General features: G+C 71.2%; 120 protein-coding genes, 2 pseudogenes and 2 riboswitches (1 of these 124 only partly in view). Of the genes and pseudogenes, 59 read left to right on the plus strand and 63 right to left on the minus strand.

The features are described from left to right. Positions 1-385 precede the first annotated feature (385 nt). Both IEZ13_RS29375 and IEZ13_RS29380 read left to right on the plus strand, forming a co-directional pair. Complete coding sequence (locus tag IEZ13_RS29375; protein WP_183224551.1) at positions 386-697, plus strand: transposase; 312 nt, start codon at positions 386-388, stop codon at positions 695-697. Between the two features lie 41 nt (positions 698-738). After that, positions 739-1,614: an IS3 family transposase gene (locus tag IEZ13_RS29380; RefSeq protein WP_229795226.1), complete on the plus strand. Its 876-nt coding sequence runs from the start codon at positions 739-741 to the stop codon at positions 1,612-1,614. A gap of 1,103 nt (positions 1,615-2,717) precedes the next feature. Here IEZ13_RS29380 and IEZ13_RS29385 read toward each other — a convergent pair. Further along, positions 2,718-3,113, minus strand: a complete 396-nt coding sequence (locus tag IEZ13_RS29385) for a hypothetical protein (protein WP_183224555.1) — start codon at positions 3,111-3,113, stop codon at positions 2,718-2,720. Positions 3,114-3,242: 129 nt separating this feature from the next. Between IEZ13_RS29385 and IEZ13_RS29390 the strand changes: the two genes are divergently transcribed. From IEZ13_RS29390 to IEZ13_RS29405, 4 genes are all read left to right on the plus strand, one after another. Beyond that, a complete protein-coding gene (locus IEZ13_RS29390; protein WP_183224557.1) occupies positions 3,243-4,109 on the plus strand; it encodes a hypothetical protein in 867 nt (288 codons plus the stop codon). Positions 4,110-4,132: 23 nt separating this feature from the next. Then, positions 4,133-4,525, plus strand: coding sequence for a DUF1707 SHOCT-like domain-containing protein (locus tag IEZ13_RS29395; RefSeq protein WP_183224559.1), 393 nt, complete (start codon positions 4,133-4,135; stop codon positions 4,523-4,525). Between the two features lie 43 nt (positions 4,526-4,568). Beyond that, positions 4,569-5,261, plus strand: a complete 693-nt coding sequence (locus tag IEZ13_RS29400) for an SGNH/GDSL hydrolase family protein (RefSeq protein WP_183224561.1) — start codon at positions 4,569-4,571, stop codon at positions 5,259-5,261. 104 nt (positions 5,262-5,365) lie between these two features. Beyond that, positions 5,366-6,139 carry a hypothetical protein gene (locus IEZ13_RS29405; protein ID WP_183224563.1) on the plus strand — a complete coding sequence of 258 codons (774 nt, stop codon included), beginning with the start codon at positions 5,366-5,368 and terminating at the stop codon, positions 6,137-6,139. 228 nt (positions 6,140-6,367) lie between these two features. Here the strand turns inward: IEZ13_RS29405 and IEZ13_RS29410 are convergent, their stop codons facing one another. The 5 genes from IEZ13_RS29410 to IEZ13_RS29430 form a co-directional block, all read right to left on the minus strand. Then, positions 6,368-6,730 carry a GntR family transcriptional regulator gene (locus tag IEZ13_RS29410; RefSeq protein WP_183224565.1) on the minus strand — a complete coding sequence of 121 codons (363 nt, stop codon included), beginning with the start codon at positions 6,728-6,730 and terminating at the stop codon, positions 6,368-6,370. Further along, entirely contained in the window at positions 6,730-8,121 is a 1,392-nt protein-coding gene (locus IEZ13_RS29415; protein ID WP_183224566.1) for an MFS transporter, read from the minus strand. Before IEZ13_RS29415 ends, IEZ13_RS29410 begins: the two co-directional genes overlap by 1 nt. A 71-nt stretch (positions 8,122-8,192) precedes the next feature. Further along, a complete protein-coding gene (locus IEZ13_RS29420) occupies positions 8,193-8,645 on the minus strand; it encodes a hypothetical protein (RefSeq protein ID WP_183224567.1) in 453 nt (150 codons plus the stop codon). Further along, entirely contained in the window at positions 8,642-10,426 is a 1,785-nt protein-coding gene (locus IEZ13_RS29425; protein WP_183224568.1) for a dynamin family protein, read from the minus strand. Before IEZ13_RS29425 ends, IEZ13_RS29420 begins: the two co-directional genes overlap by 4 nt. After that, the gene (locus tag IEZ13_RS29430) at positions 10,414-11,892 is read right to left on the minus strand and encodes a dynamin family protein (protein ID WP_183224569.1); all 1,479 of its coding nucleotides are present in this window, start codon (positions 11,890-11,892) and stop codon (positions 10,414-10,416) included. The genes IEZ13_RS29425 and IEZ13_RS29430 overlap by 13 nt, the downstream gene beginning before the upstream one ends. A 170-nt stretch (positions 11,893-12,062) precedes the next feature. Between IEZ13_RS29430 and IEZ13_RS47610 the strand changes: the two genes are divergently transcribed. Further along, a complete protein-coding gene (locus IEZ13_RS47610) occupies positions 12,063-14,561 on the plus strand; it encodes a LuxR C-terminal-related transcriptional regulator (RefSeq protein WP_183224570.1) in 2,499 nt (832 codons plus the stop codon). Further along, positions 14,558-15,091 (plus strand): LuxR family transcriptional regulator, encoded by a 534-nt coding sequence (locus IEZ13_RS29440; RefSeq protein ID WP_183224571.1) that lies wholly within the window; start codon positions 14,558-14,560, stop codon positions 15,089-15,091. Before IEZ13_RS47610 ends, IEZ13_RS29440 begins: the two co-directional genes overlap by 4 nt. A gap of 757 nt (positions 15,092-15,848) precedes the next feature. On the opposite strand, the gene IEZ13_RS29445 is transcribed toward IEZ13_RS29440, so the two are convergent. Continuing rightward, positions 15,849-16,358 (minus strand): SMI1/KNR4 family protein, encoded by a 510-nt coding sequence (locus IEZ13_RS29445; RefSeq protein WP_183224572.1) that lies wholly within the window; start codon positions 16,356-16,358, stop codon positions 15,849-15,851. Positions 16,359-16,403: 45 nt separating this feature from the next. Between IEZ13_RS29445 and IEZ13_RS29450 the strand changes: the two genes are divergently transcribed. Together IEZ13_RS29450 and IEZ13_RS29455 are read left to right on the plus strand one after the other, a co-directional pair. Beyond that, positions 16,404-16,748 carry a hypothetical protein gene (locus tag IEZ13_RS29450; RefSeq protein ID WP_183224573.1) on the plus strand — a complete coding sequence of 115 codons (345 nt, stop codon included), beginning with the start codon at positions 16,404-16,406 and terminating at the stop codon, positions 16,746-16,748. Continuing rightward, positions 16,745-17,086 carry a hypothetical protein gene (locus IEZ13_RS29455; protein WP_183224574.1) on the plus strand — a complete coding sequence of 114 codons (342 nt, stop codon included), beginning with the start codon at positions 16,745-16,747 and terminating at the stop codon, positions 17,084-17,086. The genes IEZ13_RS29450 and IEZ13_RS29455 overlap by 4 nt, the downstream gene beginning before the upstream one ends. 10 nt (positions 17,087-17,096) lie before the next feature. On the opposite strand, the gene IEZ13_RS29460 is transcribed toward IEZ13_RS29455, so the two are convergent. After that, positions 17,097-17,588 (minus strand): SgcJ/EcaC family oxidoreductase, encoded by a 492-nt coding sequence (locus tag IEZ13_RS29460; RefSeq protein WP_183224575.1) that lies wholly within the window; start codon positions 17,586-17,588, stop codon positions 17,097-17,099. Positions 17,589-17,710: 122 nt separating this feature from the next. On the opposite strand from IEZ13_RS29460, the gene IEZ13_RS29465 reads away from it, so the two are divergent. Continuing rightward, complete coding sequence (locus tag IEZ13_RS29465) at positions 17,711-18,661, plus strand: GNAT family N-acetyltransferase (protein ID WP_183224576.1); 951 nt, start codon at positions 17,711-17,713, stop codon at positions 18,659-18,661. Here the strand turns inward: IEZ13_RS29465 and IEZ13_RS29470 are convergent. Then, positions 18,552-19,325: a lysophospholipid acyltransferase family protein gene (locus tag IEZ13_RS29470; protein WP_183224577.1), complete on the minus strand. Its 774-nt coding sequence runs from the start codon at positions 19,323-19,325 to the stop codon at positions 18,552-18,554. The genes IEZ13_RS29465 and IEZ13_RS29470 overlap by 110 nt on opposite strands. A 199-nt stretch (positions 19,326-19,524) precedes the next feature. Between IEZ13_RS29470 and IEZ13_RS29475 the strand changes: the two genes are divergently transcribed. The 3 genes from IEZ13_RS29475 to IEZ13_RS29485 all read left to right on the plus strand — a co-directional run bounded on the left by IEZ13_RS29475 (position 19,525) and on the right by IEZ13_RS29485 (position 20,711). Then, a complete protein-coding gene (locus IEZ13_RS29475; protein ID WP_203833954.1) occupies positions 19,525-19,809 on the plus strand; it encodes a DUF4158 domain-containing protein in 285 nt (94 codons plus the stop codon). Beyond that, complete coding sequence (locus tag IEZ13_RS29480; RefSeq protein ID WP_183224767.1) at positions 19,776-19,943, plus strand: hypothetical protein; 168 nt, start codon at positions 19,776-19,778, stop codon at positions 19,941-19,943. The genes IEZ13_RS29475 and IEZ13_RS29480 overlap by 34 nt, the downstream gene beginning before the upstream one ends. Before the next feature lie 69 nt (positions 19,944-20,012). After that, on the plus strand, positions 20,013-20,711 hold the full coding sequence (locus IEZ13_RS29485; RefSeq protein ID WP_183224578.1) for a Tn3 family transposase: 699 nt from the start codon (positions 20,013-20,015) through the stop codon (positions 20,709-20,711). 45 nt (positions 20,712-20,756) lie between these two features. Here IEZ13_RS29485 and IEZ13_RS29490 read toward each other — a convergent pair whose 3' ends face one another. The 4 genes from IEZ13_RS29490 to IEZ13_RS29505 form a co-directional block, all read right to left on the minus strand. Next, positions 20,757-21,740 (minus strand): nitroreductase family protein, encoded by a 984-nt coding sequence (locus tag IEZ13_RS29490; protein WP_183224579.1) that lies wholly within the window; start codon positions 21,738-21,740, stop codon positions 20,757-20,759. Further along, complete coding sequence (locus IEZ13_RS29495; RefSeq protein ID WP_183224580.1) at positions 21,737-22,285, minus strand: DUF5994 family protein; 549 nt, start codon at positions 22,283-22,285, stop codon at positions 21,737-21,739. Before IEZ13_RS29495 ends, IEZ13_RS29490 begins: the two co-directional genes overlap by 4 nt. Before the next feature lie 88 nt (positions 22,286-22,373). Beyond that, the gene (locus IEZ13_RS29500) at positions 22,374-22,565 is read right to left on the minus strand and encodes a lipopolysaccharide assembly protein LapA domain-containing protein (RefSeq protein ID WP_183224581.1); all 192 of its coding nucleotides are present in this window, start codon (positions 22,563-22,565) and stop codon (positions 22,374-22,376) included. 338 nt (positions 22,566-22,903) lie between these two features. Next, positions 22,904-23,761, minus strand: coding sequence for an MMPL family transporter (locus IEZ13_RS29505; protein WP_203833943.1), 858 nt, complete (start codon positions 23,759-23,761; stop codon positions 22,904-22,906). A gap of 33 nt (positions 23,762-23,794) precedes the next feature. Here IEZ13_RS29505 and IEZ13_RS47985 point away from each other — a divergent pair, with 33 nt between their 5' ends. The 3 genes from IEZ13_RS47985 (at position 23,795) to IEZ13_RS29515 (ending at position 25,254) form a co-directional block, all read left to right on the plus strand. Next, the gene (locus tag IEZ13_RS47985; RefSeq protein ID WP_203833944.1) at positions 23,795-24,028 is read left to right on the plus strand and encodes a hypothetical protein; all 234 of its coding nucleotides are present in this window, start codon (positions 23,795-23,797) and stop codon (positions 24,026-24,028) included. Between the two features lie 215 nt (positions 24,029-24,243). Beyond that, complete coding sequence (locus IEZ13_RS29510; protein WP_183224582.1) at positions 24,244-24,795, plus strand: hypothetical protein; 552 nt, start codon at positions 24,244-24,246, stop codon at positions 24,793-24,795. A 60-nt stretch (positions 24,796-24,855) separates the two neighbouring features. Continuing rightward, positions 24,856-24,925: riboswitch (guanidine-III (ykkC-III) riboswitch) on the plus strand. 14 nt (positions 24,926-24,939) lie between these two features. Then, positions 24,940-25,254, plus strand: a complete 315-nt coding sequence (locus IEZ13_RS29515) for a DMT family transporter (RefSeq protein ID WP_183224583.1) — start codon at positions 24,940-24,942, stop codon at positions 25,252-25,254. Positions 25,255-25,313: 59 nt separating this feature from the next. Here the strand turns inward: IEZ13_RS29515 and IEZ13_RS29520 are convergent, their stop codons facing one another. The 5 genes from IEZ13_RS29520 to IEZ13_RS29540 form a co-directional block, all read right to left on the minus strand. Continuing rightward, positions 25,314-26,024 carry a hypothetical protein gene (locus tag IEZ13_RS29520; protein WP_221245928.1) on the minus strand — a complete coding sequence of 237 codons (711 nt, stop codon included), beginning with the start codon at positions 26,022-26,024 and terminating at the stop codon, positions 25,314-25,316. Positions 26,025-26,110: 86 nt separating this feature from the next. Beyond that, complete coding sequence (locus IEZ13_RS29525) at positions 26,111-26,800, minus strand: VOC family protein (RefSeq protein ID WP_221245929.1); 690 nt, start codon at positions 26,798-26,800, stop codon at positions 26,111-26,113. Positions 26,801-26,814: 14 nt separating this feature from the next. Then, the gene (locus tag IEZ13_RS29530; RefSeq protein WP_183224584.1) at positions 26,815-27,555 is read right to left on the minus strand and encodes a metallophosphoesterase family protein; all 741 of its coding nucleotides are present in this window, start codon (positions 27,553-27,555) and stop codon (positions 26,815-26,817) included. A 25-nt stretch (positions 27,556-27,580) separates the two neighbouring features. Beyond that, complete coding sequence (locus tag IEZ13_RS29535; RefSeq protein ID WP_183224585.1) at positions 27,581-28,159, minus strand: HD domain-containing protein; 579 nt, start codon at positions 28,157-28,159, stop codon at positions 27,581-27,583. Further along, positions 28,156-28,743: a hypothetical protein gene (locus tag IEZ13_RS29540; protein ID WP_183224586.1), complete on the minus strand. Its 588-nt coding sequence runs from the start codon at positions 28,741-28,743 to the stop codon at positions 28,156-28,158. The genes IEZ13_RS29535 and IEZ13_RS29540 overlap by 4 nt, the downstream gene beginning before the upstream one ends. Before the next feature lie 49 nt (positions 28,744-28,792). Here IEZ13_RS29540 and IEZ13_RS46950 point away from each other — a divergent pair, with 49 nt between their 5' ends. After that, positions 28,793-29,203, plus strand: coding sequence for a hypothetical protein (locus IEZ13_RS46950; protein WP_203833945.1), 411 nt, complete (start codon positions 28,793-28,795; stop codon positions 29,201-29,203). Here IEZ13_RS46950 and IEZ13_RS29550 read toward each other — a convergent pair. From IEZ13_RS29550 to IEZ13_RS29575, 6 genes and pseudogenes are all read right to left on the minus strand, one after another. Beyond that, a pseudogene (locus IEZ13_RS29550) lies at positions 29,200-29,340 on the minus strand (pyridoxamine 5'-phosphate oxidase family protein); the annotation flags it as partial. The gene IEZ13_RS46950 and the pseudogene IEZ13_RS29550 overlap by 4 nt on opposite strands. A gap of 19 nt (positions 29,341-29,359) precedes the next feature. Continuing rightward, the gene (locus IEZ13_RS29555; protein WP_183224587.1) at positions 29,360-29,698 is read right to left on the minus strand and encodes a hypothetical protein; all 339 of its coding nucleotides are present in this window, start codon (positions 29,696-29,698) and stop codon (positions 29,360-29,362) included. After that, positions 29,695-30,099 carry a metallophosphoesterase gene (locus IEZ13_RS29560; protein ID WP_183224588.1) on the minus strand — a complete coding sequence of 135 codons (405 nt, stop codon included), beginning with the start codon at positions 30,097-30,099 and terminating at the stop codon, positions 29,695-29,697. The genes IEZ13_RS29555 and IEZ13_RS29560 overlap by 4 nt, the downstream gene beginning before the upstream one ends. Beyond that, entirely contained in the window at positions 30,096-30,602 is a 507-nt protein-coding gene (locus IEZ13_RS29565; protein WP_183224589.1) for a DUF6086 family protein, read from the minus strand. Before IEZ13_RS29565 ends, IEZ13_RS29560 begins: the two co-directional genes overlap by 4 nt. 71 nt (positions 30,603-30,673) lie before the next feature. After that, a complete protein-coding gene (locus tag IEZ13_RS29570) occupies positions 30,674-31,252 on the minus strand; it encodes a hypothetical protein (protein WP_183224590.1) in 579 nt (192 codons plus the stop codon). 422 nt (positions 31,253-31,674) lie between these two features. Beyond that, positions 31,675-33,249, minus strand: a complete 1,575-nt coding sequence (locus IEZ13_RS29575) for a methyl-accepting chemotaxis protein (protein ID WP_183224591.1) — start codon at positions 33,247-33,249, stop codon at positions 31,675-31,677. A 148-nt stretch (positions 33,250-33,397) separates the two neighbouring features. On the opposite strand from IEZ13_RS29575, the gene IEZ13_RS29580 reads away from it, so the two are divergent. The 3 genes from IEZ13_RS29580 to IEZ13_RS29590 all read left to right on the plus strand — a co-directional run bounded on the left by IEZ13_RS29580 (position 33,398) and on the right by IEZ13_RS29590 (position 35,490). Continuing rightward, positions 33,398-34,237, plus strand: a complete 840-nt coding sequence (locus IEZ13_RS29580; protein WP_183224592.1) for an ABC transporter substrate-binding protein — start codon at positions 33,398-33,400, stop codon at positions 34,235-34,237. A 155-nt stretch (positions 34,238-34,392) separates the two neighbouring features. Continuing rightward, a complete protein-coding gene (locus IEZ13_RS29585; RefSeq protein WP_229795188.1) occupies positions 34,393-35,325 on the plus strand; it encodes a tyrosine-type recombinase/integrase in 933 nt (310 codons plus the stop codon). Positions 35,326-35,337: 12 nt separating this feature from the next. Beyond that, complete coding sequence (locus IEZ13_RS29590) at positions 35,338-35,490, plus strand: hypothetical protein (protein ID WP_183224594.1); 153 nt, start codon at positions 35,338-35,340, stop codon at positions 35,488-35,490. A 318-nt stretch (positions 35,491-35,808) separates the two neighbouring features. On the opposite strand, the gene IEZ13_RS29595 is transcribed toward IEZ13_RS29590, so the two are convergent. The 5 genes from IEZ13_RS29595 to IEZ13_RS29615 form a co-directional block, all read right to left on the minus strand. Beyond that, positions 35,809-36,294 carry a GNAT family N-acetyltransferase gene (locus IEZ13_RS29595; RefSeq protein ID WP_183224595.1) on the minus strand — a complete coding sequence of 162 codons (486 nt, stop codon included), beginning with the start codon at positions 36,292-36,294 and terminating at the stop codon, positions 35,809-35,811. Between the two features lie 82 nt (positions 36,295-36,376). Continuing rightward, positions 36,377-37,534 (minus strand): RNA polymerase sigma factor, encoded by a 1,158-nt coding sequence (locus IEZ13_RS29600; protein ID WP_183224596.1) that lies wholly within the window; start codon positions 37,532-37,534, stop codon positions 36,377-36,379. A gap of 18 nt (positions 37,535-37,552) precedes the next feature. Beyond that, positions 37,553-37,900 (minus strand): YciI family protein, encoded by a 348-nt coding sequence (locus IEZ13_RS29605; protein WP_183224597.1) that lies wholly within the window; start codon positions 37,898-37,900, stop codon positions 37,553-37,555. Between the two features lie 137 nt (positions 37,901-38,037). Then, positions 38,038-38,457: an organic hydroperoxide resistance protein gene (locus tag IEZ13_RS29610; protein ID WP_183224598.1), complete on the minus strand. Its 420-nt coding sequence runs from the start codon at positions 38,455-38,457 to the stop codon at positions 38,038-38,040. A 12-nt stretch (positions 38,458-38,469) separates the two neighbouring features. Next, complete coding sequence (locus tag IEZ13_RS29615) at positions 38,470-38,898, minus strand: MarR family winged helix-turn-helix transcriptional regulator (protein ID WP_183224599.1); 429 nt, start codon at positions 38,896-38,898, stop codon at positions 38,470-38,472. Between the two features lie 79 nt (positions 38,899-38,977). Here IEZ13_RS29615 and IEZ13_RS29620 point away from each other — a divergent pair, with 79 nt between their 5' ends. Next, positions 38,978-39,481: a GNAT family N-acetyltransferase gene (locus tag IEZ13_RS29620; protein ID WP_183224600.1), complete on the plus strand. Its 504-nt coding sequence runs from the start codon at positions 38,978-38,980 to the stop codon at positions 39,479-39,481. Positions 39,482-39,540: 59 nt separating this feature from the next. On the opposite strand, the gene IEZ13_RS29625 is transcribed toward IEZ13_RS29620, so the two are convergent. The 7 genes from IEZ13_RS29625 to IEZ13_RS29655 all read right to left on the minus strand — a co-directional run bounded on the left by IEZ13_RS29625 (position 39,541) and on the right by IEZ13_RS29655 (position 44,367). Further along, positions 39,541-40,395 carry a sigma-70 family RNA polymerase sigma factor gene (locus IEZ13_RS29625; protein ID WP_183224601.1) on the minus strand — a complete coding sequence of 285 codons (855 nt, stop codon included), beginning with the start codon at positions 40,393-40,395 and terminating at the stop codon, positions 39,541-39,543. A 133-nt stretch (positions 40,396-40,528) separates the two neighbouring features. Next, positions 40,529-41,224 carry a Clp protease N-terminal domain-containing protein gene (locus IEZ13_RS29630; RefSeq protein WP_183224602.1) on the minus strand — a complete coding sequence of 232 codons (696 nt, stop codon included), beginning with the start codon at positions 41,222-41,224 and terminating at the stop codon, positions 40,529-40,531. Between the two features lie 38 nt (positions 41,225-41,262). Then, on the minus strand, positions 41,263-41,616 hold the full coding sequence (locus tag IEZ13_RS29635; RefSeq protein ID WP_183224603.1) for a DUF6204 family protein: 354 nt from the start codon (positions 41,614-41,616) through the stop codon (positions 41,263-41,265). Positions 41,617-41,632: 16 nt separating this feature from the next. Beyond that, on the minus strand, positions 41,633-42,445 hold the full coding sequence (locus IEZ13_RS29640; protein WP_183224604.1) for a sugar nucleotide-binding protein: 813 nt from the start codon (positions 42,443-42,445) through the stop codon (positions 41,633-41,635). Then, positions 42,442-43,134: a hypothetical protein gene (locus tag IEZ13_RS29645; protein ID WP_183224605.1), complete on the minus strand. Its 693-nt coding sequence runs from the start codon at positions 43,132-43,134 to the stop codon at positions 42,442-42,444. Before IEZ13_RS29645 ends, IEZ13_RS29640 begins: the two co-directional genes overlap by 4 nt. Position 43,135: 1 nt before the next feature. Further along, complete coding sequence (locus tag IEZ13_RS29650; protein WP_183224606.1) at positions 43,136-43,999, minus strand: ATP-binding cassette domain-containing protein; 864 nt, start codon at positions 43,997-43,999, stop codon at positions 43,136-43,138. After that, entirely contained in the window at positions 43,996-44,367 is a 372-nt protein-coding gene (locus IEZ13_RS29655) for a GntR family transcriptional regulator (RefSeq protein WP_183224607.1), read from the minus strand. The genes IEZ13_RS29650 and IEZ13_RS29655 overlap by 4 nt, the downstream gene beginning before the upstream one ends. Positions 44,368-44,446: 79 nt before the next feature. On the opposite strand from IEZ13_RS29655, the gene IEZ13_RS29660 reads away from it, so the two are divergent. Together IEZ13_RS29660 and IEZ13_RS29665 are read left to right on the plus strand one after the other, a co-directional pair. Beyond that, the gene (locus IEZ13_RS29660; RefSeq protein WP_183224608.1) at positions 44,447-46,039 is read left to right on the plus strand and encodes a methyl-accepting chemotaxis protein; all 1,593 of its coding nucleotides are present in this window, start codon (positions 44,447-44,449) and stop codon (positions 46,037-46,039) included. Positions 46,040-46,257: 218 nt separating this feature from the next. Continuing rightward, entirely contained in the window at positions 46,258-48,141 is a 1,884-nt protein-coding gene (locus IEZ13_RS29665; protein WP_183224609.1) for an ATP-binding protein, read from the plus strand. Here the strand turns inward: IEZ13_RS29665 and IEZ13_RS29670 are convergent. Beyond that, positions 48,122-49,525, minus strand: coding sequence for a hypothetical protein (locus tag IEZ13_RS29670; protein WP_183224610.1), 1,404 nt, complete (start codon positions 49,523-49,525; stop codon positions 48,122-48,124). The two genes, IEZ13_RS29665 and IEZ13_RS29670, sit on opposite strands and share 20 nt — an antisense overlap. A gap of 134 nt (positions 49,526-49,659) precedes the next feature. Here IEZ13_RS29670 and IEZ13_RS29675 point away from each other — a divergent pair, with 134 nt between their 5' ends. Beyond that, positions 49,660-49,995, plus strand: coding sequence for a hypothetical protein (locus tag IEZ13_RS29675; RefSeq protein ID WP_183224611.1), 336 nt, complete (start codon positions 49,660-49,662; stop codon positions 49,993-49,995). Between the two features lie 221 nt (positions 49,996-50,216). On the opposite strand, the gene IEZ13_RS29680 is transcribed toward IEZ13_RS29675, so the two are convergent. Then, on the minus strand, positions 50,217-51,098 hold the full coding sequence (locus tag IEZ13_RS29680; RefSeq protein ID WP_183224612.1) for an LLM class flavin-dependent oxidoreductase: 882 nt from the start codon (positions 51,096-51,098) through the stop codon (positions 50,217-50,219). A 61-nt stretch (positions 51,099-51,159) separates the two neighbouring features. Here IEZ13_RS29680 and IEZ13_RS29685 point away from each other — a divergent pair, with 61 nt between their 5' ends. The 5 genes from IEZ13_RS29685 to IEZ13_RS29705 are packed head-to-tail and all read left to right on the plus strand — an operon-like array spanning position 51,160 to position 56,195. Next, positions 51,160-52,011, plus strand: coding sequence for a hypothetical protein (locus tag IEZ13_RS29685; protein ID WP_183224613.1), 852 nt, complete (start codon positions 51,160-51,162; stop codon positions 52,009-52,011). Beyond that, positions 52,008-52,604, plus strand: a complete 597-nt coding sequence (locus IEZ13_RS29690; RefSeq protein WP_183224614.1) for a DUF4129 domain-containing protein — start codon at positions 52,008-52,010, stop codon at positions 52,602-52,604. The genes IEZ13_RS29685 and IEZ13_RS29690 overlap by 4 nt, the downstream gene beginning before the upstream one ends. Then, entirely contained in the window at positions 52,601-53,920 is a 1,320-nt protein-coding gene (locus IEZ13_RS29695) for a DUF4350 domain-containing protein (protein WP_183224615.1), read from the plus strand. The genes IEZ13_RS29690 and IEZ13_RS29695 overlap by 4 nt, the downstream gene beginning before the upstream one ends. Next, complete coding sequence (locus tag IEZ13_RS29700) at positions 53,917-54,879, plus strand: AAA family ATPase (protein WP_183224616.1); 963 nt, start codon at positions 53,917-53,919, stop codon at positions 54,877-54,879. The genes IEZ13_RS29695 and IEZ13_RS29700 overlap by 4 nt, the downstream gene beginning before the upstream one ends. Further along, positions 54,879-56,195: a DUF58 domain-containing protein gene (locus IEZ13_RS29705; RefSeq protein WP_183224617.1), complete on the plus strand. Its 1,317-nt coding sequence runs from the start codon at positions 54,879-54,881 to the stop codon at positions 56,193-56,195. Before IEZ13_RS29700 ends, IEZ13_RS29705 begins: the two co-directional genes overlap by 1 nt. Here IEZ13_RS29705 and IEZ13_RS29710 read toward each other — a convergent pair. Then, positions 56,162-57,136 (minus strand): stage II sporulation protein M, encoded by a 975-nt coding sequence (locus IEZ13_RS29710; RefSeq protein WP_183224618.1) that lies wholly within the window; start codon positions 57,134-57,136, stop codon positions 56,162-56,164. The genes IEZ13_RS29705 and IEZ13_RS29710 overlap by 34 nt on opposite strands. Positions 57,137-57,158: 22 nt before the next feature. On the opposite strand from IEZ13_RS29710, the gene IEZ13_RS29715 reads away from it, so the two are divergent. Further along, positions 57,159-57,998: an RDD family protein gene (locus tag IEZ13_RS29715; RefSeq protein WP_229795190.1), complete on the plus strand. Its 840-nt coding sequence runs from the start codon at positions 57,159-57,161 to the stop codon at positions 57,996-57,998. Positions 57,999-58,140: 142 nt separating this feature from the next. On the opposite strand, the gene IEZ13_RS29720 is transcribed toward IEZ13_RS29715, so the two are convergent. Further along, the gene (locus IEZ13_RS29720; protein ID WP_183224619.1) at positions 58,141-59,286 is read right to left on the minus strand and encodes a hypothetical protein; all 1,146 of its coding nucleotides are present in this window, start codon (positions 59,284-59,286) and stop codon (positions 58,141-58,143) included. A gap of 57 nt (positions 59,287-59,343) precedes the next feature. Here IEZ13_RS29720 and IEZ13_RS29725 point away from each other — a divergent pair, with 57 nt between their 5' ends. The 4 genes from IEZ13_RS29725 (at position 59,344) to IEZ13_RS29740 (ending at position 61,244) form a co-directional block, all read left to right on the plus strand. Continuing rightward, entirely contained in the window at positions 59,344-59,814 is a 471-nt protein-coding gene (locus IEZ13_RS29725) for a zinc ribbon domain-containing protein (protein WP_229795192.1), read from the plus strand. A gap of 126 nt (positions 59,815-59,940) precedes the next feature. Further along, positions 59,941-60,612 (plus strand): dienelactone hydrolase family protein, encoded by a 672-nt coding sequence (locus IEZ13_RS29730; RefSeq protein ID WP_183224621.1) that lies wholly within the window; start codon positions 59,941-59,943, stop codon positions 60,610-60,612. A 45-nt stretch (positions 60,613-60,657) separates the two neighbouring features. After that, entirely contained in the window at positions 60,658-60,831 is a 174-nt protein-coding gene (locus tag IEZ13_RS29735) for a hypothetical protein (RefSeq protein ID WP_183224622.1), read from the plus strand. Then, entirely contained in the window at positions 60,828-61,244 is a 417-nt protein-coding gene (locus IEZ13_RS29740) for a hypothetical protein (protein ID WP_183224623.1), read from the plus strand. The genes IEZ13_RS29735 and IEZ13_RS29740 overlap by 4 nt, the downstream gene beginning before the upstream one ends. Positions 61,245-61,306: 62 nt before the next feature. On the opposite strand, the gene IEZ13_RS29745 is transcribed toward IEZ13_RS29740, so the two are convergent. Continuing rightward, positions 61,307-62,422, minus strand: a complete 1,116-nt coding sequence (locus tag IEZ13_RS29745) for a DUF808 domain-containing protein (protein ID WP_183224624.1) — start codon at positions 62,420-62,422, stop codon at positions 61,307-61,309. 103 nt (positions 62,423-62,525) lie between these two features. Between IEZ13_RS29745 and IEZ13_RS47760 the strand changes: the two are divergent. Both IEZ13_RS47760 and IEZ13_RS47765 read left to right on the plus strand, forming a co-directional pair. Next, positions 62,526-63,020, plus strand: a pseudogene (locus IEZ13_RS47760) (HAD domain-containing protein); the annotation flags it as partial. 30 nt (positions 63,021-63,050) lie between these two features. Next, positions 63,051-63,629 carry a GrpB family protein gene (locus IEZ13_RS47765; protein WP_183224752.1) on the plus strand — a complete coding sequence of 193 codons (579 nt, stop codon included), beginning with the start codon at positions 63,051-63,053 and terminating at the stop codon, positions 63,627-63,629. Between the two features lie 373 nt (positions 63,630-64,002). Here IEZ13_RS47765 and IEZ13_RS46960 read toward each other — a convergent pair whose 3' ends face one another. Then, positions 64,003-64,263: an endonuclease domain-containing protein gene (locus IEZ13_RS46960; RefSeq protein WP_203833947.1), complete on the minus strand. Its 261-nt coding sequence runs from the start codon at positions 64,261-64,263 to the stop codon at positions 64,003-64,005. A gap of 958 nt (positions 64,264-65,221) precedes the next feature. On the opposite strand from IEZ13_RS46960, the gene IEZ13_RS29765 reads away from it, so the two are divergent. The 4 genes from IEZ13_RS29765 (at position 65,222) to IEZ13_RS29780 (ending at position 68,676) form a co-directional block, all read left to right on the plus strand. Next, the gene (locus IEZ13_RS29765; RefSeq protein ID WP_183224625.1) at positions 65,222-65,953 is read left to right on the plus strand and encodes a hypothetical protein; all 732 of its coding nucleotides are present in this window, start codon (positions 65,222-65,224) and stop codon (positions 65,951-65,953) included. Between the two features lie 145 nt (positions 65,954-66,098). Next, positions 66,099-66,719, plus strand: coding sequence for a TetR/AcrR family transcriptional regulator (locus tag IEZ13_RS29770; RefSeq protein WP_183224626.1), 621 nt, complete (start codon positions 66,099-66,101; stop codon positions 66,717-66,719). 76 nt (positions 66,720-66,795) lie between these two features. Beyond that, entirely contained in the window at positions 66,796-68,295 is a 1,500-nt protein-coding gene (locus tag IEZ13_RS29775; protein ID WP_183224627.1) for an FAD-dependent monooxygenase, read from the plus strand. Between the two features lie 51 nt (positions 68,296-68,346). Continuing rightward, a complete protein-coding gene (locus IEZ13_RS29780; protein ID WP_183224628.1) occupies positions 68,347-68,676 on the plus strand; it encodes a nucleoside triphosphate pyrophosphohydrolase family protein in 330 nt (109 codons plus the stop codon). A gap of 53 nt (positions 68,677-68,729) precedes the next feature. Here IEZ13_RS29780 and IEZ13_RS29785 read toward each other — a convergent pair whose 3' ends face one another. After that, positions 68,730-69,257 (minus strand): hypothetical protein, encoded by a 528-nt coding sequence (locus IEZ13_RS29785; RefSeq protein WP_183224629.1) that lies wholly within the window; start codon positions 69,255-69,257, stop codon positions 68,730-68,732. 140 nt (positions 69,258-69,397) lie between these two features. On the opposite strand from IEZ13_RS29785, the gene IEZ13_RS29790 reads away from it, so the two are divergent. Beyond that, positions 69,398-69,877 (plus strand): hypothetical protein, encoded by a 480-nt coding sequence (locus IEZ13_RS29790; RefSeq protein WP_183224630.1) that lies wholly within the window; start codon positions 69,398-69,400, stop codon positions 69,875-69,877. After that, the gene (locus IEZ13_RS29795) at positions 69,829-70,134 is read left to right on the plus strand and encodes a hypothetical protein (RefSeq protein ID WP_183224631.1); all 306 of its coding nucleotides are present in this window, start codon (positions 69,829-69,831) and stop codon (positions 70,132-70,134) included. The genes IEZ13_RS29790 and IEZ13_RS29795 overlap by 49 nt, the downstream gene beginning before the upstream one ends. A gap of 128 nt (positions 70,135-70,262) precedes the next feature. On the opposite strand, the gene IEZ13_RS29800 is transcribed toward IEZ13_RS29795, so the two are convergent. Beyond that, positions 70,263-71,219: a helix-turn-helix transcriptional regulator gene (locus IEZ13_RS29800; RefSeq protein WP_183224632.1), complete on the minus strand. Its 957-nt coding sequence runs from the start codon at positions 71,217-71,219 to the stop codon at positions 70,263-70,265. A gap of 36 nt (positions 71,220-71,255) precedes the next feature. Here IEZ13_RS29800 and IEZ13_RS29805 point away from each other — a divergent pair, with 36 nt between their 5' ends. After that, positions 71,256-71,711, plus strand: a complete 456-nt coding sequence (locus IEZ13_RS29805) for a RidA family protein (protein WP_229795195.1) — start codon at positions 71,256-71,258, stop codon at positions 71,709-71,711. Between the two features lie 126 nt (positions 71,712-71,837). On the opposite strand, the gene IEZ13_RS29810 is transcribed toward IEZ13_RS29805, so the two are convergent. The 5 genes from IEZ13_RS29810 to IEZ13_RS29830 all read right to left on the minus strand — a co-directional run bounded on the left by IEZ13_RS29810 (position 71,838) and on the right by IEZ13_RS29830 (position 80,702). Next, complete coding sequence (locus IEZ13_RS29810; protein ID WP_229795198.1) at positions 71,838-75,164, minus strand: galactose-binding domain-containing protein; 3,327 nt, start codon at positions 75,162-75,164, stop codon at positions 71,838-71,840. Positions 75,165-75,175: 11 nt separating this feature from the next. Further along, complete coding sequence (locus IEZ13_RS29815) at positions 75,176-76,606, minus strand: glycoside hydrolase family 43 protein (RefSeq protein WP_183224633.1); 1,431 nt, start codon at positions 76,604-76,606, stop codon at positions 75,176-75,178. 123 nt (positions 76,607-76,729) lie between these two features. After that, positions 76,730-79,150: a beta-L-arabinofuranosidase domain-containing protein gene (locus IEZ13_RS29820; RefSeq protein ID WP_183224634.1), complete on the minus strand. Its 2,421-nt coding sequence runs from the start codon at positions 79,148-79,150 to the stop codon at positions 76,730-76,732. 320 nt (positions 79,151-79,470) lie between these two features. Continuing rightward, positions 79,471-80,097 (minus strand): maleylpyruvate isomerase family mycothiol-dependent enzyme, encoded by a 627-nt coding sequence (locus tag IEZ13_RS29825; protein WP_183224635.1) that lies wholly within the window; start codon positions 80,095-80,097, stop codon positions 79,471-79,473. Further along, positions 80,094-80,702 carry a TetR/AcrR family transcriptional regulator gene (locus IEZ13_RS29830; protein WP_229795200.1) on the minus strand — a complete coding sequence of 203 codons (609 nt, stop codon included), beginning with the start codon at positions 80,700-80,702 and terminating at the stop codon, positions 80,094-80,096. Before IEZ13_RS29830 ends, IEZ13_RS29825 begins: the two co-directional genes overlap by 4 nt. A 39-nt stretch (positions 80,703-80,741) precedes the next feature. Between IEZ13_RS29830 and IEZ13_RS29835 the strand changes: the two genes are divergently transcribed. Then, a complete protein-coding gene (locus IEZ13_RS29835; protein WP_183224636.1) occupies positions 80,742-81,596 on the plus strand; it encodes a Vgb family protein in 855 nt (284 codons plus the stop codon). A 171-nt stretch (positions 81,597-81,767) separates the two neighbouring features. Here IEZ13_RS29835 and IEZ13_RS29840 read toward each other — a convergent pair whose 3' ends face one another. After that, complete coding sequence (locus IEZ13_RS29840) at positions 81,768-83,570, minus strand: MDR family MFS transporter (protein WP_306421547.1); 1,803 nt, start codon at positions 83,568-83,570, stop codon at positions 81,768-81,770. Here IEZ13_RS29840 and IEZ13_RS29845 point away from each other — a divergent pair. Beyond that, a complete protein-coding gene (locus tag IEZ13_RS29845) occupies positions 83,522-84,073 on the plus strand; it encodes a TetR/AcrR family transcriptional regulator (protein WP_183224638.1) in 552 nt (183 codons plus the stop codon). The genes IEZ13_RS29840 and IEZ13_RS29845 overlap by 49 nt on opposite strands. Positions 84,074-84,123: 50 nt before the next feature. Next, on the plus strand, positions 84,124-85,272 hold the full coding sequence (locus IEZ13_RS29850) for an epoxide hydrolase family protein (RefSeq protein WP_183224639.1): 1,149 nt from the start codon (positions 84,124-84,126) through the stop codon (positions 85,270-85,272). A gap of 21 nt (positions 85,273-85,293) precedes the next feature. Here IEZ13_RS29850 and IEZ13_RS29855 read toward each other — a convergent pair whose 3' ends face one another. The 3 genes from IEZ13_RS29855 to IEZ13_RS29865 form a co-directional block, all read right to left on the minus strand. Next, positions 85,294-86,103, minus strand: coding sequence for a hypothetical protein (locus IEZ13_RS29855; protein WP_183224640.1), 810 nt, complete (start codon positions 86,101-86,103; stop codon positions 85,294-85,296). A gap of 64 nt (positions 86,104-86,167) precedes the next feature. Further along, on the minus strand, positions 86,168-86,650 hold the full coding sequence (locus tag IEZ13_RS29860) for an HAD domain-containing protein (protein WP_183224641.1): 483 nt from the start codon (positions 86,648-86,650) through the stop codon (positions 86,168-86,170). A 22-nt stretch (positions 86,651-86,672) separates the two neighbouring features. Continuing rightward, entirely contained in the window at positions 86,673-87,251 is a 579-nt protein-coding gene (locus IEZ13_RS29865) for a class I SAM-dependent methyltransferase (protein ID WP_183224642.1), read from the minus strand. Between the two features lie 87 nt (positions 87,252-87,338). Between IEZ13_RS29865 and IEZ13_RS29870 the strand changes: the two genes are divergently transcribed. Next, positions 87,339-88,196 (plus strand): helix-turn-helix transcriptional regulator, encoded by an 858-nt coding sequence (locus IEZ13_RS29870; RefSeq protein WP_183224643.1) that lies wholly within the window; start codon positions 87,339-87,341, stop codon positions 88,194-88,196. On the opposite strand, the gene IEZ13_RS29875 is transcribed toward IEZ13_RS29870, so the two are convergent. The 3 genes from IEZ13_RS29875 to IEZ13_RS29885 form a co-directional block, all read right to left on the minus strand. Next, positions 88,193-88,762 (minus strand): TIGR03086 family metal-binding protein, encoded by a 570-nt coding sequence (locus IEZ13_RS29875; protein WP_183224644.1) that lies wholly within the window; start codon positions 88,760-88,762, stop codon positions 88,193-88,195. The genes IEZ13_RS29870 and IEZ13_RS29875 overlap by 4 nt on opposite strands. Positions 88,763-88,828: 66 nt before the next feature. After that, positions 88,829-89,317 (minus strand): suppressor of fused domain protein, encoded by a 489-nt coding sequence (locus tag IEZ13_RS29880; protein ID WP_183224645.1) that lies wholly within the window; start codon positions 89,315-89,317, stop codon positions 88,829-88,831. Then, positions 89,314-90,474 carry a S8 family serine peptidase gene (locus IEZ13_RS29885; protein ID WP_229795201.1) on the minus strand — a complete coding sequence of 387 codons (1,161 nt, stop codon included), beginning with the start codon at positions 90,472-90,474 and terminating at the stop codon, positions 89,314-89,316. Before IEZ13_RS29885 ends, IEZ13_RS29880 begins: the two co-directional genes overlap by 4 nt. A gap of 79 nt (positions 90,475-90,553) precedes the next feature. After that, positions 90,554-90,704, plus strand: a riboswitch (adenosylcobalamin (AdoCbl) riboswitch). 8 nt (positions 90,705-90,712) lie between these two features. On the opposite strand from IEZ13_RS29885, the gene IEZ13_RS29890 reads away from it, so the two are divergent. The 4 genes from IEZ13_RS29890 to IEZ13_RS29905 are packed head-to-tail and all read left to right on the plus strand — an operon-like array spanning position 90,713 to position 92,620. Beyond that, positions 90,713-90,907, plus strand: coding sequence for a CbtB domain-containing protein (locus tag IEZ13_RS29890; protein ID WP_183224646.1), 195 nt, complete (start codon positions 90,713-90,715; stop codon positions 90,905-90,907). Next, entirely contained in the window at positions 90,898-91,623 is a 726-nt protein-coding gene (locus IEZ13_RS29895) for a CbtA family protein (RefSeq protein WP_183224647.1), read from the plus strand. The genes IEZ13_RS29890 and IEZ13_RS29895 overlap by 10 nt, the downstream gene beginning before the upstream one ends. Continuing rightward, positions 91,620-92,162 (plus strand): histidine phosphatase family protein, encoded by a 543-nt coding sequence (locus IEZ13_RS29900; RefSeq protein WP_183224648.1) that lies wholly within the window; start codon positions 91,620-91,622, stop codon positions 92,160-92,162. Before IEZ13_RS29895 ends, IEZ13_RS29900 begins: the two co-directional genes overlap by 4 nt. Continuing rightward, on the plus strand, positions 92,159-92,620 hold the full coding sequence (locus IEZ13_RS29905; RefSeq protein ID WP_229795203.1) for a GNAT family N-acetyltransferase: 462 nt from the start codon (positions 92,159-92,161) through the stop codon (positions 92,618-92,620). The genes IEZ13_RS29900 and IEZ13_RS29905 overlap by 4 nt, the downstream gene beginning before the upstream one ends. A gap of 1,003 nt (positions 92,621-93,623) precedes the next feature. On the opposite strand, the gene IEZ13_RS29910 is transcribed toward IEZ13_RS29905, so the two are convergent. Continuing rightward, positions 93,624-94,238: a TetR/AcrR family transcriptional regulator C-terminal domain-containing protein gene (locus IEZ13_RS29910; protein WP_229795204.1), complete on the minus strand. Its 615-nt coding sequence runs from the start codon at positions 94,236-94,238 to the stop codon at positions 93,624-93,626. A gap of 467 nt (positions 94,239-94,705) precedes the next feature. On the opposite strand from IEZ13_RS29910, the gene IEZ13_RS29915 reads away from it, so the two are divergent. From IEZ13_RS29915 to IEZ13_RS29925, 3 genes are all read left to right on the plus strand, one after another. After that, the gene (locus IEZ13_RS29915) at positions 94,706-95,410 is read left to right on the plus strand and encodes a hypothetical protein (protein WP_183224651.1); all 705 of its coding nucleotides are present in this window, start codon (positions 94,706-94,708) and stop codon (positions 95,408-95,410) included. Positions 95,411-95,559: 149 nt separating this feature from the next. Then, positions 95,560-96,303: a HEAT repeat domain-containing protein gene (locus IEZ13_RS29920; RefSeq protein WP_183224652.1), complete on the plus strand. Its 744-nt coding sequence runs from the start codon at positions 95,560-95,562 to the stop codon at positions 96,301-96,303. A 190-nt stretch (positions 96,304-96,493) separates the two neighbouring features. Next, complete coding sequence (locus tag IEZ13_RS29925; RefSeq protein ID WP_183224653.1) at positions 96,494-96,982, plus strand: hypothetical protein; 489 nt, start codon at positions 96,494-96,496, stop codon at positions 96,980-96,982. A gap of 40 nt (positions 96,983-97,022) precedes the next feature. On the opposite strand, the gene IEZ13_RS29930 is transcribed toward IEZ13_RS29925, so the two are convergent. Continuing rightward, a complete protein-coding gene (locus IEZ13_RS29930; protein WP_183224654.1) occupies positions 97,023-97,853 on the minus strand; it encodes a nitroreductase/quinone reductase family protein in 831 nt (276 codons plus the stop codon). Positions 97,854-98,490: 637 nt separating this feature from the next. Between IEZ13_RS29930 and IEZ13_RS29940 the strand changes: the two genes are divergently transcribed. The 3 genes from IEZ13_RS29940 to IEZ13_RS29950 all read left to right on the plus strand — a co-directional run bounded on the left by IEZ13_RS29940 (position 98,491) and on the right by IEZ13_RS29950 (position 100,829). Then, positions 98,491-99,411, plus strand: a complete 921-nt coding sequence (locus IEZ13_RS29940; protein ID WP_183224655.1) for an acyltransferase family protein — start codon at positions 98,491-98,493, stop codon at positions 99,409-99,411. A 179-nt stretch (positions 99,412-99,590) separates the two neighbouring features. Then, positions 99,591-99,737: a hypothetical protein gene (locus tag IEZ13_RS29945; RefSeq protein WP_183224656.1), complete on the plus strand. Its 147-nt coding sequence runs from the start codon at positions 99,591-99,593 to the stop codon at positions 99,735-99,737. Positions 99,738-99,896: 159 nt separating this feature from the next. After that, positions 99,897-100,829, plus strand: coding sequence for a hypothetical protein (locus IEZ13_RS29950; RefSeq protein WP_183224657.1), 933 nt, complete (start codon positions 99,897-99,899; stop codon positions 100,827-100,829). Between the two features lie 4 nt (positions 100,830-100,833). Here IEZ13_RS29950 and IEZ13_RS29955 read toward each other — a convergent pair whose 3' ends face one another. Next, the gene (locus tag IEZ13_RS29955) at positions 100,834-101,802 is read right to left on the minus strand and encodes a phosphotransferase family protein (protein WP_372441891.1); all 969 of its coding nucleotides are present in this window, start codon (positions 101,800-101,802) and stop codon (positions 100,834-100,836) included. Then, entirely contained in the window at positions 101,684-102,643 is a 960-nt protein-coding gene (locus tag IEZ13_RS29960) for an EamA family transporter (RefSeq protein ID WP_229795208.1), read from the minus strand. The genes IEZ13_RS29955 and IEZ13_RS29960 overlap by 119 nt, the downstream gene beginning before the upstream one ends. A gap of 70 nt (positions 102,644-102,713) precedes the next feature. On the opposite strand from IEZ13_RS29960, the gene IEZ13_RS29965 reads away from it, so the two are divergent. Beyond that, positions 102,714-103,577 carry a LysR family transcriptional regulator gene (locus IEZ13_RS29965; protein WP_183224659.1) on the plus strand — a complete coding sequence of 288 codons (864 nt, stop codon included), beginning with the start codon at positions 102,714-102,716 and terminating at the stop codon, positions 103,575-103,577. Positions 103,578-103,607: 30 nt separating this feature from the next. Here the strand turns inward: IEZ13_RS29965 and IEZ13_RS29970 are convergent, their stop codons facing one another. The 3 genes in view from IEZ13_RS29970 to IEZ13_RS29980 are tightly spaced (each overlapping or abutting the next) and all read right to left on the minus strand, a layout consistent with a single transcriptional unit that may run on beyond the window. After that, positions 103,608-103,889 carry a hypothetical protein gene (locus IEZ13_RS29970; protein WP_183224660.1) on the minus strand — a complete coding sequence of 94 codons (282 nt, stop codon included), beginning with the start codon at positions 103,887-103,889 and terminating at the stop codon, positions 103,608-103,610. Further along, on the minus strand, positions 103,889-104,524 hold the full coding sequence (locus tag IEZ13_RS29975; RefSeq protein WP_183224661.1) for a leucine-rich repeat domain-containing protein: 636 nt from the start codon (positions 104,522-104,524) through the stop codon (positions 103,889-103,891). The genes IEZ13_RS29970 and IEZ13_RS29975 overlap by 1 nt, the downstream gene beginning before the upstream one ends. Next, positions 104,521-108,900 carry the 3' portion of a phage tail protein gene (locus IEZ13_RS29980; protein WP_183224662.1) on the minus strand. 600 nt of this gene lie beyond the right edge of the window, so only the last 4,380 of its 4,980 coding nucleotides appear in the window; its start codon lies off the right edge, out of view; it ends in the stop codon at positions 104,521-104,523. Before IEZ13_RS29980 ends, IEZ13_RS29975 begins: the two co-directional genes overlap by 4 nt.

The following is a 108,900-nucleotide window of genomic DNA, read 5'->3' on the forward strand; positions in this document are numbered from 1 at the left end:
GATTGCGGTCGTGGGTTGCCAGGCACCCGGGGCGGTGCTCCCGGCCGTCACGCCCGTCGCGCCTGGCGGGTGGTTGCGGTTGATGCCGGTGCGCCATGGGAACCCGGCGGGAGTCACTCACCGTGACCGTGGTGGTGGGTGCGTGAGAGTGCGTGGTAGATCCCGGCTGCTTTGGAGCCATCTTTCGGTTGTGGGTGGCCGTGATGTCAGGCGCGCATTCGGGCGGCTGTGGCGTCACCCCGACTCGTCATCGATCTTGGGCGATGGTGGCTTTCGGGCCAATCTTGGTTCCTGGTTGTCATCCGGCGGTGAATCATCACTGAGGGACCCCCGTTTTCATGGAGCTTCATGATCATGGTCTGATGGCCATGGGGAGGAAGCATCCGTGGCACCACCGAAGAAGTACCCCGATGAGCTGCGGCAACGTGCCGTACGACTGTATCGGGAATCGGATCCGAAGCCGGTGATCAAGCGGCTGGCGGAGCAGTTGAACGTGCATCCGGAAGCGTTGCGGAACTGGATCCGGCAGGCCGAGGCGGATGCCGGGGAACGCGCCGATCGGCCGACGACGGACATGCTGGAGGAGAACCGGCGGCTGTTGAAGGAGAACGCGGAGCTGCGGCGGGCGAACGAGATCCTGAAAGCCGCGTCGGCGTATTTCGCGGCGGAGCTCGACCCGACCCGGCGACGGTCCTGACGTTCATCGAGGAACAGTCGGGCCGCTTCGCGGTCGCGCTCCTGTTACGGGTCCTGGAGATCGGCGAGTCGACCTACTACGCGTGGAAGAAGCAGGTCGAGCAGCCCTGCGACCGCGACATCGTCGACCTGGGTCTGCTGTCGAATATCTATGAGGTGTGGGAGGCGTCCGGGTTCACGTACGGCTCCGACCGGGTGCATCAGCAGCTGCGCCGCGAGGGGATCCGGGTCGGCCGTAAGCGCGTCGAGCGGCTGATGCGCTCCCAGGGCTGGCAGGGGGCGCACTTGCGGCGGGGCTGGCGTGGCGGGTCGACGAAGCAGGACCCCACCCGGGAGCCGGCGCCGGATCTGGTCAACCGGCAGTTCCGGGCGAACGCGCCGGACCGGTTGTGGGTCGCCGACGCGACCCGGATCCCGTGCGGCGAGGGGGTGTTCTGGCTGGCCGCGGTCCGCGACGTGTTCTCCCGGCGGATCGTCGGGTGGAAGACGTCGAACAGTTGCGACACCGATCTGATCCTGGCCGCCCTGGAGTACGGGATCTACTCGCGTCAGGTGCGCGACGGCGAGTTGATTCATCACAGCGACAGGGGCTCGAACTACACGTCGTTCCGGTTCGCGGATCGCTTGTACGACAACGGGATCCTGCCGTCGATGGGCTCGGTCGGCGACAGCTACGACAACGCGTTGATGGAGAACTTCTGGTCCACGTTGAAGATCGAGTTGGTCTATCGGCAGGCGTGGCGCACCCGCGACGAGGCCGAGAACGCGCTGTTCGCGTACATCGATGGCTGGTACAACACCCGCCGGATCCAGAAGGAACTCGGCTACCTCAGCCCCGACGAGTACGAGACCGCCTGGTATCAACACCAGGAACAACCGGCCGAGCCAGCCTTGGCCGCCCCGGCCACCAGCCGGTAGCAGGGAAAACCGCTCCATCAAAGCGGGGGAAACTCATCACTCATGATCCATTTTCCCCGGCAGACCTTGGGTAATCGGATGCATCCGGGAGTCTTCTGCTTGGTTGGCCGCGGTCTGACGTCAAGCACCGCATCGGGTGAACCGCCGTCGAGGTGATGCGGGGCCCATATTGCGTCGAAAGCACCTTTTGCTCGCGCGGTGAGCACCTCATTGGGTCCGCTTTGCGCGCTTTGCCCGACAGTTGTTCGCGATCTTGGTGAGTTCACCACCCCTGGAGGTGGTCAACTCACCAAGATCGGCCCCGCCGCCCTTCCTTCGGTCGAGGGATTGCGGAAATGGGAGCGGACAGCCAAGAAAGAGGCTCCCGGACGGCCACGATCACCCAAGATCTACATCGATGCTTGAGGATGGCTCGAACGGTCGGTGGTGACCGGCCGGATCTCGCGGCGAAGGCACGGAAGCACGCGAACAAGCGACTCGACATCAACGCCAGCCACAACCGAGAAGGAGACTCTCCGGCTACCTCGATCATCCACGCAAGCCGGTGAACGGGGTCCCTCGCTCACGCGCAGTTCCGGTCGGTGGACTTTCGGAGGTGAACACACACAACAGCCGCCACGTGGGCGGCCATCCCGGCGATAGGCCACGTAGGCGACCACGACACTGCCGCCGTATGCACCCACCCTTGTGTAAAGGCCACCACCCGCCCAGGCGGCCGGCGTTACGGCTGCGAGCAGGCAACCTCCGTGCTTGGCGAGCGAACCGTGACCACCCGCCCCGGGCGGCCGGCGTTACGGGGGAGGGCACCCGGGGGCCTGGCCGGCAAAACCGTGACCACCCGAGAGTGGACAGCCCCGGAGCCTGACCGGCAGGAGCGCGACCACCCGCCCAGCGTGACCGAAAGCGAGGCGGCGGCATCTGAGTGAGTGGCAGCCGCCCGGCCTGCCCGGGCACCGATCTACGCCCGGCGGGGGCGGCACAGGCCGGAGTAGGCAGCAAGATCGCGCGGACCGGACGGGACGGCCCTGAAATGGCGGGACGAGGACTCGCGTACCGCAAAAGGAGCGACACGCGGACCTCGACCACAAAAGAGCTTTAGCTGGTCATTGCCTTTCGCCGCGGTAGGGGAGCCACACGAATCCCCGCGCGAACGGCACGAACCCCGGCCCGTCGCCCGGCTCCGGCAGCACCAGACCGGGAACCTGCCGGCGGGCGCGCAGTGGGCTGAGCGGATCCCAGCCGGCCAGCGCCGCCCGGTAGCCGGTCAGATCGGACAGCAGCCGGTACAGGCCGTTGCCCAGGTCGGTGAACCAGTGGGCCGTCCGGGGCCCGTCGACCACCGGCACCACCGACAGCAGCAGGGTCGTGTCACCGTCGCGGTCCAGGCGCGGCCAGTGCAGGTCGATCGGCGCGTTTCCGGCGGCCACCACCCGGTCCGCCGCGGCCACCGCCGCCTGCGCTGACCGGAACTCGACCACCAGCTCGAAACGGGCCACCATCGCCGCTCCCCGGGTAGGAGGAGCCCTCATTGTCGGGCGGCGCCGTCCACATCGTCGAGACCGGCGGCGGATGTCCGCTGGCTGGATCGGTGCGGCGCGGGATCGGCCGGCCGGTGCGAGGATGAGCGGATGGGGTTCGATCTCGAGGCGGCGGTGACGTTCGCGGCCGCCAACGCCCGCAACCTGGACCGGCGGCGGCTGCACCACCTGCTCGGTGAGCTGCCCGGGCAGGCCGTGACGGCGGCGCTGGACGGTTACCGCAACCCCGACGGTGGGTACGGGTGGGCGCTGGAGCCGGACCTGCGGTCGACGACCAGCCAGCCGGTCGCCGCCATGCACGCCCTGGAGGTGATGGCCGAGGTCCGCGACACCGGGCCACGGCCGATCGCGCTGCTGGACTGGCTCGAGCGGCACAGCCTCGACGACGGTGGGGTGCCGTTCGCGCTGCCGTTCGGCGACACCACCGGCAGCGCCCCGCACTGGATGGGCGCCGACCCGGGTGTGTCGTCGTTGCAGATGACCGCCCAGTTGGCGGGGCACGCGCACCGGCTGGCCCGGCACCGGCCGGATGTGGGCGGGCATCCGTGGCTGGCCGCCGCCACCGGCTACTGTCTCGGCGCGATCGAGCGGATCGAGACGGCGCCGCACGCGTACGAGCTGATGTTCGCGTTGCGGTTGCTCGACGTGGTCGACGCGCCGGTGCTGCTGGAGCGGCTGGCCCAGTTCGTGCGGATGGACGGGCCGACCGCGGTCGAGGGTGGTGTCGACGGTGAGGTGCTGTATCCGCTGGATTTCACCCCGCACCCGGGTACGGCGTCGCGGAAGCTGTTCGATGCGGGTGCGGTGGCCGCCGACCGGGGGCGGCTCGCGGCCGGCCAGCAGGCGGACGGCGGCTGGGCGGTCACGTTCGCGGCGTACAGTCCGGCGGCCGCCGTCGAATGGCGCGGCTACGCCACCGTCGCCGCCGTGGCCGTGCTGCGGGACACGCCCGGGTGACAGTGGCCGATACCCTGGGCGGCGTGACCGTCGTGAAAGGGCCCGACCTGCGTATCGGCTCGCCCGAACGGGAGCTGGCGCGGGAGGCGCTGCAGGAGCATCTGGACGCTGAGCGCATCGACGCCGCCGAGTTCGAGCAGCGGCTGCTGGACTGTCAGGCCGCGCGTACCCGGACCGCGCTGGAGCAGGTCTTCGCCGATCTGCCGGACCCGCATCCGCGGTTGACGAAGCCGGCCGACGACGAGGACGACGAGGCCGCCGGTGTGGTGTCCGGGATGGTGGCGCTGATGCTGGGCGTCCCCGTGTCGATCGTCATGGGTTTCGTCTACGGCGCCTGGTGGTCGCTGGCCGTCACGGTCGGGATCACCGTGCTCCTGGTCTTCGTCGGGCAGACGTGGGGCGGCCGGCAGCGGTAAACCCGGTGACGGGCGGCCCGCCGATCCGTCATGATCGGCGACCATGACCGGCCTGTACGTCGCGCTCGGCGACTCGATGTCCATCGACGACTACGCGGGCGGCCCCGGCCGGGGCGCGGCGAGCCTGCTGCACCGCAACCACGACCGTGACTTCGCCGACTGGGCCGGCCGGGACCTGCCCGGCTGGACGCTGCGGCTGCTGGCCCGCGACGGCGCCGTCGTCGCCGACGTCCTGGACCGGCAGTTGCCGCAGCTCACCGAGGTCCCGGACCTGGTGACCGTGACGATGGGCGGCAACGACCTGATGGGCGCCTACGGCGACGACACCGCGGCCGCCGCCGTCGTGGGCCGGGTCGCCGCGCAGGGCGAGGGCGTGCTGTCGCGGCTGCGGGCGGTGACCGGCCCGTCGTGTCCGATCGTGGTCACCACCGTCTACGACCCGAGCGACGGCACCGGCGAGGTTCCCGGATCCGGGCTGCCGCCGTGGCCGGGCGGCCCCCGGTGGGTGGCCGCGCTGAACGGTGAGCTGGCCGCGCTGGCGGCCCGGCACGGCGCGCTGCTCGCCGACGTGCACGCCCGCTTCCGCGGCCACGGGGTGACGGCCGGTGACCCGGCCCGCGCGGAGCCGCGTCCGGACGGGCGTGACCTGTGGTTCTGCGGGGTGATCGAACCGAACGCGTGGGGCGCCCACCAGATCCGTGCCGCCTGGTGGGAGGCGCTCGACCGGCGCGGCTGAGCCGCGGCCGCGCTGTCGGATGTCCGTTACACCCGATCGATGCCCTGACGGGGTATCCGTCGAGCCCTATGGTCGGGCACAGATCCACGTCGCAGGGAGGATCCGTGCCTCGACCACGACCGTTTCTGGCCATCTGGACCGTGCTGGCTCTGATGCCCGTCACTGTCTGCCGACCCCAGCCGCCCGCCGCCGAACCCGAACCCGTGCCGGTCCCCGTCCTGGTCGCGGCGAGGACCCGGCACACGACACCCCCGCCCGTCGACTGCCCTCGCCCGCGCGGCTCCCGGGTGACCGCGACCGGAACCGCGCTGCGGACCGCCACCCGCGAATATCCGGCCGCCGATCATCCGCACGACGTCGCGTTCTCCGCCGAGACCCTGCGGTCGCTGCCCGATGTGGCCGGCATCGGTGACCCGATCGACGTGCCCTGGGTGCTGAGCCGGGGCGCGTTCGCGGCCGCCGGCGCCGTCGCCCAGGTCACCTTCGAGAACGCCACCAGCCACCTGATCAGCGTCACCGACATCCGCCCGGTCAACATCGTCACCGAATGCGTCCCGCACGCCGCCCTGATCCCGCTGCACGGCACCGGCGCCGAACCCGCGCCGATGATGTTCGACCTGGCCGACGTCGACCCGCTGATGTGGTCCACCGACGAGGGCGGCCGCGCCACCCGCCCGTACTTCGAGGAGTACCCGGGCATGCTCATCGAGGACGGTGAGAAACAGGATCTGCTGTTCAGTTTCCGGGCCGACACCGGCGCCTACACCTTCGACCTGCTCGTCACGTACGAGACCGGGGGCCGGCGGGAACGGACCCTGCTGCGTAACGGCCGTGTCGGCTTCCGGGTCACCACCGCCCCGGATCCACCGCAGGCGTGACCCGTCCGGCTTCTGCGGGTGGGCGCACACGAACGGCGTTGCGTGCTCGGTGGCCGCGGCCATGCGCCGGGTGGGCACTCACGGCACGGCGACCGTGTGCGCCTGCCCGGCTTCGGGTGACCACCGATCTACGCCCGGCGGGCGCGGCACAGGCCGGAGCGGGCAGCAAGGTCGCGTGGCAGGGCGGAACAGTCCTGAAAGGTACGGGGCGAGGTCACCCGTACAAAATCAGGTTTGATCTTCCAAGGCGGCCTTGACCAGCGACAGAGCCGTTTCGGCCGGTACGCCGAGGGCGCGGATCCGCGTCGCGTAGGCCGCGGCCGCCTGCTGGGCCTCGACCGGTGTCGCGCCGGCCTGCGCGGTGATCACCGTGCCGTGCCGGCCCCGCGTCTCGACGAGGCCGGCCTGCTCGAGCTCGCGGTAGGCGCGGGCCACCGTGTTCACCGCCAGCCCCAGGTCCTCGGCGAGCCGGCGGACCGGGGGCAGGCGGGTGCCGGCGGGCAGCACACCGTCGGCGGCGAGCGCGGCGATGTGCAGCCGCACCTGCTCGTACGGCGGTGTGGCCGACGCCGGGTCGATCGTGATGTCCATCAGATCAGCTTGGGCGGGGTGTTGCCGACCGCGAGGATGGCGCGCCGCAGCGGCACGAACGCCAGCAGCACGCCGCCGACCACGAAGAACAGCACCAGGGAGACGATGCCGGCCCGGTAGCTGTTGGTGATCTGGAAGATCAGGCCGAAGAACAGCGGGCCGAGCCAGCTGGTGCCCTTGTCGCTGATCTCGTAGAAGCCGAAGTACTCGCCCTCTTTACCGGCCGGGATGAGCTGGGAGAACAGGCTTCTCGACAGGGCCTGGCTGCCGCCCATCACCAGGCCGATGCCGGCGCCGAGCAGCATGAACGGCACAGGTTCGCCCTCCGGCAGCCAGTAGGCGGCGACCACGACGAGCAGCCACAGGGCCAGGGCGATCAGGATGGTTTTGCGGGCGCCGATCCGCGTGGCCAGCGCGCCGAGCAGCAGGGCGCCGCCGAACGCCAGGAACTGCACGATCAGGATGGTCAGGATCATCGTGGACTGTTCGAGTCTCAGCTCTTCGCTGCCGAACTGGCTGGCCAGCGAGATGACCGTCTGGATGCCGTCGTTGTAGATCAGGTAGGCGCCCAGGAAGAACAGGGTCAGCGGGTAGGCGCGCATGCCCTTGAGGGTGTGGCCGAGCTGCTTGAACCCGTCGGTGAGCACGTTGCCGCGGTCGGTGCCGGTGGTGACCGCGGAGGCGCTGGGGTGCTCGCGCAGCCACAGCAGCGGCACGATGGTGAACAGCGCCCACCAGACGCCGGCCGACACGATCGACCAGCGGGCCAGGTCGAGGGTGCGCTGCGGGTTGCCGTCCTGCGACAGCGACATCACGGCGACCAGGTTGAGCAGCAGCAGGACTCCGCCGCCCAGGTAGCCGATGGCCCAGCCGCGGCTGGAGATGCGGTCGCGGTCGTCGGGGCCGGACAGCAGCGGCAGGAACGAGTGGTAGACGACGATCGCCGCGCCGAAGGCGATGTTGGCGATGATGAACAGGATCCCGCCGAGCAGATAGCGGTCCCCGGTCACGAACGCCATCGCCACGGTGGCGGCGGCGCCGGTGAAGGCGGCCCCGGCCAGCAGCGGCTTCTTGCGCGGGGCGCGGTCGGCGACGGCCCCCATGATCGGCAGGATGAACACGGTCAGCAGCACCGACAGCGACACCAGGTAGGGGAAGTAGGAGCCGGTGGCGACCGGGATGCCCAGCGGGTACACCTTCGCGGTGCACTCGTCGGCGTCGATGGCGCAGCCGGCGGCCTGTTCGGTGACGCTGGTCAGGAACGGTCCGAGGAACACCGTGATGACGGTGGTGGAGAACGCCGAGTTCGCCCAGTCGTACATGTACCAGCCGGTGCGTTCCCGCTTGGGTGCGAGAGTGGTGGTGGGGGTGTTGTCGCCGTCGACGGCCATCTACGTCCGCTCCTGAAATGGTCGGTGCGCGGACATGATGCCACCCCGGCGCGATCAGCGGGAGATGTGGATCACTGTTCACCCTGTGTCCACCACTGGGCCAGCGCCGCGGTGGCCGGGTCCTCGGAGGACGCCAGGAACGTCCACGGGTCGGCGCCGAGCGGGATCTCCACCCCGGCGTAGGCGGCGAGCTCGCCGGCGGTGACCGGCTCGACCGGCGGGGTGAAGCCGGACGGGTCCGCCGCGCCGAGGGTGGTGGTGTCCACCCAGGGGAACCCGTCGACCGGTTCGGGCAGCTCACCGATGTCCAGGGTGGGCGGGAAGGCGGCGTCGTCCACCGCGTCCACCGCGTCCGGCAGGTCCGGCAGGTCCGGGATGTCGACGTCGGGCAGCTCCGGAAGATCCGGGAGATCGTCCGGCAGCTCCCACTCCACCTGATCGGCATGGGCCAGGGGATCGGGCTCCGGCACGTCATCCGGCGTCAGATCGTCGAAATCGTCGTCGAAATCCCAGTGGTCGGTCATCGCGAGCCTTCCTCGTCGAGGGGGGTGGGGGTCAGGGAACGGGCCCGCAGCAGCGCCTCGTCGGCCTGCCGCAGCCGGGACGCGGCGGCGTCCCGGTCGGCGACGGCGGCGGCCCGCCGTTTGGCGCGGCCCGCGGCGTCCTCGGCGGCCGCCGCGTCGATCTCGGCGATCAGGGTGTCCAGTTCGCGCAGCCGCCGTTCGATCGCCTCGTCCAGGGCTACCGACAGCGCGTACTGCAGGTCGGTGAACCGGCCGCTGATCTCGTCGGTGAGCGCGGCCCGGGCCTCGGCCAGCACGTCACGCAGCCAGGTGTGGGCGTGCCGCCGGTCGGTGTGTACCCGGCGCCGGTAGATGACGTAGCCGCCGGCGGCCAGGCCCAGCCCGATCCCGGCGACCGGCAGCAGCAGCCCGCCGGACACGCCGAGCGCGGCCGCCCCCAGCGCCGCGCCGCGGCCGGCGATCAGCGCCACCCCGCCCGCGGACAGGGCGATCAGCAGGTTCTCCCCGGACCCGTCGCGCGGCGGCCCGGCGATCAGGTGGTGGCGCAGGGTGGCGCTGACCCGGGCCGGGTCGAACGCGTCGGCCAGCACCTTCTCGGCCACCTCGCGGTAGGTGTCCTCCAGCCGGGCCGACAGTTGCGCCGCCACCGCCTGCAACTGGGTGTCCAGGTCGTCGGGCAGCGCGGCCAGCGCCTCCCCGCGGGCGCTGTCGATGCGGCGGGCGTAGTCGTGCTGCACCTCGGTGAGCCGGGTCCGCAGCTGCCCGACGACGGCGACCCGGGCGTGCTGGATCTCGGCGTTGAGTTTCAGCGTCCACTGCCGGGACTCGGTGCGTTTGCGGGCGGCCAGCGCGGCCCGCTCGGCGCGGGTGGCGGCCTGGGCGGCCGCGTCCGCCGACGCCGCCGTCACCCGTTCCTCGGCCGCGTCGCGCAGCCGGGTCAGGTCGCGGTGGGCGGCGCGCAGCACGTTGGCCAGCCGCAGCTGGTGGCCGCGCCCGGCCAGTTCGACCAGCGCGTGCTGCAGTGCCGGCACCCGGGACTCGACCGCCAGCGCGTCACGGGTGGCGGCGTCGCCGGCGGTCAGGGCCAGTTCGGCCATCCGCGCCGACACCGGGAACCACGGTGCGGCCGCGAACCGGGGCGCGTGCGCCTGCAGCAGCGACCGGTTGTCCTCGGCGATGGTCCGCCACTGACCGAACGCGTCGATCTTGGTGAGGGCGAAGACGACCGCGTCGACGCGTTCGGTGGCGGCGGCCAGGAAGTCGAGTTCCGGCTGCGACAGCGGGGCGGACGCGTCGGCGACGAACAGCAGGGCGGTGGCCCGGCGGACCGCGTCCAGGGCGATGGTGGCGTGCACCGGGTCGAGGCCGCCCGCGCCCGGGGTGTCCAGCAGGGTCAGGTACTGCAGCATCGGCGCCGGGTGGGTGACCTCGATGCGGCGGGCCCGCTGTTTGCCGCGCGCCCACTCGTCGAGGGAGTCGATCTCGATCTCCTCGCCGCCGGGCAGCCACGCCCGCGCCGCGAACTCGGTCCCGGGCACGAAACTCAGGTAGGCGGCGGTGGTGACCGCGGCGTCGACCGGCGACAGGCCGGGCACCCCGAGCAGCGCGTTCACCAGCGAGCTCTTGCCGCGTTTGGTCTCGCCGACGATCACCACCCCGGGGCGGGTGAGGTGGGCGCGGCGCAGGTCGGCCAGGTCGGCGGCCGCGTCCGGGTCGGCGGTCCGCAGGTAGGACAGGGTGTCGCGGACCGCGGTGTCCAGCAGGGTGGTCAGGTCGCGCACCGGCGCACCTCCTGGGCGAGCAGCTGGAAGCCGCGGTGGGCGACCTGGGCGATCCGGGCCTGCGCGGGGCCGGCGCCGTCGACCGCGTACGCCCGCCATCGTCCCGCCGCCGCCACCGCGGCCGTGGCCAGTTCGCCGTCGCCGGCCGCCGGCAGCCGCAGGATCCAGCGTGGGTCGTCGGAGGTGGCCAGCCGGATCAGCTCCTGCTCCCAGTCGCCGGGCAGCGCCACGGCGCCGGTGGCGGCCCGCTGGGCGGCGTCGAGCAGCCGCAGCCGGTGGTAGGCCGGGTCGCGCAGTGCGGCTTCCAGGGCGTCGCGGACGGTCTCCTGGTCGTGGCGCTGCAGGCCGTGCCGGGACAGCCGTTCCAGGCGGGTCAGCGCCCACCCGGCCTTGATCGCGTCCGAGCGCCAGCGGAACGCCTGGTCGACCGTCGCCGACAGCCGGGCCAGTCCGGACGCGGCGGCCAGCCGGCGCACCAGCTCACCGGTGGACAGCCGCGGGTCGGCGGCCAGTTGGGCGCAGGAGAAGCCGACGCCGTACAGGTCGAGCCGGGTCAGCAGCCGTTCCCGCTGGTCGCGGCCGACGGGTGCGGGCCGGGACCGGAACAGGTCGGCCGAGGTCAGCAGCAGGTTCAGCTCGGTGGCCGGCAGGACGGCCAGTTTCGCCAGGGCGTCGCGGTCGCCGCCGGTCAGCCGGCCGGACTCGGCGGTCTCGGCGAGCAGCCCGGCGACCGGGACGACGTCGCCGACGGTCCGGGCGAGCAGCCCGGCCTGCTGGGTGGCCAGCGGGCCGGCCACCGGCCACGGGTCGTGCGGGCCGCCGACCAGGGTGTCGACCTTCGCCAGCACCCCGATCGCGTTGATCGGGCTGGTCGCCAGCCGGGCGGACGCGGTGTGGAAGGCGTCCAGGGCGCGGACGTCGTCGGCGCGGACCGCCTGGGTGAACACGTAGACGACGGCCTCGGCGGCGGCGACCTCCCCGGCCGAGTCGTCGTCGATGCCGACCGCGGCCTCCGCCCGGGCGCTGCCGGCGGTGTCGGTCGACGACAGGCCGGGGGTGTCCACGACGGTCAGGTCCCGCAGCCGGTCGGTGGTGAGAGCCACGTCCACGTGCGCGATCCGGGCCGCCGGCACGCCGAGCCGGGCGGGCACCATGCCGTCCTCGTCCAGCGGCAGGCTGTGCCGGGCGCCGTCACGGGTGACCACATCGATGCGGTCGGCCGGGCCGTACCGGAACCGGGTGACCACGCGGGTGCACTCACCGGCCGCGGTGGGGGCGACGCGACGGCCGATGAGCGCGTTGACTAGTGTCGACTTTCCGGCTTTCAAGCGACCGGCGACCGCCACCCGTAACGGATCGTGAAGACGGTTACTGATCTGCCGTACGTGTTGACCAGCATCGGAGGAGACCCTCGTGACGATCTCGTTACAGAGCGTCGCGATGCCGGTGGTGAGTGGCCCGGTCACTTCGACTCGTCAGCGCAGCACACCGTCGGCGACAATGTGCGTATCGCGGATGTCGTCGGCACGAAGGGACCCTTCGATAGCGGGAACAGGAGTGGTCTACACCGTGCAGCCTACGGACGACGGCGCCGCGGCCGGGATCCCGTGTTCGTGCCAGTGAAGGGGGAGCGCAGGTGACGGACGACCCAGAGGAGGCCGCCCGTACCGCGCTGTGCCAAGGGCCCGCACTCGTCGTGATCGCCGGACCACCCGGCTGCGGCCGCACCACCCTGCTGCGCCGCATCGCCACCGCCGTGCCCGGCCCCGCCCACCTCGGCGGCGGCCTCGCCATGCTCGCCGCGGTCCCCGCCCTCGCCCTGTCCCGGGCCGTGCGCGCCCGGCTGCCCGGCGACGACATCCCGCTGCTCGCCGAAGCCGTCCGCTCCCGCGTCCGCGGCGGCCTGCTCGTGCTCGACGACCTCCAGCACATCGACCCGGCCACCCTCGCCGCCCTGCCGCACCTCGCCCGCAGCTGCCGGGTGCTGGTCGCCCTGCGTACCCCGCACCGGCTGCCCGACGCCGCGCACGCCGCGCTGCGGCAGGCCGCCACCGCCTGGATCGCCGTGCCACCGCTGACCGCCGACGCCGCACACGCCCTGGCCCGGCAGACCGCCGGCGGCTTGAGCGACCAGGCCGCGGCCGCCGTCGTGGCCCGGGCCGGCGGCAACCCCCTGGCGATCATCGCGCTGGCCCGGCAGGCCGCCACCGGCCGAGCGCCGATCGGCGAGGACATCGACCAGGTGGCGTACGCGATCGCCACCGCCCTGGCCGACCTGCCCCGCCCGGCCCGCACCGCCCTGGCCGCGCTCGGGCTGCTCGGCCGGCCCGCCCCGCCCGCTCTGCTCGGCACCGGCGCCGCCGACCTGCTCGCCGCCGGGCTGGTCACCGCCGAACCGGGCGGATCCCTGCTGCCCGTGTCGGCCTACGTGGCCGAGACCGCCGCCGGGCTGCTCGACGCGCCGGCCCGCGCCGAGATGCACGCCCGGCTCGCCGACCTGACCCCACCGGCGGAAGCGGCCCGGCATCTGGCCGCCGCCGGGGACCCCGCCGGGGCGTACCGGAAAGCTCTGCATGCCGCCGACCGCCTGGCCGGCGCCGAACGCGCGGCGTTGCTGTTGTTCGCCTGCGGCCTGCCGGCCACCGTCGACCCACGGGTGCGGCTCGCCGCCGCCGACGCCGCCCTGGCCACCGGCCGTGCCGCCGACGCCGCCGAAGTGCTGCGCCCGATCGTGCCCGCCGTGTTCCTGTCCGCCGACCCCGACGCCGGCCCACGCCCGTCCGGCGCCGCCGACCCGCTCGCCCTGGAAGCCGCCGTCCTGCGCGGCGAAGCGCTTCTCCAGGCCGGCGACCCGGTCACCGCCCGCGACACCGTCCGAGGAGTCCCGGACACCGCCGCCGCCCGCGTCGTCGCCGCCCGCGATCGCGTCATGCTGCTGTCCGTGCTGGCCACCGAGCCGATGACCGCCCTGGAACTCGCCGACAAGATCGCCGTCCGGCATCCGCAACCGCCACCCGGTATCCAGGCCGCCCTGGCCGCCGTCCGCGCCACCCACCGGCAACCCGGCTGGGACGACACCCTCGCCGCCGTCGCCGACACCGGCGGCGACCCGCTGATCACCCGCTGGTCGGCGTGGCTGCTCGTCGAACACCTCGCCGCCGAAGGACGGCTCGTCGACGCCGCCTCCGCCGCCCTGCGCGCCGCCGCCACCGCCGGCGACGACCTCGCCTACGGCTGGCAGACCCGGTTCCTGGCCGCCGCCGACTGGGCACTGGCCCTGCACGGCCCCGACTTCCCGGCCACCCTGTCCTGGGACGGCACCGAAGGCGTCCTGCGCCGGGCCGCGAACCTCACCGACCGGGCCCTGCCCGAACAGGCCCGGGCGTACGCGAACGCCGCCACCGCCCTCATCGAAGCCGACACCGGGTTGCTCGCCGCCGCCCGCGCCCGCCTCGACACCGCCGGCGTCCACCCGGCCGTCGCCTGGGTGGCCCGCGAGGCGGCGTGGCTCGACGGGCAACCCGACCGGGCCGCCCGCACCCCCACCGAAACCGGCACCGGCCTGCTCGCCGGACTCCACGCGATCACCGCCCGGTGGGCCGCCTACGACCTGGGCGCCCCACCGGCCGCCGCCATCCCCGTCGACCTGCCCGCACCCGCCCGCCGCACCCTCACCGCCTGGGCCGTCGGCTCCGGCCTCGACGACGCCGCCGACAGCTGGCAGCCGGTCGCCCTGCGCGAACAGGTCCGCTGCCTCATCGCCGCCGGCCTGACCAGCCCCGACCGCGACCGGGCCGTGACCGCCCTGCTGCGCGCCGAACACCTCGCCGACAGCGCCGGGCTCACCGTCCTGGCCGGCCGGGCCCGCCGCGGACTGCGCCGCCACCAGATCCACCGCGACACCCGCAGCCCTCGCTCCGAGGGCCGGCTCACCCAGCGCGAACTCGACGTGCTGCGGCTGGTCGCCGCCGGAGAACCGACCCGCCGCATCGCCGGGCAACTCGGCATCTCCGCCGAGACCGTGGACACCCACATCCGGGCCAGCATGCGCAAACTCGGTGCGCGGACCCGTACCGAGGCCGCCGCCCTGGCCTTCGCCACCAATCCCTTCGAAACCAGCGAGGATGGCCGGTGATAAGACAGCCCGACGACGCCCCCCGCCACGTGGTATCCACCTCCGCCGAAGCCGACACCGTACTGCGGCGCCTCAGCCGCGACGGCTGGACCGCCCGCGCCGGCTTCGCCCTGCCCGACCCGTCCTGGGACGTCGCCGCCGCCCACCTGGTCCTGCACGGCCGGATCGCCGACGACGACCTGGAAACCGCCAAACTCGCCGTCCTGGCCGCCGCCCGCGGCGCGGCCGTCGTCGCCGTCTGCGACACCGAATCCCCGGCCGGCCGCGCCCTGGTCGACGACCTGTCGCGCCTCGGCCCGGTCCACCGCGGCATCGACGGCTCCGACGTCATCGCCAACCTCATCCCCGAACAGCGCGCCCTGCTCGACCGCCTCGCCGCCGGCGACACCATCGCCGCCGCCGCGGCCGCCGAATTCCTCTCCCTGCGCACCGCCAACCGCCGCATCGCCGAAGCCCGCGCCCTGTTCGGCGTCCGCACGACCCGCGAGGCCGTCCTGGCCTATCTGCGTCAGCGTCAGCGCACCGAATAACAACGATCCGGGGTACGGGCAACGCGAACCCGCCGTGGCATCCCCGCGGCCACCCTGCCGGCGCACGGCCGCAGCGCGCCCGCCGGTCCACCCGCACGCAGATCTCCACCCACGGCCCAGCCCGCACCCTCCGCCCCGCCGAACGTCCCCAGCCTGCACCCGCGCACGTTGTTCGTGTCGTGTGCTGCTGGGTGGGTGATGACGGCGGCCGGCGTCCACGTTGCTTGTTTCGTGTGCACCCGCTCGTCCACCGTGTCAGGTGCCGGTGACCACGGTCGACTTTGGTTTCACCTTCCGGGTCAGCCCACATGCGGGTCAGTCACCGGGCGGACACTTGACGCCCTCGGCCCGTCGATCACACGGCGCCACGGCACTCGTGCGATCGACGGGACACACTCCCATTACGCTGCGGGGCGTGACCGAATCCGTGCCGCCGCGGGCGGGGATGACGATCAGCGTCCGCAGCCGCCGGGACGTGGTCGTGGTCGATCCGGACCGGTTCCTGTCCGCGGCCCGCCAGGCGCTACGCGACAGCGACCCCGAACTGAGCGAGGCGCAGGCCCAAGCCGCGACCACCGACGTGTACGACGCCGTCCACGCCCTACTCGACCGCGACGGCCAACTGGCGGCCGCCGAAGCCGACGACCGGGTGGGTGTCCGCGGCCGCCCACCCGGTGTCCGACCGCCCGGACGACCTGTCGCCCGCCGGCCATCTATCGACGGCAGGATTACGGCTGCTTCCTGCCCTCGGACCTGTTCAATCGTCCGGGAAACGGGCCGACGGCGTGAGGCTCTCGACGAACGTCCGGAAGCCGGGCGCCACCCGCAACTCCTGGCCCAGGTCGGCGTCGAGATAGACCACCGGCGGGTCGCCGTCCGGGCCGCAGTCGCGGTAGTCCAGCGCCACCCAGGTGTGCCCGTCCCCGCTGAGCAGCACCACCGGCGACGGCAGCCCCCACTCCCGCACGAGATACCCGGTGTCCTGCAACGCCATCGACAGCTCGCGGCCGGGCGGGGCGATGCCGTGCAGATGATCGAACGGCACGTGATCGGCCGCCCACGAGTTCGGCGCGGCCGGGCACGCGTCCCAGGCATCCGCGACGATGCCACCATTACGTTGCCGCAGCAGCCGGATCAGCGCGGCCGGCAGCCGCACCCCGAGATCGGCTTCGGCGGCGGTGACCATCTCGCCGGTCAGCGGCGGCTGGGTCAAGTCGGTCTCGCCGAGATCCCAGAAGGTCGTCGCCACATCCTCGAACGAAGTCACGGCCGTCATGCTGCCAGAGCCCGGCCCTGTGGGAGGATCCCGGCCATGGACACGCGCCCCCTGACCGAGCGGGAACGCGCCGTCCTCGACACCCTGCTGGCCACGAATTTCGACGGCGCCGCAGAGTTGCGCCGGCAGGCCGCCGACGTCCAGGTGACCGGTGGCTGCGGGTGTGGCTGCCCGTCGATCGACTTCCGGGCGGGCCGCGGCATGATCGTGCGTGTGGACGCCGTGGTCCACGGTGGCCACGACAGCCTGTTCCTCTACACGTTCGCTGACCCGGAGCACGGTGAGCTGCTCGGCGGCATCGAATACGCCGCGGTCGGCGACGAGCGCCGCACCGAGCTGCCGCCACCCGACCGGCTGACCATCACCCCCGCCCGCCGATGATGATCGAGCTGCCGGACGGCTCCTGGTGGGACTGGGAGCTGTGGCGTTTCGACGGCTCCCGGCTGCGGCTGACCGCCGGTTACGACCTGACCTACCACCACGGCCTCGAGCTGGTCTTCACCGACGTCTGCTATCTGTCGTGCCCGGCCCGCTTCCAGGACCCGCGGTTCCGGGAACCGACCGACGCCGAACTCGCGCGGGTACGCCGTTACACCGGTGACGACGCAAGGGTGGTCGTTGCCTTCGACATCGAGGCGCAGACCGGCCCCGGCCTGGTCGCCTGCCTGATCGCCGCCGACAGCGTCGAGGTCGCCCACGGCCTGGTCCGCCGCACGTGACCGCTACCGGTCATGGCTCGATGGGGCGGATCCGGGTGTTCTGGAACGACGTGTAGAGCCATGCGCCGTGCCGTTTGACGGCGACGTTGGTGTTGATGGACAGTGCCTCCGCCGTGCAGGCGGACTGGCCCGGCCACAGCACGCACCCGGTCCGGATGACGACGGCCGTGTCCGGCTCGACGAACCGGATCCGCTCGTCCTGCTGGGAAAGCCGGGTGCCCCGCAGGTAGGTGGCGAAGTAGTGGCCCATGCCCCGGGCGATCTCGGCCCGCCCGGCCAGGTGGTCGCCGCTGAACGTGACCACGTCGGCGTCCGGCGTGTAGACCGCCGCATACGCCGGACCGGAGCCAGCGGCCCACGCGGCGTCCTGACGGTCCCGCAACTGGCGCAGAGCGGCCAGATCATCGTGGCGGGTGGACGAGGCGGACGCCGGCCCGGCCGCCGGGATCAGCGCGGCGGCCAGCACGACGGCCGCGGCGAGCAGGTTCCTGTATCGGCTCATGCCGGTAACCGTAGGAACCCGGACCGCTACCGCAGAACGCCCTCAGGAGGGATCCCGCCCTACCCCCACAGGGGGACACCATTCTGTCCGACCGGTCCGGATCAGCGATCTAGCATCTCCTGATGGAGGGCGAGCAGATCGAGCGGGTCCGCGACTTCAACCGCTACTACAACCAGCGCTTCAGCGCGCTCGCCGACCGGTTCCTGGGCCGCGAATGGCCCCTCGGTCAGGCCCGGCTGCTGTACGAGGTCGGCATCCGCAGCGACCTGCACGACCTGTGCGCCCGCCTCGGCCAGGACCGCGACCACGTGCGGCAGCAACTGGGCGCGCTGGCCGTACAGGGTCTGGTGGTGCTGAGTGACCGGACCGCCGCGCTGACCGACGCGGGTCTGGAGAAACGCGCGGAGCTGGACCGGAGCGCCGACGCCGGGATCACCGCGCTGCTCGGCGAACTGACCGGTGGGCAGCGGCACCGGCTGCTGGCCGCGCAGGACGAGATCCGGCGGGTGCTGCGGGCGGCCGCCGTCGTGGTCGAGGCGGTGCCGCCCGATCTGCCGGCGGCCCGCGACTGCCTGTCCCGGTACGCCGCCGAACTCGACGTCACCTTCCCGGAGGGCTTCGACGCGGGTGTGCTGACCCGTCCCGAGGAGGTGACCGGCACCCAGCTGCTGGCCGTGGAGCTGGGCCGCCCGGTCGGCTGCGGCCTGTGGTTGCGCCTCGGCCCGGGGGTCGCCGAGATCCGCCACCTGTGGGTGGCCCCGGAGGCGCGCGGCCTCGGCCTCGGCCGGAAACTGCTGAGCCGCCTGGAAGTGGACGCGGCGAACAACGCCGTCAACACGGTACGGCTGGGCACCCATCCGCTGCTGACCGAGGCGGTGGCGCTGTACCGGTCGGCCGGCTACGACGACATCGGCGGCTACAGCGACAACGCCTACAACCAGTTGGCGTTCGAGAAGGTGCTGGTCAGGACGGACGTGGCCGGATCCGGGCCGGGTCGTGCGGACGGGACGTGTCGACCATCTTCGGTGTTCGCATCTCGTCGCGGCGCAGCGGTGTCAGCGTCTCGTCGATAGCGTCCATGATCAGCCGGGTGGCGTGCATGGCCCGCACCCCCGGCGTTCCGGTCTCGGCCGCCGACAGGTCGACCGGCCGGTCACCGAAACGCACCTGCACGACCGGGCGCCGCAACAGCGCCTTGACCAGCGCCCGACCGAGCCGTTTCGGCGCCTCGTAGGGGATCGCCGCGTGCGTGCCCCACTGGGCCACCGGCAGCACCGGCGCCCCGGACATGGCCGCCATCCGCGCGGCGCCGGTCTTGCCGCGTTCCGGCCACATCCACGGATCCAGCCCGATGCGCCCTTCCGGATAGACCAGCACCGCCGAGTTCTCGCCCAGCGCCTTCGCCGCGGCGGGCAGCGCGTCGGCGACGTGGGCGGTGTTGCGGTCGACCCGGATGTGCCCGCAATGCCGCATGACCGTGCCGACCAGCGGCGCCCGGAACACGCCACCGGTGGCCATGAACCGCGGCGCGATCCCCACCTTGTGGCACGCCGCCATGATCACCACCGGGTCGAACGGGCTGACGTGATTGGCCGCCAGAATGACCGGGCCGCCCCGCAACGGCGCCGGCAGGCCGCCCGAGACCCGCAGCCGCACCAGCGGGAACGCCACGATCCGCGACAGCGCGAGCAGCAGCCGCCACAGCCGCGGCACACGCCAGACAGGTGAGGTCTCCATGAGGCGAGAATGATTGCACGATCCCGAGATCGTCCTCTATCCGGCTCGGCGCGCCACCCGGTCCGGCGGCTACTTCGCGCCGCATGATCCTTTTCCGGTACGCGGCCCTTGGGGACTAACGTTCGGGAAAGTCACGCTAACCGAGATCAAGCGATAGGCGCGCCGATAGTGGTGGTTTTGATGTGGCGCGAGAAGTTTTCTGACTCCCGCCGAAGGGGCGGTCTACGGCCGGTTCACCGGGCCATGTGAGCAGGCGGTCCTTGATAGGTTCTTCTTCCTGGACGATGCGGACCGGAACCCGATCGCGTCCCAGCGCGGTGATCACAACCGGTTGGGGGTTCAGCCTTCAATTGGTGACGGTTCGTCATCTGGGCCGGTTCTTGGAGGATCCGCTCGACGCCACCCCGGACGGGGAGTGGCGGGCGCAGGTGGTGGAGCGGTTTCAACACGGTGCGCGGGTTCGTGCGGCTGCTGTGCCAGGTGATCAGCTTCGGGGCGACGGCCGAGGCGGTGCGGGATCTGCCGACGTTGATCGACGCCAAGGAGTCCGTCCGGGTGACGCCGACGGGCGGCTGCACCTCGGCAAGGACGACGCCCTCGAAGACCCGCCGAGCCTGACCGACCTGCGCAAACGCCTCGACGGCATGATCTCCCCGGGTCAATCTGTCCGAGCAGATCCTGGAGGTGATGAGCCGGCACCCGGACGTCCCGTCGGTGTTCACCTCGGTGACGGCGGCCGGGCGAGGCTGGGCGGACCTGCACGTCTCGGTGGCGGCGCTGCTGACGGCGGCACACTCGCTCAACGTCAGCTTGTCCCCGGTGCTCGACGACGAGCTCTCGGCGCTGGCCCACGTCGACCAGCATTACCTGCGGCCCGACACCTATGCCGCGGCCGACGCGGTCCTCATCGACGCCCGGGCCGACATCGCTCTGGCGCAGGCGTGGGATGGCGGGCTGGTCGCCGCCGTCGACGGGGTCCGGTTCGTGGTGCCGGTCCGCAGCATCGACGCCCGGCCGAACCCGAAGTACTTCGCCCGTAAGAAGGGCGTGACCTGGCTCAACATGATCTCCGATCAGCGGATCGGGCTGGCCGGGCGGGTCATCTCCGGCACACCGAAGGACACGCTGCACTTCATGGACCTGGTCGCCGGTTCCGGCTGCCCGACCTCGGCGGCACCTGGCGGCCATTGCGGGACTTCGACCAGAGCGGCCCAACGAGCAGGACTGATCGGCCCGGCCGCGGCAGTTGCCCGCTCACCGCGGCCGGGCCGGGGGATCACCGGCCGGACATCCCTGGCCGTGTTGAGTTCGCGGCCTCTACGAAGGGTCAGGCATCCGTCAGAGACAGTAAGGCGGAGGCGCGTGGGGTGGAGATTGCTGAGCTGAGGAGCCCGGTAAGAGGTGCACAGCGGCTACCGGGCCCGGCGGAGTTTATGGCGTCTCCACCAGGAGGGTGCCGCACTCATCGGGGGTGTGGTGCCTGATGATCTCGGCGGCATCCAGCCGCGCGGTGTGTGCCGCGCTGGCTTCAGACGTGTGCCTGCCCAGACGCATCATCAGGTACGGATGGTTGAGGTCGGGCACGGCACGGCGCAGGGCTTCGTGGGCCTGGGTGTTCTCGATCGGTGCGCTGAACGGCAGTACCGACACGCCGAGCTGGGTGGCGAACAGCCAGCCGGCGGAGAGCGCTTCGCCGGCGTGCAGCCACTCGATGTCTTGATCACCTTCGCCGTGCAGCACGGCGAAGGTCGCCGCCCGGTCGTGGTCTCCGGGCCGGGTGGGTAGCCGTAGGCGGTCGACGGTGCCCAGGATGCGGCCGGCGCCGGTCCATAGCGCCAGTTGTTCGTGCCATTGCGCCTCGGCTGCCTCGATGTGCTGCGCGTGGGCGGCCGCCAGCGTGAGCGTGAGGACTTCATCGGGGCGCAGGATGTGCACGCTGATGTCGTGTGAGGTGAATGCCTGGCTGAGGGTCCGCAGATCGAGCGGCCCGAGCGGGCTGCCGGTGACGGGGCGTAGATCGGTGTGTCGCTGCCGGATGGCCCGCGCCAGTCTGGCGGTCCCGGCGCTCGCTGAGGCGGGTCCGTCGATGTGCAGGCGCGCCACATGGTGGGCACTGCTCGGGTGGGGACGGCGGTTGACGGTCACCCGCCATCCCAGGGCGGCCAGGGTGAGACGGGCGTGGTGCAGGGCTGCACCGCAACTGATCATGTCGAGGAGCCTGACGGGACCGCGGCCGCCGTTCATGCGATCGGGATCCAGATACAGATCCATGGCATTACCGGTGAGACGCCATCGCCAGGGCTGTGTGTTGTGGGCCGACGGCGCGCGCCCTGCTGCGACGGCGGCGCGGTACAGGGCCTGTGTCAGGATTCTCGGGCGCACCGGACGTGTCGTGTGCCGCGTGGCTGCGGTCATCGGATCGCCTGTCGGCGGGACGGCGCGCGCCTGCTGCCGGCCATGTGGCCGCCTTCGTCTTCCCACGCGTCCTCGGCTACGGCGACGGGCGGTGCGCTGATCGTCAGGGGTATGTGTTGGGCATGAATGACGTTGGTGGCGGTGGCAGCGAGGATCATCGCGGCGTCCGCCGAGGCGTCCGTGATGTGCGGGGGGACGACCAACAAGTCAACGCGCGAACGGTTGGCGCAGATCGCGGTGAGCAGGCTGAGAGGCTGGCTGGTGAAGTAGCCCAGGCGCAGGATGCGTCCGGCCACGCCCAGACGTCGAGGGTGGGTGTCCCAGCCGTCGGCGCTGAGGATCAGCCGGGTGACGGGTCCACGGAGGGTGCCGATGGCTAGAACGAGGCCGGGCAGTTCGGTGACGGGGTCGGTCGAACGCGGCCACCAGCCGCCGTCCAGCAGGGTACGACTCGAGCCGGTGGGTTCCATCCGCAGTCGTGGGGGCAGTGGCGGCGATAGTGAGGCGCTGGTCATGCGGTCGCGGGGTGCCGTGGTCGTTGTCATGGCAGGTCCTTTCTGCCCGTCGCCGGTGTCACGAGTCGGATCCGGCGGCGGGCCAGGGTTGAGCGTGCGCTTGGTTCGATGGAACCGGTCAGTTGCCGTGGCCGCGGCGATACAGGCGGCGCAGCTGGGTGATGCGGGCGGTGCCGACCACGACGGCCAGGATCGTCGCGCCGACGGCCGCGATCAGCAGTGCCAGGGCAAGTGGCAGGCTGGTGTGCGTCCACAGGAAAGTGACCTCGACCCTGCGGGTGTTCTGCACCATGAAGACGATGAGCACCACGCACAGCGACGCGGCAGAGCAGACGGCGAACCAGGCGGTGCCAGTGCGAGTACGAGGTACCCGGCTATCGGTGGCGGACGCTAGCGACGTGGGCGGCGAGCCGGTGACCTCGTCCGCTGCTGGAGCGAATCGCGGGCGATGGAGATCACTGGACACGACATCCCCCTCGGGGGAGAGCCGGTGTGGCGGGCACCTCGAAGTTGGGATGTCGTCGGTTCCGGGATAACTCCACCGTACGCCTGTCAGTTCGGTAAAGACGATTCTCGGGGTGCCGACTTCCGCTGACCGATACGAACGATGCGTGGGCCCGCTGGGCGACAGGGGCCCCCACGATCCCGTTACTGTCTCCACCAGACACGATCCGAGTGGCCGAGAATGCTCCCATGAGGGCGACCTATCTCACCGGAAACGGGCCGTGCTCGGTCTGCGCGGGCGAGTTGGCGGGCTGACGGCACGAGCAGCACGCAGCTGTCACCGACGATCGCGGGACCGGCCGCGCGCAGGTCCCGGACCAGATCCTTGGTCTTCGCGTCCGTCGGGCCGGTGGCCGGGACCACCTCCAGGATCGCCGTCTTTCTTGGCGTCGTCGAACACCGCCGGGGAGACCGACACCACCCGGCAGTGTCCGCCATCCGCGTCCTCATCACCTCGACGGCCTTCTCCGGGGCGGGCGCACCGCTGGTGTCGACCACCAGCATGAGCGGGCCGTTGAAGCCCGGGCCGAACGCCTCGGCCAGCGCGTCGTCGGCGCGGCGCTGCGTGGTCGAGTGGACGTGGACTCGTCGCCGGGCATGCCCAGTTGCAGGTTCGCGCCGAGCAGCGCGACCCCAAGCCAGCACCAGCACCGGACGGCGCAGCACGAAGCGGGCCCACCGGGTGCCGCCGCGGCCCTGCTCCGTACCGATGGCGGTGACGCTCCGGCCGTTGGCGGCCTCGCGCCGCGCCGACGGGGCGAGCACCCGGTCGGGCATGAAGCCCAGCACCGCCGGCACCAGGGTCAGCGCCACCGCGACGGCCACCACTACGGCGGCGACCGCGGCCAGGCCCATCTTGGTCAGCATCGACATGCCGGCCAGCGCGATGACCACGGTCAGGCCGGCGAACGCCACGGCGAACCCGGCCGTGCCCACGGTCCGGGCCACCGCGTCGATCGCGCAGAGCCCGTGCGCGCGTTCCTCGCGGTACCGGGAGACCACGAACAACGCGTAGTCGATTCGAATCGCACACCTGTGTACGCGGCCGTCGCGTCCCGGCTGACCGAGCCGGCCTCGAACGGGCTGTCGACGTGCGCCACCTGGGCGCCACCGGCGAGCCGCTCGACGGCCGCGTCCACCGCCGCCCGGAAGGGCCTGTCGGTGATCTTCGCGCCCGGCGGGGCCACGAAGACGACGGTGGCCTCGCCGGCGTCCACCGTCATGCCGGGGAAGCGCTGCCGCATCAGGTCGGCCCAGCCGGGCCAGTAGGGTTGCCAACTGATCTCTCCAAGAACGATGTCGGGCGGTGAGATCAGCCTCGCCGGAACCGGCACCCCGCGTCGTCGTGCCGTCAATGGCAACGGCCTACGGAATCCGCACCGCACACCTGGCCCACCGGCTACCGCATCTGCAGTAGCCGCCCTGCGGGTGGAGCAGCCCGGAAACGGGGGACAGGACGCGGGCCGGTGCCCGACCCTCGACCCATGACGATCTCGCGGCTTCTCCGTGCCGGCATGGCTGCCACCGTGACCCTCACCTGCATGCTCACCTGCCCGGCCCCGGTCGCCGCTCTCCCGGACGACGGCACCGCCCCCGAGCTGACCGCGGCGCAGCGCAGGGTCCTGCTCGAGGCGACGGCCCGGTTCCGGGACCCGCGCCGGGCGAAGGCCGCCGGCTACCTGCCGACCGACCACTGCGTGCCCGGCATGGGCCACCACTGGATGCACCCGGGTCACGCGGCCGACCAGGCGGTCGACCCGGTGCTGCCGGAGATCCTGCTCTACGTGCCCGGCCGGGACGGCACACCGGTCCTGGCCGGGATCGAGTACTTCAAGGCCGACGCCGACGGCAGCCTGACAACCAGCGGCGACCGGCCCACCCTGTTCGGCCGGCGGTTCGACGGCCCGATGGCCGGTCACGAGCTGCCGCCCGGAAACCCGCCCATGCCGGTGCACTACGACCTGCACGTGTGGCTCTACCAGCACAACCCGGTCGGTGAACTGGCCACCGAGAACCCGCGGATCACCTGCCGGTGAGTTCGGCCACCAACCGGCCCACGGCAACCGTGCCGCACCGGTGAGTGGCTAGGCTCGAAGGCGGCGCCGCAGGCCGCGGCCGCTCCGGACGAGTGCGTGTCGTACCCGGCTCTGACAAGACGACCGCCGTGAGGTGAGTTCGTCATGGCCTGGCTCGTTCTGATCGTCTCCGGTCTGCTCGAAACCGTCTGGGCGATCGCCCTGGACCGCAGCGCCGGTTTCACCCGCCCGCTGCCCACCGCCGTCTTCGGCGTCGCGGTCACCCTCAGCATGCTCGGCCTCGGCTACGCGCTGCGGACCATCCCGGTCGGCACGGGCTACGCCGTGTGGGTCGGCATCGGCGCGGTCGGCACCGTCCTGGTCGGCATGATCGCCCTCAACGAGCCGGCCAGCCTGCCCCGCATCGTCTGCCTGCTGCTGGTGATCTGCGGCGTCGCCGGTCTCAAGTACTTCCACTGACACCGGAGTCTCACCGACACCGGGCGGCCGCGGCCTGGCACCAGGCCGCGGCCCACCGGTCAGCCGGCCTCGCCCAGCTCCGCCAGCCGGGCCTCGACCTCGGCCAGCTCGGCCCGCAACCGCTCGGCCTGCTGCTGCGCCTCGGCCCGCTCGGCGGACAGGATCTGCTCGACCGCCTCCTGCACCCCGGGCACGTCGATCAGCGACACCATCTTCAGCGCCTCGGCCGGCTTGATCACATAGGGGCGGGCCAGCGCCTTGGCGCCCTGGTTGGCGGCGACCGTCCACTCGCCCTCACCGTAGGCCAGCGTCACCGTCAAACCGGGCGACGGCTTGACCTTCGCCGGGCGGGCCACCTTACGTGGCGCCGCCGGCTCGTTGCTCTCCTTCACCTCAACAGCTTCCTCACTCTTACGCTGGACCGGCGGTTTCGGCGGCAGCGGCTTGTCGATCAGGAACTCGGGCCCGGACAGCACCGGCTCGGCCGGTGGCTCCGGCGCCGGGGCCACCTTCTTCGCCGGCACCCCCTTCGGCGCCACCCGCAGATCGGTGGGGGAGAAGGGCAACTCGTCACGCCCGAACCTGACCACCACCCACTCGTCGGAGACCGCCGGATCCTCCAGCGCCACGACCTGCCCGATCTGACCGGAGATCTGCCCCGCCGCCTCGGTGAACTGCACCCGCGGCTTACGCCCGGCCGCCAGCGCCTCCCGGAACTGCTCCAGCTGTTCCGCGCTCAGCCCACCGGCCTCCACACTTGCCGCCGTCATCACCCAACCACCTTCGTACGCCTGTATGAGAGCGGCTTCTTTCTACCAGCACCCACCGACAACAACAGCGCACCACACCGAAGTGATCAAGTGCGGAACGGGGGGCGACCGGTCACGCAGTACTCCCGCCCGGCCGGATCCACCAGCGTCGTCCAGTCACCCGGCACCCGCCGCACCACCCGCGCACCCAGCCCGGCATGCCGCGCCACCTCGGCATCCACGTCGTCACAGGCCAGATCCAGATGCATGCCGGCCGCCTCGCCGCCGGTGCGCTGCATCAGCAACCGCAACGGCATCCCGGCCGGCGGAACCAGGAAGGAGAACTCCGGCAGATCCGAGAACCCGCGCTCCCACCCGGTCAGCGCAGCCCAGAATTCCACCTCCCGGTCATGCACCGCCTCCGGCAGATCCAGGCACACCTGATCCACCAGACCGTGCCGCCCACCCGGCCGCACGCTCTCCCCGGCCCACTCCACGAGGCAGAACAGCAGCCCGGCGGGGGACCGCAGCACCGTCAGCCCCTCCGCGATCTCGACCAGCTTCGCCCCGAGAGCGGTCGCCCCGTACGACGCGGCCGGCAGATCGTCGACGTGCAGATCCAGATGCACCCGCGCCGGACCGTCCCCGACCACCTGCACCCGCAGAAACGCGTCCCCCGCCGCGGGCAGCAGCGTCGCGAACGTGCCGTCCTCCCGCCAGTCCGACAGACCGTAACCGGTCACCGCCTGCCAGAACGGCACCGCCACCCGGTCCGGGGCGTCCAGGAACCCGGTCATCCACCGCACCGCGATCACGCCACCCGCCCCGTCCGCATCGCCGCCGCCACATCCGGGCGCCCGAAACCCTCCGCCGCCACCGCGGCCCGCTCCCACGGATACTCCACCGCCGCGAACGACACCTCCCACCGCCCCGACACGTCGTCGACCACCGCATAGCGGGCGTGCGGCGACCCCGCCTCCATCCGGTGCGGATACGGCTCGTCATCGGCATAGGCCGGCCAGCCCACACTGCCCGGATTCACCAGCAGCGCCCCACCCGGCAACCGCATCGAACCGGCCAGATGCGTGTGCCCGCACAGCAGCAGCGAATACCCGGACACGTCCCCGAGCCGCGCCACCACCTCACCGGCCGTCGCCTCGCGCGCCCCCGACGCCTCGACCGTGTGCATCAGATACCGCAGGTCGTCGTCCGGCGTACCGTGAAATGCCAGCACGCCGGGTATCGGGGACCGCACCGCGGGCAGCGACCGCAACCACGCCCAATGCCGCTCGGAGAGCACCTGTCTGGTGACCCGGTCGGCCATCCCGATCCGCTCCGGCCCGAAGGTCAGCAACTGCCGCTCGTGATTGCCGGCCACGGTCGGCAGACCCAGGCCGATCAGCCGGTCCGCCGTGCCCACCGGATCCACATAGCCGGACAGCAGGTCACCCAGATTGACCGTCAGATCGACGCCGTCGTCCTCGATCGCCGCCAGCACCGCCTCCAGCGCCGGCAGGTTCCCATGCACATCGGAGATCACCGCTATTCGCATCCGGCCATCCTCCAAGATCCACCGCTCAGACCGGAAACCCATTCTGAAACGCGAGCCGATCGTCCGCCCCGACCGCCAGCCCCTGCAGCCGATCGTCGAGCGACATGAACGCCTCCCACACCGCGATTCCCGACACGTCCGCGATCCGCCGCACCAGCAACTGTTCCAGGTCCTCGACCCGGTGACCCTTCCAGACCTTGTCGGCCACACTGACCAAATGGTCGTCCACACCGGCCCGCGGGTCATGCCACGATCCGTGTGTCCCGGCGAATCTCGCCAACCCCGCCGGCACACCACGCTCCAGCAGCAGCCGCTCACCGGCCGGCTCATGCCGCGACCCCGGCACCGACAACTCCTCCGGATGCAGCACCTTGCCGATGTCATGGGTCGCCGCCCCGAACAGCACCGCCTCCCGGTCGAACACCACCGCCGGATGCGCCGCCTCCAGCCAGCCCGTCAGGTCGCGCGCCACCGCGAACACCGCCCGAAGATGCGCACCCAGCCGGGCCGGAGCACCCACCGCGACCAGCAACCCCACCGCCTCCGGCGGCAATTCCGGCCACGGTACGGCACCGCCGCGCACCGCACGCTCCAGCGTCGTCACAGCGCGCCGACCATCCGGGCGAAATGCTCCCGCACCTCGGGCGACCGCGCGGCGACCACACTCCACACCGCGACACCGCCGGACACCGCCACCGCGACCCGCGCATCACCCTCGAACCGGTACGTGGCGTCACACCCCTGGTTCAGCGCCCACCCGTACGTCGTCGGCAGCGGCCGCAACCACCCACCCAGCCCGGCGATCGCACCCTCCGGCAACCTGTGGTCGAATTCCGTCACCGTGTCGCGCTCCCGCCACAGCAACGTCTCCCACAGCCGCGCGTACACGTACTCCGAAAAATGATCCGCATAGCGCGACCCGCCGAACGACACCGGCGGATCGTCCTCGCCCGCGCCCGGATCGACCGTCCAGTCGCCGCAGCCCTGGCCATCAGACTCCAGTACCAGCGGTTTCCCGCCAACCCGCAGATCACCCGCCCGGGCGATCAGATTGTCCCGGCAGACGGCCGCCATCCGCTCGTCCCCGCCGTAGCGGAACCACTCCCGCACGGCCGCCGGAAGCGACCCCACCGCAATCTCGTCACCGGGACCACCGACCAGATCGAAAGCCGCCGCGTTCCACAACATCCGGCGATTGTGGCAGGATCGGTGCTCATGCTCGACAACCGAAAGGGCCATGCCGCGTAGGCGCCCGCACGACCTGCGCCGCCCGGACCCCGCGCCCGGCACCCCGCACACCGACATCACCGGCCTGTCCCACCGGGCCAACGCCGCCATCCGGCACGTCGAAGACACCCGCCTCCGGCCCGGCGCCACCGCGAAAGCACTCGCCATGTGGCGCGAACTGCTCGACCGGCCCGGCCGCTGGCTCGACGGCGACGCCGTCATCAGCCCCGGCCTCGAACCCGAATCCGCCCGCGACACCCTCCTCGACGTGACCCGGCGGCTGCCACCCGGACCGCGCCGCGAACTCGAACGCCTCCTGAAACCCCTCGACGACGACTTCTACCGCCGCACCACACCCCAGGTCCTGAACGGCGGCGAAGACCTCACCCGCTGGTGGTGGCACCGCGACCGCGAACTCTAGGACGACGGCGGCAGGGGGAGCGGCAACCCCGGCAGCCCGTCCACACACGTGTCCCGGATCAGCTCCGCCCGCACCACGATGATCGTCCGCAACCCGTGCCGCGAATGGTCGACAGTGGGGAAGTGGGCGAGCAGATCCGGACCCATCCGAGCATCCTCACACGAGCAGATCCGCATCCTCGATCACCAGTGGCGACCATCGCGCCGCCCCCGTCCGACCATGCTTCGGATCGACCGCAATGAACCGGCCACCAGCCGCACGCGTCTGCGTACGCCGGGCCTCCCAGTCCACCGTCGACCGCTGCCGGATCCGCTCCTCACACATCCAGCTCTCATGCTGATAGCTGACGATCGCCGAATGCCCGTGGATCTGCGAGAACGGCATCCACTCGGCCAGCCAGCCGCCGTACAACTCCGGCGGCTCCACCCACAACGGCCCGCCATAACCCCACAACAACGGCTCCGGCCGGGTGTTCAGCAACTCCGCCGCCGTCACCGGCCCACCCAGATCCCGCCACACCGCCGGCGACAACCGGCATGCGTGATCAGAAAATCCTCACCCCCACCGGTACGGACAGCAGCCGCCACCCGCAACCGCTCCGTCAACCACCACCGCTCCAACAGCCGCGCATCCGGCTCCGACAACGGCTCCGGCCAGAACGGCTCACCACCGACATACGGCGCCTCATGATTACCCAGCAACTGCACCCACCGCGGCGAACCCTCCGCCATCCGCTCCGCCACGATCCGCAGCGCCCCCGGCGTGTCCGGCCCACGATCCACCAGATCACCCACCTGGACCACCACCGTGTCCGGCGCCCCGATCAGCGGCTCCAGCACCCGCGCCAGCTCCGCCGAACAGCCACCCACATCCCCGATCACCACCACCGTCGTCACACCGGCATCGCCCCGGCCAACTCCCGCGCCAGCGCCATCAGCCGCTCACCATCACCAGCTGGCGCGATCCCGCCGACACCCACCGAAACATCCCGCCGACTCGTGCCGACCTGCCCCGACAACGACGGCAACTCACCGCCCGCCCGCTGCACCAGCACCATCGCCGCCGGCAGAAACCCCTCCAACAACGACCGCAGCACCGCATGACTCGACGCCCGGTACTCCCGCACCAGCGCATCCACGAACGGCACGAACACGTCCAGGTCGACCTCGTACTCATCCCGGCAGTTGTCCACCACACCCGGCGGCAAACCCACCACCGGAGCCACCGCCGCACACGACCGGTAGAACAACTGCGCCACCCGATCGGACGGATTCCACAACGTCAGATCATCAACCTTGAAGTACCGACTCACCCACTCATGATCACAAATCCCCGCCGCCCACCGCCAAGCCTGCCCCGGCACACATCCGAGATCAGGGCACGGATCCTCGCGCGGCACGTCGCCACCGGATCGAACCCGGACGGATCAGCGAAGCGATGGCGGTCCAAACCCTGCCGCGCCGACAGTCGCTATCCATTCGGCACATCCAGGAAGCGCCGCCTCTCCGCCCAGTTGAGGCGGGCCTCCGCGAGGATCGCCGCCAGCGTCCCGTGCTGGTAGACGGGCTGGCGGCTGCTGTCGGCGGACTCGCCGAACCAACGCCATTCGGGATTCAGCAGCGGCTCCTGCTCCGCTTTCGGCTCCTGCCAGTTGAGGTGCAGGAACAGGCCGTGCCGGTAGCCGAGCTTGGTCAGGAGATCCTGAACGCTCTCCTCACTGCCACCGCCCCGCCCGGAGGTGATCTTCAGCTCCAGGATGAGGAGGTTGTGCCGAGAACCCTCACCGGTCCGGCGGTGGACGATCACATCAGGGCGTCGCCCGGCGCCTGCGGAATCCCTCTTGATCTCGTCGAGTCCGGCCCGGTTGTACTCGCAGTCGACGTCCCATGACCGGGAGAACTGCGGAACGAGCAGGCGAGCGAGATGGGCGGACGCCGTCAACTCGGACACCGGCCGTTTGCCGTGGTGAGGCACGAACAGCGAGTATTCGTCCACGATCAGATTACGCAGGGCGATTCGTACACGGCTCTCTACGCCGTCTCTCTTCATGGCTTCCGATCATGCACCGCTGGGGCGTGGAAGGCTGCCCTCAGCAACGCAGTACACCAGGCAGGGGAGTGGAACACTTGTACGACGAGTGGCAAATTCCATCCGCCGCGCCTGGCTACCGGCCAGCGAACGGCGGCGACGACGCTGCGGGGAGCGAACGCCCGCATGGCAGGAGTCACGTCTCTGAGTCATGAGCGATTTGAATGCGACGCATGCCCGAGCAGCCGCCTGGTGACTCTCGCGCCGGAAAGGCCGGCGGGCGCTCACGGCTTGGACAGGCCCTCTCCCGGGCCCATATTTGCCAGGTCGATAATCGATATTATGTCAACCAAGCGAAAAGCGGGGCACACCCAACCCCTCCCCACGAGGACGCCGCCGACCCCCGGGCGACAACCCGAAGACCAGCGGCGCCCCACCGCCACCTACCGCTTGAACTCCGTGGTCAGCGAGTACAACCGCTCAGCAAGCCGAGACAACTCGTTGGCAGCCAAAGCCGTGTTCGACGCACCCTCATGCGTCGTATCGGTCGCCGCCGTCACATCCGACATCGAACGAGAAATGTCACCGGACGACTGAGCCGCCACCGCCACACTGCTGCTGATCGCCTCCGAAGCCGTCGTCTGCGCATCCACCGCCCGATTGATCGACACCTGAATCTCATCGATCCGGGCGATCACCGACGTGATCCGCGAGATCGCCTCGATCGCGCTCGCCGTGTCAGCCTGCATCGCCATCATCTTCGCGTCGATGTCCTCCGTGGCATCCGACGTCTCCCGCGACAGCTCCTTGACCTCACCGGCCACCACAGCGAAGCCCTTACCCTGCTCACCGGCCCGCGCCGCCTCGATCGTCGCGTTCAAAGCCAGCAGATTCGTCTGCCCGGCAATCGAATTGATCACGTTGAGAACCGCCGCCACCTCAGCGCTCGACTCCTGCAGCCGCGTCATCGTCTGACTCGTCTCCGCAGCCAGCGTCACCGCCTCCCGGGCCACCGTGGTCGCCTCGGTCACCGCGTTCGAGATGTCACCGATGACCGACTGAAGCCCCTCGGTCGCCAACGTCGCCGAATTGACGCTGCCACTGACCTCCGCCACGTTGCCCGAAGCGCGCTGCGCCTGCTCCGAAGCCACCTGCGCACCCTCGGAAAGCTGCTCACTGGTCGCGGTCAACTCGGTCGACGCGGCCGACAACGCGCTCGCGTTGTCGGTGATCTCACTCACCGCACCACGCATCGTCTCCACCACAGCGTCCAGACTGCGCGACAGATCGGCCAGCTCGTCGCTGCCGTCGACCACCACCCGCGCGGTCAGATCCTTGGCCGCCAGCGCCTGAGCCGCCCGTACCGTCGCGTCGATCCGCCGCGACATCCGACGGACCAGCAGCACCGCCGTACCGCCGAGGGCCAGCGCGGCCACCACCGCGGTACCCAGAGTGAACGCCTTGGCCCGGCCCGCCGTCGCGTTGGCCGACTCGGTCGCGTCGTCGGCGTACTGCGCGATCGTCGCCTCCAGCTCCGGCAGCGACCGATCGAACTGCTGGTAGGTCTCCTCGAACGCCGGCCGCGCCGCCGCCGCCGCGGTCCGCTTCGGGTCGGAATAGGTACGGCTGGCCAGCGTCACGAGCCGCTGGCCCTGCGCCACGAACGCATCGACGGTCTCGTCCATCGCATCGATCTGGCCGGCCACCTCCGGCAGGTTCTGACGAGTCGCGTCCAGCCCGTCGCGCAGACTGCCCACATGGATGGCCAGCCGGTCCAGCACCTCCTGCCGTTCGGTGCTGCTGTTGGTGATCAGGGCGGCCATCACGTCGGCCCGGAACGCCGTACGCGCGGCGTCGGCTCGCTGGGCGGACCGCTGCGCCGCCGCGGCGTCGCGCACGACCGCGTTGCTGTCGGTGAGTTGTGACATGCCCAGGTACCCGATGCCGCCGGCGGCGAGTACCAGTACGAATCCGGCCACGGCCAATGCCAAGACCTGGTGGCGGAGCTTCATGCGCATGTGGGGAACCCTTCGAGATGAACCGACGCTCCGGACATCGGCTGTCGGGGCGGCGTTCTGAGGGCTCAGGTTGCGGCGTCGACCGGCGATAGATAGGTCCGTCGGCCGGAGGTTTTTCGGCGTTCCCCGTCTAGCGGAGAGTAGTTTGATGCGGAAGTTTGCCAGTCTGACCGGCCTTGCCGTGGTCCTCGCGTTGGCCGGATGCGGCGCGCCGGACGAGCGCCGGGCCGAGGATCCTCTTGCCGCCGCCCGGGCTCTGGTGCCGGAGGACATCCGGGCCGCGGGCAAGCTCACCGTCGCCTCCGACCTGATGTTCGAGCCGATGGAGTTTGTCGAGGGCGGTGAGCAGAAGGGGTTCGAGGTGGATCTGGCCACGGCGGTGGCCGACCGGCTCGGACTGTCGCTGGAATTCGTGCAGACGGCCTGGGAGGACCTGCGCCCGCACGTCATCAGTGGCAAGGCCGACGTGGTGATGTCGTCGATGACGGACACCGCCAAGCGGCAGGAGGAGGTCGACTTCGTCGATTACCTCAATGTCGGGTCGTCGATCGTGGTCCGGGCTGACGTTTCCGGCGTGGAGACGCTGGATGACCTGTGCGGGCACCGGGTGGCGGTGCAGGCGGAGTCGATTTATCAGGACCTGGCCGAGAGTCAGGCCAAGCGGTGCCCGGCCGGGCGGCCGTTGCGGATCGTGGTGGCGCCGGACGGCAAGATCGCGGTGCTCGACGGTAAGGCGGAAGCGTATCTGCACGACTATCCGATCGCGGTGGTGGCGGCCGAGAAGGATGCGACGTTGAAGGTCGTCGGCGAGCAGATCGAGGCCGCGCCGTACGGGATCGCCGTCGCCAAGGAGCGTGCCGGGTTGCGGACCGCGATTCAGACGGTGCTGTTTCAGCTGTTCCGTGACGGCACCTATGACGAGTTGCTGAAGAGGTGGAACATCACCGAGGGCAGTCTCAAGACCGGCGCGATCAACGGTGGCGCCTGACGTCGTGTTCTTCGGAGTCCCGTCACCGTTGATCGCGCCGGTGACGGGACGTCCGTGTTGATCGACAGGGTGTCCCCTGATCGCCTGGTGATGGTCTGCTGCCCCTGGTGAATCTGGGTAAATGCTGCATAATATGCCTTATGCAGCATTTGTCCATGTTGGAGTTGATCGACGATTTCCTGGCCGCCCGTGCCGCGCGGAAACCCTCGGTGCACACGCTCTCGGCGTACCGTCGGGATCTTCATCTGGTGTTGCGGCTGGCCGAGCCCGCCCCGCTCACCGTGGGTGACCTCTCCCCCCGCGTGTTGCGGGCCGCGTTCGCGCGGTTCGCGGCCTCCCGCTCCCCCGCTTCGGTGTCGCGGGCCTGGTCGTCGTGGAATGCGTTCTTCACCTTCCTGGTCACCGAGCAGGTGGTGGCGGGAAACCCGATGTCCGCGGTGGACAAGCCACGGCAGTCGGTGCTGGTGCCGAAGCCGTTGCGGGGCGAGGATACGCCGGAGCTGTTGTTACGCGCGGTGAGCAAGGTGGACGAGTCGCAGCGGGATCCGTGGCCGGAGCGGGATGTGGTGGTGCTGGCCCTGGCGTTGTGTGCCGGTCTGCGGCTGTCGGAGATGCTGGCTTTGCGGGTCGGCTCGGTGACGGGGCGTGACGGTGAGCGGCGGGTGGAGGTGGCCGGCAAGGGTGGACGGCCGCGGACGGTGCCGATCGAGGATGGCCTGAGTTCGGCGGTGGGGCGTTATCTGGACAGCCGGCGGGTGCGGTTCGGGCGGATGGGTGCCACCGCTCCCCTGCTGGTGGACCGGCGTGGTGAGCCGTTGCGGCGTGGTGGGCTGCAGTATCTGGTGCGGTCGTGTTATCGGCGGGCCGGTGTGAGTGACCGGGTGCCGCGGGGTGCGCAGTTGCACGCGTTGCGGCACACGTTCGCGACGCGGTTGGCGGAGGACGGGGCGAACGCGTCGGAGATCATGCGGTTGCTGGGGCATGCGTCGTTGGCGACGTCGCAGTCGTACATCGAGGTGACGGCGGAGCAGCAGCGTGCGGCGGTGGCAGCGAACCGGACGAATCGGGTGTTGGGCGAGTTGGTGTGACAGAATCCGGGCATGGACGAGGTGAGCTTCAGTCGGCGGTCTCTGTTCGGGCGGGTGCTGTTGGTGGCCGGTGGCGCGGCGGCGTTGCTGACGTTGACGGGTTGCCCGGGCGGCGACCAGGACGACGATGACGATGACGACGGCGGCGACGAAGAGGACGACTGACCGGGGTACGGCGTGGGCCGTACCCCGTTCTGGTCTTGGTGGTCAGCCGATGTCCACGCAGGGTAGGCCGACGGAGTGCCAGCGTCCTCCGCTGTAGGACCAGCCTTCGGCGCAGACCTGGCCGTCGCCGCGCCCGGGGTAGGCGCGTGAGTCCTGGCGTTTCCTCCTGACTTCGTTGTGGCGCGCTGGCGGTGCCGCTGGTCGAGGTTGTGGAATGCGACGGCTCGGCCTTCGCCGGATCCTGGGTTGTGGTGTCGCCCGAACCGGACGGAGCGTTCGTCTGTCGACTACCCGTGGGTGTTCGGGGTTAACGACCGACTATTCGGGTGCCGGAGCCAGGGTGATCCAGTAGTGGCGGAGGTGGCCGTCGTCGGTGGTGAGGGTGCCGCCGTTGCGTTCGATGGTGCGGGCCGAGGCGCTGTTTTCGGTGAGGCAGAGCAGCAGGACGCGGTCGAGGCCGAGGGCTTGGGCGAGGGTGAGGGTTTCGGCGAGGGCCCAGGTGGCGAGTCCGCGGCCGCGGGCGGTGGGGCGTACGCCGTACCCGATGTGCCCGGTTCTGGGGTTGTGGTGGTGTTGCAGGGTGATGGCGCCGAGGATTTGGCCGTCTTCGGTGATCCACCGTGGGGTGGCCGGGTGGTCGTGGCCGGTGATGCGGTGGATCCAGGTGGTGAAGCCGTCGGGGGTGTCGACGTCGTCGGTGGCGGTGATGCCGAAGCCGTCTTCGTGCAGGCCGGGTCCCCAGTCGTGGCGGCAGTCGAGGAAGGCTGTGTGCATGCGGGTGGTGGGCGGGATGAGCGAGGGCATGGAGGCTAGTCAATCGTGGCGGTGAGGTCTTCGGCGCGCCGGCCCTCTTCGATGATGTGGCCGGCGCCGGGATGGTGTGGCGTCAATCGGGTTGGAGGTCGGTGGCCTGCTTGGTGAGGTGGCGGCGTTGTGCGGGGTCGGTGGTGAGTTCGGCGGCGCGTCGGTAGGCGGTGGCGGCCTCGGTGTGGTGGCCGAGTTGGCGCAGCAGGTGGGCGCGGGTGGCGTGGAAGACGTGGTAGCGGTCGAGTTCGGGGAGGGCGTCGAGGCCGGCTTGTGGTCCGTGGACTTCGGCGACGGCGATGGCGCGGTGGATGGCGACCACCGGTGTGGGGGTGAGGGTGTGGAGGTGGTCGTAGAGGGTGAGGATCTGGTGCCAGTCGGTGGGGGTGCCGCTGGTGTGGACGGCGTTGATGGCGGCTTGGAGTTGGTAGGGGCCGGGCTGGTCGCGGCGTAGGCAGGTGCGCACGAGCCGGTGTCCTTCGTCGATCATGGCGGGATTCCAGCGGGTGCGGTCCTGGTCGGCCAGCAGGATGAGGTCGCCGTCGGTGGTGGTGCGGGCGGGGCGGCGGGCTTCGGTGAGCAGCATGAGGGCGAGCAGGCCGGGGACCTCGGGTTCGTCGGGCATGAGGTCGGCGAGGATGCGGGTCAGGCGGATCGCTTCGGTCGCGGTGCGTTCCTCGTTGAAGATCAAATACAGGGCGAGGAGTACGGCGGGGAGGCGCGCGGGCAGGTCGGCGTCTTCGGGGACGCGGTAGGGGATGCCGGCGTCGCGGATCTTGGCTTTGGCGCGGGTGAGGCGCTGGGCCATGGTGGTTTCCGGGACGAGGAAGGCGTGGGCGATCTCGGGTGTGGTGAGGCCGCCGAGCAGTCTGAGGGTGAGGGCGGTGCGGGCGGCCGGGGCGAGGGCCGGGTGGCAGCAGGTGAAGATGAGCCGGAGCCGGTCGTCGGGTACCGCTCCCCCGTCGTCGGGTTCGGTGGGCCAGAGTTCGTGGGCCTGGGTGTGTTTGTGGTGGCGGGTGGTGTCGCGGCGTAGCCGGTCGATGGCGTGGTGGCGGGCGGTGGTGATGATCCAGCCGGCGGGGCTGGGTGGGATGCCGTCGCGGGGCCAGGTGTGCAGGGCGGTGGTGAAGGCGTCCTGGACGGCGTCTTCGGCGAGGTCGATGTCGCCGAAGGTGCGGATGAGGACGGACACGGCCCGGCCGTACTCGGCTGTGAAGATTGTCGCGAGGGTGTCGGTCATGGCCGTGTCCGCCGGGTTTCAGCCGGTGAAGGCGATGGGGCGGACCTCGATGGGCAGGCCGGTGATGCGGGCCATGCGGGCGGCCCAGGTGAGGGCGGCGTCGAGGTCGGGGGCGTTGATGGCGGTGAAGCCGCCGAGGTGTTCCCGGCCTTCGGCGTAGGGGCCGTCGGTGAGCAGGGGTTCGCCGTTGTTGTCGCGGACGACGGTGGCGGTGGCGGTGGGGTGCAGGGCGGTGGTGTAGAGCCAGGCGCCGGTGGCTTTCATCTCGTCGCTGAGGTCGGCGAGTTCTTTCATGATCGGCTCGAGGGCTTCGGGTGGGGGCGGGTCGCCGACGGGCTGGTACATGGCGAGCAGGTATTGGCGCATGGTGTGGCTCCTCGTCGTGTGGGGCTCTTTCGTGGTCTACACGAACGGGCCGGGCCGGATACGACATCGGGGCCGGGATTCTTCGAAAGAAAGATGCCGGGTCGCGCAGGTGCGCGGCCCGGCATTGTCGGCGGCGGTCAGGCCAGGGTGATCTGGACGTCGATGTTGCCGCGGGTGGCGTTGGAGTAGGGGCAGAGCTGGTGGGCGGCGTCGAGGACGGCCTTGGCGGTGGGCTCGTCGAGGCCGGGGAGTTCGGCTTCGATGGCGACGGTGAGGCCGAAGCCGCCGGTGGGCAGGGGGCCGATGCCGGCGTCGACGGTGATGGCGGTGTCGGTGAGGGTGATCTTCTGGGTGGCGGCGACGCGCTTGAGGGCGCTGTGGAAGCAGGCGGCGTAGCCGGCGGCGAAGAGCTGCTCGGGGTTGGTGAGCTGGCCGCCGGGGCCGCCGAGTTCCTTCGGGATGGCGAGGTCGAGGTCGAGGACGCCGTCGCTGGAGCGGACGTGGCCGCTGCGGCCGTCGCCGGTCGCGGTGGCGGAGGCGGTGTAGAGGGCGGTCATTGTTCGCCTTTCTCAAGGGGTGGCCCGGCCGCGGGCGCGGCTGAGCAGGTGGTGCAGTTGGGTGAGCTCGTCGAGGGTGAGCCCGGTGGCGCAGACGAGTTGCTGGGTGAGGTCGCCGACGGCTTCCTGGAGGGCGAGGCCGGTGTCGGTGGGGTGGATGACGACGGTGCGTTCGTCGTGGGTGCCGCGTTCGCGGCGGATGTGGCCCTGGGTTTCGAGGCGTTTGAGCAGTGGTGAGAGGGTGCCGCTGTCCAGGCGCAGGGTGCGGCCGAGGTCACGCACGGTGGTGGGGCCGTCGTGCCAGAGCACGCGCAGGACGAGGTATTGGGGGTAGGTGAGGCCGTGGGGGTCGAGGTGGGGGCGGTAGAGGGAGGTCATGGCGCGGCTGGCCGCGTAGAGCTGGAAGCAGATCATCTGGTCCAGGGCGGTGCTCTCACGCATGCCAGGAACAGTAGTGCCCAACTTAGTTGTGCACAACTGAATGGTGCCGCTGATCACCACCGTGTGTGATCATGCGGCCATGTCGTCCATCCGCTTCCTCAAGCTCTCCCCCACCGTGCTGACCGCACTGGTGGCCGGAGACCTCGACGCCGCCAGCACGGCGGCCGGTCACCCGCTGAGCCACTACCTCGTCGAGGAGAGCTGGCTCTGGGAGATACGTCTCGACGACATCGGCCGTGATCCGGAGGCCGCCGACTGGATCGCCCGCGCCGCCGTCGCCGAACCCGAGGGGATCGTCGTCGGGCACGGCGGGTTCCACGGGCCACCCGACGGCGAGGGCGTGGTCGAGGTCGCGTACTCGGTCGATCCGGCCCACCGCCGGCGCGGGCACGCCAAGGCCATGCTCGCCGCGCTGCTGGCCCGCGCCGACGAGGACCCGCGGGTCACCGCGGTCCGGGCCAGCATCCGGCCGGACAACGTCGGCTCCCGGGCGGTGATCGCCGGATTCGGCTTCCGCAAGGTCGGTGAGCAGTGGGACCCGGAGGACGGTCTCGAAGACGTCTGGCTGCGCCCGGCGGCCTGAAGCGCCGCCGGGGCCGCCCGCACCTGATCAGTGCGGCGGCCCCGGCGGGTGGATCCTGCTCACGCGGCAGCGGCCAGGCGCTGCCCGTGCACGTCGGTGGCCGACAGCCGGCTGCTCAACGTGCTGCGTGCGGCGATCTGCGCGACGTAGCCGGCCCGGCGCCGCGCCGCGCAGCCGTCCTTGCCGGCCGGGGCGTCCTTCTGCTCCATGTGCCGGGTCAGGCCGTCGCGCAGCAGCGCCAGCGCCTCGGTGCGCAGCTGCGACACCCGCGACTCGGTCACCCCCAGGTCGGCGGCGACCTCCGACAGCGGCCGCTCCTGCAGGAACGTCGCCTCCACCACGCGCCGCAGACGCTCCGGCAGGACCGCGACCGCGTCGTGCAGGTAGCCCAGCCGCTCCCGGTGCAGCAGCAGCTCCTCCGGGTTCATCGCGGTCTCGGTGACCATGTCGTCCGCGCCCGCGGTGAAGCCCTGCAACGACAGCACGGCGGCCCGCTGCACGTCGTCGTCGACGCTGGACAGCTCGCCGACCGCGACACCGAGCAGCTCGGCCAGCTCCTCCGGCGTCGGGGTGCGGCCCAGCTGCCGGGTCAGCTCCTCGCGGGCCACGTCGGCGCGACGGGCCCGGGCCCGTACCGACCGGCTGGCCCAGTCCATGCTGCGCAGCTCGTCGAGCAGGGCGCCACGGACGCGGACCGCGGCGAACCGGCCGAACGGGATGCCGCGCTCGGCGTCGTACGCCTGGGCGGCGGTGACCAGCGCGGCGTAACCGGCTGAGGCGAGATCGTCGCGGTGCACGTGCGGCGGCACCTTGAACAGCATCTCGCGGACCATGTGACCGACCAGCGCCATGTTGTCGCGGATGAGCTGTTCCTGGTCGCGGGTGACGGACTTCGGCTGGGCGGTGCTGGTCATTGCTGTTCCCCCTGTGTCGGCTGACCGGCTGACAGGGAGAACTTTTCGTTGCTACGGGTGCAGCTTGCGGGCACTCTCGGTTGCCGCTCGGGTGCACCCGTTTTTTCTTCTCAAGTCGGGGATCACGCCGCTGTCAGCGGTCGGCGGTTCCTCCCGACGGCTCCTCGGGGCCGGCGATCACGACCTCCTCGACGGCGGCCTTGAACAGGTCGAGGGGGCCGCCCTCGGGTTCCTGCTCCTCGAGCAGGGCGAGCAGCATGTGGCCGGTGCCGACGCGGTCGTGGCCCAGCCGCAGGGCCTCGCGGAAGGTCAGCTCGAGTGCCTTGCGGGCGCGGGTGTCGAACGGGATCAGCGGCCGCGGCTCGGCGTCGCCGGGTGGCGGGGTGACCGCGGCGCGGACCTCGTCGAGGCTGCGGCCCTGGGCGGTGACGGCCTCCACGGCCAGCGAGTACGGCTGGTCGAGCAGGCCGAGGACCAGGTGCCCGGGGGTGATCTCGGGGTGGCGCAGCCGGGCGGCGTGGGCCATCGAGGCGACCACCGCGGCGCGGGCGGGGTCGGTGTAGCGGTGGAAGCCGGCGGACGGGTCGGGGCCGTCCTTGGGCGGCACGAACCGTTTCTGGGCGGCCTGCTTGCTGACGCCGAGGCTGCGGCCGATGTCGGTCCAGGAGGCGCCGGAGCGGCGGGCCTGGTCGACGAAGTGGCCGATCAGGTGGTCGGCCAGCTCACCGAGGTGGTCGCCGAGCACGACGGCGCCGGCGAGGCGGTCGAGCGGGTCGGGATGGTTGGTGTTGATCGCGGTGATCAGGTCGTCGAGGCGTACGGTCGTCATGCCGTCAACCTTAGGTTGACGACATGACGACCGTCAACTCAAAGTTGACGCTGGCGGCCGCGTTTGCCGAGCGGGATCTCCGACATGTCGACGGTCTGCGAGGTGATCCGCTTGAAGCCGTACCCACGCTCGGTCATCCACGCCGCGGCCTTGGCCTCGGCCCGCTGCGTCACCTTCGGGATCTCCCGCTCGTCGTCGACCTGCTCGGCGAACCGGAAGCAGAAGAACGGCCGCGCGGCCAGGTCGTAGGTGAGATGGCCGTCCTCGGTGTACTCCACGGCGAGGATGTCGGCGTGCCGGTCACCGGCGGCGATCAGCTCGCCCTTCTGGGCGTCGGACAGGTTGTCGAAGGATCCGCGAACGGTGACGCGGATCGTGCGGCTGGTGCTCATCGCGCCAGTATCGGCCTCACCGGGGCGCCGCTCGAACGAATTCCCGGGCCCCGCGCAGCCGCACGCTCAGCAGTTTCGCCGCCCGGTCGGTGACCAGCCGCAGGTCGGCCGGCCGTTGCAGGCCCACATCGGCGATCCGGGCCGCCGGGATCGCGGCCGGATCCAGGCCGTCGCGCCGCGCCACCAGCACCCCCAGGTCGTAGCGGCTGATCGCGTCGGCGCCGGCCACGTTGAGCACCCCGGCGTAGTCGCCGGCGGCCAACTCCAGCAGCGCGTCGGCCAGATCGTCGACGTGCACCGGCTTACGGATCTCGTCGGTGAACAGGGCGCCCGCCACCCGGCCCGCGATCAGGTCGTGGGTCAGGATCTCGTGGGCGCCGCGCCCGTCACCCATGATGATCGAGGTACGGACGATCGCCGCTGTCGGGTCGACGGCACGCACCGCGGTCTCGGCCGCCGCCTTGGCCGCCCCGTACGCGTACACCGGGTCGGGCAGCGCGTCCTCGTCGTACTCCCCCTGGCGGCCGGAGAAGATCGCGTCACTGGACACGTGCACCAGCCGGATCCCGGCGGCGGCCAGCGCCACGTGGGCGGCGCCGTCGGCGGTGGCCGGCCAGTCGTCGCGGTCCCGGCCGGCCGCGGTGTGCACGATCGCGTCGGGGCGCACCTCGGCCACCACCCGCCGTACGTCGGCGAGATCCCGGATGTCCAGGCGCACCGATGCCGTCGGCGAGGCGCCGACCGCGTCGAAGCCGGCGGCCGCCGCGCGGGCCATGACCCGCCGGCCCAGCGAACCGGTGGCGCCGGTGACCAGCAGCCGCCGGGTCACGACGCCACCCGGGTCCGCAGCGGCACGTCGCGCAGCGCCGCCCACAGCAGCGCCCAGCCGGCGGCCACCGCCACGACCGTGACCACGGCGACCTCGGGCGCGCTGGTCAGCCCCCAGCGGGTGAACGGCAGGCTGAGGAAACCGTTGGCTCCCCCGCTGACGCTCAGCAGCACCGCGGCCGGCAGCAGCGCCAGCAGGCCGCCGCCCTCGTCCCGGTAGAAGGCGCCGCCGAGCAGCGCGCCGGTCATCATCCAGACCGCCAGCATGCTCACATACGCCAGCAGGATCAGCGGGTAATCGCCGGCCTCGAACACCCGCTGATCCTGGAAGGTGCGGGTCCAGCCGGCCGCGCGGTAGACCACCGCCTCCACCGCGTACGCGCCGGTGGCCACGACCGCGAGCAGGCCCGCCGTCACGAGCAGGAAGACCGGGTGCTGCGCCAGGAACTCCCGGCGGGTCCGGCCGTGGGTCAGCACCGTGGACAGCAGGGCGGCGGCACTGTAGCCGTAGCCGGCGGCCAGCCACGGCAGCACCTGGCCGGCGATGTCCACCCCGGACACGGTGACCTCGGTGAACATCGCGGCCACCGCCACGATCACGGCGACCAGCAGGTAGACGCCGAGCAGGAAGCCCACCAGCACGACGGTGTGACTGGACAGCAGATAACGCAGGATCGGCCAGCGGTTCACGCTAGACACCTCCGGTCAGGTGGATGAACAGGTCCTGGACGGCCACCGGGCCCAGTTGCAGACCGTGCAGGCGGGCCGCCTGGCGGTCCTGTTCGGCCAGCGCGCCGTAGACGGTGACCTCCTTGGTCGGGCCCAGGCTGCGCTCGCCGAGCACGGTCAGGCCGGTGACGAAGTCGTCGACCAGCGTCGCCGGGCCGGTCACCGCCACCCCGCGGGTGCGCAGGTCGTCGACGTCCTCACGCAGCAGCAGCCGGCCCCGGTGCAGGATCAGCACCTGCTCGAACAGCGGGCTCTGCTCCTCGATCAGATGGGTGGACAGCACGAACGTGCGGGGATGGGCCACGTAGTCGGCCAGCAGCTCGTCGGCGAAGATCCGCCGGCCGGGCGCGTCCATGCCCAGATGGGCCTCGTCGAACATGGTCAGCGGAGCACGCGAGGCCAGGCCGACGACGATGCCGAAGGCCGACCGCTGCCCGCGTGACAGGCTGCCGAGCGTCTGGCGGCGGGACAGGCCGAAGCGGTCGAGCAGCGCGGCCGCGTACCCCTGATCATGGGTTTTGCGCAGTGCCCGGGCCATGTCGAGGATGTCGCCGAGCCGGTCGATGCCGTCGCCGAGGCCGCCCTCCTCGCGGATCAGGCAGATCCGGGAGGTGGCGCGCGGGTTCTCGAAGACCGGCTCGCCGTCCAGCAGCACCCGGCCGGAACCGGGTTTGCGGAACCCGGCGAGGGTGGACAGCAGGGTGGTCTTGCCGGCGCCGTTGCGGCCCAGCAGGCCGTAGATGCGCCCGGCGGGCAGGTCCAGGTCGAGGGCGTCCAGGGCGGTGGTCTCGCCGTAGCGGACGCACAGGTCGGTGGTGGTGATCATCGGCCGTCTCCCGGGGAGGTGAGCTGGTGGATGCGGGCCACGATGTCGGCGACCGGGATGCCCAGCGTGCCCGCCTCGGCGATCATCGGCTCGAGCACCTCGCCGAAGAAGCGCTCACGCCGCCGGTCACGCAGCCGCCGCTGGGCGCCGGCGCTGACGAACATGCCGACGCCGCGCCGCTTGTAGATGACGCCCTCGTCGACGAGCTGCTGGAACGCCTTCGCGGCGGTGGCCGGGTTGATGCGGTAGTAGGCCGCGTACTGGGTGGTGGACATCACCTGCTGGTCGTCGGCGAGCACCCCGCGCAGCACATCGTCCTTGATCTGGTCGGCGATCTGCCGATAGATGGGGCTGCGATCGTCGAACATCTCAGCCCCTTCGGTTGATTACTTCACTAATGAACCCTAGAACTTAAAGTCCGACCGGTCCATGCCGATGGAAAGGTTCATGAAGAACTTGACCATCGGAAGGCGACTCGGAGTCGGATTCTCCGTCGTCGTTTTCGCCATGGTCGCGCTGGTGGTGACCGGCGTCGTGCAGGTCAACAAGATCAACGACAAGCTCACCGTCATCAACGACCAGAACGCCGTCAAACAGCGATACGCCATCAACTTCCGGGGAAGCGTGCACGACCGTGCGATCGCGCTGCGCGACCTCGTCCACGCCACCGGTTCCGGCGATGTGGCCAGCGAAAAGGCCGAGATCGAGGAACTGGCCGCCACATACGCCGAGTCCGAGACGAAGATGAACGGCATCTTCGCCGACGAGTCGATGGTCAGCCCCGCCGAGAAGGAAGCCCTCGACGGGATCAACGAGGTCCAGGCGCAGACCCTCCCCCTCATCGACGAGGTCACCGAGCTGCGCGAGGCCGGCCGCACCACCGCGGCCGTCGCCCTGCTCAACGCCGAGGCCAAGCCCGCCTTCACCGAATGGCTCCGCGTGATCAACGTGTTCATCGACCTGGAGGAGTCGATGAACCAGCAGGAGACCGCCACCGCCCGCGACATCGGCGACGAGTTCCGGACGCTGATGATCCTGCTGCTGGCCGCCGCCATCGGCGTCGCCACCGCGATCGCCTGGTGGGTCACCCGCAGCATCACCCGCCCGCTCGGCCAGGCCGTCGACGTGCTCGCCGCGGTCGCCGACGGCGACCTCACCCAGCGCCTCGACAACCCGTCCGCCGACGAGGTCGGCCAGATGAGCCGGTCGATGAACACCGCCCTGGAGTCCATCAGCGCGGCCATGCGCGGCCTCTCCCACGGCACCGACACCCTGACCAGCACCAACGAGCGCATGGGCCGGCTGTCCGAACAGCTCGCCGACGGCGCCCGGGAATCGTCGACGCAGGCCGACATCGTCGCCGCCTCCGCCGACGAGGTGTCACGCAACGTGCACACCGTGGCCGCCGGCTCCGAGGAGATGGGCGCCTCCATCCGGGAGATCTCCACCAGCGCCAACGAGGCCGCCATCGTCGCCTCCCGTGCCGTCACCGCGGTGCAGACCACCACCGCCTCGGTGTCGCGGCTGGGCGCCTCCAGCCGGGAGATCGGCGACGTCGTCAAGACGATCACCAGCATCGCCGAGCAGACCAACCTGCTGGCCCTCAACGCCACCATCGAGGCGGCCCGGGCCGGCGAGTCCGGCAAGGGCTTCGCGGTCGTCGCCGGCGAGGTCAAGGACCTCGCCCAGGAGACCGCCCGGGCCACCGAGGACATCGCCCGCCGGGTCCAGGCCATCCAGGCCGACACCGCCGGCGCGGTCACCGCGATCAGCGAGGTCGCCGAAGTGATCGAGCAGATCAACGAGTACCAGACCACGATCGCGTCCGCGGTGGAGGAGCAGACCGCCACCACCAACGAGATCAACCGCAGCGTCTCCGAGGCGGCCGGCGGTTCCAGCCAGATCGCCGCCAACATCGGCAACGTGGCGTCGGTCGCCCACAACACCACCAACCTGGTCAACCAGTCCGACCAGGCGGTACAGGAACTCGGGCAGGTCACCGGGGAACTGCGCACGCTGGTGGCGAAGTTCCGGTTCTGACACCGCCTGGTGACGCGGGGGCTTTCCTTTCGGAAAGCCCCCGCTTGCGCTTACGGCGCCGCGGCCGGTACCGGACGGCCCGAGGTACTCAAGGGGGCGACCGGCGGCACCGGCCGCGGCGAGCTGACGCAATATTGCTTGATCATGATGACTGTCGCATCCGGCCAATCGCCTAGGGGGTGCCACCGCGTCTACGTAGTAGCCGGTATGGTGCGCCGATGATCGGGGACCACAGCGGCGAACTGCCGCTCGATCTGAGCCCGTTCGTCGGCCGCGACGACCTGCTCGCCGCCGTGACCGAGCGACTGCGCCGAACCCGGCTGCTCACCCTGACCGGTCCCGCCGGCGTCGGCAAGAGCCGCCTGGCCCTGCGCGCCGCCGTCCGCCTCGGCCGCGTCCGCTACGCCGACCTGGCCACCGGCACACCACTGTGGGCACACCTCGCGGCCGCCCTCGGCATCCCCGACCACGACACCGCCCACCCCGACGAGATCTTCGCCCACCTCGCCGGGCTGCCCACCGTCCTCATCCTGGACTCCAGCGACCGGATCCCCGGCGCCGCCGACGCCACCACCGCCCTGCTGCGCGCCGCACCCGGACTGCGGATCCTGGCCACCGGACGCCGGCGGCTCGGCATCGACGGCGAGTACGCGCTGCCCGTACCCCCGCTGGGTCCGCCGGACGCGGTCCGGTTGTTCCTCGAACTCGCCGAAGCCGGGGGCGTCGCCGCGACCGCGCTGACCGACCGGGCCGCCGTCGAACGACTCTGCACCGAACTCGACGGACTACCACTGGCGATCAAACTCGCCGCCGCCCGCGCCCGCACCATGTCACTGACCGAACTCACCGAACGCGCCGCCGACCGGTTCACGCTCCTGCCCGGCCTGCGCACCGCCGTCGACCTCAGCTACCGCCAGTGCACACCGCAGGAACGGCAACTGTGGACCACCTGCGCGGTGTTCGCCGCCCCGTTCACCGCGGCCGCCGCACCCGGCGACCTCGACGGGCTGGTCGACAAATCGGTGCTGACCGCGGCCACCGACACCCACCCGGCCCGGTTCACCATGCTGCGCACCCTGCGCGCCTACGGCCTCGAACAACTCGGCGACGCCGCCGGCGCCGCCCGCGACCGGCACCGCGACCACTACCGCGCATTCCTGGCCGATGCCGCCGACGGCTGGTTCGGGCCGCAGGAACTGGACGTGCTGACGACCGTCCGCGACGAACTGCCCGACATCCTCGCCGCCGCCGAGCACGACGGCACCCCCACCCTGACCCGGGACCTCATCCGCACCCGCGCCCCGTTCGTGTTCGGGTTCCCCGGCGTCGTCCCGCCCGCCGACGCCTGGGACATCCTCAGCGCCGACCGGCACACCGGCCCACTGATCGCCGCGATCGGCGCCGCCTTCACCGGCGACCCGAACGCGCCTGCCCTCGCCGCCGACTGCCTGCACCGAGCCGAGACGGCCGGCTCCCCGATAGCCCTCACCTGGGCGCTGTGGGCCACCGCCCTGACCCGCCACCGCGCCGGCGACCACGACACCGCCGACGGGCTGCTCACGACGTGCCTCGACCGGCAACGGTCCTTCGACGACCGGTGGGGCCAGGCGTGGAGCATCGAACTCGCCGCCTGGATCATCGCGGCCCGCTGCGACGACACCGACGAGGCCGGACGAGCCGCCTGGCTGCTCGGCGCCGCCACCGCCCGGCACCGCGACCTCGGCGTCGACCTGACCGGCATCCGGCACCTCGACGACGCCCGCACCCAGGCCCGTGACCGCATCCAGACACTGCTCGGCGCCGACGCCACCGCCGCCGAGACGGCCGCCGGCGTCCAGGGCCACGACCACGCCATCCGCATCGCGCTCGGCGAACCCGTCTCCCGCCGCGCGTCCGCCCCACCCGGCGGCGGCCTCACCACCCGCGAACAGGAGATCGCCGGCCTGGTCGCCGAAGGCCTCACCAGCGCCCGGATCGGGGCACGGCTACGGATCAGCGCCCGTACCGTCGACACCCACATCCGCAACATCGGCGCGAAACTCGGCCTGGCCAACCGGGCCGCCATCGCCGCCTGGGCGTCCTCTACTGCCCCCCGCGGTTGATCGCCCGGCCCGCACCGGCCACCACCGTCGTCGCCAGGATCCAGCCGGCCGCCATCACCGCCAGCGTCACCGCCTTGTCCGCGCCGACCGGATCCCACGCCTTGTCATGACCCAGATCCACCAGCGGCACCAGCACATCCACGCTGTACAGGAACGGATCCCAGGTCGGCGACTCGTCCGGCTTCACCGCCCGCAACGGACCCGACCAGGCGAACCAGCCGGTACTCGCCGCCACCACCGCCAGCAGCCACAACAGCGCGCGGCCCGGCCGGTAACCGAACCCGATCGTCACGTTCTGCACCGCACCCCACAGGGCGCCCAGCCGGCCCTTCGCCCGGTGCCGCAGCCGCTCGCGCACCACCAGCACCTGCCGGGCCTCCTGCTCCCGGCCGTCGCGCCGCAACGCCGCCGCCAACTGGTCGTACGGCCCCAGCGCCGCCCCCGTCGTGAACCGCGCCATCCAGTCCAGACGCTGGCCGGCCGTCCACCCGTCCACATCCTCCGAACGGCGGGTCAGCCGCTCGTAGGTGAGCCCGTCCAGCTCGACCCGGCAGCCCGCGGGCCAGTTCACCGGGTCGTCGACCAGCCGCCCCACCCGGGCGTCACGCAGACTGATCGTCCCGGCCGACTCCGGCGCCGGCCGCAACGTAAGCATCCGCGCCTGCGTCTCGATCAGCAGCAGGGCATGCCGGCCCTCGCGGCCGCGCAGCACCGCCCGCTGCAACGTGATGCTGCCGGCCACCCGCGTGCCGATCAGGTTGACCTCCCCGTCGGCGACCAGATCGTGGCTGAAGAACCCACCCCCGACCACCATCCCGCCAGCGTTGACGGCCGCCCCGGTGTCCGCCGCCGCACCGCACTTCGACCTGGTCAGATCCACGTTCCCGCCGACCCGGGAACCGGCCAGCCGCAGACCCTTGCCCACCGTCGCGTCCCGGATGATCACGCCGCCGCCGACCTCGGCCCGCTGGAGGTATATCGAACCCTGCACGACACTGCGGTCCAGCTCCACGGTCCCGTCGATACGGGCCGGCAGCATCCAGATGTCGCCACCGACGGTCATGTCCCGGCCCGCGAAGTCACCCGCCACCCGCAGCCCGTCGGCCTCGATCCCGGGCAGCGCACACTCGTCCAGGTTCACCGACAGCAGCTCGGCGTGATCCAGGCGCAGCTCCCGCTCGAACACGCACCGCCGCAAATGGACCGGCGCCTCGATCCGCGCGCCGGTCAGGTCCAGGGCCCCGGTGATCCGCGCACCGGCCAGATCCAGGCGGCCGGGCTCCCGCAGCAGCCCGGCCAGGAACGCCGCATCCACGGTCCGGCCGGCCAGATCCAGGCGCGTACCGGCCCGATAGGCGCGGCGCACCCGGCGTTTGATCGTCACCCGCCGATCTAAACAGACCCTTTCCGGTACGGGCTACGCGCTCTGCCCGGACCAGACCCGCGAGCATCTGCCACCCGGGGCCGCAGCGCGCCCGTCGGCGCGAATCGGTGGTCCGGGCCTGCCAACATGATCGAATGCTCCCGACCGCAGCCGACCTCGCCCACCTGATCCGCCACACCGGCCGCGTCCGGATCCTGACCGATCCCTCCACCCCGCTGGCCGACCTGACCCGCTACGAGGCCGTGACCCCGCTGGTCGAGGCCCTGCGCGTCGACCCGCGCGCGGACGTGATGGCCTGGATGCAGTGGCCCGACCTGTGGCTCGAACTCCACGACGTCGACGGCCGCCCCCTGGTCACCCTGGGCCTGCTGTCCCCGGACTGGATCCGCTGGAACCCGCACGGCGACTTCCACCTGTCCGACCCACCCGCCCTGACGACGTGGCTCTCCACCTGGACCGGCCGACGCTGATCAGCGCCGGGACCTGGGCCGGGCGCTGGCCGGCCTGATCGAACCCGGCCGGCTGATCGACGGGATCGCGGGGGTGGAGTTTCGCGGCGGCTGGCGCCGGGCCGAACCGGGGTGAGTCACGGAGGCCGTTGCGTGTGCGGCCACCACTGCCATAAGCCACGTAGGCCACCACGACACCGCCACCGTGCGCACCCACCCGCCCAGGGCGACCGAGAACAACCTCAGGAACGCACGACGGCCTGGATGGTGTCGAGGGCCTTGAGCCGCTCGGCGCCCGTGCCGAGCAGGCCGTCCGGGATGATCAGCTCGTCGAGGCCGATCGCGCGGTAGGCCTCGACGGTGCGGGCGATCTCGGAGGCGGAGCCGCCGTAGACCGGGACCGGCAGGTTCTGCGGCAGCGGGCCGTCGACGACGACCAGCGCCTGCGCGGTCCGGCCGATCGCGCGAGGGTCGCGGCCGACGGTGGCGCAGTGCTCGTCGAGGACCCGCGACTTGTGGGCGATCGTGTCCGGCAGGCCCCACGTGTTCCACAGGTCGGCGTATTCGGCGACGACCTTGAGCATGCGTTTCTCGCCCTTGGCGCCGATCAGGATGGGCAACGGGTCCTGGACCGGCTTGGGTTCGCAGACCGCGCCGGTGAGCTGGTAGTACTCGCCGGTGAAGTCGGTGGTCGGGGTACGCAGCAGGCCGTGCCACACCTGCAGCGCCTCGACGAAACGGTCCAGCAGCTGCTTCACCGGGGGCAGCTCGATGCCGTACTGGTGGTGTTCGTTGACCTGCCAGCCGGCGCCGACACCGAAGACGAACCGGCCGCCGGTGATGTGGTCGACGGTGGCGGCCATGTTCGCCAGGACCGCCGGATGCCGGTAGGTGTTGCCGTAGACGAGCGTGCCGATGCGCACCCGCGGGATCGCCGCGCCCAGGGCGGCGGCCAGCGAACCGGCCTCCAGCATCGGCTTGTCGGGGCGCTGTTCGATCGGCAGGTTCGGCATGAAGTGGTCGGCGATGTAGACGCCGTCCCAGCCGGTGTCGGCCGCGTGCCGGGCCACTTCCAGGATGCCGGTGTACGGCTGGGACGCGCTGGGCCAGATCGAGAGTCGCATGATCGAAACCTTGCCAGACCACCCGAACGGGTGGCGGCGCGGTTCACCTAGGATGCCCGCCATGCGGGCGAACGGGGAGACGGCGATCGTTCCCATGCGGGCGATGACCGGGGGCGAGACCCTGGACGCTGCGGTGGCGCTGCTTCGGCAGCGGGCACTGCCGCTGCTCGCTGTGGCCGCACCCCTGGCGATCATCGAGCAGGCGGTGCTGTTCGTCTGGCGGGCGATGCTGGATCTGGACCCGCCGATCTACTGGCCGGACGACCCGTCCCTGCCCTGGTGGATGATGATTTCCGCCGGGTTCGCGGCGGAGGCGTTCGTGATCGCGCTGCTCGGCGCGTACGCGGGCGCCGCCGCCGGCCCGGCGCTGCTCGGCCGGTCGGTGTCGCATCGGGAGGTCTGGCGCCGCTACCGGCCGCTGGCGGCGATCCCGCTCGCGCTCGTGCTGGGCGGCGTGGCGTACGCGGCCGCGTTCGGCGGCTTCCTCGGGCTGATCCTGATCTGGGTGCTGTTCGGGCTGGCCCCGGCCGTGCTCACGTTCGAGCGGGCCCGCAACCCGATGATCGCCGTCGGCCGGTCGGCGGCACTGTCGACCCGGGCCGGCATGCGCGCCGGCGGACTGCGGCTGCTCGGCTACGGCGTGTGGCTGGCGATCCGGTTCGCGCTGGGCACCGGCTGGACGGCGGCCGCCGAGATGCTGGGCACGATCCCGGGTTCGCAGACGTGGATGGTGTGGGCGGTCCCGGCCGCGTGGGCGTTCGCCAACACTCTCGCCTACGCGGCGCTGGCCTGCCTGGACGCGGTGCTGGTGGCGGAGACGAGGATTCGTACCGAAGGGCTGGACATCGCGGTGGGCCGGGCCCGCAGCCGCGGCGAGGACGGGACGGCGGCGCTGGTGGTGGCCAAGCGATGAGAGGGTACGACGAGTTCCTGGGCCGGGTGTTCGAGGTGATCTCGCCCGGTCTGATGCTGTTGATCCTGCTCGCGGTGACCGGGTTGATCGCGGCGCTCTGGTATTGGTATCCGGCGTGGACGTCGTGGCGATTCCCCCGATTCACCTGGAAGAAGCCGAGCTGGAAGCGTTGGAGCCGCAAGAAGAAGGCGAAACACGGGAAGAAGAAGGAACCCGCTCCTCGCCGCCTGAAAGCGGAAAAAAAGCATAAAGATCCAAAAACCCCGGCTTTGGTACGGCAGTCCGTGGCTGACCAACTGGCCGCCGAGGGCCGCTACGCCGAAGCCATCCGCGAACGCCTGCGCGACACCGTCGCCGACCTCACCCGCGCCGGCGTGATCGACCCCGAACCCGGCACCACCGCCGCCGAACTGACCACCGCCGCGAGCACCGGCCGCCCGCGGCTGAGCCCCCCGCTGACCGGCGCCACCGGCCTGTTCTCCGAGATCTGGTACGGCCGCCGCCCGGCCGGCCGCGGCGAGGACGAGAAGATGCGGGAGATGACCGCCGAGGTGCGCGCCGCCCTGCAACCCGGACCGGGAGCCGACCGATGAAACGCTGGATGCGGGTCGCCATCCCGTTCGGGCTGCTGACCGCCGCGGTCACCGGCACCCTGATCGTGCACGCCGTCGAACAGCCCGACCCCGACGACCCCGAGTACCTGACGCCGGTGCACGTCCAGGAGATCAGCGGCGGCACCCTGGCCGAACGCCTGGTCGCCGAGGGCGTCACCGTCGAGCGCGCCACCACCACCGAGGACGCGGTCACCGCCGTCACCAGGGCCGGCCGGGCCACCCTGTTCCTCTCCACCCCCGACCTGGCCGACCTGCCCGAGCTGCGGAAACTGCCGCGCGGCACGAACATCGTCGCGGTCGCCCCGTCCGAGCTGACGCTGCGCCGCATCGACTGGCCGGTCACGGTCGAGGGCAGCCACTGGACCAGCACGGTCACCGATCCCGGCTGCGCCGACCAGGTCGCCACCGCCGCCGGCCCGGCCGCCGTGCTGCGCACCGAGTACCAGGCCGACGTCGGCACCACCTGCTACGCGGGCGGGCTGGTGTCGTTCAGCCACAACGGCCTGTTCGTGACGGTGACCGGCTCCCCGGACCCGTTCCGCGACGACCGGATCGCCGAGCACGGCAACGCCCAGCTCGCCGTCGGGCTGCTGTCGCGCGACACCCGGGTGGTGTGGCTGGACGTGCACGAGCCGGACATCACCCCGACGACACCGCCGCCGACCCGGCCGACCTTCGAGTACACGCCGGACCCGAACTCCACCGACGAGTACTACGACGAGGACTACTACGGCGACGGTGACGGCGGCTACGGCGAGCCGGGCCAGGGCGACGGCCAGGGCCAGGCCGAAGAAGGCGAAACCGACGGGGAAGGCGAGGGCGAGAGCAACGCCGGGGGCGGCAGCCCGCTGCGCGACGACCCGTTCCTCAACTCGCTGCCCGCCACGTTCTGGGCCACCCTGCTGCTGCTCGTGCTGATCCTGATCGCGCTGGCCGTCGCGGCCGCCCGCCGCCTCGGCGCCCCGGTCACCGAACCGCTGCCGTCGCAGGTCCCGGCGAACGAGACGATGCTCGGCCACGCCCGCCTCTACGCGGTCGCCCGCGCCCGCGACGAGTCGATGCTGGTGCTGCGCGACGCCGCCCGGCGCCGGCTCACCACCCACCTCAACCTGCCTCCGGACGCCGACACCGAACAGATCGCCCACGCCGCCGGCCTGCCGGTCCGGTACGTCCGCGACATCCTCGACCGCGATCCGCCGGAGTCCAACAGCGACCTGGTCGAGGCCGCCACCCTGCTGCAAGGCCTGGTCCGCGACGTGACCGGAACCCACACCGAAGAAGGAGACCCCTCGTGACAACCGATTCCCCGCACGCGCGCGAGGCGCTGAGCCGGCTGCGCGCCGAGGTCGGCAAAGCCGTCGTCGGCCAGGACGCGGTGGTCAACGGGGTCCTGGTGGCGCTGCTGTGCGGCGGCCACGTGCTGCTCGAAGGCGTACCCGGTGTCGCGAAGACGCTGCTGATCCGGGCCCTGTCGACCGCGCTGGACCTGGACACCAAGCGGGTCCAGTTCACCCCCGACCTGATGCCCGGCGACGTCACCGGCTCACTGATCTACGACGCGCACAGTGCCGCGTTCAACTTCCGGGCCGGGCCGGTCTTCACCAACCTGCTGCTCGCCGACGAGATCAACCGGACGCCGCCGAAAACCCAGGCCGCGCTGCTGGAGGCGATGGAGGAGCGGCAGGTCACCATCGACGGCAGCCCGCGGCCACTGCCGCAGCCGTTCCTGGTCGCCGCCACCCAGAACCCGATCGAGTACGAGGGCACCTACCCGCTGCCCGAGGCCCAGCTCGACCGGTTCCTGCTGAAACTGTCGGTGCCGCTGCCGCAGCGCGACGAGGAGCTCAACATCCTGCGCGCCCACCACCACGGCTTCGACCCGCGGGACCTGAAATCGGTCGGACTGCAGCCGGTGGCCGGGCCCGCCGACCTGATCTCCGGCCGGTACGCCGTCCAGCGCGTCGCCGTCGCCGACCCGGTGATCGCCTACATCGTCGACCTGTGCCGGGCCACCCGTACCGCCCCGGCCCTGGAACTCGGCGCCTCCCCGCGTGGCGCGACCGCCCTGCTCGCGGTGTCGAAGGCGAACGCCTGGCTCAACGGCCGCGACTACGTCGTCCCCGACGACGTGAAGGCGTTCGCCGTACCCACCCTGCGGCACCGGGTCCGGCTGCGCGCCGACGCCGAACTCGACGGCGCCACCGTCGAAGGTGTGCTCGCCACCGTCCTGGCCGCGGTCCCGGCGCCCCGCTGATGGTCACCAGGCGCTTCGCGCTGCTGCTCGCCCTCGGCCTGCCCGCGCCGATCCTGCTGCCCCAGCCGTGGCTCGCCCTCGGCGCGGTCTTCGGGTTCGCGCTGCTGCTGGCCCTGCTCGACGCGGCCGCGGCCGGGCCGCTGACCGGGATCCGCCTGGACCGCGCCGGCGAGCGGACGGTGTGGCTGGGCGGATCCGCCACGGTCACGCTGGCCGTCGCCAACGCGGGTGGCCGTACGGTCCGGCTGCGGCTGCGCGACAGCTGGGTGCCGTCGGCCGGGGCCGGTCCGCTGTACCACCGGCTCACCCTCACCCCGGGCGCGGCGAAGACGGTGGCCACCGTCCTGACCCCGACCCGGCACGGCGACCGGCCCGCGGTCCGGGTCACGCTGCGCTCGTCGGGGCCCCTCGGGCTCGCCTACCGGCAGCGCCGCCAGGCCTTCAACGACAAGTCGACGCCGCCGTGGACGCTGCGGGTGCTGCCGCGTTTCCCGTCCCGGCGGATCCTGCCGGAGAAACTGGCCCGGCTGCGTGTGGTCGACGGGTCGGCGGTCACCCGCGGCCGCGGCCACGGCACCGAGTTCGACAACCTGCGCGAGTACGTGATCGGCGACGATGTCCGGTCCATCGACTGGCGGGCCAGCGCCCGCGCCCACGACGTGGTGGTGCGCACCTGGCGGCCGGAACGCGACCGGCGGGTGTTCTGCGTGCTGGACACCGGGCGTACCAGCGCCGTCCGTATCGGCGACGCGCCCCGCCTGGACGCCTGCATCGACGCCGCCCTGCTGCTCAGCGTGCTGGCCACCCGCGCCGACGACCGGGTCGACCTGCTCGCACTGGACTCGGCCGTCCGTGCCCGCGTCGAGGGCGGCGGCCACCGCTCCAAACTCGGCCGGCTCATCAACGGCATGGCGTCGCTGCACCCGGAACTCGCCGAGACCGACTTCACCCTGCTCGGCCAGGAGATGCTGCGCCGCGACCGCAAACGCGCGCTGCTGGTGATCTTCACGGCGCTGGACACCGCGCCGATGATCGCCGGGCTGCTGCCGATCCTGCCCAAGCTCGCCACCCGCCACAAGGTGATCGTGGCGGGCGTCCGCGACCCGATCGTCACCCGGCTCGCCGAACTGCCCGCCGACGCCGGCGCCACCGACGTGCACCAGGCCGCGGCCGCGCACCGGGTGCTCGCCGAACGCGACCGGGTCCGCGACGTGCTCGCCCACTCCGGGGCGACCGTCGTCGACGCCGACGCGGGCGACTTCGCCGCCCGCGTCGCCGACGTCTACCTGCTGCTCAAGGCGTCCGGGCGGCTCTGACCCTCCAGGTGGGCCGCCCGGCCCCGGACCAGCGCGTACACCAGGAACAGCACCCACAGCCCGGCGCCGATGCCGACCCGCACCATGGGCGGCAGCGGCGACGGGGTCACGTACGCCTCCAGGATCCCGGCGACCAGCAGCACCCCGACCAGCCCCACCGCGACGATCATGCCCTCCTTCGCCCAGCGCACCAGCGACTGGCGGCGGCTCAGCAGCGGCCCCGGCGCGATCCACGACCAGCCGATCCGCAAGCCCACCGCCGCGCCGATGAACACGCTGGTCAACTCCAGGAACCCGTGCGGTGCGATGTAGACCAGGTAGATGTCGCCGGCGCCGGCCTCCACCATCGCGGCGCCCATCATGCCGATCGCGATCAGGTTGCTGGCCAGCAGGTAGAACACCGGCAGGATCAGCACCCCCGACGCCAGGCACTGGGCGGTCAGCATGGCGTTGTTGACCCACACCGCGGAGAAGAACGTCTCCGCCCGGTACTCGCTGTAGTAGGTGACGAAGTTGTCGACGAGCGCCGCCTCGTCCGGCCGCTGCCCGAAGTAGGTGGCGATCAGGTCCGGCCGCTGCGACACGTAGCTGATCAGCGCCCACCCGGACGTCATCATGATCATTGTCACGGTGATCCACCACCACCGGGTGCGGTACAGCGCCGCCGGGAACCGCGTCGTCAGGAAGCCGGCGACCGGCCGCCACGAGAGCCGCTGCCGCCGGCTGATCGCGGCCCGGCCGGCGAGCACCAGACGCGACAGGTCGGCCAGCACCACGGCGTCCGGCGTACGGCTGCGCACGATCGACAAATGGGTGGCCGCCCGCTGATACAGAAGCACCAGTTCGTCGGCTTCGGCCGGGTTCAGCCTCCGCTGGGTGACCAGCACCTCGAGCCGGCGCCACTCACCGCCGTGCTCGGCCACGTACGCATCCAGATCCACCCTCGCACCTTAAACGTCGATCGTGTTGACTGTGCGGGTGCTCACCACCGCCGAAGCCGTCGAGATCGACGTGCGGCCCGCCCGGCTCGGATCCCGCGCCATCGCCCTGACGTTCGACATCATCGTGCAGGCCATCCTGGTCGGCGTCCTGATGACGTTCTGGCTGATCGTGACCGAGTTCCTGCCGGAGGACACGCTGCTGCCGGAGACCGGCCGGTGGATCGTCATCGCGATCGTCGCGGTCGGCTACCCCACCTTCGCCGAGACGATCAGCAACGGCCGCAGCCTCGGCAAGGCCACCATGGGCCTGCGCGTCATCCGCGAGGACGGCGGCCCGATCCGCGCCCGGCACGCCTTCACCCGCGCCCTGATCGGCCTGTCCATCGAATGGCCCGGCCTGCTCATCCCCTACGTCACCTGGGCCGGCAGCATCAGCACGATGATCGCCTCCCGGCGCGGCCGCCGCCTCGGCGACCTCGCCGCCGGCACCCTGGTCGTGCACGAACGCCGCCCCGTCCCGTGGAACATCGTCCCCGGCATGCCGGCCGGCCTCAGCGTCTGGGCCTCCACCGCCGACCTGTCCGCCGTCGACGACTCCCTCGCCGAAGCGGTCCGCCAGTTCGCCGCCCGCTCCCACCAGTTCGCCGAACCGCATCGCGCGATCCTCGGCCAGAGCCTGTTCGCCGAGGTCAAGCAGAAGGTCTCCCCGGACCCGCCGCCCGGCACCGCCCCCTGGCTGTTCCTGGTCGCCGTCCTCGCCGAACGCCGCCGCCGCTCCGCCGCGCAACTCGCCGCCACCCGCACGGTCACCCAGCGCGTCCTGCCCGGCTTCGGCCAGCTGCCCACCAACAGCCGCCGCTGACCGCTTCGCAGCCTCGGCGTTCCGGCGCCGACTCCGCGGCCGGTCGCCCTCCTTTTCAACCCTTTCTTGTACGGCTACGCGCTCTGCCCCGCGCAAGAGGCAGCTCCGCCGACACCGGCGCGGCGAACGAGCCGGCCCCGGATCAGCCGATCGTCAGGCGCTCGTCCGCCCAGGACGCGGTGAACCGGCCCGCCGCGGTCCACGCCGACGCGCCGACCCGCCAGCCGTCCTCGTGCGGCCGGGCGAAGTTCGTGACGACCTCGCCCGCGCGGTAGCTCGCCAGCGTCAGCCACGCATCGCCCGGCAGGCCGCCGGCACCCTCGCCGGCCCAGGCCGGGGCCCGCCACCGCTCGGCCATCTCCCGGTAGGCCTGTTCCTGCCGCCCCCGGGGCAGATCGGCGGCGGCCCGCACCCGGGAACCGGCACCGGACATCGCCGCGCACAGCCCGGCCAGCGGAACCCGGCCGACACCCTCGGCATGACGCACCTGGCGAATCTGGAGCATCACGTCGTGGAAACGCCGGGCCGCCGCCCACGCCGCCTCGCCCACCGGCAGCAGCACCAGCGGCGCCCGCCGGCTCCGCGGATCACGCCGGGGAATCAGCGCATCCGCGGTCCGCCCCGCCCGCGACCGGTGCCACATCCGGTCGTCCAGGGCGACCGTCGCCGCGGCGGCGCGCACCAGGCCGGCCTTGCCCACCCGCAGTTCAGCGTCGCCCGCGATCCCCAGCCCGCCACTGTCCGTGCTGGTCAGCCGCGCCGCGCGTACCCCGTCGACGTGCACCGTGAGCTCGGCGACGCCGTCGGCGTACCGTCGCGGGGTCAGAAGGGTGAGGTGACCGCCCACCTCGCGCCCCCGCCGCTCCAGAGCGAAGCCGCGCACGACCGCCGCGTCCAGGTCGTAGTCGGCCTCGAGCCCGGCGGCGGCCAGCGGCAGCCGCGACGGCACCACCCGGTCGGCATAGTCACGGAAGTACAGCGGATCCGGGCCGATCCCGGCGAGCAGGCGCCGCATCGGCTCGCCGCCGTGGGAGATCATCCACGCCCGCCGGGACTCGCCCCGGTCGGCCATCCACCGCAACGCCTTGCGGGCGGACCGTTCCCGCAGCCAGCGAGGCCGGGTCCGGGCCACCCCGAACACGTTCGACGTGTTGTTGTCCCAGATGTCGGCAAGCTGGACGATCTGCTGCCGGTCGAAGTGCCGCCCGTCGGCGGCGATCCGCGCGATGTCCGCGACCGCCGCGTCCATCAGCCCGGTCAACATCCCCCACGCGCTGTCGCCCCTCATCCCGCAGATGATATTCACCGATGCAACCCTGTCCACACGGCTGTTTGAATGGCCGCCATGTCCCTGGGATACCGATATGTAGGGCCGCCGGACATCGCGGCCCGTGCCCGGCACGAGCCCGCGGGCCGGGCGATCCGGTCGGGCGCCGACTTCCTTTCCTGGTACGCCGGCGCCGACCACCGGGATCCGCTGTTTACCTATGTGGTCACCGTCGACGGCGTGCTGCGGGTGGCGCCGCGCCGCAGTGAGCACGTGGCCTGCGCGGCCGGCGCCGACGTCCTCGCCGCCGGGGAGATCGGGTTCGCGGCGGACGGGCGGGTCGTCGAGGTCACCAACCAGTCCACCGGCTACTGCCCGGACCCGTCCTGCTGGCCCGCGGTCGCGGCCGCCCTCGACGCCGCCGGGCTGACCCATCCGGGCGGGTTCACCAGCGAATTCGTCTTCCGGCACTGTCCCAGCTGCGGGCACCTCAACCTGATCAAGGACGACGACTACACGTGCGCGATCTGCGGCGCCGCGCTCGCGTGATAGGTTGCCGATCGCCGATGCGACCCGAGGAGGTGAGACCGATCAACGCAGTGACAGATCGGGGCTCCCGGCCCGGGACGGCTTAGGGAGCGCCCGTCCAGGCATCCCGAAAGGCATGGATCCCGCATGCGACGTTTCACCGTCGATGACGTTCCCACCGTGCTCTGGGCCCCGCAGACCCCCACCGGCTCGCTGATCTTCATCGGTCACGGCGGCGGCGAACACAAGACCGCCCCCGCGATCGTCCGTTACGCCGAGCGGTTCACCGCCGCCGGTTTCGCCGTCGCCTCGGCCGACGTCCCCAACCACGGCGACCGCCCGTACGACCCCGAACTGGACCGGACCGCCGGAGAGATGCTCGCCGGCGACGACCCGGCCTCGGCGATCGCCGCCTTCCAGCACCTGGTGTCCCGGCAGACCGTCGGCGAATGGCGGGCCGTGCTCGACCACCTCGGCGCCGAGCGGGTGGGCTTCTGGGGTGTGTCGCTGGGCTGCGGGCTGGGCGTGCCGTTCGTGGCCGCTGAGCCTCGGGTCCGTGCCGCGGTCCTCGGGCTGGCCGGCGGCTCCGCCAACGCCGCGGTGGCCGCAGAGATCACCGTCCCGGTCCGGTTCGTGATCGCCGAGGACGACGAGCGGATCCCCCGTGAACGGTCGCTGGCCCTGTACGACGCCCTCGGCTCGGCCGAGAAGACCCTGCATTCCCATCCTGGCGGCCATTCCGATCCGCTGCCGGACCATGAACTCGACGCGCAGGTCGCCTTCTTCACCCGCCACCTGTTGACCCACCCGCAAGGGTGAATTCCAGGCATGTGCCGTCAGTGCAGGTCTCGATACGCTCCTGCCATGCCCGACGACGAGCCCCAACGGCGTCCCAGCCAGATCATCGCCGAAATGCTCGGTCTTCCCGAGCCCAGGCCGTTCACCGAGGAGGAGGAACGGGCCTACCAGGAGGCCATGGACCGTGTCGACGCACAGGTGAGAGCCATCATCGCCCGCCGTCAGCGCCGCGCGGCGTGACCGGGTTGCGGACCCCACGCATCCTCGATGCGTCCGCTCTGGTCGAGCTCTTCTCAGGCCATTCGACCCTGATGCGACTGATCGACGACGCGAACGCCGGAAGCCCGGTCGTCGTCGTGCCGACCCTGGCGATTGCCGAAGCTCAAGCCGCGATCGATGCGCCATCCCAGCACTGGGAGAGGGCGCTGAGTGTGCCGGCCCTGCGGATTCTCGACCTGTCCGCGCCTGTCGCCATTGAAGTAGGCCGCATTGCGGGGCCCCGCCTTCGGAACCACCCGGTGCAGGCTCCACTCATCGGCCCATTGATGACCGCACAGGTGCTCTACGAGGCGAAGATGCTGAGCGCGGCGATCGTCACGACGGTGCCGGAGGCTTACGGCGGCCATGATGTCGCAGTCCACCCACTCAGCTGAACAGACGCAAAACGGCCCGGGACGCCACCCTCACCGAGGGCCTCCCGGGCCGTTCCGCGTGCTTACGGCTGCTTGCTGCCCGTACCGGTCTCGTCCTCGGTCTTGGTCTCGACCTCGGCCACGCTCGGCGCCGTCGGTGCGGTCTCGGCGTCAGCCTCGGCCGTGGTTTCCGCAGGAACCGGGGCCGGGGCCACGGGCTGCTCGCTCGCGGCTTCCGCGGTGGTCGGCGCGGGCTCGTGTTTGTCCTCGGCGGCGCCGTGCGACTTGCGGTGGAACGTGAGGCTCATGAACAGCACGATCAGCGCGCCCACGATCAGGCCGACGATCGCGCTCGCGAGGGTGTTGACCAGCCAGCCGACCACACCGCCGAGGGCGCCGGTCGCCTCGTGGGCGTCCTTCTCGATGTGGTGGACGAAGTCGTAGAGCGGGTGGAAGCCCAACTCGTTGACGCCGGCCAGCAGGATGTGGCCGCCGACCCACAGCATCGCCACGGTGCCGACGACGGTCAGTGCGGTCAGCACCTTCGGCATTGCCTTGACCAGGCCGCGGCCGAACGTGGCGGTCGCCTTGCCGGACCGCTCGGCCAGCTTCAGGCCGACGTCGTCCATCTTCACGATCAGGCCGACCACGCCGTACACGAGCACGGTCATGATCACCGCGACGACCGACAGGATGATCAGCCGGTTCCAGAACGTCTCGTGGGCCACCTCGTTCAGCGAGATCACCATGATCTCCGCCGACAGGATCAGATCGGTACGGATGGCGCCGGAGATCAGCGTCTTCTCGTCCGGCTGCGCCTCCTCCTCGGCGTGCTCACCGTGGTGGGCGATCCGCTCCCAGACCTTCTCGGCGCCCTCGTAACACAGGTAGGCGCCACCGATCATCAGCAGCGGCGTCAGCAGCACCGGCAGGAACTGGCTGAGCACCAGGATCACCGGCAGGATGATCAGGAACTTGTTGCGCAGCGAGCCCAGGGCGATGCGCTTGACGATCGGGATCTCACGTTCCGCGGCCAGCCCGCGCACGTATTGCGGGGTGACAGCCGTGTCGTCGATGACCACACCGGCGGCTTTCGTGCCGGCCTTCGCGGCAGCGAGCCCCACGTCGTCGATCGACGCGGCGGCCGCACGAGCCAGGACCGCCACATCATCCAACAGGGCCGCGAGTCCAGCGCTCAAGGAAAGTCCTCCCCAATCGGCAACCGTATGTGCAGTCTCATTCTCGTTCAGAGCCGCAGACGACGGACGACCGCCCTCCGCGCCACCCGGCCGATGCCCCGAAATGCACTCGATCACACCTTTACCGGATAGGGTGCCGAATGTGACCGACGGCCCGCTGATCTTTCTCGATGTCGACGGCCCGCTGATCCCGTTCCGGCCGCGACCCGGCGCCGCCGACACCCCGCAGCAGGAGTGGCTGCACCGCCTCGACCCGGACGACGGGCGCCGCCTGCTCGCCCTCGGCGCCACCCTGGTCTGGGCCACCACCTGGATGGACACCGCGAACGAGCTGGTCGCCCCACGGATCGGCCTACCGCCGCTGCCGGTCGTCCCGTTCCCCGACGACGACCACCTGCCCGGCAACGGCCTGCACTGGAAGACCATCCCGCTCATCCGGTGGGCCGACGGCCGCCCGTTCGTATGGCTCGACGACGAACTCACCGACACCGACCGCGGCTGGGTCGCCGACCACCACCCCGGCCCGGCCCTGCTGCACCGGGTCGACCCGTTCACCGGCCTCACCGACGACGACCTCACCCGGGTCGAGCAGTGGCTGCGCACCGCCCGGCCACGGCGGACGCCACCGATGCCGCCGCCATCCGTGCGCCTCACCCCCGAGCAACTGGCCCGCCGCACGGTCGGCCCCCGGACCGGCGACGTGCCGGTCAAACCCATCACCATCAGCGCGTACGACCCGGGCTGGCCGACCCGCTTCGCCCGCGAACAGGCCCGCATCCGCGACGCGCTCGGCACCCGGGTTCTGGCCCTCGACCACGTCGGCTCCACCGCCGTACCCGGACTGCCCGCCAAGAACCGCATCGACATCGACCTGATCGTCGCCGACCCCACCGACGAGGACACCTACGTCCCCGACCTGACCGCCGCCGGCTACGAGCTGCGCACCCGCGAACCACACTGGTACGAGCACCGCTGCCTGTGGACCCCCGGCCACGACGTCAACCTGCACGTCTTCGGCCCCGACTGCGACGAACACCTGCGCCACCTGATCTTCCGTGACTGGCTGCGCACCCACCCCGCCGACCGCGACCTGTACGCCGCCCACAAGTTCGAGGCGGCCGCCCGGCACCCGAACTCGGCCTCCGCCTACGTCCACGCCAAGGGCGCCGTGGTCCGCGAGATCCTCCAGCGCGCCGGCCTGCGCTGACAGCCGCCACACCCCGGCACACTGCCCGTCGTCGTGATAGACGTCGCCGGTGAACACCCCCGGCGCGAGCCCGAACAGCGGACCCTCCACGGCCGTCCCCGCGGGCACCGGCGGCAGATCGATCCAGGCCACCGGCCGCAGGTCACGGTCACAGAGCAACGGCCCCCGCCGGTAGTCGCACAGCACCACCCGCTCGTCGTCGAGGTAGAACCCGTACAGCTCGATCCCGTCGCCGAGGGCATCCAGCCGGGCCAGCGGCGTCCGGTCCGGTCAGCTCCACACAGCCGCCTCATCGTCGAAGCTGGGATGCGGCGTCATCAGCAGCCGATCCCCCGCCGGCGCGAAATCCGCCGCGATCAGGCCCGCAAGATCTTCACTCTTCGATCAGCGGCTCCCGTCCCTGCAGGTAGTCGGCGCCGGCACGCAGAATCTCCGGCCGGTCACGGGCGAGCCCGATCATCCCGTTGCAGTTGTTGCACACCAGACCGCGGACCCGCCCGCTCAGGTGGCAATGGTCGACGACGAGCCGCGCGGCCTCCGCTGTGGGCCGGCCGTCCTGCCGGGGCCGTCCTGCCGGGGCCGTCCTGACCGCGTCGGCGTGATGTCGTCCTCGTGGATCCGGCAGATCGCGCACCGATGCTGCTGCGCCGCCCGTAGCGCGTCGTACTCCCCGGGTGTGATGCCGTACTTGTCGCGAAGGTGGGCGGCGCGGACCCCTGCCGGCCCGAGGCGTTCGCGTGCGGCTCGCTGCCGCCGCCGCACAGTGGCCAGGCAGTCCTGGCAGCGAGCCGTGAGGCGCCCGGTCGAATGGGCGAACCGCTACTCGGGCAGCTGTTTACGGCATCCCTGACAGGTTCGGCGGGTCTCACCCGGTTCGGGCGCGGCAGACATGTCCACACGCGAACGGTAGGCCTCGGGTACGACATTTCCGCCCGCCCCGCGACCCATCTCCTACTCGTACATAGGAATACCACATAGCATGCATTATGATGCACCGCCGTTATGTCCGTTTCGAGCGGCTGGATGGATTACTAGATTACCGTTAATTACAATACGGTAATTAGCGGGCTCATCGTCGCGTGAGTTCTTAGACGGTGTGACCGAGCCGTAGTCGTCCTGACCGCTGAGGCGGCCGACTGAGTAGCGGTGCCCTCGTTCGTCAGCCACTCGGATCAGCCGGGGTCAGGCCAGCGAGATGTTGTGCCCATCGTCTTCACTGCGCAGCCCGGCGGACGGCCCTCCTCCGTTCGGAGGTGCGATCAACTGGCTCGGGGGACACCAAGGGAGTTGATCAACGCCTACCTTCTGGCCGGTGCGTGGATTTCGGAGCTGGCGGAGGGACACTCGTGTCTGGTGATGACGACGCTGGACTGATCGGCGGCCAGCACGCCGCGGCCGGCGAGCTGGGGCGGGCGACCCCGCCACCGCTACTCGAGTCGGACGTGAGCCGGAAGCGTCGAGGCCGGCTGACAGCGGTCCGTACCGTGGCGGCCGCGATCCTGGCCGCGGGATCGCTGGCGTTCGCTGTTCACCAGACACCGTCGGGAGAACAGTCAGAACCCAGACTGGTACCGGAACCAGTACCGGTGCGGATGATCGCTGCAGCGGAGCCGACTGGGCTGATCGTCCGGGACGGCGATCTCGTCGAGGCGAGCGGGCCGGTCGAGGAGGGTTCGACGATGTGCTCGCCGGCCCCGGTCCCGGCCATCAACGGTCCTTGCCGTCATGGCATCCGGGTGCCGGGCGTCGAACCGACGGGCGGCGTGACGCTGCACGGCCGGTGGCGTCCGGATGGGTTGTCCGACATCCGGCGGATGCCGTACTCGCCCACGTCGGCCGGCGTGCTCGGAGATTCCGATCTGCCGGACGTTCCGCCGTGCCCGGCGCCGGCCGGTGGCTGGCGGGACGGCGAGGACTGGGTCGACGGCCGGGTCGACGACTATCTGCATGCACATGCCGACCAGTTCGCACAGCCGTTCGCGACGCACGTCGGGAACGCCCGCATCCTGGTAGTCGAGGTGGTGAGCGGTGATGTGGACCAGGCCCGGGCGGCGTTGACCGCGATCTACGCCGACAACCTCTGCGTGGTCGCCGCGCCTGGCGGGCACAGCATCGCCGCTGAGGACAAGTTGCAGGCCACCACCGGCAAAGCGGTCGGGGCGCTCATGGACGACCCCGCTTCGGGCATCTACCTGGCCAGTTCGGAGGACGGAAAGATGCGGGTGATGATGCTCCAGCTGACGCAGCCGCTGTACGACAAGTTCGCCGCGATCGGCCTCGACCACCTGATCCTCGACCCGTGGATCCGCCCGGTCGGTCCGTAGGTCGTCACAGTGTGGCGTACCGAAATGCGTGCTACCTGCGGAAACAGGTTCCAGGGCAGCCATTTGGCGGTCGTCACGGCGCGATCCCAAATTATTGCGCGGCCCGCAACTTTGCGGGGGACGCAAGAATTGCTACTGTGGGGTCATGACAGGGCTGCGGGAGCGTAAGAAGGCCGAGACCCGGGCGGCCCTCGGCTGGGCCGCGATCCACCTCACCGCTGAGCGTGGCTACGACAACGTCCGCGTCGAGGACATCGCCGAGGCGGCCGGGGTCTCCGCGCGCACCTTCAACAACTACTTCTCCAGCAAGGCCGAGGCGATCGCCTCCCGTCACCTCGACCGCAGCATGCGCACGGCGGCCGCGCTCCGTGAGCGCCCTTCCGCGGAACCGCTCTGGGAGGCGCTCACCGCCGCCGCGCTGGAGCAGTTCACGCGCGGTCCGGAGGTCGAGGCGATGCCGTCGCCCGAACACGCGCAGTGGGTGGCCGGCGTCCGCGCCATGCTCGCCGAGCCCGCATTGCAGGGTGAACGGCTGCGCGCCGCCGCGGTCGCCGAGGCCGAACTGGCGGCCGCGGTCGCCGAGCGCACCGGCACCGACCTCGCCGCCGACATGTATCCGCGGCTCGTCGCGGCCGCCGCCAGCGCGGCTGTCGGCGTCGCCATGCAGCACTTCCTGGACAGCGCCGACCCGCCCACCCCGATCGATCGCCTCATCGTCGACGCGTTCGCTCAGGTCGCCGCCGGCCTCCCGGCACCGGCCCGCTAACAGCCACTCCTTTCTTACTCCCGCGGCCGGCCCGGCCCGCCGCGGCGATGACGCACGCCCCGAAGGGATCACGATCATGCTTGATGTCCTCATTGTCGGAGCCGGCCCCAACGGCCTCATGCTCGCCTGCGAACTGGCGCTCGCCGGCGTCCATCCCGTCGTCCTCGAACGCCATCCCGCGCCCACCGGCGAACCTCGCGCCAACGGCCTCGTCGGGCAGGTCGTGCGCCTGCTCGACCGGCGCGGCCTCTACACCCGGCTCAGCGGCGACAGCGCCCCGCCGGCGCCGCAGCCGGCGTTCACGTTCGGCGCGTTCCCGCTGGATCTCACGATGCTCGACGAGAATCCGCACTACGTGCTCGGTGTGCCGCAAGCTCAGTTGGAGGCCGGCCTCGCGGCCCGCGCCGCGGAGCTGGGCGTCGAGGTGCGCCGCGGCCACGAGGTCGTCGACCTTCATCAGGGCCCGGATGCGGTCGAGGTCGTCCTCGCCGACGGTACGCGGCTCGCCTCCCGTTTCGTCGTCGGCGCCGACGGTGGCCGCAGTGTGGTGCGCCGCCTGGCCGGAATTGACTTCCCCGGTGTCACCAACGACCGGTCGGTCTCCCGTACCGCCACCGTGACCGTGCCCGCGTCCGCCCTGGATCCCGCGACCGGTGGACTGCTTGTTCCCGGTTACGGGGTGGTCCCGCCGTTCCTGCACACCCGCACCCCGCGTGGCCTGATCGCCTGGGCGCCGTTCCCGGGCCGCCCGGCCATCCTCAGTACGACGGAGTGGCCTGACGTGCCGGCCGGTGACGAGACACCGATGAGCCTGGCGGAGCTGCGCGCCAGCGTCGCCCGAGTGCTCGGCGCCGACGTCCCGTTCAGTGCGAGTGAGGGCGCCGGCCTGCTGCGGCGGTTGACCGGCGGGAACACACGCATCGCCGCCCGCTACCGCGACGGCCGGGTGCTGCTGGTCGGCGACGCCGCGCACGTGCACCCGGCGATCGGTGGTCCCGGCCTCAACCTGGGTCTACAGGATGCCGCCAATCTGGGGTGGAAGCTGGCCGCCACGGTGCGGGGCTGGGCGCCGGCGGGGCTGCTCGACACGTATGAGACGGAGCGCCGCCCGGTCGCCGAGCGGGTCGTCATGTCCACGCAGGCGCAGTCGGCGCTGATCGGCCCGGGCGACGACATCACCGGGCTGCGGGGCCTGTTCGCGGAACTGCTGCGCAAGCCGGAGGTGACCGGGCACATCGCGGCGCTGATGTCCGGCGCGGATGTCGCCTATCCGGCCGATCCCGCCGACCCGCTGGCCGGGCGGTGCGCGCCGGACGTGGTGGTGCACGGTGACGGCGCTCCGGTGCGCCTGGCCGAGCTGACCCGTACGGCCCGGCCGTTGCTGCTGGACTCCACGGGCGCGTACGCCAGGGTCGCCGCCGGATGGCGGGACCGTGTCGACGTGGTCACCGGCCCGCTGGAGGGCACAGCCGCGACCGCCTTGCTCGTGCGGCCCGACTGCTTCGTCGCCTGGTCGGCCGGTGACGCGGGCACGCTGCGCGCCGCGCTTACCGGCCACTTCGGCGGTCCGCGTTGACCGGGCCCCTGGTCAGAGCCCGCTTCCGGAAGCTGGGCATACTGGTGCGCCGTGGACCTGGACGAGTATCAGCGCGGCGCTCTGCGTACCGCCGCTTCGCGTGACAAGAAGAACGAGCTTCTGCATCTGGTGCTCGGGCTGGTCGGTGAGTCCGGCGAGGTCGCCGAGAAGTTCAAGAAATGGGTACGGGACCTCGACAGTGACGAGACGCGCATCGACCGCGCGGATATCGCCAAGGAACTCGGTGACGTGCTCTGGTACGTGGCGGTGCTCGCCGACTACCTGGATCTGTCGCTGGACGACATCGGTGCCGCGAACCTGGCCAAACTCGCCAGTCGCCAGACCCGTGGCGTCCTGAGCGGCAGCGGCGACGACCGCTGACGGCGCCCGAACCCTGCCGGATATCTGTTCCCGGCAGGGTTCCGGCCACGGGTTCAGGCCACGACGTCGAGCAGGTCCCCGCTGTCCAGGACGGACTTGAGGGCGTTCAGGTCGACGCCTTTGTCCTGCAGCATGCTGACCAGCTTCTGCGCGCTGCTGATCGAGCCGACCTCGTCCGAGCCGGTCTCCAGCAACGCGCTGATCCGGTCGAGTTTCGCCTGGCTGGCCTGCAGCCCGCCCATCTCGCCTTTCGGGCCACCCGGCGGTGGTCCCTGCGGCCGGCCGGTGGTCGCGGCGATCGTCTCCGCGAGCTCGGTGAGGTCGGCCTCTGTCGTTCCGGATGCCTGGTCGGTGGGCAGTCCGGCCTTGATGGCGGCGATCAGATCATCGTGCGAGACACCCCGCGCTTCGGCGACGTCGTTCAGGCTCTTGCCGCTGTCCAGCTGCTTTTTGAGATCGTCGGTGCTCAGGCCGAGCTTCTCGGCGACGGCCTTCATCGGGTCCTCGCCGTTGCGGGGCGGGGGCGGCTGCCGGGTCGCGGTGCTGGTCAGACCGGCGTTCGAAAAGGTGATGGCAGTCATGGGCCGGTGGCCTCTCCCTGTCTCGTAGGACGTGTACGGGAGGCTCCATCGGAGGCGCCGTCAGGCAGTTTTGCCTTCGACAGCTGATTCATAGCCATTCACAGGCTCTCCACTGGCTCAGGCCGGTGCGGGAAATCGGGATGCGAGAAGCGCTCGAGACGTACGCGAGTGACGGCGAACCGGCGATGGGCCTGACCGCCGCCGGGATCCTGACCGTCGGCCGGCGTTCGCGCCGCAACCGGCGGCCGGCCGGTCTCGCCGGTGCCGGGCTCGTGGCCGTGCTGGCCGAGATGGGTGGGGTCATGGTGTTCGGCGGTGATGACACCGGTCCAGCGTTCGGGGCGGCCGACCCGTGCCCGTTCCCGCCCGGTACCCGCCCGCCCGGGGCGTACGCGGCCGACAAGCCGCTGTCGCCGGAGCTGGCGGAGTGGGCCGCCACGAGCGTGACCTGTCATCTCAACGAGGAACTGCCCCGCCTGCTGCCCAAGGCACGATACGCCCAGGTTCCGGGTGTGCAGGCCGGGCCGCTGATCGGGTTCAGTCTCGGCGGCGAACCACCGTGGGGTAACCGGTGGACGCGCTGGCCCTGGTCCACGACGCCGAGGGAACCGGCGACCTGACGGTCACCGTCGGCGTCGCGGACCCGTCGACGGGTGCCCAGGCCGAGGACGAGTGCCGGCGTACGCAGGTCGGGAAATGCACCGTGCACAACGGCCCGGACGGGGTGACCGTGCTGGTCGGCACCGAGGCCGACGGCACTCCCGCCGGCGAGCCGCGCAACTGGATCGTCCGGGTCTACTGCGGACATAGCGAGGGACTGTCCGGATGGCGGCTGATCTTGTTCGGCTGGTCGTGGGTGCTGTCTCAGCACCGTTGAGACAGCGCTGAGCGCCAGCCGGAACCGATCGACCACGGTGCACAGCCATCTGAGAACGGGCAGGCCCGCGGCCGCGCCGTTTCCCGGGACGGATTCCGGCAGTGGGGTGCGGCGGCCGCACCGGTTGTCTAGGCCGGATGTTGGTAGCGGGCCGCGAGGGTGGTGGCTCGCTCGTGCAGGGCGGCGCGCAGGGACGGCGGGGCGAGGGCTTCGGCGGCGGTGCCGAGTTGCCACAGCGCCCAGACGGCGTGACGAAGGTCCTGGTAGGTGACGTCGAGGCGGAGGCGGCCGTCGGGGCCGAGGGTTTCGGCGCGGACGGCGACCGCGGTGGTGAGCAGGTCGTCGCGGCGGTTCGGGTCGACCAGGACCTGTACGGCGATGTGGTCGTCGGACAGGAACCGGGCGGACCGTTCCCGCCAGGCCCGGTCGAGGTCGACCCGGTCGTCTCGCTGGGCCGGGTCGGGGAGTTCCTCGGCGGCGAGGATGCGGGACAGCCGGTAGGTGCGGTCGGCGCCGTTGCGGGTGGCCAGCAGGTAGCCGCGGTCGCGGACGGTGACCAGGCCGATCGGGTCGACGGTGCGCCATTGCGGGGGCCGGCCGGTGGCGGCGTAGTGGATGCGCAACCGGTGCCCGGCGAGCACGGCACGCCGTACCTCGGTCAGGGTGGCGGTGGGGATCGGGTCGGTGACCGGGCGGCGCGACAGCAGGTCGGTCTCCGGTTCGACGAGCAACCGTTGGGCGGCGTCGCCGGCCAGGGCCTGGTGGCTTTCCGGGAGCGCGTCGACGACTTTGCGCATGGCGGAGGCGAGGGCCGGGCCGAGGCCGAGCCCGGATCCGGCGGTGAGCAGGGCGAGGGCTTCGTCGTGGTTGAGTCCGGTGAGTGGGGTGCGGAAGCCGGGGAGCAGGGCGAATCCGCCGTGTCGGCCGCGTTCGGTGTAGACCGGGACGCCGGCGGCGGACAGGGCTTCGATGTCGCGCAGCACGGTCCGGGTGGACACCTCCAACTCGCGGGCCAGGGTGTCGGCGGTCAGGCGGCCGCGCTGGCGCAGCAGCAGGACGAGGGAGACCAGCCGGTCGGCGCGCATTCGCGAACCGTACCGGAATACATGACAGGAGGTGTCGTGATTGACGGGCAGGCTCGCCATTGCCCGTACGAAATGGAATGGAGCTTGAAGATGGCAGTGCAGCGAGTGGCCGTCAATCCGTGGCCGTGGTCGGTGGCGTTGGGTTTCAACCAGGGTGAGCTGGTGTCCGGGCAGACCCGGACGCTGTATTGCTCGGGACAGACGGCGATGGACGCCGATGGCAAGCCGCAGCATGACGGTGACATGGCCGCGCAGGTGGCGATGTGTCTGGACAATCTGGAGGCCGTGTTGACGGCGGCGTCCATGTCGTTGACGAATGTCGTGCGGATCAACGTGTACACCGTCAATGTTGACGAGTTGTTCCCGCATTACGGGGTGCTGGCGTCGCGACTGGCGGCGGCCGGGGTGGCGCCGGCCACGACGATGCTGCAGGTGACGCGGCTGGCGCTGCCCGGTCAGCTGGTGGAGCTGGAGGCGACGGCGGTCGGGTAGCCGATGTGGGTCAGGGCGGCGTCGAGTCCGGCGGCCGGCCGGGGTGGAGCCGGTGGACGAGGCCGGCGGTCATCCGGCCCGAGTGTGCCGCCCGGGGCCGAACCGGCCCCGGGCGGCACGACCCCGTCAGGGTGCGAAGGCTTTCACCTCCAGCAGGCCGACGGAGGCGGCGCCGCTGGTCAGGGCCACCCGCAGGCGGGTGGTGCTGACCGGGCCGAAGGTGACGGTGTTGTACTGGTTGGCGGCGATCGGGTAGCCGCTGGCGGATGGCACGTCGACGTAGGCGCTGCCGTCGTAGTACTGCAGTTTCCAGGAGGCGGGCAGGTCGATGCCCTGGTTGTCGTCGAAGAAGTACACCTGCGCGGATCGCAGGTTCTGTGCGGTGGACCAGGTGAGTTCGGCCCATTGCTGGCCCTGGTTGGGCCAGGTTCCCCAGCGCGGGTTGACGGTGTCGTTGGACGACGGTGGTTCGGCGCCGTCGTTGATGGCGGCGACGCTCTCCCACGCCGAGGTGTAGGAGGCGCTGGGTGTGGCCGAGGCCGCGAGGTTGGGGTTCGGTGGCGGCACGGTGCCCTGCCCGTACACCTTCACTTCGGTGAGGCCGGTTTTCGGCGTACCGGAGGGTTGGGTGAATTGCAGGCGCAGCCTGGTGGTGTTGACCGCGGTGAAGGTGACCTTGTTCAGGTTGGCCTGCGGTGTGGCCGGGGTTTTCGCCTGTGCGGCGGTGTTCACCCAGGCGCTGCCGTTCCAGTACTGGACGTTGTAGGCGGTCGGTGGCCGGTAGCGGTTGGTGGCCCGGTCGTTGCGGAAGTGGATCCAGGCTTCGCTGACCGTGCGCTCGCTGCCGAAGGTGATGTCGTAGGTGTCGGTGGCGTTGGTGCTGCCGTAGCTGCCCCACAGGGGTGAGTTGGTGGGCAGGCCGTCGACGGCGCCGCCGGCCGACGTGCCGGAGGTGGTGTAGGAGGCGGCCACGGTCGCGCCGCTGGCCAGATTCGGGCGGGTGGAGGTCAGGTCGACACCGGCCTTGGCGAAGACGTCGACCATGCGGCTGCTGCTCTGCACCACGTTCTGCGGTGCTTGCAGGGCCGGGAACGCGGTGCTGAACGCGACCGTGCCGGTGGTGGTGACCGCGCCGGTGGCCGGGTTGTAGGTGAACGGCGCCAGCTGGTTGAGCGTGGCGACGCGGGTGCCGTCGAGGTAGATGGAGTAGCCCTGCGGCACCCCGTTGTACCTGGTCACGCCGTCGGACGGGTCGTCCCAGACGATCGACAGGTTGGCGTTGCGGTAGCGCAGGTTGTTGACCGCGAAGTGGCTCCACCCGATGTTGATCGGGGACAGCTGGATCTGGGTGTCGTTGCGCGGCCGGAGCCCGGCGACGTCCTCGATGACGGTCCAGTTGCTGCTGCCGAGGATGTTGTGGTGGATCCACGACCGGTAGGTGATGGCGCTGCCGTTCCAGTCGGCCCAGAACTCGTTGGCGTCCGGCCAGTTGGTGTCGCCGCCGACGTACTGTGCCCAGGCGTTCCAGTAGAGCAGCTTCTTGTAGTCCTCGCTGGTCATCCACGTGTTCGGGTAGTTGCGCAGCACCTGGGAGTAGAGCCTGAACTGCACGGTGGAGTTGATGGTGGAGAAGTTGTTGCTGCCCGGGTTCCCGGCGGCCGCGGCGGCGGCCTTGTCGACCTGGTTGGCGGTGTAGAACGGGAAGATCGGGTATTGGGCGGCGTCGGCGAACAGGCGCAGCGCCTCCCGGTACTGGGCGGTGTTCGGCATCAACCCGACCGCGTACGGGTAGTAGTTGTTGATTTCCTTCCACGGCACGTGTGTATTCGTCGACACGTGCTTGTGTTCCAGGAGTTGACGCGACGGGTTCCACAACGTGTTGATGACGCCGTTGCGGATGCGGTCGGCGAGTGTCTGCATCTCGGTGGCCTTGGCCGTGTTGCCGGCCAGCGTGTAGGCGTCGCGGGCGGCGTTGGCGGCGCTCCACACGTAGGCGGTCTCGGCCCGGTCCAGGTTGCCGGCGCGCCAGTGGAACGAGACGGCGTCGGCGTCGTTGCCGGTCATCGCGCCCCAGTCGTACTCGATGACGCCGTTGTTGTTGGTGTCGTAGGTGGCGAGCTGGCCTTTCGCGTCGCCTTCGGCGTAGCGGGCGAAGTTGGTCAGCATGGCCGGCTGGCCGCCGTGGATCTGGTAGGCGCGCCACGCGGCTTCGGCGATGTACTGGGTGTACGAGTTGGACCAGTTCTCCGGGTCGCCGGGGTTGTCCATGAACCGGCCGTTGGCCGAGTACTGGCCGACCGCCAGGTAGGGGCCGTAGGAGTACTCCGGGCTCCGCAGGTACTTCAGGTCGTCGATGTGCATCGGCTGGGTGAGCGCGATCGCGTTGTTGTAGCCGGTGACGCCCTCGATCGACTGCGGGAACTGGAAGTCCTGGCCGGGGATGTCGGCGTCGAGGTGGTTGAACCGCATCAGCCACCAGCGGTAGTAGACGTTCTTCTTGATCGCGGCGTCCGGGACGTCGATGTAGGGCACGTTGTCGGCCCACCACCGGTTGTAGTCGCGGACGTGGGTGGCGAACGCGTCGGCGGCGCTGCGGGCCCGGTAGGCGTCGTATTCGGTGCGGGAGGCGGGGATCTCGGTGGCGACCAGGCCGAGTTGCACCTTGGCGGTGACGGTCTGCCCGGCGCCGACCGTGATCGATCGGGTGAGGTTGCTGCCGGAGGGGGTGAAGCCGTCGCCGGAGAACCGCGGATACAGGGTCGTCAGGTTGTTCTTGACGGCGCGGGTGCCGGTGAGCTCGCTGCCGCTGACGGTGGTCGCGTACGGCGAGGTGGCGGTCAGCGTCAATGTCGACGAGGTGCTGCCGGTGTTGACGACGGCGACGTTGGTGATCAGCACGTTGTTGTGCGTGATGAACTTGGTGACCTCCAGCCGGATGCTGCCACTGGTGTGCACGCTGCGCCAGTGGCTGGGGGTCTGCCGGCGTTGGGCGACCTGTTCGGTGAACGTGCCGGTCGACGCGGTGATCGCGTAGGCGTTCTGGCTGGAGATGTTGTCCCAGTAGGCGGCGTTGCCGCCGAAACCGATCACCGCCGGGTTGTGCGTGTACATGAACGCGGCGCGGCCGCGGCTCATCAGCCAGGTGCCGGCCGGGTCGTTGCCGGTGCGGGCCAGCAGCCGGTCCATCCAGAAGTCGGTGCCGGCGGCCTCGGCGTCGTAGATGGCGCGCATGGTGTCGCCGGTGGAGTAGCCGACCGGCGGCGCCGGGATCGAGCCGGCGTTGCCGAAGGTGGGGAATCCGATGGGTTGCGCGGCGTGCGCCGGCTGCGGGCTCACCGCCAGCGACGCCAGGATCAAGATCAGGATCGAGGTGTACGCGCGGAGCCGGCGCACGACCGCACGCGCCCCGGCCCCGTCGGTCGTGCCGGTGCCGGCCCGGTCACGTCGTCTCATGAAGGGGCCGCTCATGACTGGAACGCCTTCCACTCGAGCACGCCGGTCGAGTAGCCGCTGCGTGACGTGATCTGCAGCCGCAACCGTGTCGTGTTGACTGCATTGAACGTGATGACGTTCTCCACGTTGCCGGCGACGCCACATGTTGACTGGCCGGTGACGGCTACATATTGACTGCCGTTCCAGTACTGGAGTGCACATGAGGCGGGCAGGTCGATGCCCTGGTTGTCGTCGAACCAGTACACCGAGCTCTTGTTGATCGACCGGGCGGCCGGCCACTGGTATTCGATCCATTGGGTGCCCTGCTGCGGCCAGTTGCCGTAGGCGAGGTTCGACCGGTCCTGCGAGTTGGCCGGTGTCCCGCCGTTGTTGATCGCCGACAGGTTCTCCCACGCCGACACGTACGACGTGGACGCAGTGGCGGACGGCCCGAGGTTGGTGCCGCTGCCTCCGCCGCCGCCGGGGTTGGGTGGCGGCCCGGTGGTCGTCTGCACGACCTGCTGGATCGTGCCGTCAGCGTTGAAGTACAGCCGGTCGACCGCCACCGACCTGCGGAAGTTGCCGCCGCCGGGCGCGTTGGCGTTGTGGTAGACGATGTACCACTGCCCGTTGAACTCGACGATGCCGGCGTGGTTGGTCGTCGACGACACCTGCCCGAGCACGATGCCCCGGTGGGTCCACGGTCCCATCGGGTTGGTCGCGGTCGCGTACCGCTGGCAGGCGTAGTTCGAGTTGGTGACGCAGCCGCTGGTGTCGTTGGCGGCGTACATCATGTAGTAGAGGCCGTTACGTTTGAACATCCACGGCGCTTCCCAGTAGTTGGTCAGCCCGGTCGGCGTGACCACCGACCCCACCGTGTCGATCATGTTGCTGGCCAGCCGGACGGCACGCGGCCCCCAGTAGCCGCCCCAGTACATGTAGGCCTGCCCGTCGTCGTCGACGAACACGGTCGGGTCGATGTTGAGGCCTGAGGAGTTGGCGGTGCTGTCGCTGATCAGCGGCCCGCCCTTGGCGTCGGTGAACGGCCCGAGCGGGCTGTCGCCGACGGCCACGCCGATGTTCATCCACCCGGCGCCGTTGCCGTTGACCGACGTGTACCAGTAGTACTTGCCGTTGCGGGGCTCCACTTCGCCGGCCCACGCGTCGGCGCCCGCCCAGCCGAAGGTGGCGATGTTGGCCTTCGCGCCCTGGTCGGTCCAGGTGGCCGCGTCGGTCGACGACAGCACGTGCCATTCGCGCATCACGAAGTTGGTGCCGCCGGTGGGCGCCTCGTCGCGGCCGGCGTAGATGTACATGGTGTTGCCGACGACCAGGGGCGCCGGGTCGGCGGTGTAGATGCTGGTGATGATCGGGTTCGCGGCCTGCGCCGGGGTGGCGACGGCTATCGCCGCGGCTGCGGTGACCAGCGCACACACCGCGGCCGGCCATCTTCTTCTGGACATCCGACTGCCTTTCTCCAAGAACCTTTCAGCGGGGGCGGGAAGCCGCTGGATCTCCCAGCGGGGACGGTGGGCGGGGTGACCCGCTGCGGGTGAGGACGCTGACGTGACGGACCGGCCGGCAGGTCACTGGCCGGTGGAGTGCAACTGGGCGATCTCGGCCGCGGTCAGCGCCCGGCTGTGGATCCGGAAGCTGTCGACGGCCGCGGTCAGGTACGGATCGCTCGCGTACTGGGAGCGACCGATCCAGTTCTGGGTGGTGGACGGCAGCGCGGACGGCCGTACCGTCAATGCGGTGTTGCGGGCCACCTCGGCGCCGTTGACGTAGAGGATGCCGAGGTTGCCGGTGTGGGTGACGGCGACGTGGGTCCACGTGCCGGTGGGCAGGGCGGCGGGCGCGTTGATGCGCTGTTCGCCGCCGGAGCCGGTGCTGGTGATGGCGTACCGGGCGGTGCCGGCGCTGCTGCGCGGGGTGAGGAACAGATAGGCGCCGGTGCCGGTGCCGAAGTCGAAGACCCGGGTCCAGGTGGCGGCCGTGTCGATGCGGACCCAGGTGGCGATGGTGTACGCGGTGACACCGGCGACGATGCCGGCGGGCAGGCTGACGTGCCCGTTGGTGCCGTTCAGCAGTACGGCGTTGCCGCTGCGCCCGGTGGTGCGGGTGACGCCGCCGGCCAGGGTGCCGGTCCAGCCGTTGCCGGTGGCGTCGGCGACGGTCGTGCCGGAGGCCTCGTCGAACAGGTAGCGGGCCTCGCGCGGGGTGCTGCTGGTGACGTTCCAGTAGACGGAGTAGCGCTGGCCGTGGGTTTTGTAGAACGGTCGCAGCAGCACCGATCCGGCCGTGTACTCCAGGGGTGTGCCGGTCGGCTGCGGGGTGCCGGACAGGGTGGGCAGGGCGGTGAGGTTGCTGGTGCCGAACTGTCCGGCGAGCACGATCGGGCCGTGTTTGACCGCGCGTACCGACGGGTTGTCCGGGGTGAGTTCCAGAGCGAGCGCCATGGGCAGGGTGACGTCGACGACGTCGCCGCCGGCCCAGGTGCGGTTGATCGACAGGTAGGTGCCGGGGGTGGGCGTGCCGGTGAGGACGCCGTTGAGCCGGACCTGGGCGCCGCTGGTCCAGGAGGGGATGCGGATGCGCAGGTCGATCGCGCCGGATCCGGTGACGGTGAGCCGGGTGGTGGGGCTCTCCGGGTAGGCGGTGTCCTGCTGGACGGTGATGCCACGGCCGGGCCACGTCAATGTTGACGAGATGAACAGGTTGACGTACAGGATCGTGTTGTTGACGAAGTAGATGCTGTCGGTGAACTTGGTGTTGGTCTCCATGCCGGTGCCGTGGCAGCAGGTGAAGTTGTCGTAATCGTTGCTGTACGTCTTGATCCCGCCGGCGCGCAGCGGCACGTAGTAGCAGTGGTGGCCGTGCGCCGAGTTCGGGTTCTGTGCGCCGAGCAGATGGTTGTAGAGCGCCTTCTCGTAGAAGTCCATGAGCTCGGCGGCCCGGCCGGGATCGGTGAAGAACAGCTGCCGGGTCAGTTTCAGCATGTTGTAGGTGTTGCAGCATTCGCAGGTCGAGTCGGACAGCTCGGCGGCGATCCGGTTCGGGGCCTGGAAGTATTCGCCGTTGGAGTTGCCGCCGATGGCGTACGAGTGCTGGCGTACCACGAAGTTCCAGAAATTGACGGCGATGTCGCGGTAGCGGCTGTCGCCGGTGGCGTGGAACGCGCGGATCGCCGCGATGGCCTTGGGGATCTGGGTGTTGGCGTGGAATCCGGCGAGCGCGTCCACGTTGGCGGCGAGCGGGTCGAGGATCTGGGCGTGGTCGAAGTACTGGGCGGTCGTCAGGTGGGCCGGGTCGTCGCTGAGCTGGTACAGGTTGAACAGGGTCTCGCCGATGCCGCCGAATTCGACGCGCAGCATCTGCTGCCGTTGGGCGAGGGTGAGCCGGCTGTTGCGGGCCTGGATCCAGGCGGCTTTGCGCTGCAGGACGGTCAGGGCCTGGGCGCTGCCGGTGAGCTGGTGCCAGTCGAGCAGCCCTTGCACGATCTTGTGGAGGGTGTAGTAGGGGGCCCACACCTGCTGGCCGGTCTCGACCCGGTCGATGAACGATTCCGGGTATGCCGACAGGTAGCCGTTGGGCCGCTGGCAGAGTGCCAGCTGGGCTACGAGGTAGTCGCCTTTGGCCCGCAGGGTGGTGTCGCCGGTGCCGGCGTAGGCCTGGGCGAGGGCGGTGAGCACGTGGCCGGTGGAGTGGCCGCGCAGTTCGGTGGACGGTGATTCCCAGCCGCCGCACGGGGTGGCGGTCGAGGGGAGCCCGGCGGTGATCCGGAACGTGTGCAGTAGCCGGTCGGCGTTGAGGAACCGCAGGTAGGTGTGGGTGCGGGCGGTGTTGTCGGTGAACGGGCCGGCGCCGAGGCGGACGGCGGTGAGGGGGAAGCCGTACGCCGAGACGCCGATGTCCGCCCGGGCGGCGTGGGCGGTGCCCGCGGGCAGGATCGCGCCGGCGGCGCCGGCCGCCGAGGCGATCAGTACGGTACGACGGTTGAAACGCATGTGAACACCTCTGCAATCGACAGACTTCGATGCATGAGCGGGGTTCTCGCCCACAGGTATTCACTGTTTCGTGAGCGTGCGGAGCCCATGGGCGATCCCGGCCCATCCGCCCCCGTGATGCGGTGCGCCTGCGGCACACGCTGCCTTACGAAAAGGTTTTCGGCAAGATGTCGACCGCGTTACGAAATAGAACTTGGTCGACGTCGCGCCGGTTCAGCACAGCCCGTCCAGATTTGAACGACCACCGGCCCGCGACTATCCGGTGCGTGGCTTCCCGGCCCGGTCGACCTCGGGCAGGAGCCGGTCCAGACCTGGCCGGCCTACGGCAGGCGGCGGTCCAGCATGGCCACCCCCGGACCGTCCAGGTCCGGCAGGGCCGCCCGCCGCCCGGCCAGCGCCAGCATCACCGCCTCGCCCGGACCGCGCACGACCGGCCCGTCACCCCACGCCCAGTCCACATCGGTGCTCTCGAACCGCAGCCCCGCCGGCCGGCGCCGCGGCGTGAACCCGACCGCCCGCCCACCGACCAGGAAGTCGAGGGAGATCCGCAGCCGCTCCGGCCGCAATTCACCGGTCAGGCCCAGCGGCCGCCGGATGTCCTGCTGATGGATCTGCAGATCGGTGAGCGCCCCCGGATAGCCGACGATCGGCGGCCGGAACGGGTTCTCCGCATGCGCGCGCAGGATCGCCGCGAGCTCCCGGGCCGGGCGTGTGGCGGTCGTGGCGGCCAGCCGCGCGTTCGCCCTGTGCACGTTGAACCCGCTGCGCACCAGCACCCTCAGCGCGGCGGCGTTCCCGGTGGCGACCACGGTGACCAGATGCCCGACGACCTCCTTGACCGTCCACGCCGAACACAGGCTCGGCGCGCGCAGTTGCCCGGGTGTCAGCGTGTCGGTGAGGTCGGCCAGGCTGCGGCGTTCGTCGGCGATCATCCCCGTGATGCTCACCCGGGCGACACTACTCCGGTGACGAAGGCTCCGGCCCGCGCCGCGACGGCCGTGTCCGCGGCCGCCCGGTCGGCCAGGCCTTCGTCCGGGCCGGTCCGCAGCAGCACGAGCTCGTGATACAGCGGGGCGGTCGCGGCGACCAGCAGCCGCCGGGCGTCGGTGCCGGCCGGGATCTCGGACCGGCCGGCCGCCCGCGCCACGATCACCGCACACCGGTCGTACCGGTCCGCCCAGAACGCCCGCAGCGCCTCGGCGGCCCGCGCGGACCGGAACGACGCCGCGATCAGCGCCGTGGTGATCGGCGGATCGCCGGTGAGCGCGGCGAACACCTCCCGGTTCAGCGCGGCCAGATCGCCGTCTAGGGTGCCGGTGTCCGCCGGCCGCCAGTCGTCGCCGGCCGCCTCGGCCAGCACGTCGGCGAGCAGCCCGCCGACGTCGCGCCAGCGCCGGTAGACGGTGGTGCGGTGCACGCCGCAGCTTGCGGCGACCGTGTCGATGCTCAAGCCGTCGTAGCCGTGGTCGACGAGCTGGGTGACGACCGCGTCCAGGACCCGGCGGCGGACGTCGGCGCTGCGGCCGCCGGGGCGGCGGATCGGTCGGTTCACGCTTCCCACTCTAATGCAACATGTGTAGCGTTAGGGGGTATGGATATGGTCACCACCCCACCCGGTCCGTATGCGATCACCACCGGCCCCGACCGCGCCCTGTGGTTCACCCTCGTCCACAGTCATCAGGTGGCCCGGCTCGAACCCGGCGGACGACCACAGACGTACGACATCGGCCCCGCCACCGGCCCGATGATCATCACGGTGGGCCCGGACGGCGCCCTCTGGTTCACCAGCCGCTCCCACCACATCGGCCGGCTCACCACCACCGGCGACCTCGCGCTGTTCACCGCCCCCACCCCGGAGTCCGGCCCCTACGGCATCACCGCCGGTCCCGACGGCGCGCTGTGGTTCACCCAGTCCACCGCCGGCCGGATCGCCCGCATCACCACCACCGGCGACATCACCGAATTCCCGGCGACCGGCGGTTTCCCGTCGGCGATCACCGCCGGCCCGGACGGCGCCCTCTGGTTCACCCGCAACCAGGCCAACACCATCGGCCGCATCACCACCACCGGCGACGTGACCGATTTCGATCTGCCCACTCCGCAGGCCGGCCCGGTCGGCATCACCGCCGGCCCCGACGGCGCGCTCTGGTTCACCGAGATCCTCGCCGGCCAGATCGGCCGGATCACCACCGACGGCACGATCACCGAGTTCCCGCTGCCCGACCGCGCCGGCCGCCCGCACGCCATCACCACCGGACCGGACGGCCGCCTCTGGTTCACCGAATGGGCCGGCAACCGGCTCACCACGATCACCGCCGACGGCCACCTCGAAGGCCACGACCTGCCCCTGCCGGACAGCGAACCCCACGGCCTCACCCTCGGCCCCGACAACGCCGTCTGGACCGTCCTGGAGATCGGCGCCCTAGTCCGGCTCCCCACCACCTGAGCCCCGGCGGCTCCGGGCCCGGTCACGGCCATCTCCGTCATTGCGCACACGCTGAGGGAAGATCGGCACCTGCTGAACCATCGGCGCTCGAACCGCAGATGTGGACGCAGCCCCGGACCGGTCGCGATGGACCGGTCCGGGGCTGCGTCGGTGGTGGGTCAGCCGCGGCTGTCAGGCCGTGACCGTGGCCTTCGCCTCGGTGGGCGTGTCGCCGGCGTCCTGCGGCTGGTCCTTGTCGGCGGCGAAGCCACGCAGCGGGACGTGCCGGATGGCCAGGGCGACCAGGAGTCCCGCGGCGGCGATGATCGCGGCCCAGGTGAAGACGGCGCCGACGCCGTCGGTGACGGCCTGCTGAAACAGATGCCGGGCGGCCTCGGGCAGGCTGCGCAGCAGCTCCGGCGTCATCCGCGCCGCCGAGTCTCCCCCGTCACCGGCCGGGCCGGCGTTCGAGGTGATGGACCCGGTCAGGGTGTGCGCGTAGATGGAGCCGAGGATGGACACGCCCAAGGAGCCGCCCATGTTGCGCAGGAAGGTGGCCGCTCCGGTGGCCGCGCCGATGTCGCGAAGCGGCGCGCTGTTCTGGGCGATGAGCATGGTGGTCTGCATGAGGCAGCCCATGCCGAGGCCGAGCACGACCATGTAGAGGGCGGTGACCGTCTTGCTGGTGTCGGTGCCCATGGTGGCGAACAGGGCGAGCCCGGCGGCCATCAGGACGGTGCCGGCGATCGGCAGGGCACGGTAGTGGCCGGTCCTGCTGATCAGGGCGCCGCCGGCGAGCGAGGTCACCATCATGGCGACCATCATCGGCATGAGCAGCAGCCCGCTGTTGGTGGCGGACGCGCCCTGCACGAACTGCTGGAACTGGGGCAGGAACGTCATCCCGCCGAACATGGCGAAACCGACGATGAAGCTGAGCGTGCCGGCGAGGGTGAAGTTGCGGTTGCGGAACACCGTCAGCGGCATGATCGGCTCGGCGGCGCGGCGCTCGACGACCACGAACGCGACGAACGCGGCCACGGTCAGCGCGGCCAGGCCGAGGATCTGCGGCGAGCTCCAGTCGTACTCGGTGCCGCCCCAGCTCGTGATCAGCACCAGCGCGGTGATCCACGTGGTGAGCAGCGCCGACCCGGTCCAGTCGATGCGCGCCTTGCCGGTGCCACGGGGCAGCTTGGCCAGGGTGAACCAGCAGACGGCCAGGGCGACCACGCCCAGCGGCAGATTGACGTAGAACGCCCAGCGCCAGTTGAGGTGGTCGGTGATGAAGCCGCCGACCAGCGGGCCGCCGATCATGGCCGCCGGCATGACCGCCATCATCACGCCCTGGTACTTGCCGCGCTCGCGGGGCGGCACGATCTCGGCCAGGACGGCCATGACGCCGACCATGAGGCCGCCGGCGCCGAGGCCCTGCAGGGCACGGAAGCCGACCAGCTCGGCCATGTTCTGCGACATGCCGCACAGCACGGAGCCGATCAGGAAGATCGCGATGGACGTGATGAAGGTGATGCGGCGCCCGAGCAGGTCACCGAGCTTGCCCCAGATCGGGGTGGCCACGGTCGAGGCGAGGATGTAGCCGGTGGTCACCCAGGCCAGGTGGTTGAGACCGCCGAGATCACCCAGGATCGTGGGCAGTGCCGGGGCCACGATCATGTTGTCGAGCATGGCGAGCAGCATGGCGATGGCCAGCCCCGCCGTGGTCGCCAGGATCTCGCGGTGGCTGAACCTCGGGGGTGCCATCGGTGCGGTGTCCGCAGGGGTGGACGTCAAAATGCTTGCCTTCCTTCGACGATCGCATTGCCGCTCGGCGGCCGGGACTCGCGGGCACTCACCCGCATCCTTTACTTGCCGACAGGTAAGTTGTAACTTACCGGTCGGCAAGTTAGCAACTATGCTGAGGACCACCGGGCACAGGGGGAAGAGGGGCAGGCGTGTCGAGACGGCAGAGTGACACCAAGGCCGACATCCGACGGGTGGCACTGGAGCTGTTCACCCAGCGCGGCTACGAGGCCACCTCACTGCGCGAGATCGCCGAGCGCCTGGGCGTCACCAAAGCCGCGCTGTATTACCACTTCCACAGCAAGGAAGACATCGTCCGGTCCCTGTTCGGCGAGCACCTGGCCGCCCTGGACGACCTGGTCGCCTGGGCCACCCAGCAGCCCCCCGGGCCGGACCTGCGCGCCGAGGTCATCGACCGCATGCTGCGCCTGAGCCTCGACCACGGCCGGCAGACCATGCAGTTCGCCCTGGCCAACCAGCACGTCGTCCGGGACCTGCATCCCGGCAAGGAGAACATGTTCGAGCGGCTGCGCACGCTGTTCGAGGTCGTCACCGGCCCCGACGCCGGCGTCGAGGAGACCCTGCGGATCCGGGTCGCGCTGCTCAGCATCAACACCACCGTGTTCGCCGCCCAGGGGCTCGGCGCCACCGACGAACAGATCGCCGCCGCCGTCCGCGACATCGCCCACCGGCTCACCCGGTAGCCGCCTATTGAGGTCGGGAAGTGTCCTGACCGGTCCCTAGCGTGGGCCGCATGACCAACAGCGAACCGGGCCTGCGCCCGTTCCGGATCGACATCCCGCAATCGCAGCTCGACGATCTGAAGACCCGTCTGGCCGGCACGCGGTGGCCGCAGGAGCTTCCCGGAGTCGGCTGGAGCCGCGGCGTTCCCGTCGGTTACCTGCGGGAGGTCGCCGACTACTGGCGCACCGGCTACGACTGGCGGGCCCACGAGACGGCCCTCAACCGGTACCCGCAGCACCTGACCACCATCGACGGGCAGAACCTGCATTTCCTGCACGTGCCTTCACCCGAGCCGGACGCCACGCCGCTGATCCTGCTGCACGGCTGGCCCGGCAGCGTGGTCGACTTCCTCGACGTCATCGGGCCCCTGTCGGATCCCGGCAGCCACGGCGGCGACCCCGCCGACGCCTTCCACCTGGTGATCCCGTCGCTGCCGGGATTCGGGTTCTCCACCCCACTGGCCGGGCCCGGCATGAACGCGGCCCGCATCGCCGCAATCCTCAACGAGCTGATGTCCCGGCTCGGATACGACCGGTACGGCGTACACGGCTACGACTGGGGCGCGTGGATCGGCCCCAAAGTGGGCGAACAGGACCCGCGGCGGGTCATCGGCGTTCACCTCACCGCGATGGTCACCCTCCCGGCCGGCACCGACGGGGAGATCGACAGCCTCGACGCAGCCGACCAGCGACGCTGGCAGGGCATGCAGAGCTACAACGACGGCTACCTGCAATGCAACGCCAAACGCCCACAAACCGTCGGGTACGCCCTGACCGACTCCCCCGCCGGCCAGCTCGCCTGGATCGTGGAGAAATTCAAGGAGCACACCGACCCGCCAGAGGGACTGCCGGAGGACAGCATCGACCGCGACCGCATCCTCACCGACGTGTCGATCTACTGGCTGACCGGCACCGCCGCCTCCGCCGCCCAGATCTACTACGAGGAGTTCACCGCGACCCCACCCGGCAGCGGCGGGCGCTCGACCGTGCCCACCGGCGTCCTCGTCTCCGCCCAGGACCTCGCGATCCGGCCGTGGGCCGAACGTGACCACCACATCGTGCACTGGACCGAACTCGGCAAGGGCGGGCACTTCCTCGCCATGGAAGCACCCGCACTCCTGGTCGACGACATCCGGACGTTCTTCCGGAAACTACGGTAGGCACAAGGCCCCCGCCCGGTGTCAGCCACCGGGCGGGGCGTCCGACGGCAGCGGCGGCGCCGACGTCACGAAACGCCCCGGCGCCGGCAGATCCGCGCACCGCGCCGTGGGGAACGACGCATCCGCTTTGCGGATCGCCGCGCAGCCCGCCGTCCCGGTACGCGCCACCAGCGACCAGCCCGTCGCACCGGCGCGCAGGAAGTATCGGCGGACCGCGGTGTTCACCTCGCAGCCCGGCCGCACCTCGGCACCGCACGCGGCCGGGTCATCAGGGACGGTCATGACCAGCCAGTCCGCGTCACACGACTCGACCGAGCCCTGGGAGTGACGTGACACGTCCAGGCCGCGCACCGCCGCCCGCGTCCACGTCGCGTCACAGTGATCGCCGGGCGGGTTGCAGCCCAGCTCCGGATCACAACGCTGGTACACACCGCCACGCAGCACCCACGGCTGCTGGTTGACCGTCACGACCCGGCTCCCGAACGCAGTCGCCGACGTCACCGTCACGCTCACCGGGGTGCTGCCGGGACAGACGCCGTGCACCGACGACAGCATCGACTCCTCGGTCACGGACACGAAGACTGTTCCGTTCTCCTCCTCCGTGCGAGCCACCCGCACGTTGCGGGAACACCCGTCCGGCCCGGTCAACGCCGCCACCCGCACCGTCACCGCCCTGCTCCCGGGGCCGGGAGCCACCCCGGTCACGTCGGCCGCATGGGTGCTCCACTGCGCGGGCGTGCTCGACGGCGTGTCCTGCGGGCCGGTTCCCGGCCGGGCGCAGCCGGCCAGAGCCACGGCGAGCAGACAGAGACCGGAGACGATACGTCGCATGACCGGCCATTCTGCCCGACCCGCGTACAGCGCCCCTCACCCGTACCGCAGAAAAGGAAACCGCTCAGAGTGAGCAGAACGCCTCGATGGCGTCCAGATGCTCCGGCTGCAGGCCACGCCCAGGCTTCGGCGCGATCAGCAGACCGCCGGCGGACAGCTCCTCGTGAACCGGCCCGCCGGCCGGCACCACCTCGTCGTCGGTCCAGATCAGACGCCGGCCCTCAGCGATCACCGCCCGCGCCGCTGCCAGCTTGACCGCCGGCGCCTGCCTGCTCGAGATCGGATGCGCCCACGCCCGCTCCAGCGGCGGCAACCCGAGCAGCCGCTCGATCTGCTCCGCGTCCGCACACCACGTCGTGCACCACCGCACCGCCACCAGGCCACTGCTGTGCAGCGCCCGCAGCCGGCCGACCAGGGCCGGCGCCCACCGGATCCGGTAGGCGACCCCGTCGCTGACGGCGATGCCGCTGCGCGGCGCGGCCCCCCAGCCGGGCCGGGAGGCGTTCAGCACGCCGTCGACGTCGAGCAACCACACCGGCGAGACCACGCCGCCGACTGTAGCCGCATACTCACGCCGCTCCGGCCGTGAACAGCGTGTACCTGCCCAGCCGCCACGCCCGCCCACGCCCGGTCACCGCGGCCGCGACCAGTCCCGCCTGCCTGAACACCGCCGTGGTGAGCCCGGCCGACCGGCCGTGCCCGTCGATGTCGGCCACATGCAACCGGCCACCCGGCCGCAACACCCGCGCCACCTCCCGCAGCGCCCGGTCCCGGCCGCCGTCGTCGAGGTGGTGCAGCATCAGCGACGACAACACCACATCGAACACGCCGTCGCCGAACGGCAGATCACCCGCGTACGCCTGCCGGTAGCCGACCTGCGCCCCGGCCCGCTCCGCCTTGCGCCGGGCCCGCCGCAGCGCCGCCGGATCCGGGTCGATGCCCACAGCGTCCACCCGCGGCCCGAGGCGCGCCTGCATGGTCAGCAGATTCCCGGTACCGCAGCCGATCTCCAGAACCCGGTCGCCGGCGCGCAGACCGGCCTGCTCCAGCAGCCGCCGGTGCAGCCGGCCCGCCCCGGCCAGCCGGCTCAGCGGGTCGTACAACGGCAGCAGCCACGGCTTGCCGGCAGCCGGCAGATAATCGGTCATCACAGCACTCCCCCTATGACAGGATGCGGTCGTACTGTCAGCGTCGTGCACGCTGCGACAGGCGACAACGGCCGATCCTCGGCCAGAATGCGACGTTCTTCGGTTCCGCTGGTCGGATTCCCCCACCAGCCCGGCCAACCGGCGGTCGCCGTGGTCCGGCTGCCCCGCCACGACGTGCCGGTCACCGCCCACGCCCACGACTTCCTGGCACTGTTCTACGCCGACACCGCCGCAGACGACGTCCTCATCGACGGCCGCCGCTTCACCGTGTCACCCGGCGACCTGTTCGTCCTCGCCCCGGGCCAGGTCATCGCGTTCACCGGCGACTCACCCGCCACCACCGACGGCTGGGTCGTCTGGTTCCCCGCCGACGCCGTCCGCACCGGCGCCCACGTGTCCTGGCGCGCCCACCCGCTGCTGTTCCCGTTCGCCGCCGGCGCCGAACGCCCCCAACGGCTACGGATCCCACCGGCCGACCGGCCCGCCTGGACCGGCCGGTTCACCGCCCTGCACACCGAACTGACCGCCCGCCGCGACGGCTACCGCGAAGCCGCCCTCGCCCACCTCACCCTGCTGCTGGTGGCCGCCGCCCGGCACACCGCCAACCTCCCCGGCCAGCTCCGGGCCGCCGGTGAACCCCTGCTCGCCGCCGTCTTCGACGTCATCGAGAACCGGTTCACCGAACCCCTGTCACTGGCCGACGTCGCCGCCGACCTCGCGCTCACCGCGGGACACCTCACCACGGTCGTACGCCGCAAAACCGGCCGCACCGTCCAACAGTGGATCACCCAGCGGCGGCTCCAGGAGGCCCGCCGGCTGCTGACCGAAACCGATCTGCCGGTCGCCGCGGTCAGCCGCCGCTGCGGCTACCCCGACGTCTCCTACTTCACCAAACGGTTCCGCCTCGAACACGGCGTCACCCCGGCCCGGTGGCGCAGCACCTAACCGGCCCGCCACGACGGATCACGACCGGTCACCGCCAGCAACTGCGCGAACCGGTCCGCCTCCGCACCGACACTCACCGCCGGCCCGAACGCACCCATCTGCCGGCCCATCTCCCCCATCGAATCCAGGAACTCCGCCGTCGGCGGCAACAACGCCGGATCCACCTCGTACGGCTGCCCGGTGGCGTGTGCCAGATCCCAGCCGTGCACCACCAGGTCCACCACCATCATCAAACCGAGCGTCCGCTGCGGCAGGCCCATCCCCGGCGACACCCCGTCCAGCACCGCCGGATCCGACCACGCCGCGACCATCGCGACGGCCTCGACCGCGAAATCGTCGCGCCACGCGCCGGTCAGACTGTCCGGAGTGACACTCCAGTCGACCTCCGCCCGCGCCGCCACCAGCTGAAAGTTGTGGACCACCTGAAACAGATGATTCAGCAGGTCACGAACCTTGAACTCGGCACACGGCGTGGCATGCCCGAGCTGCTCGTCACGCACCCCCGCCACCAGGGCCGTCACGGCGGGCACGGCACGGCCCAGCAGGTCACTGATCTCGGTAGACATCCACCCAGACTAGAAACCCCGGCCGCCCACAGCCAGCACCCGGCACCGCCCGGACGGGTGAACGCGTCACGCCCGGGCGGGGTCGGTCACCATCAGCGGATCCTCCGGAACGTCCACCCGCCCGTCGGCCTCCGCCGACGTCACCCCCACCAGTTGCAGGAACCGGTCACCCAGCTGCGGATCCTCGACCAGGATCAACACCGTCAAACCGGTGTCCGGGCCGTCCGTGTGCGGAAAACCCGTCACCGGACCACCCCAGTTGATCCACTGACCGTCCTCCACCGGGCCGTCCAGCGCCGCCACATACGCCGCCACCTGGTCCAACAGCACGAACGGCCACTGTGGCGGCTGCTGCTCATCGCCGCGGGCCACCCGCACCGTCAACTCGAAGCCCCAGCGCTCACCCAGCCCGTACCCGACCAGATGCCAGTGCCCGGCCGCCGGATACGCCGACGCCGCCCGCAACCGGTAACCCTCAGCCGGATACGTCACATGCCACGGCTGCTCATCCGGATACAGCCCGCCCATCGCCTCGGTGACCGCGTCCCACATCATCCCGGCATTCGATCATGACCGGCCCGCCAACCGCGACGCCGACCCCGCCCCACGACCACCGCCACCACACCGGCCAGCACCGCAAGCCCCGCACCACCGGCCGCGAACCAGCCCGCCCGCACCCACTCCGACGAATTCGCCGCCCGCCGCGGCGCGGTCACCACATTCGGCGCCGCGGCCACGACCGGGCCCGCCTCCTCGGTCAGCGCCCGGTACGGATTCAGCAGCCCGTACCCGTACTCGTCACTGCGCGCACCACCCGGCGCCGGATCCACCGACCGCAACAACCGCCGGGTTATCTGCGCCGCGCTCTCCCGCGGAAACCGCTGCTTGAGCAGCGCCACCGTCGCCGTCACGAACGGCGTCGCGAAACTCGTGCCCTGCACCACCTGATGACCGGCCACCGGCGACGCCACCGTCACGTCCCCGAACGCCACCAGATCCACATGCTCACCGACCTGCGAATACGACGCCCGCAGCCCGTCCGCACCGACCGCGCCGACACCGATGACCCCCGGATAGTCCGCCGGAAACACCACGCCGGCGTCCGGGCCGTCGTTACCGGCCGCCGCCACCACGATCACCCCCGCCGCCACCGCCTCCGCGATCGCGGACTGCACCGCCTCGCTCTCCTGCGGCATCACCAGCGAAATGTTGATCACCTGGGCGCGGCCCGGACCCGCCGCCCACCGAATCCCCTGCGCGAACGTCTGCGCACTACCACCCGACGACGTCGCCGACTCGTCGATGTCCTGCTGCTCACTCACCCGCACCGGCACGATCGTCGCCCCCGGCGCCAACCCCTGCACCCCACTGCCCGCATCCGCGCCGGCCGCGATGATCCCGGCCACCCCGGTCCCGTGCCCCACACAGTCCCGCCGGCCCGCGAACTCGTTACGCAGAAAATCCCTGCCCGCCGCCACATGACCCTTGAGCTGCGGATGCCGCGCATCAACACCGGAATCGACCACCGCCACCCGCACCCCGGCACCGGTCGCCAACCCCGCCAACCTCGCCGGTGCGTACGCCTTCAACTCCGCCGGCACCGCCGACACCACCGGCTGCGCACCCAGACACGGCGCCGCCCACGCCTGCCGCGGAACCGGCACCGCCACCGACACCACCAGCCCGGCCACCACCGCCACCGGCCACCGCACCACCACACACCCCCGACCCCGTAGACCGGCGTGGATGCTACCGGCCGCCGGTTGTGCCCGGACCACCCCGGCCGATAGGTTGAGAATCCAATCTGCGGTGCGCTGAGGGAAATCCGGTGAGAATCCGGTGCGGTCGCGCCACTGTGAACCAGCCCCACGGGGCCGGTGAGTCAGGACGCTCACGCGCCGCAGGCCCCATCGATCGGGACGCGTCATCCCGTAGGAGGTTGATCCCGCCATGCCCAAGGCACAAGCGCTCACCACCCCCGCCGTCTCCACCAAACTGCTGGCCACCGCCGCCGGCTTCACCGGCATCATGCTGCTGCTGGCCTACCTCGTCGCCTTCGACCAGGGCGCCCTCTCCCAATCCGGCATGTACCTGCACGAACTCATGCACGACGGCCGCCACCTGCTCGGTGTTCCGTGCCACTGACCACCCCCGGCTACCCGCAACTGCTGCTGAGGGGACTACTCGCCGGGCTCATCGCCGGACTGCTCGCCGCAACGTTCGCCTACCTCGCCGGTGAACCGCACATCGACGCGGCCATCGCCATCGAGGAAGCCGGCGCGCCCGAAGGCGACGCCCTCGTCTCCCGCGACGTCCAGTCCGGCCCCGGCCTGTTCCTGGCCACCGGCCTCTACGGCATCGCACTCGGCGGCATCCTCGCCACCGCGTACACCGTCCTGCGCCGCCGCCTGCACACCGGCAGCGACACCACCGCCGCCCTCGGCCTCGCCGCGGCGGCCCTGACCGGCATCGTCCTCGTGCCCTACCTCAAATACCCACCCAACCCACCCGCCGTCGGCGACCCGGCCACCATCGACCAGCGCACCGCCGCCTACCTCGCCGCGGTCGCCCTCGGGCTGGTCGCCGTCTGGGCCGCCGCCCTCGCCGCCCGCACCCAAACCCACCCCTGGGCCCGCGCCACCGCCGCCGCGGCCGCCTTCGGAGTCGTCGTCACCATCGCCTACACCCTCCTGCCCACCTTCGACGAGGTGCCCGCCGACTTCCCCGCAACCCTGCTGTGGGACTTCCGGATCTCCTCACTCGGCACCCAGACCATCCTCTGGACCACCCTCGGCCTCGGCTACGCGGGCCTGCTCGCCCGGCTCGCCCACCGCACCGAAACCCCCGTCACTCTTCCGTGACCGGCCTTCGGCTGATCGCCGCCGGACACACCCGCGCACTACGCCGGGCCGTGTTCGGCGGCGACGACCCCCTCGACGACGCCGGCCGCAACATCGCCCGCACCCTGCGCATCCCCGGCAACGGCCCATGGATCAGCGCACCCTCCCGCGCCGCCCGCGAAACCGCCGCACTCCTCGGCGCCACCCCCGGCATCGACCCGGCACTCGCCGACCCCCGCTACGGCACCTGGACCGGCCACACCCTCGACCAGATCGACCCGGCCGACCTGCACACCTGGCTCACCGACCCGGCAGCGGCACCCCACGGCGGCGAATCCCACACCCAGCTGCTCACCCGCGCCACCACCTGGCTGCGCAGCCAGCATCAACCGGCACTCACCGCCGTCGCCCACCCCACGATCATCCGCGCGGTGCTGGCCGCCGCCCTCGACCTCCCGGCAACCGCCATCCGCCGCCTCGACGTCGCCCCACTCGCCGTCACGCGCCTCACCCGCCACCCCGACGGCTGGCACCTGCACCTGCCACAATCCACCTCGTGACCCTGCGCATCACCATCGACGACCTCACCGGCCCCGACATCGCCGCCCTCCTGCAACAACACCTCGACGACATGCGCGCCACCAGCCCACCCGACAGCAAACACGCCCTCGACCTCGACGGCCTCCGCACACCCGACATCACCCTCTGGACCGCCCACGACGGCCCCCACCTCGTCGGCTGCGCCGCCCTCAAACACCACGACCCCACCACGGCCGAAATCAAATCCATGCGCACCGCCACCACCGCCCAACGCCGCGGCGTCGCCACCACCCTCCTACAACACCTCATCACCCAAGCCCGCCACCGCCACTACACCGACCTCTACCTCGAAACCGGCACCGCCGACTACTTCGCCCCCGCCCGCGCCCTCTACCAGCGCTTCGGCTTCCGAACCTGCCCACCCTTCGCCGACTACCGACCCGACCCCCACAGCACCCACATGCACCTCACCCTCTAAACCCTTCTTGGTACGGACGACCCAGCCCCGCCGGACCACACCTCCCGCGGCACCACGCGACCCAGCTGCCCGCGCACGCCCGCGAGGCACCATCCGGGCTGAGCGCCCCCGGTCACCCTCACCCCAACCCCGCGCCGGGCCTCCCCTTCGTGCGGGTACCACCCGCAGAGACAAGGCGACTACACGAACCCCCGAGGGAACCACGCTTCAGGGGCATTGAGCGTCGCGCCCGTTCACGGTCGTCGATGGTCAGGGCGGTGGGTGGCGACTCGGGACGTGTTCTCCGAGGAAGAGCTGGTCCCGCGCGGAAACGTGGACACGGGTGGCGCACCTTCTCACCGAGCGGCGGCGGCAGGAGCTGGACCTGCTGCTGGTCGCGCCATCCCGGGACCTGGTGGGAGGATGGCGACTTCCCCCTCCACCACACCAGCGTCGGCTGGCAGTTGACCCACCCTCGCTACCCGACCTGACCGGCCGGGCCGTCGACGTCGGCCATCCGTACTCGTCAAGCACGGTCCGCAGCAGCCGGAACCACACACCGACGTGAACGGTGCCGCCGCGGCAGGGTGACCTGGCCGGTGGTGACGCCTTCGTGGGCACACCGGTTCATGACCTGGACTGCCGCGCTGGTGGAAATGGTCGCGGGCTCGGGGCGCCCCGGTAGTGCCGCACGGCGATGCCGGCGGGCAGCAGGAGGCATCCGTGTTCGGGGCGGCTGACCCCACTCAGTCACCGGAGATCCAGAGATATCCGCGCGCCCGGGTCGCCTCCTCTCACCGCAGCCGTGTTCATGGCCAGGATCACGGTTGACGGGGCTATCCCGAACGTTGGTCCCCGAGACCCGACGCGTGCCCGGTCAGTCGCGCCGAGTCGGGCAAGGCGAGGGCGTCGGCCGTACGTGCTGCCGTTGGCCCGGACGGCGACGCCGTCGCGGGTGAGTTCGTTTCGCGGTGATGGATCGGAGCTTCGGTGCAGAGGGCCGCGCGACGGTCCGTGAGCGTTGCTATGCGGAGGCTCTCAGGGGATCGAGGGCGGCCAGGATGAGGTCGAGGCCGAATATGAACTCCTCTGCCGGGTCGCAGCCGGCAGCGACGAGTGCCGCGGCGGACTCGTTGAGGTAGGGGAACTCGTCAGGAGGAAGCTGGGGCAGGAAGACGTCCTCGGTCATGTTCGCGAGTTCATCGGCGGTGTCGAACGGCAGGCTGGCTTCCTGCAGGGCGAAACCGTAGACATAGCTGTCGAGCAACCAGTTGGCGTGCGTCGCCATCAAGACCGGGAAGCCAGCCCTCCGTAGGCAGGCGGTGACCGCTTCGCGGTGGCGGAGGTTCGCGGGCCCGGGCGACGTCCGCGACTCCATCAGGCCGATCGCCCACGGGTGGCGTGCGAGAACCTGTCGGGCGGATACCGCCCGCCGTCGCATCGCTGACTGCCAGTCGGTCCCTTCGGGCGGGAGCTCGATCTCCTCGAACACCACGTCGATCATGGCGTCCAGCAACTCCTCCTTGTTCGCCACGTAGTAGTAGAGCGACATCGCGCCCGCGCCGAGCGCGCCAGCCAGCCGGCGCATGCTCAGCCCGTCGACCCCCTCACAGTCGGCGAGCCGGATCGCCTCGATCACCACCCGTTGCTTGCTCAACCCCGCGTCTGACGCGCCCTGGCGTTGCTTCCTCACAGACACGGGTCTCCTCGCTCCTCGAACGGCTTGACTATCGTACAGCGTACGAGCATAGTACGGCGTACGAAGTACAGCGTACGAGCAAACGGAGTCGCAGCTCGGACGTGAGGAGGCTCCTATGGGAACCGATCAGCGGCCGAACGCCTCCAGCGCGCCTGGTACCAAGGGCCGGTCCGGCCGGGGCGGCGACGATGCGGCCCGCCGTCCAGCACCGCTACGGCCTGCCCTCACTGCTCGAGTCGTCCACCGTCTGACGACCCGACCGACCCAACCCGTGCGCATGCACGCCCAGGCCTGCCGCCACTCCGCCGGAGGGACCGCTCCTCTTGAAAGAAGAACCGATGACCATCCGAACGAACACCCTGAACCTGCTGACAACCCGCCATCCGACTGAAACGAAGGAGTAAAAGATGAGATCACCGCAGAACACCGCCACCAGGCTAGCCCGCAGTTGGTTCGTTCCAGGCCGGCTCGTCGGCGCCGCGGCGATCGCGTTCGCGGTGTCGGTGGCGATAGAGAACGCGGTGCTGGCGGGAACGGGCGCGCCGACCTTCGGCGCTCCGATCGAGGAAGTGCTGGCCTACTACGCAGCCAACAAAGACTCGGTCGCGATCGCGTCCAGTCAGGTGGCCCTGAACCTGCCGCTGCTACTCGTGTTCGTGACCGGCCTGCACGGCCTCGTGGAGCGGCGCGGCGGAGCGGGCGCCGACTGGTCGCGCCTCACCTTGGCCGCTGGCGCGACGCTGTCGGCCATCTTCGTGCTTGTCAACGCCCTGCAGATCGGGCTCGCGCTCTCCGCCGGCGGGCTCGCCGAGCCGACGCCCGCGTTCGAACTCGTCTGGCAGGTCCACGCGGCGGCGTTCGCGCTGACGCTGCCGACGCTCGGCACCACCTTCATCGGCGCGGCCCTCGCCGCGCACGCGAGCGGGCTGACTCCGGCTTGGCAGCGCCTGCTGGGCCTGGTGGGCGGGAGCCTGCTGCTCGCCGCGGGGATCGGCAACCTCGCGATCGCCGACGGCTCGAAGCTGATCTTCGTCGGGCTCCTAGGGTTCGCCGCCTGGCTCGTCTGGCTGCTCGCGACCGGCGTGCGCCTCGTCCGGTCGCGAGCGAGATGAGGGCGGCGCCGACCGGTTCGCCGCCCCACGACGCTGACCAGCCTTACCGCTGGTTTTCACAAGATCGTTAGTTCTGACGCCTGCCCGCGTGGCGGGTGGTGGGCGAATCCGCTGGTGCGATCGGCGAGGCGTGGCTACGCTGCGCCGCAATGGCGAACCTGGTGCATCTCACTCCCGAGGACCGAGCGCGGCGAATCGTCCGCACCGGCGTTGCCGCACGCAGTCCTGGCCGCGCCGGTGAACGGGGCGTCTACTGCATGCCGTCACTCACCTCCTACACGCTCACCCACCAGTGGGTACGCGAGCTGCGCCGCTGGCACCCGGGCGTGCTCGCCGCCGTGGACCTGCGCATTTCCGACGACGAGCCGGTCCTGGTCGGCCGGTACAACCGGGAGCCGGAGCGCTGCCCGGCCGCGCGGGCCGTTGCCCTGGTGCGCGAGGCGGCCGATCCGCGTGGCTTCGAGATCTTCGTGCCCCGTGCGATCTCAGCCGGCGAAGTGCGTCGAGTCCGAAGCGTGGCGCAGGGCATCGGCTGGCGGCACAAACCGGACGCGCACGGCATCCGGCCGTGTACCTGTCCCGCCTGCATTCAACCCGGCACCCCCAAGGCGGCCCGACTACGTCGCCGCCTGCCGGACGAGGACCTCCGGCCCCGCAAGACCAAACCGGAGCTGATGGCGCAGCTGCACGGCGCGGCGACGGTGGAGGACGTCTGTGACGCACTGTGGGGACTCGGCACGCGCAGCCGGGGCGGCGCCGAAGAGCTCGAGTTTCTCGCCGACCACCCCGACCCGGACGTACGCGAACTGCTCTACGACGTACTGGAGTCCTATCGCGGCAAGGCCGCCCGCGAGTTACGGACCCGGCTGCTGAGCAACGCCGACTGGCTCTGACCTACCACGACGTCCGCGTCGACGAACAAGCGCGACGCCGCAGTAGCGCATCACCGCGGCACACAGCGTCCACACCAACCTCGTCCAGGGAAGTCCCCTGCCGTGCGAGCCCCCGTGGAACAACCGAAAGGAGTGATCCCGGCCGGGAAGACGATAGGCAACACCACCGGCCACCCGCCTTCATGGACACATGCCCTCCTCCCGCGCGCGACGAAGACTCATCGCCCTCGCCACCACCGCCGCAGGCCTGCTCATCGCCCTCATCGGCGTCCGCAGCCTCGACGACCTCACCTTCGAACTCAGCACCGAACTGGCCGCCACCGCCCTCGTCGCCGCCTTCTGGCTCCTCATCCGCCTGGCAGCCCCACCCCGCGCCACCTGCCCCCACTGCGGAAACCACGAGACGATCCTCCGCGCGGCCTCCACCACCGGACACCAGCAACACATCATCGGCCTCGTCGCCGTCGCCCTCGCCGGATGCTTCGGCCCCATACTCCTGATCGGCGGCTACACCGACCTCGACCAGGGCGACCGCGACAACGTGCCGCTCCTGCTCATCCTCGGCACGCTCACCGCGCTCGGCTTCACCGTCGGCCTCCGCTGGGTACGCCGTCATCGCCGCCGCCCACCGATCAGCTGCAAGAACTGCGGCTACCACTGGCCCACCACCACCCGCTGAACGCCACCGGCGAGACTCGCCGGTGGCGTTCACACCCGAATCAGACCCCGTCGAGCACCGGAATCAGCGCCTGCTCCTCGTAATCCAGATGCTTCTCCAGATCCGACGTCAGCGCATCCACCTCCACGGCCAGCGCCTCCCGCGACAGACCCGGATCCGCCAGCGCCGACCGCAACCGCGCCAACAGCCCGGCGACCACCTCATGCTCGTCCCGCAACCGCGCGATCGCCGGTCCCAACTCCGGGTACGCCTTCTCCAGCCCCGGGAACATCCCCTCGTCCTCCCGCACGTGATGACCGTGCAGATTCGCACACAGGGTCAGACAGTTCACCCGCAGCTGAGCACCCAGCACGGGACCCGAGCCCGCCACCTCTGCCCGGATCACCGCCAGCTCCCGGCGAAACGCGTCATGCACCACCCGCAACGCCTCACCCGGCGACGACGCGTTGAACCCCGGCGGCCCCGGAATCGCCGCCAGCGCCACCACCGGCAGCGTTCGCCCGGACTGCCGCTCATAATCGGCCCAGCCCTGCTCCTGCTCGACCGCACGAGCGAACGCCTCGTCCCGCTCCGCACCGGACAGCACCGTGGCGGTCGCCCGGTAGGAGAACGCCCCGTCCTCGACGGTGACGACCGGATCGGCCAGCAGGTTGTGCATCCACGCCGGATGACGGGGCGATCCGCCCGCCGACCCGATGACCAGGATCCGCTCACCGTCGGGCAGATACCCCAGCGGCACGGTGTGCCGGCGGCCGCTGCGGGCCCCGGTCGTGGTCAGCAGGATCAGGCGGGCGCCCTCGAACATGCCGCCGACGCGGCCGTTGTTGCTTCGAAATTCATCAATGATGGAAGTGTTGAAATCGTTTGGCATTATCCGCTTTCAAGAGTCGTGACCTGCAGGAACCGTAGGTACACGACACAGCGGCGGAGCACGGGCGGCAACAGGCGACCGTGGCGGCCGCCCGGCGCTCAAGCGTCAGCCGGGTGCCCCACTCGGTAATGGCCCAAGGCCGACCCGGCAGTCACGACGCCCACCCTAACCGATCCGATGGGTCGTCGGCGAAGCCGTCCTTTGTGTTTGTCTTGGGTGCGGCTTGCCGCACTACCTGTAGGCCATCCTAGGATGGAATGGAACTCTAGTAGACGATCTCCAGACCGTCCTCGTCGTCCCATCGCTCACCGACCCGCACGAACCCATAATCCGAGGCCAGCCGCCTGGACGGCTCGTTGTCCCACACCACCCGGTCACCCAGCCCGCACTGGCCGGATCCTCGTCTCCCACACGCCCCTGCATTCCGGGCCCGGCCGGATACGCCGACACCGCCACCGGACTGACCGCATCCGCCCCGCCCCGGTCCCCTGCCGCCAGAGCCCGGACCGGCCTGTCCAACAAACCCGCGAGTTCCCTGCGGGGGCGCAGCCCCTTGGCAACGTCCTGGCCAGGGGCTTTCGCATACAGCTCCCTCGATCGAGCGGGCCGACGTAACTTCGGGATTCCTGAGCCGACCGTGACACGCGACGACCACCGGCTACCCGCCCTCGACGGGCTCCGGGGCCTGGCCGCCCTGTACGTCGTGGTCAGCCACTGCCACCTGCTGGCCTTCCCCGGCTATCCCGCCGACACCGGTCCGGGCTGGCTCGGCTGGCTCATCCACGGCCGGCTCGCGGTCGTCGTGTTCATCGTGCTGTCCGGCTTCTCACTGGCCATCGCCCCGGCCCGCCGCGGTTGGCGCCTCGACGGCGTCCTGCCCTACGCCCGGCGCCGGGCCCGCCGGATCCTGCCCGCCTACTGGGCGGCCCTCACCGCCAGCACACTGATCGCGGCGGCCGTTCCCACCCTGCCACTGAGCGAATTACCGACCACGAAGTCGACGCTCGTCTACGGTCTGCTGCTGCAGGACCTGATCGCCGCGCCCGCACCCAACAGCGCGTTCTGGTCGATCGCGGTGGAAGCCATCCTGTACCTGCTGTTCCCGCTGCTGCTGCTCGCCCGGCGACAGCTCGGACCGGTGGCGACTCTCGCCGTGATCATCGCACCGGCCGTGGCCGCTGGCCTGCTCTGGCCGGGATGGTCCACCACGGCACGAGCGACGGGCTACACCCTGGAGATGGCCCCGCTGTTCACCCTGGGTGTGCTCGCCGCCGGGATCGTCGCCGTGGGTGAGCGGGCACGGAGCCTGCCCTGGCTGGGCCTGTCCGCGCTGGCCGCCAGCCCCGTGCTGACATTGATCGTCCTCCACGACTCGGTCTGGACGGTATCGCGCTACTACTGGCTGGACCTGGCCACCGGCCCGGCGATCGCCCTGTTCCTGGCCGCCCTGGCGACCCGCCGTCCGGCACGACTCATCCGGCTACTGCTCGTCTGCCGCGTCGGGTCACGCATCGGCCGATACGTGCGTTCGCCCAGGTCAGGGAGGCTAGATGTGTAGTGGCCGTGAACCCGGATGTGGTGGCGACGCCGCCAAGACCCGAACACCGGCCCGCCGCCCAGGATCTTGACTCTTTCGTCGGCGAAGCCGACTGGTACGGGTGCGGCTTGCCGCACTCCCTCTAGCGCATCCTAGGAAGATAGGCTATCGGGTGGACTCCACCACCTACGGTCGTGCCCATGATGCCGATCCAGGAAGAGGTCGAGGTCGACCACGCCGTGCTGCCTGTTCCGGAGGCCGCCGCGGCGAGCCCGTGGGCACTGATCACCGTCGCCGCGGGCGCCGTCGTCAGCGTGCTGCTCCGGCGGCGGCATCGCAGAACCTGACCGCCTGCCGAAGCCCGAACTCGCCTTGATGCGCGCCCGGCCCGTTCCGGGGACACCTCATCTCGCCTCACCCTGCGAGAATCAGTGACCACATCGAACGGAACGCCCGGCTCGGGCCACCGCGGTGGAAGGGGACCCATGGCTTCTGGCGAGACCGACATGCGACGGCGCCTGAAGTGGATCCCCGCTCCGCAGGGCGAGCCGGCCGTGATCCACCTGGCCGGTGAAGCCCGGGAGCCGACGTGGCTGCTCGCCGACACCACCGAGGGGATGCGCGTCTTCACCCCGCACGTCTGGACCCGGATCGAGTCCCTCGTCCGAACGGAGAACGGGCTCGGCCGCCACCGGCCCGGTTCCTGGCTGGTCTACCGGGTGGCAGATCAGCAATGGCCCGCACAGACGGCGGGCATCCGGCTCGCCCCGGACCAGGACGGCGCCCGGCGGGAACACGTACGCCCACGACGGCAGGTGCGGCACGACCTCCGGCACGCCCGGTCTCTGCCGTTGGATGAGCAGCTGACCGCCTGTGACCTGCACCGACTGCCCGTCGCCGGGAACGTCGGCTGGCACCTGCTCCCGGGCGAGCCGCTGCTCCTGCTGCTCCACCGGGCCGGCACCTCCGAGGTGGCCATCTGCTCCGGCGCGGCCCTGGTCCACTGGGATCCCACCCTCGTCCCCACGGACGCCCCCACGTCGTGGCCACGTGTGGACGACCCGCCTCAGCGGCACGCCATGAACGAACGGCCCTCGACCACCTGGCGGCAGGTCGAGGCTCCGCGGGGCCTGAACTGGGTCCGCGGCCGCCCGCCCGAACGGGGCGCCGACTTCCGTGGCGGCATCCGGGACGTCGAGGTGATCCACGAGCACTGCGCCGACGAGGAGCAGCACACGACCGGTGAGCGGGGGCGCTCCTGGGCGTACCCGGCACCGCACTTCCACACCCGCGACGGCAGCGTGGTCTGCACGCAGACGGACGCCCGCCGCGCCGATGAGCGGAACCTGCCCTGGCGTCAGTGGGAGCGGGCCGCCGACGAATACCAGACGAGGGCCGTCGAATACTGGACCAGCCACCCGTCGACCAGTCACCTGTGACGGCTCAGAATGCGTCCGCCCAGTCGACGATCACCTCGAACATCGGGGCGCGGCCCGCGAACATCGACTCCCAGTCGCGGGTGTCGTAGCCCCTGCCGCGCGGCTGGGCCGACCACGCCGACACCAGCATCCGCGGGGCCAGCCAGAAGTACTTGGCCGCGCCGGTGATCATCACCGCCTGGCGGGCCTGCCCCGACGACATGAGGTCGCGCATGCCGCGGGCATAGCCGTCGATCACCGCCTCGAGGACCGCCGGCAGCAGGGACACGTCCACGTGACCGTCCCAGAACGTGTCCAGCGCCAGGTTCGCCGCGTCCTCCCCCACGGCGCCGGGTCCCGCGTACGCCCAATCGAAGAGCACCATCCGCGGACCGGAACCGATCAGATTCATCGGCCACACGTCGTGATGACAGAGGGTGCGCGGCAGCGCGTCCGCGGCCTCGAGCAGCTCGTGCCGGCGCGCCCACAACCGCCGCAGGCCGGCGCGCAGCGCGGGCGGCCAGGCGGCCAGCGCCGCCGGATGATCCCAGTCCAGGTCGTCCGGGACCGGCTGGGCGAGGGTGTAGTCGCGCAGCCAGTCGCGGGCCAGCCAGTCGATCGCCGGCGGCCTACCGGCCCATCCGGCCTGCGCGGCCCCGAGACGGTACGCGAACTCGCCCAGCTCACCCGCACTCCACCGCATCCCGGCCGTGCCCTGGACGTCCTCCATCACCATGCCGATCCCGCCGTCGGCGTTCTCCGAGATGTCGTACAGCTCCGGCGCGGCGATCCCGGCGGACGCGAACGCGGTGGCGGCCAGCCCCGTCCCGTACGCCAACGGCTCACGCCGCCAGTAGTTGAAGTGCCCCGGCTCGTCACTGGCCGCCAGATGCGCGGCCGCCCCCGCACGCCGCGGTGTCACCACCTTGCGGACGCGCCCGCCCGCCAGCCGCCAGACGCCGCCGGTGACCTCGTTCGCCGTGCTGTGCCGCAGCAGTTCCATGCCCGGCATTCTGCCGAACGGCGAGCACGTTCACCGCCACCACGACGGCGATGCCGATCCACTCGTGCACGGCCGGCACCTGTCCGAGAAGGACCAGCCCGGCCAGGGCCGCGAACACCGGGTGCACGCTCATCACCACACCGAAGTGCCGGGCGGGGACGCGGCGCAGCGCGATCAGGTCGGCGGCGTAGGGCACCACCGAGCTCAGCACCCCGGCGCCGACCGCGAACAGCAGCGCCGTACCGGTCAAGCGTCCCTGCGCGACCAGCAGGACGATGACCGGCAGGTACATCAGCGCCGACACACTGGTGGCCGCGGCCGGCGCCTGCAACCCCGGAAGCCGTGTGCCGAGCAGCCGGTTGAGCAGGATGTACGACGCCCAGCAGCACGCCGCCAGCACCCCGCAGCCGATGCCCGGCCAGTCGCTGCTCCCGGACGGCAGCACCAGCACGTACACCCCGATGCCGGCGCCGGCCGCGCACAGCAGGTCGACCCGGCTGCGGGAGCCGGCCAGCGCCACCGACAGGGGGCCGAGGAACTCCAGCGTCACGGCCAGGCCCAGGCCGATCCGGTCGACGGCCGTGTACAGCGACAGGTTCATGGTCGCGAACACCAGCCCGAGCAGCAGCGTCGGCCACCACTGCGCCCAGGTGAACCGCCGTGGGTCCGGGCGCGCCACCGGCAGCAGGACGGCCGCCGCCACGAACTGCCGTACCGCCACCACCCCGGCCGGGCCGATCGCGCCGAACGCGTGCGCGCCGACCGCCGCGCCGATCTGGTTGCTGGCCGCGCTGCCCGTCATGATCGCCAGTCCGCCCGCCGTCGTCGTCATATCCCGCAGTCTCGGTAACAGCGGGCCGCGGCGGGAAATACGCTTCCCGGCGGATCTATACGCTGAGCGCATGGATCTGCAACTGCGTCACCTGCGGGCGCTCGTCACGGTCGCCGACACCGGCACGTTCACCGACGCCGGCGCCGAGCTCGGCGTGTCCCAGGCCGCGGTGTCGCGGGCGATCGCCGCGCTGGAGGAGGCGCTCGGCGTACCCGTGCTGGAAAGAACCACCCGCCGGGTCGCGCTGACCGCGACCGGAACCCAGGTCCTGGCCGGCGCCCGCCGCATCCTCGACGAGATCACCCACCTGCGGCGTCTCGCCGAGAGCCGGCGCGGCGAACTGCGTATCGGATACGCATGGGCTGCACTGGGCAAACACACCCGCCGCCTGCAGCGGGCGTGGGCCACCGGACATCCCGGCACTCCCCTGGTCTTCGTGCACACCAACACGCCCAGCGCGGGTCTGAGCGACGGCACCGCCGACGTGGCGGTGATCCGCCGCCCGCTCGACGACCCGCGTTTCGCGACCGCGCTGATCGGCGCCGAGACCCGCTGCGCCGCGGTCGCCACCGACAATCCGCTCGCCCGGCGCCGCACCCTGCACCTGCGCGACCTGGCGCGCTATCCGGTCGCCGTCGATGCGCGCACCGGAACCACCACCCTCGACCTGTGGCATCCCGGCCCGCAACCGGCGGAGATCCGCACCACGCACGGCGTCGACGAGTGGCTCACGCTGATCGCCGCCGGCCAGGCCGTCGGCGTCACGTCCGAGGCCACCGCCAACCAGAACCCTCGCCCCGGCGTCGCCTACCGCACGCTGCGGCAGGCGGCCCGCATCGACGTCCGGCTCGCCTGGTGGCGCGACGACCCGCCGGCCGGCCTCGACGACCTGGTCCGGCTCAGTCGCGCCGCTTACGCTTCCGGTCTTCCTTGAGGGGTACGCGCTGAGCAGGCCGTGAGATGGTCAGTCCGTTCGCCGAAGCCGGTCCGCGGCGTCGCGCAGGGCGGCGGTGACCCTGGCCGCGAACGCCTCGGCGGGTGGTGCCGCGGCGAACTGCTCACGCAGCGCATCGGCCTCGGCTCTGGCCCGTGCCCGGACCTCGGGGTCGGGTGCCGTCGAGCGGGCGGCCAGCGCAAAGGCCTCGCGCAGGGCGCTCGCCACCGCGGCCGGTGAACCGGCCAGTTCGTCCGGGTTCTTGCCGGTGCGAGCCGCGAGCCAGCTCACGCCGGGGCCGTGCCCGGTCATCACGCGCTTCCCAGGCCGAGCAGGTCGCGCGGCGCCAGCGTGCCCGCCGCCACCGCCCGCAGCTCCCCGGCCGTGGTTCGGGCGTGCCCGGCCTCCGGGTGTTCGGTCAGGTCCAGGCCGGTCGCGCAGGCCCACAGCTCGCCCCCGGTACGGTAGGCGACCACGCCGGTGCCGGCCAGCGCTCGGTTGAGGGCGGCGGTCTCCTCGTCGTCCAGGGTGACCAGGCGGCCGGGCCCGCCGAGCGCCGCCGCGGCGGCCAGGGCCTCGGCGTCGAGCGGGTTGCCGGTCAGGTCGAGACTCTGCAGCTCCGGCAAATCCAGCATGGCGCGCGCGTCGCGCAAGCGGTCGCGGCGGAGCACCACCACCCGCAGCCCCATACCGGACGCCCAGTTCACGTCGGCGAGATCGGAGTTCTCCACGGTCAGCACCCGCAACGCGGCCAGGCCGGACAGCGGACGGTAGTCACCGGCCGCGCAACCGATCAGCGACAAGGTCTCCAGGCCCGCGTACGCCTCGAGGCCGTCGAGCGACCGGGCGTGCGACACGACCAGATCGCGTACCTCGCCGGTGGGTGTGCCCGCGTCCAGCATCCCGATCGTGACCAGCTCGGCGACCGCCCGCTCGATGTCCGTCATCCCGCACCGTCACTTTCGGTCATGGCGTACGCCTCCGCGAAGTTCGCCTGGATGCGCTGCCAGTTCGTCCGTTGCCGGAGCGCGAGCTGGCCGACGGTCAGCTCGCGGTCCTCGCCGCTCTCCAGCCGGAACAGCATCCCGACCGGCTGGTTGAGGGCGGACTCCGGGATCGCCGCGACGCTGCCGTCCCAGACCCGGCCGGGAAGCTGGGACTGCAGGTGCCGGATGTAGCCCAGCGGGCCGAGGCCGTTCTGCGCGGTGAACTCGGCGCGCAGCCAGTCGTGGAACGCCTCGGTGCCGATCGTACCGACCATCTCGCTCGGGTCACCCAGCCGGCGGAACGCTCCGATGTGGCCCGACATCTGCACCGAGGTGACCGTGCTGTCGTCGCTGCTCGTGCCGCGCGGCGCCCGGCTGCTGGTGATGATCGGGGGGTGCAGCACGTACCGGGTGGGTGAGCGCAGCGTGTTCTGCGCGGTGATCCAGCGCAGCCCGTTGCGGATGTCGCCGGTGGACGCGGCGTTGATCGCCGCCTCGACCACGCGCGGGATGAAACCGGTCGTGATCCACTCGTGGTGGGCCGGTTCGACGTTACGGAACAGTCCCTTCACGTAGTTCTTGGTGGCCGCGCTCGCGTTCCAGACGGCCAGGAACTGCGACCAGGTGACGCCACCGGAGGTGCCGGGCGAGACCATCTGGCGCAGGAACGTCCCGATGCCACCGGCGACCATGATCGCGCTCTTGATCAGGGGGTTCACGGTGTCGCCGGGGATACCCAGGAACGAACCCCACCGGCCGCCGGCGGTGATGAAGCTCATCGTCTGGATCTGCTCGCGCAGGGCCGCGTTGTCGTCCGCCTTCACCACGTCGAGGCCGTGCCGTTTCATGCGGGCGACCGCGTCGTCGCCGAGCGCCCGGATGAACTCGCTCCGTACGGTGTGCGCGGGGTCCGGCGAGTCGGTCTCGAACGCGTGGTTCTTGAACGTGCCCGACGCGGCGCTGCGCGGGTTCGACTGGCTGCCGACCAGGAACCAGGGCAGCAGTTGCTGGTGGGTGCGGGACCGGCCGAGGTACGAGGCGCCGCTCGCCTCCTCGAGCAGGGCCCGCGACCACAGCGGCGTGGTGCCGTCCGGCACCAGCATCGGCCGGGTCACCGTCGATTCCCACTGGTCCTTGACGGTGGTCGCGTACGACGAGCCGTGCCCCTGGATGTTGGCCGCGATGTCCCGCAGGTACACGGCCGGGTCGCGCTCCTCGAACAGCTCGAAGACCTCGCGCAACAGGCCGGCCAGCGATCGCTGCCGCCCTTCCAGGGAGTTGTCGTCCGGTGGCTCGGTGGCGTCGGTGGGGTTACGGCCGGCCTCCTCGAACGCGGCGGCGAGCGCATCGGCGTCGGCGTCCAGCCGGGTGAGCGTCGCGTCCAGCTCGTCGAGTTTGGCCTCGGCTGCGGTACGCTCCTCGGCGCTCTCCATGCCGGACAGCCTGCCGCGCCATTCGGCGATCTTGTCGCGGATCGCCGTCGGCGCCGAGGCGACCATCAGAGTGGCGTCGTCGCCGGCCCGGTCGATCCAGGTGCGGTGGCTCTCGTGCGCGGCGCTGAACCGTACGGTCGTGCCGAGCTCGTCGTCGTTGTGGTGGCCGTCGCCCTCCTCCCCGCCGATGCCGAGGCGGCGCAGCAGGGCCCGGCCGCGCTCGGCGAGGAAGCCGATGACGCGGTCCAGCACCCGGTAGACCACGGTCTGCAGGCGGGTGATCACATCGGCCACCTCGCCCGGCAGCCCGCCCAGGTGCAGCAGGCCGGCAAGGAAGTCGATGACCGGCGGGATCAGCGAGGCGAGCGCGCGTTCGACGGCCGTGGCGAGCCCGCCGATGTTGCCGGCGATGACGTCGGCCATCCCGTTCACCACCGCCTCGACGAACCGGAAGACGCGCGCGGCGTTGCGGAAGATCCAGGAGCACACCTGGTAGATCAGGTCGATCGCCTGGGCGATGGCGCCGACCGGGTTGAGCATGCCGATGACCCGTACGACGACCTGCTGGATGAGGGTCTCGATCAGGTACTCGACGGCCGCCTCGAGGATCGTGTCGACGATGTTCTCCGCGGTGAGCTGCTCCTTGACCAGCTCGACCAGACCCTCCGGGCCCTTCTCGATCAGCACCGAGACGAGCTGCCAGGCCGCCTCGATGACCTCGACGGCGGTCGGGCCGATGTGGCGGACCAGGATCTCGCGTACCCGGGCCCAGGTGATGCCCATCAGCTGGAGGGCGAAGGTGAACAGCGAGCCCGCGGAGAAGTCGCGGGGCATCGGGATCGGCGTCTGCAGACCCGAGAACAGCCAGTCCCAGAACCCGCGCAGCACATGGGTGCCGAAGTTGTCGAAGAACTGCTGGAAGCCCTGCTTGACGCCGGCAACCAGGTTGTTGATGAAGTTCTCCGGATCGTCCGCGATGTCGGAGATGACCTGCTCGATCCGGGCGATCAGCGCCCAGAAGGCGGCCGGCGGGATGCCGACCAGCCGCAGCAGGCCGTTGATGATCGCGCGGACCGGGTCGTCGATGAACTCCTCGATCGCCGCGATCACTTGGCCGATGAGCCCGCCGGCCTCGTCCCGCCGCGCCTGCGCCTCGGCGTGCACCTCGTTGACCGCGGTGATCGCCCGCTGGGACACGTCCCTGACGAAGCTCGTCTGCGCGCCGGTGACCCGTTGGCTCAGGCCGTCGAGCATCCCGCCGAACCGGGCGCGCTCCTGCGCCGCCCACTCCGGGAACTCGGCCTCCATCTGCTGGAACGCCGTGTCGATCTCGGTACGGGCATGGCGGATCAGCGCCTGGGCCGCGGCGCCGACGCCGTTGACGTCGCTGGAGATGTCGAGGAGCAGCTCGCCGACGCCGTCGCCGAAGGCCCGTTCGGCCCGGTTGTACTCGTCGGTCACCCAGTCGGGCAGGCCGGCCACGTAGTCACCGACCGCGACGATCGTGCCGATCACGCCCTCGTGGCGTTCGTCGATCCAGCGCTCGACCCGGTCGAGCGAGTCGTGGAAGTCCTGCGAGAGCCGGGCGAGCCCGGCCTCCCAGCGCGCGATGGCCGTCCGGCCGAGCGGCTCGAGCAGCTGGTCGACCTGGCGCTGGGCGTCGTCGAAGATCTGCTGGGCGTGCCGTGACACCGACTCGCGGGTCTGTTCCTCGGTGCCGACCATCCCGGTCTGCCCGGCGCGGACCGCGGTGACGGTGCCGGACCGGGCAGACCGCATCGCGGCGACGGCCTGGAGCTGGAGCTGCGCCATGTCGGCCTGCGCCGAGTCGATGGCCTGCTGCTGCTCGGCCTGGATCTGCTGCGGGGTGCGCTGTGCCGCCTCGCCGAGCCCGGTCCGCGCGTCCCGGGCCTGCCCGAACGGCCCGTCCGGGATCTCCCGGGTCACCGGGGTGTCGATGCCGGAGCCGGCGATGCGCTGGTCGGTGGCGGCGACATCGGCGTCGAGCGAGGTGTTCTCCGGCGGGATCGGGTCGGGCGCGACCGATGCCGCGTCCACGCCCATGCCGGCCGATGTCGGGGCCGGCTGCGCGATGGGGGCGGGGGTGAGCGCCGGGGCGCCGGCCGGTGGCGTGGCCATCGCGTCGTACGCGCCGCTGACCTGGTTGACCTCGCCCTGGACCGAGCCGGTGACGGTGGCGCCGGCGTTCTGCGCCTGCCGCGTCGGATCGGTCTCGAGCAGCTCGTCCTCGTCCTCGGGGCGGTTCTCGCGGATCGCGGTGCGGATGCGGTCGACCAGTGCGACGATCTCCGGGCTGGGCGCCGGACGCTCCCCCAGCTCGGCGGCGAGTTGCTCGCGGGCCCGCGCGGCGGTCTCGGCGGCCGGCTCGGTGACGGCGCCGCGCGAGCCGGCTACGTCGGCGTCGGCTGACGGCAGGTCGCGCGCCGAGCGGGCGGCACCGCCGGCACCGGCCCGGACGCCGCCACCGCGCGCCGCGGCGGCGGGGGTCAGGTCGCTCGGCGGCTCGGGCATGATCAGCTCGACCGGCGGGCGCGTCTCGGCGGGAGCCTCCTCGGCGGCGACTGCCACGTCCGGAGTCGGCGTGGTCGTCTCCGGAGCCGGCGGGGCCGGTTCCTCCGCGGCCGGGGCGGGAACAGGCTCGGGCGCGGGCTGAGGTGCGGCCTCCGGGAGGCTCGGCGCCGGCGCCTCGGCAGCCGGCGCCGCTGCCGGGGATGGTGACGCCGGTCGCGCCGCGCCGGGCTCGCCCGTCACCGCGCCCACGAGACCGGCGAGGGCGGCCCGGATCGCGGCGTCGAGCACGCGGAGGGTGTCCGGGCTGTCGACGCCGTAGATGCCCGGTGCGAAGAACAGGTCGTCGTCCGTCACGAACGCCGGCGCGCCGGC

Source organism: Actinoplanes campanulatus (genome assembly GCF_014647795.1).
GTDB lineage: Bacteria > Actinomycetota > Actinomycetes > Mycobacteriales > Micromonosporaceae > Actinoplanes > Actinoplanes campanulatus.

Excerpts from the sequence above, each read along its gene's own strand:
- IEZ13_RS29385 (WP_183224555.1), bottom strand. The coding sequence starts at position 3,113 with ATGGTGGCCCGTTTCGAGCTGGTGGTCGAGTTCCGGTCAGCGCAGGCG.
- IEZ13_RS29390 (WP_183224557.1), top strand. The coding sequence starts at position 3,243 with ATGGGGTTCGATCTCGAGGCGGCGGTGACGTTCGCGGCCGCCAACGCC.
- IEZ13_RS29400 (WP_183224561.1), top strand. The coding sequence starts at position 4,569 with ATGACCGGCCTGTACGTCGCGCTCGGCGACTCGATGTCCATCGACGAC.
- IEZ13_RS29410 (WP_183224565.1), bottom strand. The coding sequence starts at position 6,730 with ATGGACATCACGATCGACCCGGCGTCGGCCACACCGCCGTACGAGCAG.
- IEZ13_RS29415 (WP_183224566.1), bottom strand. The coding sequence starts at position 8,121 with ATGGCCGTCGACGGCGACAACACCCCCACCACCACTCTCGCACCCAAG.
- IEZ13_RS29420 (WP_183224567.1), bottom strand. The coding sequence starts at position 8,645 with ATGACCGACCACTGGGATTTCGACGACGATTTCGACGATCTGACGCCG.
- IEZ13_RS29450 (WP_183224573.1), top strand. The coding sequence starts at position 16,404 with ATGGACACGCGCCCCCTGACCGAGCGGGAACGCGCCGTCCTCGACACC.
- IEZ13_RS29455 (WP_183224574.1), top strand. The coding sequence starts at position 16,745 with ATGATGATCGAGCTGCCGGACGGCTCCTGGTGGGACTGGGAGCTGTGG.
- IEZ13_RS29460 (WP_183224575.1), bottom strand. The coding sequence starts at position 17,588 with ATGAGCCGATACAGGAACCTGCTCGCCGCGGCCGTCGTGCTGGCCGCC.
- IEZ13_RS29465 (WP_183224576.1), top strand. The coding sequence starts at position 17,711 with ATGGAGGGCGAGCAGATCGAGCGGGTCCGCGACTTCAACCGCTACTAC.
- IEZ13_RS29470 (WP_183224577.1), bottom strand. The coding sequence starts at position 19,325 with ATGGAGACCTCACCTGTCTGGCGTGTGCCGCGGCTGTGGCGGCTGCTG.
- IEZ13_RS29485 (WP_183224578.1), top strand. The coding sequence starts at position 20,013 with ATGAGCCGGCACCCGGACGTCCCGTCGGTGTTCACCTCGGTGACGGCG.
- IEZ13_RS29490 (WP_183224579.1), bottom strand. The coding sequence starts at position 21,740 with ATGACCGCAGCCACGCGGCACACGACACGTCCGGTGCGCCCGAGAATC.
- IEZ13_RS29495 (WP_183224580.1), bottom strand. The coding sequence starts at position 22,285 with ATGACAACGACCACGGCACCCCGCGACCGCATGACCAGCGCCTCACTA.
- IEZ13_RS29510 (WP_183224582.1), top strand. The coding sequence starts at position 24,244 with ATGACGATCTCGCGGCTTCTCCGTGCCGGCATGGCTGCCACCGTGACC.
- IEZ13_RS29515 (WP_183224583.1), top strand. The coding sequence starts at position 24,940 with ATGGCCTGGCTCGTTCTGATCGTCTCCGGTCTGCTCGAAACCGTCTGG.
- IEZ13_RS29520 (WP_221245928.1), bottom strand. The coding sequence starts at position 26,024 with ATGACGGCGGCAAGTGTGGAGGCCGGTGGGCTGAGCGCGGAACAGCTG.
- IEZ13_RS29525 (WP_221245929.1), bottom strand. The coding sequence starts at position 26,800 with ATGACCGGGTTCCTGGACGCCCCGGACCGGGTGGCGGTGCCGTTCTGG.
- IEZ13_RS29530 (WP_183224584.1), bottom strand. The coding sequence starts at position 27,555 with ATGCGAATAGCGGTGATCTCCGATGTGCATGGGAACCTGCCGGCGCTG.
- IEZ13_RS29540 (WP_183224586.1), bottom strand. The coding sequence starts at position 28,743 with ATGTTGTGGAACGCGGCGGCTTTCGATCTGGTCGGTGGTCCCGGTGAC.
- IEZ13_RS46950 (WP_203833945.1), top strand. The coding sequence starts at position 28,793 with ATGCCGCGTAGGCGCCCGCACGACCTGCGCCGCCCGGACCCCGCGCCC.
- IEZ13_RS29570 (WP_183224590.1), bottom strand. The coding sequence starts at position 31,252 with ATGAAGAGAGACGGCGTAGAGAGCCGTGTACGAATCGCCCTGCGTAAT.
- IEZ13_RS29575 (WP_183224591.1), bottom strand. The coding sequence starts at position 33,249 with ATGCGCATGAAGCTCCGCCACCAGGTCTTGGCATTGGCCGTGGCCGGA.
- IEZ13_RS29580 (WP_183224592.1), top strand. The coding sequence starts at position 33,398 with ATGCGGAAGTTTGCCAGTCTGACCGGCCTTGCCGTGGTCCTCGCGTTG.
- IEZ13_RS29585 (WP_229795188.1), top strand. The coding sequence starts at position 34,393 with ATGTTGGAGTTGATCGACGATTTCCTGGCCGCCCGTGCCGCGCGGAAA.
- IEZ13_RS29590 (WP_183224594.1), top strand. The coding sequence starts at position 35,338 with ATGGACGAGGTGAGCTTCAGTCGGCGGTCTCTGTTCGGGCGGGTGCTG.
- IEZ13_RS29595 (WP_183224595.1), bottom strand. The coding sequence starts at position 36,294 with ATGCCCTCGCTCATCCCGCCCACCACCCGCATGCACACAGCCTTCCTC.
- IEZ13_RS29600 (WP_183224596.1), bottom strand. The coding sequence starts at position 37,534 with ATGACCGACACCCTCGCGACAATCTTCACAGCCGAGTACGGCCGGGCC.
- IEZ13_RS29605 (WP_183224597.1), bottom strand. The coding sequence starts at position 37,900 with ATGCGCCAATACCTGCTCGCCATGTACCAGCCCGTCGGCGACCCGCCC.
- IEZ13_RS29610 (WP_183224598.1), bottom strand. The coding sequence starts at position 38,457 with ATGACCGCCCTCTACACCGCCTCCGCCACCGCGACCGGCGACGGCCGC.
- IEZ13_RS29615 (WP_183224599.1), bottom strand. The coding sequence starts at position 38,898 with ATGCGTGAGAGCACCGCCCTGGACCAGATGATCTGCTTCCAGCTCTAC.
- IEZ13_RS29620 (WP_183224600.1), top strand. The coding sequence starts at position 38,978 with ATGTCGTCCATCCGCTTCCTCAAGCTCTCCCCCACCGTGCTGACCGCA.
- IEZ13_RS29625 (WP_183224601.1), bottom strand. The coding sequence starts at position 40,395 with ATGACCAGCACCGCCCAGCCGAAGTCCGTCACCCGCGACCAGGAACAG.
- IEZ13_RS29630 (WP_183224602.1), bottom strand. The coding sequence starts at position 41,224 with ATGACGACCGTACGCCTCGACGACCTGATCACCGCGATCAACACCAAC.
- IEZ13_RS29635 (WP_183224603.1), bottom strand. The coding sequence starts at position 41,616 with ATGAGCACCAGCCGCACGATCCGCGTCACCGTTCGCGGATCCTTCGAC.
- IEZ13_RS29650 (WP_183224606.1), bottom strand. The coding sequence starts at position 43,999 with ATGATCACCACCACCGACCTGTGCGTCCGCTACGGCGAGACCACCGCC.
- IEZ13_RS29655 (WP_183224607.1), bottom strand. The coding sequence starts at position 44,367 with ATGTTCGACGATCGCAGCCCCATCTATCGGCAGATCGCCGACCAGATC.
- IEZ13_RS29660 (WP_183224608.1), top strand. The coding sequence starts at position 44,447 with ATGAAGAACTTGACCATCGGAAGGCGACTCGGAGTCGGATTCTCCGTC.
- IEZ13_RS29665 (WP_183224609.1), top strand. The coding sequence starts at position 46,258 with ATGATCGGGGACCACAGCGGCGAACTGCCGCTCGATCTGAGCCCGTTC.
- IEZ13_RS29675 (WP_183224611.1), top strand. The coding sequence starts at position 49,660 with ATGCTCCCGACCGCAGCCGACCTCGCCCACCTGATCCGCCACACCGGC.
- IEZ13_RS29680 (WP_183224612.1), bottom strand. The coding sequence starts at position 51,098 with ATGCGACTCTCGATCTGGCCCAGCGCGTCCCAGCCGTACACCGGCATC.
- IEZ13_RS29685 (WP_183224613.1), top strand. The coding sequence starts at position 51,160 with ATGCGGGCGAACGGGGAGACGGCGATCGTTCCCATGCGGGCGATGACC.
- IEZ13_RS29690 (WP_183224614.1), top strand. The coding sequence starts at position 52,008 with ATGAGAGGGTACGACGAGTTCCTGGGCCGGGTGTTCGAGGTGATCTCG.
- IEZ13_RS29695 (WP_183224615.1), top strand. The coding sequence starts at position 52,601 with ATGAAACGCTGGATGCGGGTCGCCATCCCGTTCGGGCTGCTGACCGCC.
- IEZ13_RS29705 (WP_183224617.1), top strand. The coding sequence starts at position 54,879 with ATGGTCACCAGGCGCTTCGCGCTGCTGCTCGCCCTCGGCCTGCCCGCG.
- IEZ13_RS29720 (WP_183224619.1), bottom strand. The coding sequence starts at position 59,286 with ATGAGGGGCGACAGCGCGTGGGGGATGTTGACCGGGCTGATGGACGCG.
- IEZ13_RS29725 (WP_229795192.1), top strand. The coding sequence starts at position 59,344 with ATGTCCCTGGGATACCGATATGTAGGGCCGCCGGACATCGCGGCCCGT.
- IEZ13_RS29730 (WP_183224621.1), top strand. The coding sequence starts at position 59,941 with ATGCGACGTTTCACCGTCGATGACGTTCCCACCGTGCTCTGGGCCCCG.
- IEZ13_RS29735 (WP_183224622.1), top strand. The coding sequence starts at position 60,658 with ATGCCCGACGACGAGCCCCAACGGCGTCCCAGCCAGATCATCGCCGAA.
- IEZ13_RS47765 (WP_183224752.1), top strand. The coding sequence starts at position 63,051 with ATGCCGCCGCCATCCGTGCGCCTCACCCCCGAGCAACTGGCCCGCCGC.
- IEZ13_RS29765 (WP_183224625.1), top strand. The coding sequence starts at position 65,222 with ATGATCGCTGCAGCGGAGCCGACTGGGCTGATCGTCCGGGACGGCGAT.
- IEZ13_RS29770 (WP_183224626.1), top strand. The coding sequence starts at position 66,099 with ATGACAGGGCTGCGGGAGCGTAAGAAGGCCGAGACCCGGGCGGCCCTC.
- IEZ13_RS29775 (WP_183224627.1), top strand. The coding sequence starts at position 66,796 with ATGCTTGATGTCCTCATTGTCGGAGCCGGCCCCAACGGCCTCATGCTC.
- IEZ13_RS29785 (WP_183224629.1), bottom strand. The coding sequence starts at position 69,257 with ATGACTGCCATCACCTTTTCGAACGCCGGTCTGACCAGCACCGCGACC.
- IEZ13_RS29790 (WP_183224630.1), top strand. The coding sequence starts at position 69,398 with ATGCGAGAAGCGCTCGAGACGTACGCGAGTGACGGCGAACCGGCGATG.
- IEZ13_RS29800 (WP_183224632.1), bottom strand. The coding sequence starts at position 71,219 with ATGCGCGCCGACCGGCTGGTCTCCCTCGTCCTGCTGCTGCGCCAGCGC.
- IEZ13_RS29810 (WP_229795198.1), bottom strand. The coding sequence starts at position 75,164 with ATGAGACGACGTGACCGGGCCGGCACCGGCACGACCGACGGGGCCGGG.
- IEZ13_RS29815 (WP_183224633.1), bottom strand. The coding sequence starts at position 76,606 with ATGTCCAGAAGAAGATGGCCGGCCGCGGTGTGTGCGCTGGTCACCGCA.
- IEZ13_RS29820 (WP_183224634.1), bottom strand. The coding sequence starts at position 79,150 with ATGCGTTTCAACCGTCGTACCGTACTGATCGCCTCGGCGGCCGGCGCC.
- IEZ13_RS29835 (WP_183224636.1), top strand. The coding sequence starts at position 80,742 with ATGGATATGGTCACCACCCCACCCGGTCCGTATGCGATCACCACCGGC.
- IEZ13_RS29850 (WP_183224639.1), top strand. The coding sequence starts at position 84,124 with ATGACCAACAGCGAACCGGGCCTGCGCCCGTTCCGGATCGACATCCCG.
- IEZ13_RS29855 (WP_183224640.1), bottom strand. The coding sequence starts at position 86,103 with ATGCGACGTATCGTCTCCGGTCTCTGTCTGCTCGCCGTGGCTCTGGCC.
- IEZ13_RS29865 (WP_183224642.1), bottom strand. The coding sequence starts at position 87,251 with ATGACCGATTATCTGCCGGCTGCCGGCAAGCCGTGGCTGCTGCCGTTG.
- IEZ13_RS29870 (WP_183224643.1), top strand. The coding sequence starts at position 87,339 with ATGCGACGTTCTTCGGTTCCGCTGGTCGGATTCCCCCACCAGCCCGGC.
- IEZ13_RS29875 (WP_183224644.1), bottom strand. The coding sequence starts at position 88,762 with ATGTCTACCGAGATCAGTGACCTGCTGGGCCGTGCCGTGCCCGCCGTG.
- IEZ13_RS29880 (WP_183224645.1), bottom strand. The coding sequence starts at position 89,317 with ATGATGTGGGACGCGGTCACCGAGGCGATGGGCGGGCTGTATCCGGAT.
- IEZ13_RS29890 (WP_183224646.1), top strand. The coding sequence starts at position 90,713 with ATGCCCAAGGCACAAGCGCTCACCACCCCCGCCGTCTCCACCAAACTG.
- IEZ13_RS29915 (WP_183224651.1), top strand. The coding sequence starts at position 94,706 with ATGAGATCACCGCAGAACACCGCCACCAGGCTAGCCCGCAGTTGGTTC.
- IEZ13_RS29920 (WP_183224652.1), top strand. The coding sequence starts at position 95,560 with ATGGCGAACCTGGTGCATCTCACTCCCGAGGACCGAGCGCGGCGAATC.
- IEZ13_RS29925 (WP_183224653.1), top strand. The coding sequence starts at position 96,494 with ATGCCCTCCTCCCGCGCGCGACGAAGACTCATCGCCCTCGCCACCACC.
- IEZ13_RS29930 (WP_183224654.1), bottom strand. The coding sequence starts at position 97,853 with ATGCCAAACGATTTCAACACTTCCATCATTGATGAATTTCGAAGCAAC.
- IEZ13_RS29945 (WP_183224656.1), top strand. The coding sequence starts at position 99,591 with ATGATGCCGATCCAGGAAGAGGTCGAGGTCGACCACGCCGTGCTGCCT.
- IEZ13_RS29950 (WP_183224657.1), top strand. The coding sequence starts at position 99,897 with ATGCGACGGCGCCTGAAGTGGATCCCCGCTCCGCAGGGCGAGCCGGCC.
- IEZ13_RS29960 (WP_229795208.1), bottom strand. The coding sequence starts at position 102,643 with ATGACGACGACGGCGGGCGGACTGGCGATCATGACGGGCAGCGCGGCC.
- IEZ13_RS29965 (WP_183224659.1), top strand. The coding sequence starts at position 102,714 with ATGGATCTGCAACTGCGTCACCTGCGGGCGCTCGTCACGGTCGCCGAC.
- IEZ13_RS29970 (WP_183224660.1), bottom strand. The coding sequence starts at position 103,889 with ATGACCGGGCACGGCCCCGGCGTGAGCTGGCTCGCGGCTCGCACCGGC.
- IEZ13_RS29975 (WP_183224661.1), bottom strand. The coding sequence starts at position 104,524 with ATGACGGACATCGAGCGGGCGGTCGCCGAGCTGGTCACGATCGGGATG.